Annotated in this window: 94 protein-coding genes, 1 tRNA gene, 1 pseudogene and 2 riboswitches (1 of these 98 running past the window's edge); of the genes and pseudogenes, 65 read left to right on the forward strand and 31 right to left on the reverse strand. The window is 39.9% G+C overall.

The features are described from left to right. The 5 genes from dnaA (at position 1) to AVFI_RS00025 (ending at position 6,929) form a co-directional block, all read left to right on the forward strand. The gene (dnaA, locus tag AVFI_RS00005) at positions 1 to 1,410 is read left to right on the forward strand and encodes a chromosomal replication initiator protein DnaA (protein WP_065623673.1); all 1,410 of its coding nucleotides are present in this window, start codon (positions 1 to 3) and stop codon (positions 1,408 to 1,410) included. Between the two features lie 32 nt (positions 1,411 to 1,442). Next, positions 1,443 to 2,543, forward strand: a complete 1,101-nt coding sequence (gene dnaN, locus AVFI_RS00010) for a DNA polymerase III subunit beta (RefSeq protein WP_005416783.1) — start codon at positions 1,443 to 1,445, stop codon at positions 2,541 to 2,543. 13 nt (positions 2,544 to 2,556) lie between these two features. Beyond that, on the forward strand, positions 2,557 to 3,636 hold the full coding sequence (gene recF / locus AVFI_RS00015; RefSeq protein ID WP_012532720.1) for a DNA replication/repair protein RecF: 1,080 nt from the start codon (positions 2,557 to 2,559) through the stop codon (positions 3,634 to 3,636). Between the two features lie 17 nt (positions 3,637 to 3,653). Beyond that, on the forward strand, positions 3,654 to 6,071 hold the full coding sequence (gene gyrB, locus AVFI_RS00020; RefSeq protein WP_012532776.1) for a DNA topoisomerase (ATP-hydrolyzing) subunit B: 2,418 nt from the start codon (positions 3,654 to 3,656) through the stop codon (positions 6,069 to 6,071). Between the two features lie 423 nt (positions 6,072 to 6,494). Next, the gene (locus AVFI_RS00025) at positions 6,495 to 6,929 is read left to right on the forward strand and encodes an Hsp20 family protein (protein WP_065623672.1); all 435 of its coding nucleotides are present in this window, start codon (positions 6,495 to 6,497) and stop codon (positions 6,927 to 6,929) included. Between the two features lie 204 nt (positions 6,930 to 7,133). Here AVFI_RS00025 and AVFI_RS00030 read toward each other — a convergent pair whose 3' ends face one another. Further along, positions 7,134 to 8,381 (reverse strand): valine--pyruvate transaminase, encoded by a 1,248-nt coding sequence (locus AVFI_RS00030; protein ID WP_065623671.1) that lies wholly within the window; start codon positions 8,379 to 8,381, stop codon positions 7,134 to 7,136. A gap of 228 nt (positions 8,382 to 8,609) precedes the next feature. Between AVFI_RS00030 and glyQ the strand changes: the two genes are divergently transcribed. From glyQ to AVFI_RS00050, 4 genes are all read left to right on the forward strand, one after another. Next, positions 8,610 to 9,530, forward strand: coding sequence for a glycine--tRNA ligase subunit alpha (glyQ, locus tag AVFI_RS00035; RefSeq protein ID WP_005416792.1), 921 nt, complete (start codon positions 8,610 to 8,612; stop codon positions 9,528 to 9,530). A gap of 2 nt (positions 9,531 to 9,532) precedes the next feature. Continuing rightward, on the forward strand, positions 9,533 to 11,599 hold the full coding sequence (gene glyS / locus AVFI_RS00040) for a glycine--tRNA ligase subunit beta (protein ID WP_054775564.1): 2,067 nt from the start codon (positions 9,533 to 9,535) through the stop codon (positions 11,597 to 11,599). 145 nt (positions 11,600 to 11,744) lie between these two features. After that, positions 11,745 to 13,385: an alpha-amylase gene (locus tag AVFI_RS00045; RefSeq protein ID WP_054775563.1), complete on the forward strand. Its 1,641-nt coding sequence runs from the start codon at positions 11,745 to 11,747 to the stop codon at positions 13,383 to 13,385. A gap of 134 nt (positions 13,386 to 13,519) precedes the next feature. After that, positions 13,520 to 13,771, forward strand: coding sequence for a hypothetical protein (locus AVFI_RS00050; protein WP_005416798.1), 252 nt, complete (start codon positions 13,520 to 13,522; stop codon positions 13,769 to 13,771). 46 nt (positions 13,772 to 13,817) lie between these two features. Here the strand turns inward: AVFI_RS00050 and tusA are convergent, their stop codons facing one another. After that, on the reverse strand, positions 13,818 to 14,069 hold the full coding sequence (tusA, locus tag AVFI_RS00055) for a sulfurtransferase TusA (protein WP_005416800.1): 252 nt from the start codon (positions 14,067 to 14,069) through the stop codon (positions 13,818 to 13,820). A 185-nt stretch (positions 14,070 to 14,254) separates the two neighbouring features. Between tusA and AVFI_RS00060 the strand changes: the two genes are divergently transcribed. The 3 genes from AVFI_RS00060 to yiaA all read left to right on the forward strand — a co-directional run bounded on the left by AVFI_RS00060 (position 14,255) and on the right by yiaA (position 16,106). Further along, complete coding sequence (locus AVFI_RS00060) at positions 14,255 to 14,446, forward strand: hypothetical protein (RefSeq protein ID WP_005416802.1); 192 nt, start codon at positions 14,255 to 14,257, stop codon at positions 14,444 to 14,446. Positions 14,447 to 14,593: 147 nt separating this feature from the next. Next, positions 14,594 to 15,535 carry a LysR family transcriptional regulator gene (locus tag AVFI_RS00065; protein ID WP_188863539.1) on the forward strand — a complete coding sequence of 314 codons (942 nt, stop codon included), beginning with the start codon at positions 14,594 to 14,596 and terminating at the stop codon, positions 15,533 to 15,535. A 124-nt stretch (positions 15,536 to 15,659) separates the two neighbouring features. After that, on the forward strand, positions 15,660 to 16,106 hold the full coding sequence (gene yiaA / locus AVFI_RS00070; RefSeq protein WP_005416806.1) for an inner membrane protein YiaA: 447 nt from the start codon (positions 15,660 to 15,662) through the stop codon (positions 16,104 to 16,106). A gap of 145 nt (positions 16,107 to 16,251) precedes the next feature. Here yiaA and acuI read toward each other — a convergent pair whose 3' ends face one another. From acuI to fadB, 3 genes are all read right to left on the reverse strand, one after another. Beyond that, positions 16,252 to 17,232 (reverse strand): acrylyl-CoA reductase (NADPH), encoded by a 981-nt coding sequence (gene acuI / locus AVFI_RS00075; protein ID WP_005416807.1) that lies wholly within the window; start codon positions 17,230 to 17,232, stop codon positions 16,252 to 16,254. 759 nt (positions 17,233 to 17,991) lie between these two features. After that, positions 17,992 to 19,155, reverse strand: a complete 1,164-nt coding sequence (gene fadA, locus AVFI_RS00080) for an acetyl-CoA C-acyltransferase FadA (RefSeq protein ID WP_005416811.1) — start codon at positions 19,153 to 19,155, stop codon at positions 17,992 to 17,994. 13 nt (positions 19,156 to 19,168) lie between these two features. Further along, complete coding sequence (fadB, locus tag AVFI_RS00085; RefSeq protein ID WP_188863538.1) at positions 19,169 to 21,346, reverse strand: fatty acid oxidation complex subunit alpha FadB; 2,178 nt, start codon at positions 21,344 to 21,346, stop codon at positions 19,169 to 19,171. A gap of 242 nt (positions 21,347 to 21,588) precedes the next feature. Here fadB and AVFI_RS00090 point away from each other — a divergent pair, with 242 nt between their 5' ends. The 13 genes and pseudogenes from AVFI_RS00090 (at position 21,589) to thiH (ending at position 35,727) form a co-directional block, all read left to right on the forward strand. Continuing rightward, positions 21,589 to 22,206: a YigZ family protein gene (locus AVFI_RS00090; RefSeq protein ID WP_188863537.1), complete on the forward strand. Its 618-nt coding sequence runs from the start codon at positions 21,589 to 21,591 to the stop codon at positions 22,204 to 22,206. 56 nt (positions 22,207 to 22,262) lie between these two features. Continuing rightward, complete coding sequence (locus AVFI_RS00095) at positions 22,263 to 23,720, forward strand: TrkH family potassium uptake protein (protein ID WP_017018705.1); 1,458 nt, start codon at positions 22,263 to 22,265, stop codon at positions 23,718 to 23,720. 32 nt (positions 23,721 to 23,752) lie between these two features. Continuing rightward, positions 23,753 to 24,277 carry a menaquinone-dependent protoporphyrinogen IX dehydrogenase gene (gene hemG / locus AVFI_RS00100; protein ID WP_005416815.1) on the forward strand — a complete coding sequence of 175 codons (525 nt, stop codon included), beginning with the start codon at positions 23,753 to 23,755 and terminating at the stop codon, positions 24,275 to 24,277. A gap of 118 nt (positions 24,278 to 24,395) precedes the next feature. Then, positions 24,396 to 24,472 (forward strand) — tRNA-Trp (locus tag AVFI_RS00105). 234 nt (positions 24,473 to 24,706) lie between these two features. Beyond that, complete coding sequence (locus AVFI_RS00110) at positions 24,707 to 27,460, forward strand: M16 family metallopeptidase (RefSeq protein WP_188863536.1); 2,754 nt, start codon at positions 24,707 to 24,709, stop codon at positions 27,458 to 27,460. Positions 27,461 to 27,541: 81 nt separating this feature from the next. Then, positions 27,542 to 27,736: a hypothetical protein gene (locus AVFI_RS00115; protein WP_005416817.1), complete on the forward strand. Its 195-nt coding sequence runs from the start codon at positions 27,542 to 27,544 to the stop codon at positions 27,734 to 27,736. Between the two features lie 104 nt (positions 27,737 to 27,840). After that, a riboswitch (Fluoride riboswitch) is annotated at positions 27,841 to 27,908 on the forward strand. 126 nt (positions 27,909 to 28,034) lie between these two features. Beyond that, positions 28,035 to 29,414 (forward strand): voltage-gated chloride channel family protein, encoded by a 1,380-nt coding sequence (locus AVFI_RS00120; protein WP_188863535.1) that lies wholly within the window; start codon positions 28,035 to 28,037, stop codon positions 29,412 to 29,414. 421 nt (positions 29,415 to 29,835) lie between these two features. Beyond that, positions 29,836 to 29,948, forward strand: a riboswitch (TPP riboswitch). A 188-nt stretch (positions 29,949 to 30,136) separates the two neighbouring features. Further along, positions 30,137 to 32,071, forward strand: a complete 1,935-nt coding sequence (gene thiC, locus AVFI_RS00125; RefSeq protein WP_012532655.1) for a phosphomethylpyrimidine synthase ThiC — start codon at positions 30,137 to 30,139, stop codon at positions 32,069 to 32,071. Between the two features lie 67 nt (positions 32,072 to 32,138). Beyond that, positions 32,139 to 32,801: pseudogene (thiE, locus tag AVFI_RS00130) on the forward strand (thiamine phosphate synthase); the annotation flags it as partial. Beyond that, positions 32,794 to 33,627, forward strand: a complete 834-nt coding sequence (locus AVFI_RS00135) for a HesA/MoeB/ThiF family protein (RefSeq protein ID WP_054775561.1) — start codon at positions 32,794 to 32,796, stop codon at positions 33,625 to 33,627. The pseudogene thiE and the gene AVFI_RS00135, both read left to right, overlap by 8 nt. After that, positions 33,620 to 33,832, forward strand: a complete 213-nt coding sequence (gene thiS / locus AVFI_RS00140) for a sulfur carrier protein ThiS (RefSeq protein WP_005416828.1) — start codon at positions 33,620 to 33,622, stop codon at positions 33,830 to 33,832. The genes AVFI_RS00135 and thiS overlap by 8 nt, the downstream gene beginning before the upstream one ends. Before the next feature lies 1 nt (position 33,833). Then, a complete protein-coding gene (locus AVFI_RS00145) occupies positions 33,834 to 34,604 on the forward strand; it encodes a thiazole synthase (RefSeq protein ID WP_188863534.1) in 771 nt (256 codons plus the stop codon). 10 nt (positions 34,605 to 34,614) lie between these two features. Beyond that, positions 34,615 to 35,727, forward strand: a complete 1,113-nt coding sequence (gene thiH / locus AVFI_RS00150) for a 2-iminoacetate synthase ThiH (RefSeq protein ID WP_054775560.1) — start codon at positions 34,615 to 34,617, stop codon at positions 35,725 to 35,727. An 88-nt stretch (positions 35,728 to 35,815) separates the two neighbouring features. Here thiH and AVFI_RS00155 read toward each other — a convergent pair whose 3' ends face one another. Together AVFI_RS00155 and AVFI_RS00160 are read right to left on the reverse strand one after the other, a co-directional pair. Then, positions 35,816 to 37,609: an aminopeptidase P family protein gene (locus AVFI_RS00155; RefSeq protein ID WP_188863533.1), complete on the reverse strand. Its 1,794-nt coding sequence runs from the start codon at positions 37,607 to 37,609 to the stop codon at positions 35,816 to 35,818. 100 nt (positions 37,610 to 37,709) lie between these two features. Next, a complete protein-coding gene (locus tag AVFI_RS00160) occupies positions 37,710 to 38,675 on the reverse strand; it encodes a LysR family transcriptional regulator (RefSeq protein ID WP_063649394.1) in 966 nt (321 codons plus the stop codon). Between the two features lie 97 nt (positions 38,676 to 38,772). Between AVFI_RS00160 and AVFI_RS00165 the strand changes: the two genes are divergently transcribed. Next, on the forward strand, positions 38,773 to 40,002 hold the full coding sequence (locus AVFI_RS00165; RefSeq protein WP_054775559.1) for a multidrug effflux MFS transporter: 1,230 nt from the start codon (positions 38,773 to 38,775) through the stop codon (positions 40,000 to 40,002). 121 nt (positions 40,003 to 40,123) lie between these two features. Further along, the gene (tsrA, locus tag AVFI_RS00170) at positions 40,124 to 40,414 is read left to right on the forward strand and encodes an H-NS-like global regulator TsrA (protein ID WP_005416841.1); all 291 of its coding nucleotides are present in this window, start codon (positions 40,124 to 40,126) and stop codon (positions 40,412 to 40,414) included. Between the two features lie 122 nt (positions 40,415 to 40,536). Here the strand turns inward: tsrA and AVFI_RS00175 are convergent, their stop codons facing one another. Further along, entirely contained in the window at positions 40,537 to 41,439 is a 903-nt protein-coding gene (locus tag AVFI_RS00175) for a DMT family transporter (protein WP_063649396.1), read from the reverse strand. Positions 41,440 to 41,566: 127 nt separating this feature from the next. Between AVFI_RS00175 and rmuC the strand changes: the two genes are divergently transcribed. The 8 genes from rmuC to AVFI_RS00215 all read left to right on the forward strand — a co-directional run bounded on the left by rmuC (position 41,567) and on the right by AVFI_RS00215 (position 50,196). Next, positions 41,567 to 43,087: a DNA recombination protein RmuC gene (gene rmuC / locus AVFI_RS00180; RefSeq protein ID WP_188863532.1), complete on the forward strand. Its 1,521-nt coding sequence runs from the start codon at positions 41,567 to 41,569 to the stop codon at positions 43,085 to 43,087. A 56-nt stretch (positions 43,088 to 43,143) separates the two neighbouring features. Beyond that, on the forward strand, positions 43,144 to 43,908 hold the full coding sequence (gene ubiE / locus AVFI_RS00185) for a bifunctional demethylmenaquinone methyltransferase/2-methoxy-6-polyprenyl-1,4-benzoquinol methylase UbiE (protein WP_005416847.1): 765 nt from the start codon (positions 43,144 to 43,146) through the stop codon (positions 43,906 to 43,908). Positions 43,909 to 43,919: 11 nt separating this feature from the next. After that, positions 43,920 to 44,543, forward strand: a complete 624-nt coding sequence (locus AVFI_RS00190) for a ubiquinone biosynthesis accessory factor UbiJ (RefSeq protein WP_005416849.1) — start codon at positions 43,920 to 43,922, stop codon at positions 44,541 to 44,543. Then, a complete protein-coding gene (ubiB, locus tag AVFI_RS00195) occupies positions 44,540 to 46,174 on the forward strand; it encodes a ubiquinone biosynthesis regulatory protein kinase UbiB (RefSeq protein ID WP_188863531.1) in 1,635 nt (544 codons plus the stop codon). Before AVFI_RS00190 ends, ubiB begins: the two co-directional genes overlap by 4 nt. A 51-nt stretch (positions 46,175 to 46,225) precedes the next feature. Continuing rightward, positions 46,226 to 46,474 carry a Sec-independent protein translocase subunit TatA gene (tatA, locus tag AVFI_RS00200; RefSeq protein ID WP_005416854.1) on the forward strand — a complete coding sequence of 83 codons (249 nt, stop codon included), beginning with the start codon at positions 46,226 to 46,228 and terminating at the stop codon, positions 46,472 to 46,474. A gap of 3 nt (positions 46,475 to 46,477) precedes the next feature. Continuing rightward, complete coding sequence (gene tatB, locus AVFI_RS00205) at positions 46,478 to 46,858, forward strand: Sec-independent protein translocase protein TatB (RefSeq protein WP_005416855.1); 381 nt, start codon at positions 46,478 to 46,480, stop codon at positions 46,856 to 46,858. Positions 46,859 to 46,860: 2 nt separating this feature from the next. Continuing rightward, positions 46,861 to 47,616: a Sec-independent protein translocase subunit TatC gene (gene tatC, locus AVFI_RS00210; protein ID WP_065604340.1), complete on the forward strand. Its 756-nt coding sequence runs from the start codon at positions 46,861 to 46,863 to the stop codon at positions 47,614 to 47,616. Positions 47,617 to 49,024: 1,408 nt separating this feature from the next. Further along, a protein-coding gene (locus AVFI_RS00215; protein WP_139073841.1) for an IS3 family transposase occupies positions 49,025 to 50,196 on the forward strand; the annotation gives its coding sequence in 2 pieces (ribosomal slippage) (positions 49,025 to 49,295 and positions 49,295 to 50,196; 1,173 coding nt in all). Positions 50,197 to 50,277: 81 nt separating this feature from the next. Here the strand turns inward: AVFI_RS00215 and AVFI_RS00220 are convergent. Further along, positions 50,278 to 51,039, reverse strand: coding sequence for a TatD family hydrolase (locus AVFI_RS00220; RefSeq protein WP_054776011.1), 762 nt, complete (start codon positions 51,037 to 51,039; stop codon positions 50,278 to 50,280). A 151-nt stretch (positions 51,040 to 51,190) separates the two neighbouring features. Here AVFI_RS00220 and hemB point away from each other — a divergent pair, with 151 nt between their 5' ends. Continuing rightward, on the forward strand, positions 51,191 to 52,207 hold the full coding sequence (gene hemB / locus AVFI_RS00225) for a porphobilinogen synthase (RefSeq protein ID WP_011260930.1): 1,017 nt from the start codon (positions 51,191 to 51,193) through the stop codon (positions 52,205 to 52,207). A 298-nt stretch (positions 52,208 to 52,505) separates the two neighbouring features. On the opposite strand, the gene gppA is transcribed toward hemB, so the two are convergent. Together gppA and rhlB are read right to left on the reverse strand one after the other, a co-directional pair. Next, on the reverse strand, positions 52,506 to 53,999 hold the full coding sequence (gene gppA, locus AVFI_RS00230; protein ID WP_188863329.1) for a guanosine-5'-triphosphate,3'-diphosphate diphosphatase: 1,494 nt from the start codon (positions 53,997 to 53,999) through the stop codon (positions 52,506 to 52,508). A 33-nt stretch (positions 54,000 to 54,032) separates the two neighbouring features. Further along, positions 54,033 to 55,331: an ATP-dependent RNA helicase RhlB gene (gene rhlB / locus AVFI_RS00235; protein WP_005416870.1), complete on the reverse strand. Its 1,299-nt coding sequence runs from the start codon at positions 55,329 to 55,331 to the stop codon at positions 54,033 to 54,035. A 112-nt stretch (positions 55,332 to 55,443) separates the two neighbouring features. On the opposite strand from rhlB, the gene trxA reads away from it, so the two are divergent. The 6 genes from trxA (at position 55,444) to fre (ending at position 61,645) form a co-directional block, all read left to right on the forward strand. Beyond that, entirely contained in the window at positions 55,444 to 55,770 is a 327-nt protein-coding gene (gene trxA, locus AVFI_RS00240) for a thioredoxin TrxA (RefSeq protein WP_005416871.1), read from the forward strand. Between the two features lie 239 nt (positions 55,771 to 56,009). Next, positions 56,010 to 57,269, forward strand: a complete 1,260-nt coding sequence (gene rho / locus AVFI_RS00245) for a transcription termination factor Rho (RefSeq protein ID WP_054776017.1) — start codon at positions 56,010 to 56,012, stop codon at positions 57,267 to 57,269. A 159-nt stretch (positions 57,270 to 57,428) separates the two neighbouring features. Continuing rightward, a complete protein-coding gene (locus AVFI_RS00250; protein ID WP_188863328.1) occupies positions 57,429 to 58,424 on the forward strand; it encodes a hypothetical protein in 996 nt (331 codons plus the stop codon). A 138-nt stretch (positions 58,425 to 58,562) separates the two neighbouring features. Then, complete coding sequence (gene ubiD, locus AVFI_RS00255; RefSeq protein ID WP_188863327.1) at positions 58,563 to 60,407, forward strand: 4-hydroxy-3-polyprenylbenzoate decarboxylase; 1,845 nt, start codon at positions 58,563 to 58,565, stop codon at positions 60,405 to 60,407. A gap of 166 nt (positions 60,408 to 60,573) precedes the next feature. After that, on the forward strand, positions 60,574 to 60,837 hold the full coding sequence (locus AVFI_RS00260) for a 2Fe-2S iron-sulfur cluster-binding protein (RefSeq protein ID WP_005416876.1): 264 nt from the start codon (positions 60,574 to 60,576) through the stop codon (positions 60,835 to 60,837). 97 nt (positions 60,838 to 60,934) lie between these two features. Further along, positions 60,935 to 61,645, forward strand: coding sequence for an NAD(P)H-flavin reductase (fre, locus tag AVFI_RS00265; RefSeq protein WP_017018910.1), 711 nt, complete (start codon positions 60,935 to 60,937; stop codon positions 61,643 to 61,645). 78 nt (positions 61,646 to 61,723) lie between these two features. Here fre and AVFI_RS00270 read toward each other — a convergent pair whose 3' ends face one another. The 4 genes from AVFI_RS00270 to hemC are packed head-to-tail and all read right to left on the reverse strand — an operon-like array spanning position 61,724 to position 65,794. Next, on the reverse strand, positions 61,724 to 62,908 hold the full coding sequence (locus AVFI_RS00270) for a heme biosynthesis HemY N-terminal domain-containing protein (RefSeq protein ID WP_054776012.1): 1,185 nt from the start codon (positions 62,906 to 62,908) through the stop codon (positions 61,724 to 61,726). Beyond that, on the reverse strand, positions 62,905 to 64,098 hold the full coding sequence (locus AVFI_RS00275; protein WP_065595627.1) for a uroporphyrinogen-III C-methyltransferase: 1,194 nt from the start codon (positions 64,096 to 64,098) through the stop codon (positions 62,905 to 62,907). The genes AVFI_RS00270 and AVFI_RS00275 overlap by 4 nt, the downstream gene beginning before the upstream one ends. Continuing rightward, positions 64,095 to 64,856, reverse strand: a complete 762-nt coding sequence (locus AVFI_RS00280; RefSeq protein ID WP_065595628.1) for a uroporphyrinogen-III synthase — start codon at positions 64,854 to 64,856, stop codon at positions 64,095 to 64,097. The genes AVFI_RS00275 and AVFI_RS00280 overlap by 4 nt, the downstream gene beginning before the upstream one ends. A gap of 2 nt (positions 64,857 to 64,858) precedes the next feature. After that, positions 64,859 to 65,794, reverse strand: coding sequence for a hydroxymethylbilane synthase (gene hemC / locus AVFI_RS00285; RefSeq protein WP_011260939.1), 936 nt, complete (start codon positions 65,792 to 65,794; stop codon positions 64,859 to 64,861). A gap of 257 nt (positions 65,795 to 66,051) precedes the next feature. Between hemC and AVFI_RS00290 the strand changes: the two genes are divergently transcribed. Then, on the forward strand, positions 66,052 to 68,577 hold the full coding sequence (locus AVFI_RS00290) for a class I adenylate cyclase (RefSeq protein WP_199414883.1): 2,526 nt from the start codon (positions 66,052 to 66,054) through the stop codon (positions 68,575 to 68,577). Positions 68,578 to 68,661: 84 nt separating this feature from the next. Beyond that, a complete protein-coding gene (gene uvrD / locus AVFI_RS00295; RefSeq protein ID WP_188863326.1) occupies positions 68,662 to 70,863 on the forward strand; it encodes a DNA helicase II in 2,202 nt (733 codons plus the stop codon). 418 nt (positions 70,864 to 71,281) lie between these two features. On the opposite strand, the gene rarD is transcribed toward uvrD, so the two are convergent. Beyond that, on the reverse strand, positions 71,282 to 72,187 hold the full coding sequence (rarD, locus tag AVFI_RS00300; protein WP_155673722.1) for an EamA family transporter RarD: 906 nt from the start codon (positions 72,185 to 72,187) through the stop codon (positions 71,282 to 71,284). Between the two features lie 227 nt (positions 72,188 to 72,414). Between rarD and recQ the strand changes: the two genes are divergently transcribed. Together recQ and AVFI_RS00310 are read left to right on the forward strand one after the other, a co-directional pair. Further along, complete coding sequence (recQ, locus tag AVFI_RS00305; protein ID WP_054776013.1) at positions 72,415 to 74,250, forward strand: ATP-dependent DNA helicase RecQ; 1,836 nt, start codon at positions 72,415 to 72,417, stop codon at positions 74,248 to 74,250. A 3-nt stretch (positions 74,251 to 74,253) separates the two neighbouring features. Next, positions 74,254 to 74,544 carry a DUF3630 family protein gene (locus AVFI_RS00310; protein WP_012532753.1) on the forward strand — a complete coding sequence of 97 codons (291 nt, stop codon included), beginning with the start codon at positions 74,254 to 74,256 and terminating at the stop codon, positions 74,542 to 74,544. 54 nt (positions 74,545 to 74,598) lie between these two features. Here AVFI_RS00310 and glpT read toward each other — a convergent pair whose 3' ends face one another. Next, on the reverse strand, positions 74,599 to 75,963 hold the full coding sequence (gene glpT / locus AVFI_RS00315; protein ID WP_005416914.1) for a glycerol-3-phosphate transporter: 1,365 nt from the start codon (positions 75,961 to 75,963) through the stop codon (positions 74,599 to 74,601). A 342-nt stretch (positions 75,964 to 76,305) separates the two neighbouring features. Between glpT and AVFI_RS00320 the strand changes: the two genes are divergently transcribed. The 4 genes from AVFI_RS00320 to AVFI_RS20495 all read left to right on the forward strand — a co-directional run bounded on the left by AVFI_RS00320 (position 76,306) and on the right by AVFI_RS20495 (position 80,776). Then, entirely contained in the window at positions 76,306 to 76,977 is a 672-nt protein-coding gene (locus AVFI_RS00320) for a 7-cyano-7-deazaguanine/7-aminomethyl-7-deazaguanine transporter (RefSeq protein WP_017018904.1), read from the forward strand. A gap of 34 nt (positions 76,978 to 77,011) precedes the next feature. Further along, positions 77,012 to 77,203, forward strand: coding sequence for a hypothetical protein (locus AVFI_RS00325; protein ID WP_054776014.1), 192 nt, complete (start codon positions 77,012 to 77,014; stop codon positions 77,201 to 77,203). Between the two features lie 474 nt (positions 77,204 to 77,677). Beyond that, positions 77,678 to 80,476 carry a DNA polymerase I gene (polA, locus tag AVFI_RS00330; RefSeq protein WP_054776015.1) on the forward strand — a complete coding sequence of 933 codons (2,799 nt, stop codon included), beginning with the start codon at positions 77,678 to 77,680 and terminating at the stop codon, positions 80,474 to 80,476. A 252-nt stretch (positions 80,477 to 80,728) separates the two neighbouring features. Continuing rightward, positions 80,729 to 80,776 (forward strand): hypothetical protein, encoded by a 48-nt coding sequence (locus AVFI_RS20495; RefSeq protein WP_439903470.1) that lies wholly within the window; start codon positions 80,729 to 80,731, stop codon positions 80,774 to 80,776. Between the two features lie 419 nt (positions 80,777 to 81,195). On the opposite strand, the gene yihA is transcribed toward AVFI_RS20495, so the two are convergent. Then, entirely contained in the window at positions 81,196 to 81,843 is a 648-nt protein-coding gene (yihA, locus tag AVFI_RS00335) for a ribosome biogenesis GTP-binding protein YihA/YsxC (RefSeq protein ID WP_005416925.1), read from the reverse strand. Positions 81,844 to 82,131: 288 nt separating this feature from the next. On the opposite strand from yihA, the gene AVFI_RS00340 reads away from it, so the two are divergent. From AVFI_RS00340 to hemN, 5 genes are all read left to right on the forward strand, one after another. Further along, complete coding sequence (locus AVFI_RS00340; protein WP_011260948.1) at positions 82,132 to 82,749, forward strand: c-type cytochrome; 618 nt, start codon at positions 82,132 to 82,134, stop codon at positions 82,747 to 82,749. A gap of 154 nt (positions 82,750 to 82,903) precedes the next feature. Further along, the gene (locus tag AVFI_RS00345) at positions 82,904 to 83,545 is read left to right on the forward strand and encodes a class I SAM-dependent methyltransferase (RefSeq protein WP_188863325.1); all 642 of its coding nucleotides are present in this window, start codon (positions 82,904 to 82,906) and stop codon (positions 83,543 to 83,545) included. Continuing rightward, entirely contained in the window at positions 83,545 to 84,090 is a 546-nt protein-coding gene (yihI, locus tag AVFI_RS00350) for a Der GTPase-activating protein YihI (protein WP_005416931.1), read from the forward strand. The genes AVFI_RS00345 and yihI overlap by 1 nt, the downstream gene beginning before the upstream one ends. Positions 84,091 to 84,092: 2 nt before the next feature. Further along, the gene (locus tag AVFI_RS00355; protein ID WP_012532708.1) at positions 84,093 to 84,584 is read left to right on the forward strand and encodes a DUF2489 domain-containing protein; all 492 of its coding nucleotides are present in this window, start codon (positions 84,093 to 84,095) and stop codon (positions 84,582 to 84,584) included. Between the two features lie 108 nt (positions 84,585 to 84,692). Continuing rightward, the gene (gene hemN / locus AVFI_RS00360) at positions 84,693 to 86,066 is read left to right on the forward strand and encodes an oxygen-independent coproporphyrinogen III oxidase (RefSeq protein WP_054776016.1); all 1,374 of its coding nucleotides are present in this window, start codon (positions 84,693 to 84,695) and stop codon (positions 86,064 to 86,066) included. A gap of 1,257 nt (positions 86,067 to 87,323) precedes the next feature. On the opposite strand, the gene asnC is transcribed toward hemN, so the two are convergent. Then, on the reverse strand, positions 87,324 to 87,785 hold the full coding sequence (asnC, locus tag AVFI_RS00365; RefSeq protein ID WP_012532760.1) for a transcriptional regulator AsnC: 462 nt from the start codon (positions 87,783 to 87,785) through the stop codon (positions 87,324 to 87,326). Positions 87,786 to 87,925: 140 nt separating this feature from the next. Between asnC and AVFI_RS00370 the strand changes: the two genes are divergently transcribed. Further along, complete coding sequence (locus tag AVFI_RS00370; RefSeq protein ID WP_017019547.1) at positions 87,926 to 88,705, forward strand: class I SAM-dependent methyltransferase; 780 nt, start codon at positions 87,926 to 87,928, stop codon at positions 88,703 to 88,705. Here AVFI_RS00370 and AVFI_RS00375 read toward each other — a convergent pair. Further along, positions 88,702 to 89,133, reverse strand: a complete 432-nt coding sequence (locus tag AVFI_RS00375; RefSeq protein ID WP_054775392.1) for a universal stress protein — start codon at positions 89,131 to 89,133, stop codon at positions 88,702 to 88,704. The two genes, AVFI_RS00370 and AVFI_RS00375, sit on opposite strands and share 4 nt — an antisense overlap. Positions 89,134 to 89,315: 182 nt before the next feature. On the opposite strand from AVFI_RS00375, the gene ftnA reads away from it, so the two are divergent. From ftnA to AVFI_RS00395, 4 genes are all read left to right on the forward strand, one after another. After that, a complete protein-coding gene (gene ftnA / locus AVFI_RS00380) occupies positions 89,316 to 89,843 on the forward strand; it encodes a non-heme ferritin (RefSeq protein ID WP_012532788.1) in 528 nt (175 codons plus the stop codon). A gap of 106 nt (positions 89,844 to 89,949) precedes the next feature. Continuing rightward, positions 89,950 to 90,288: a universal stress protein UspB gene (gene uspB / locus AVFI_RS00385; RefSeq protein ID WP_012532818.1), complete on the forward strand. Its 339-nt coding sequence runs from the start codon at positions 89,950 to 89,952 to the stop codon at positions 90,286 to 90,288. A gap of 48 nt (positions 90,289 to 90,336) precedes the next feature. Then, positions 90,337 to 91,521, forward strand: coding sequence for a BaiN/RdsA family NAD(P)/FAD-dependent oxidoreductase (locus tag AVFI_RS00390; RefSeq protein WP_199414884.1), 1,185 nt, complete (start codon positions 90,337 to 90,339; stop codon positions 91,519 to 91,521). Positions 91,522 to 91,637: 116 nt separating this feature from the next. Then, positions 91,638 to 94,133 carry a bifunctional diguanylate cyclase/phosphodiesterase gene (locus AVFI_RS00395; protein ID WP_188863323.1) on the forward strand — a complete coding sequence of 832 codons (2,496 nt, stop codon included), beginning with the start codon at positions 91,638 to 91,640 and terminating at the stop codon, positions 94,131 to 94,133. On the opposite strand, the gene AVFI_RS00400 is transcribed toward AVFI_RS00395, so the two are convergent. Together AVFI_RS00400 and AVFI_RS00405 are read right to left on the reverse strand one after the other, a co-directional pair. Then, positions 94,123 to 94,710 carry a tRNA-uridine aminocarboxypropyltransferase gene (locus AVFI_RS00400; RefSeq protein ID WP_188863322.1) on the reverse strand — a complete coding sequence of 196 codons (588 nt, stop codon included), beginning with the start codon at positions 94,708 to 94,710 and terminating at the stop codon, positions 94,123 to 94,125. The two genes, AVFI_RS00395 and AVFI_RS00400, sit on opposite strands and share 11 nt — an antisense overlap. 11 nt (positions 94,711 to 94,721) lie before the next feature. After that, positions 94,722 to 95,732, reverse strand: a complete 1,011-nt coding sequence (locus AVFI_RS00405; protein ID WP_155655286.1) for a hypothetical protein — start codon at positions 95,730 to 95,732, stop codon at positions 94,722 to 94,724. A 156-nt stretch (positions 95,733 to 95,888) separates the two neighbouring features. Between AVFI_RS00405 and AVFI_RS00410 the strand changes: the two genes are divergently transcribed. Next, a complete protein-coding gene (locus AVFI_RS00410) occupies positions 95,889 to 96,524 on the forward strand; it encodes a bifunctional 4-hydroxy-2-oxoglutarate aldolase/2-dehydro-3-deoxy-phosphogluconate aldolase (RefSeq protein ID WP_005416953.1) in 636 nt (211 codons plus the stop codon). A 23-nt stretch (positions 96,525 to 96,547) separates the two neighbouring features. Here AVFI_RS00410 and AVFI_RS00415 read toward each other — a convergent pair whose 3' ends face one another. The 7 genes from AVFI_RS00415 to glnA all read right to left on the reverse strand — a co-directional run bounded on the left by AVFI_RS00415 (position 96,548) and on the right by glnA (position 107,948). Next, complete coding sequence (locus AVFI_RS00415) at positions 96,548 to 99,034, reverse strand: bifunctional diguanylate cyclase/phosphodiesterase (RefSeq protein WP_252653952.1); 2,487 nt, start codon at positions 99,032 to 99,034, stop codon at positions 96,548 to 96,550. Between the two features lie 303 nt (positions 99,035 to 99,337). Beyond that, positions 99,338 to 100,339, reverse strand: a complete 1,002-nt coding sequence (gene add, locus AVFI_RS00420; protein ID WP_012532722.1) for an adenosine deaminase — start codon at positions 100,337 to 100,339, stop codon at positions 99,338 to 99,340. Positions 100,340 to 100,503: 164 nt separating this feature from the next. Continuing rightward, entirely contained in the window at positions 100,504 to 103,059 is a 2,556-nt protein-coding gene (gene gepA, locus AVFI_RS00425; RefSeq protein ID WP_188863320.1) for a phosphodiesterase GepA, read from the reverse strand. 116 nt (positions 103,060 to 103,175) lie between these two features. Continuing rightward, positions 103,176 to 104,579, reverse strand: coding sequence for a nitrogen regulation protein NR(I) (gene glnG / locus AVFI_RS00430; RefSeq protein WP_054775393.1), 1,404 nt, complete (start codon positions 104,577 to 104,579; stop codon positions 103,176 to 103,178). 38 nt (positions 104,580 to 104,617) lie between these two features. Further along, positions 104,618 to 105,673: a nitrogen regulation protein NR(II) gene (gene glnL / locus AVFI_RS00435; protein ID WP_041941289.1), complete on the reverse strand. Its 1,056-nt coding sequence runs from the start codon at positions 105,671 to 105,673 to the stop codon at positions 104,618 to 104,620. 79 nt (positions 105,674 to 105,752) lie between these two features. Beyond that, a complete protein-coding gene (locus tag AVFI_RS00440) occupies positions 105,753 to 106,289 on the reverse strand; it encodes a DUF4124 domain-containing protein (protein ID WP_188863319.1) in 537 nt (178 codons plus the stop codon). A gap of 249 nt (positions 106,290 to 106,538) precedes the next feature. Continuing rightward, positions 106,539 to 107,948, reverse strand: coding sequence for a glutamate--ammonia ligase (gene glnA, locus AVFI_RS00445; protein ID WP_054775394.1), 1,410 nt, complete (start codon positions 107,946 to 107,948; stop codon positions 106,539 to 106,541). Between the two features lie 537 nt (positions 107,949 to 108,485). On the opposite strand from glnA, the gene typA reads away from it, so the two are divergent. The 4 genes from typA to AVFI_RS00465 all read left to right on the forward strand — a co-directional run bounded on the left by typA (position 108,486) and on the right by AVFI_RS00465 (position 113,326). Further along, entirely contained in the window at positions 108,486 to 110,318 is a 1,833-nt protein-coding gene (typA, locus tag AVFI_RS00450) for a translational GTPase TypA (protein ID WP_054775395.1), read from the forward strand. Positions 110,319 to 110,614: 296 nt separating this feature from the next. Beyond that, positions 110,615 to 111,547: a virulence factor BrkB family protein gene (locus AVFI_RS00455; RefSeq protein ID WP_081302048.1), complete on the forward strand. Its 933-nt coding sequence runs from the start codon at positions 110,615 to 110,617 to the stop codon at positions 111,545 to 111,547. Beyond that, positions 111,519 to 111,953: a D-aminoacyl-tRNA deacylase gene (dtd, locus tag AVFI_RS00460; RefSeq protein WP_011260970.1), complete on the forward strand. Its 435-nt coding sequence runs from the start codon at positions 111,519 to 111,521 to the stop codon at positions 111,951 to 111,953. The genes AVFI_RS00455 and dtd overlap by 29 nt, the downstream gene beginning before the upstream one ends. A gap of 473 nt (positions 111,954 to 112,426) precedes the next feature. Further along, a complete protein-coding gene (locus tag AVFI_RS00465; protein WP_012532790.1) occupies positions 112,427 to 113,326 on the forward strand; it encodes a bifunctional GNAT family N-acetyltransferase/hotdog fold thioesterase in 900 nt (299 codons plus the stop codon). Positions 113,327 to 113,711: 385 nt separating this feature from the next. Here AVFI_RS00465 and trmH read toward each other — a convergent pair whose 3' ends face one another. Further along, the gene (gene trmH, locus AVFI_RS00470) at positions 113,712 to 114,401 is read right to left on the reverse strand and encodes a tRNA (guanosine(18)-2'-O)-methyltransferase TrmH (RefSeq protein ID WP_005416984.1); all 690 of its coding nucleotides are present in this window, start codon (positions 114,399 to 114,401) and stop codon (positions 113,712 to 113,714) included. A gap of 251 nt (positions 114,402 to 114,652) precedes the next feature. Further along, positions 114,653 to 115,343: the 3' end of a bifunctional GTP diphosphokinase/guanosine-3',5'-bis pyrophosphate 3'-pyrophosphohydrolase gene (gene spoT, locus AVFI_RS00475; protein ID WP_065624634.1), read on the reverse strand. The gene runs 1,433 nt beyond the window's last position; only the last 691 of its 2,124 coding nucleotides appear in the window; its start codon lies off the right edge, out of view; it ends in the stop codon at positions 114,653 to 114,655.

The following is a 115,343-nucleotide window of genomic DNA, read 5'->3' on the forward strand; positions in this document are numbered from 1 at the left end:
GTGTCTTCATCGCTTTGGCTGCAGTGTTTACAGCGCCTTCAAGAAGAATTACCTTCCGCAGAATTCAGTATGTGGGTTAGACCACTACAAGCAGAATTAAATGACAATACCCTAACGCTATTTGCGCCGAATCGATTTGTACTCGATTGGGTACGTGATAAGTACTTAAATAGCATTAACTCATTATTAAATGAGTTCTGTGGTAATGATATTCCTACTTTACGTTTTGAGGTGGGAAGTAAACCTGTATCTGCTCCTGCAGTACCAAAGCAGACCGCTGCTGATGTTGCGGCAGCTACTTCTGCACCTGCACAACTTCAAGCGCGTCAATCTGTTCATAAACCGTGGGAATCTGAGGGTGCAGGCCCTGTTGCTGCGGATTTAAATCATCGTTCAAATGTGAACCCTAAACATAAATTTACTAACTTTGTTGAAGGTAAATCGAACCAACTTGGTTTGGCGGCGGCACGTCAGGTTTCTGATAATCCAGGTACTGCTTATAATCCTCTCTTTTTATATGGTGGTACCGGTTTAGGTAAAACGCACTTATTACATGCCGTTGGTAATGCGATAGTGGATCGTAAACCCGATGCTCGCGTGGTTTACATGCACTCAGAGCGTTTTGTTCAAGATATGGTGAAAGCACTGCAAAATAATGCAATTGAAGAATTTAAGCGTTATTACCGCAGTGTGGATGCGTTATTGATTGATGATATTCAATTCTTTGCCAATAAAGAGCGTTCACAAGAAGAGTTCTTCCATACCTTTAATGCGTTATTGGAAGGCAATCAACAAATCATCTTAACTTCTGATAGATACCCGAAAGAAATTAATGGGGTAGAAGATCGCCTGAAATCTCGTTTTGGATGGGGTCTTACGGTTGCGATTGAGCCGCCAGAATTAGAAACCCGTGTTGCTATCTTGATGAAGAAAGCAGAAGATCACCAAATTCATTTAGCGGATGAAGTTGCCTTCTTTATTGCTAAGCGCTTACGTTCAAATGTACGTGAGTTAGAAGGGGCATTAAACCGCGTTATTGCGAATGCAAACTTTACTGGTCGTGCAATTACGATTGATTTTGTACGTGAAGCATTACGCGATTTATTAGCGTTACAAGAAAAATTAGTTACGATTGATAATATTCAAAAAACCGTTGCTGAGTACTATAAGATCAAAATGGCGGATTTATTATCTAAACGTCGTTCTCGTTCTGTTGCTCGTCCACGCCAACTTGCAATGGCGTTGTCAAAAGAGTTAACTAACCACAGCTTACCTGAAATCGGGGATGCATTTGGTGGTCGTGACCATACAACGGTATTACATGCTTGCCGTAAGATTGCGCAACTTCGAGAAGAAAGCCATGATATTAAAGAAGATTATTCTAATTTAATTCGTACGTTGTCATCGTAAGCCATTATCTACTTTATATATAGACGAGTATTATGAAATTTTCTATTGAACGCAGTCTGTTATTAAAACCACTGCAACAAGTATCTGGTGCCCTTGGTGGCCGTCCATCTCTGCCTATTTTAGGGAATATCTTACTGCAGGTAGAAAACGGCCAGTTGTCGATGACAGCAACGGATCTAGAAGTTGAATTAATCAGCAAAATTACACTAGAAGGCGATTTTGAAGCGGGTGCTGTTACCGTTCCTTCTCGTAAATTTTTAGATATTTGTCGTGGTTTGCCTGATAGCGCAAACATTACTATCGTATTAGAAGGTGATCGTGTTTTAGTTCGTTCAGGACGTAGTCGATTCACACTTGCTACATTACCAGCAAATGATTTTCCAAACATTGAAGGTTGGGAGAGTGAAGTTGAAATTACACTTTCTCAAGCACAACTTCGTAAGCTAATTGAGAGTACTCAATTCTCTATGGCTAACCAAGATGTTCGCTATTACCTAAATGGTATGATGTTTGAAACTCAAGGTAATATTTTCCGTTCAGTTGCGACAGATGGTCACCGAATGGCGGTATGTAACATGCCAGTTGAATCAGAATTACCTGAACAACAAGTGATCATGCCACGCAAAGGTATTCAAGAGCTGGTTCGCTTACTTGACTCACCCGATCAGAGTGTTACTTTACAGTTTGGTAATTCAAATGTGCGCGCAGAGGTGAATAACTTTGTCTTCACATCGAAGCTTGTTGATGGTCGTTTCCCTGATTATCGACGCGTAATGCCACAAAGTAGTAATAAGACGCTAGAAGCGGATTGTGATGAACTGCGTCAAGCATTTGCGCGTGCAGCGATTTTATCAAATGAAAAATTCCGTGGTGTTCGCGTTAATTTAGCAAATAACCAAATGCGTATTACAGCGAACAATCCAGAGCAAGAAGAAGCGGAAGAAATCCTTGATGTGGATTTCCAAGGCGATGATATCGAAATTGGTTTTAACGTAAGCTATGTATTAGATGTTCTGAATACTCTAAAATGTGAGCGTGTGCGAATTTCAATGACAACAGCTAATGCCAGTGCATTAGTGGAAGATTGTGCTAATGACGAAGCACAATACGTTGTTATGCCAATCCGTCTGTAGATTTTAACCGTCGATGCCATTATCTCGTTTAATCATTAATGATTTTCGTAATATAACAACGTGTGATATTCAATTATCACCTGGTTTTAATTTTGTTATTGGCCCTAATGGCAGTGGGAAAACCAGTGTCCTTGAAGCGATTTATTTGCTCGGACATGGTCGTTCATTTAAGAGCTCGTTAACAGGTCGAATTATTCGAAATGACTGTGACGAGCTTTTTATTCATGGGCGATTCACCACTCCAGAGCTGTTTGAACTACCTATTGGTATAAATAAACAGCGTGATGGCACAACTGAAGTTAAAATAGGCGGAGAAAGTGGTCAAAAACTGGCACAATTAGCTAAAGTTTTACCACTTCAATTGATTCACCCTGAAGGGTTTGAATTAGTTACCGATGGCCCTAAATTTCGCCGTGCATTTATCGACTGGGGAGTGTTTCACGTGGAACCTGCATTTTATGATGCATGGAGCCGAGTGAAACGATTAACCAAACAACGTAATGCATTATTAAAAACGGCAAATAGCTATCGTGAATTGAGTTACTGGGATTTGGAACTTGCCCAACTGTCTGAGAAGATAGATCAGTGGCGAGTGGATTACATCAATCACATATCTGAAGCAACTCAACAAATATGTCAGGCATTCTTACCAGAATATGACATAAAGCTGTCATACTATCGCGGTTGGGATAGAGAAACCCCATACGCAGAATTGCTCAAGAAGAACTTTGAGCGTGATAAACAGCTGGGCTATACCGTTGGCGGCCCAAATAAAGCCGACTTAAGAATTAAAGTTGCAGGCACTCCTGTTGAGGATGTGTTGTCTCGCGGTCAACTTAAGTTGATGGTGTGTGCATTACGATTAGCACAAGGGCAGCATTTAACTGAGGCAACAGGAAAGCAGTGCATCTATTTAATAGACGATTTTGCTTCTGAACTGGATAGTCATCGTCGCCAATTGCTGGCTCAATATTTGAAACAGACAAAGGCGCAGGTGTTTATCAGTTCGATTACTGCTGAACAGATTGCAGATATGCATGATGATGAAAGCAAGATGTTCGAGATTGAACATGGCAAAATAGCCCAAGGATAAAAACGCGAGAGTAACTCATGTCAGAAAATTATGATTCATCGAGTATTAAAGTACTAAAAGGCCTAGATGCGGTACGTAAGCGTCCGGGTATGTATATCGGCGACACCGACGACGGTACAGGTCTTCACCACATGGTGTTTGAGGTTGTCGATAACTCAATCGATGAAGCTCTTGCTGGTCACTGTAAAGATATTATTGTAACTATCCACGAAGATAATTCAGTTTCAGTAAGTGATGATGGTCGTGGTATTCCTACGTCAATTCACGAAGAAGAAGGCGTATCAGCAGCAGAAGTTATCATGACGGTACTTCACGCTGGTGGTAAGTTCGATGATAACTCTTATAAAGTATCTGGTGGTCTTCATGGTGTAGGTGTTTCTGTTGTAAACGCCCTATCTGAAAAAGTAGAATTAACGATTCACCGCGCAGGTGAGATTCACCAACAAGTTTACCACCATGGTGAGCCAGAAGCGCCATTAGCGGTTATTGGTAAAACAGATACAACGGGTACTAAAATCCGTTTTTGGCCAAGTGAAGAAACATTTACTAACGTAGTATTTGTTTATGAAATTTTAGCTAAGCGTCTTCGTGAGCTGTCTTTCTTAAACTCTGGTGTATCTATCAAGCTACAAGATATGCGTGAAGAAGATAAAGCTGATCACTTCATGTATGAAGGTGGTATTCAAGCGTTTGTACAACACTTGAACCGTAATAAAACACCTATCCACCAAAAAGTATTCCACTTTGATTCAGAGCGTGAAGACGGTATCTCTGTTGAAGTGTCTATGCAATGGAACGATGGCTTCCAAGAGAACATCTACTGCTTTACTAATAACATCCCACAACGTGATGGTGGTACGCACTTAGCTGGCTTCCGTTCTGCGTTAACACGTACGTTAAACACGTTTATGGATAAAGAAGGTTTCTCTAAGAAAGCAAAAGCAGCGACATCTGGTGATGATGCTCGTGAAGGTCTAACGGCTGTTGTTTCTGTAAAAGTTCCTGATCCAAAATTCTCAAGCCAAACAAAAGATAAGCTAGTTTCTTCTGAAGTTAAATCAGCAGTTGAATCAGCAATGGGTGAAAAACTGTCTGAATTCTTAGCAGAAAACCCAAGTGAAGCTAAGATGGTTTGTTCGAAGATCATTGATGCTGCCCGTGCGCGTGAAGCGGCTCGTAAAGCTCGTGAAATGACTCGTCGTAAAGGCGCGTTAGATATCGCAGGCCTTCCAGGTAAACTAGCTGATTGTCAGGAAAAAGATCCTGGTCTATCTGAACTATACATTGTGGAAGGGGACTCTGCTGGCGGTTCAGCTAAGCAGGGACGTAACCGTAAAAACCAAGCGATTCTACCTCTTAAAGGTAAAATCCTAAACGTTGAGAAAGCACGCTTTGATAAAATGCTGTCTTCTCAAGAGGTTGGCACACTGATTACTGCACTTGGTTGTGGTATTGGTCGTGATGAATACAACCCAGACAAACTGCGTTACCACAACATCATCATCATGACCGATGCCGATGTCGATGGTTCTCACATTCGTACGCTTCTTCTGACGTTCTTCTACCGTCAAATGCCTGAGCTTATTGAACGTGGTTACATCTATATTGCTCAGCCACCACTTTATAAAGTGAAGAAAGGTAAACAAGAACAATACATTAAAGATGAAGATGCAATGGCGGAATACCAAATTGCATTAGCACTTGATAATGCTTCTCTATTTACTAACGCTGATGCACCAGCAATTGCAGGTCAAGCATTAGAAGATCTTGTAGTTCAATACAACAGTGTAATGAAGCTAATTGATCGTATGTCTCGTCGTTACCCAGTATCTGTGCTGAATCGTCTTGTTTACACAGGTCGTTTAACACAAGAAATGTGTGCTGATGAAGCGTCTGCACAAGCATGGACTGAAGCGTTTGTTGCTGAGTTAAATGCAAACGAAGTAGGTGCAAGCCAATACAATGCTGCTCTTTTATTTGATGAAGAAGCAAATGCATATCAACCTAAACTGGTTGTTCGTACTCACGGTGTTGAGCATGAATACGTACTAAGTATTGATCTACTGAACTCTAAAGAGTACGCACGTATTGCTGATTTAGCTGAAGCATTAGATGGTCTTCTAGAAGAAGGTGCTTATGCACAACGTGGTGAGCGCAAACAACCAGTTTCTAGCTTTGAAGATGCATTGGCATGGTTAACTAAAGAGTCTCGTCGTGGTTTCTCTCTACAACGATACAAAGGTCTGGGTGAGATGAACCCTGAGCAACTTTGGGAAACAACGATGGATCCAGAATCTCGTCGTATGATGCAAGTAACGATTAACGATGCAGTAGCGGCTGATGAGTTGTTTACTACATTGATGGGTGACCAAGTTGAACCTCGTCGTAACTTTATCGAAGAGAACGCATTACGCGTATCTAACTTAGATATCTAAGCTGAGTAAATATTTGCTGTAATCACTGATTTCTGCGTTGAAGGTGCTCATTTATGTTCATAAGCTCCGCGCCTTCTCCTTGAACTAAGCGATTACAGCGGCAATTTATCTCAACTTAGAATTTAGATATATGAGGAAGCACTGCTGTTGGCGGTGCTTTTTTTTATCTGAAATTTGAGGCGTTATTTTTATTTATTGTTCATAGAGTTAGTGGTGTTTTTGGTTTAAATCGAAAAATAAATAGCCTTTATCTCTTGAAAGTAAAAACAGTAAACCACATATCTAGTTATGAAGAGGATGCCGATAGGGTCTTCTGAAAATGACTTGTCCAAAAAGGAAGGTCTTACAATTTATTAGAGTCAACTAAGGACCCAAAGTTAGGGGTAGTTGTACTCACTATTGCTTAAATTAAAGGATAGTATTATGCGTAATGTAGATTTCACTCCACTGTATCGTTCAGCTATTGGTTTTGACCGTATTTTCAATCAAATGGAAAATCATTCAGCTAAAACAAATGGCGGTTACCCTCCATACAACATTGAACAGCAATCTGAAAATAAATACCGTATTACAATGGCGGTAGCAGGCTTTGCTGATAATCAAATCGATTTAACTCAACACGAAAATATGCTGATTGTTCGTGGTGAACGTCCAAAAGACATTGAAGAAAAAACGTATTTATACCAAGGCATTGCTGAGCGTGACTTTGAACGTAAATTCCAATTAGCGGATTACGTGAAAGTGGTGGGCGCAACCATGGAAAATGGATTATTACACGTAGATTTAGAGCGTGAAATTCCAGAAGCGATGCAGCCTCGTAAGATTGCAATTAATGGCAATAACTTGCTTGAAGGCTAATACTTAACGGTATGTATTATTGAAAATAAAGGCGCTGTGATAGCGCCTTTTTTTGTGCCTGTATTTTATTACAGCGGGTATTAGAAATAGTGATGACTTATTGCTTTGGAATCACCAATGCTGTTTGTCATTGATGATCATTCAACACTTGATATTGCCATTTATTGGTGATGGAAAAGCAATGAGTCATGAGTACAAGTTTATTTACTCTGAATACGCTTTCAACACTTCTTCAGCAATGATATTAATGCCTTTTTGCATCATGTCTTCATCTTGAACGTAATTCATTCGTAAGCATTGATGAGCATGCTCCCAGCTGTCATCTTGCCCAATAAAGAAGTATTCACCCGGAACAATGAGTACACCACGCGCTTTTAAGCGTTTGTACAGTTCCATCGTCGTGATAGGCAGTTCATCAAACCATAGCCACAAGAAAATAGCACCTTCAGGTTTATGGATACGGAAACGTGGATCAGTTATCGCTGTTTGTAGCATATTCACCGCTGTTTGCGACTTTTCACGATAGAAAGGCTGTATTACGTTTTCACTTAAACGCAATAAATCACCGGATTCAATCATGTGTAATCCCATTGCTGGACCAACGCTACCAGGAGCAAGATTGATAATGCCGTTTAGATTTGTAATGGCTTCGGTCATCTTCTCATTTGCAATCACAATACCGCAGCGTAATCCCGGTAATCCTAACTTAGATAGGCTCATACATAGGATGGTATTGTCGTTCCAGAATGGTGTGACTTCTTCAAAGATAATGTTAGGGAAAGGGGTGCCATAAGCATTATCTAGAATCAGTGGGATGTTATTTTCACGCGCTAATTTATCCAGCTTAATCACTTCTTCGTCTGTAATTACATTACCTGTAGGATTTGTAGGACGAGAAACACAAATCGCTCCGATAGATTCATCAACGGTTAATTGACTGAAATCGACGTGATATTTAAAGAGTCCATTGTCTAATAACTCAATTTCAGGACGATAAGAAATAAAGCTATCAAATTCCAACTCAGAATCGGCGTACCCAATGTATTCCGGAGCAAGAGGAAGCAATATTTTCTTTTTTGAACCGTCCGCGTAAGTACCAGCTAATAGATTGAATAAGCTAAAGAAAGCACTTTGAGAACCATTAGTTAAAGATATATTTTTTTCTGAAATATCCCAACCGTAAGTTTCTTTTAATAGCTTTGCTAATGCTTTTACAAAGCTGTCTTTACCTTGAGGACCATCGTAGTTGGCCATTGCCGCAATGAGCTCACCAGAGTCGAGCATTTTTTGTGAGGCGTCTTTAAAGTAGTCGAGCATGGCGGGAATACCAGCAGGGTTACCACCACCGAGCATGATGGCTCCAGGTGTACGTAAACCATCATTTAAATCATCCATTAATTGAGTGATCCCGCTGTAACGAGTAAATTTTTCGCCAAATTGAGTAAACTTCATTACGACTACCGCGCTAATTGTTGAGTCTGAGTATTGATTGTTTTAACAACATACCTCAACACCAAACAGAGTTAAAGAGGCAAGATAATCACCATTTTTATTGCTTAGCACGTAAAGTCACGGTGAATTTTAAGAAAGTGCTTATTTTTGCTACTCCCAAAGAGCCTCGTAAGGTATAGTTACTTGTTATATTTTTATTTATTACTAACGAATCGCGCGAATTAAATTATGCAAAAATACGATATCAAAACCTTCCAGGGAATGATCCTCGCGCTGCAGGATTATTGGGCACAAAACGGTTGTACTATTGTACAGCCTCTAGATATGGAAGTAGGTGCAGGCACCTCTCACCCGATGACTTGTTTACGTGCACTTGGCCCAGAGCCAATGTCAACAGCTTACGTACAACCATCTCGTCGTCCTACTGATGGCCGTTACGGTGAAAACCCGAACCGTCTTCAGCACTACTACCAATTTCAAGTTGCTTTGAAACCATCGCCTGACAACATTCAAGAGTTGTACTTAGGCTCTCTAGAAGTGCTTGGTATCGACCCATTAGTTCACGATATTCGTTTCGTTGAAGACAACTGGGAAAACCCAACACTAGGTGCATGGGGTTTAGGTTGGGAAATCTGGCTAAACGGTATGGAAGTAACGCAGTTTACTTACTTCCAGCAAGTAGGTGGTCTTGAGTGTAAACCTGTAACGGGTGAAATCACTTACGGTATCGAGCGTCTTGCTATGTATATTCAAGAAGTTGATTCTGTTTACGATCTTGTATGGAACATTGGTCCAGATGGTACTGCCGTTACTTACGGTGACATTTTCCACCAAAATGAAGTTGAGCAATCGACTTACAACTTCGAGCACGCAGACGTTGATTTCTTATTTGGTTTCTTCGACCAATGTGAAAAAGAATCTAAAGAGCTTTTAGAGTTAGAAAAACCGCTTCCTCTTCCTGCTTATGAGCGCATCCTAAAAGCAGCTCACGCATTTAACTTATTAGATGCACGTAAAGCGATCTCTGTAACTGAACGTCAACGTTACATCCTTCGTATCCGTAACCTAACTAAAGCGGTTGCAGAAGCATACTATGCATCACGTGAAGCCCTAGGTTTCCCAATGTGTAAGAAGAACGAGGAGAAGTAATCATGGCGAAGAATTTTCTAATTGAATTAGGTACAGAAGAGCTTCCACCAACAGCACTTCGTTCATTAGCTGAAGCGTTTGCATCAAACTTTGAAGCAGAATTAAAAGCAGCTGATTTAGCACACCAAGGTGTTAAATGGTATGCAACACCACGTCGTTTAGCGCTTAAAATTGCTGAACTAGCAGAAAGCCAAGCGGATAAAGTGGTTGAGAAACGCGGTCCTGCTGTTTCTGCTGCATTTGATGCTGATGGTAATCCAACAAAAGCGGCTCAAGGTTGGGCTCGTGGTAACGGTATTACGGTTGAACAAGCTGATCGTCTAAAAACAGACAAAGGCGAGTGGTTACTTCATAAAGAAGAAGTAAAAGGCAAACCAGTACAAGAGCTTGTTGTGGATTTTGCAGCAAAAGCATTAGCAGGTTTACCTATCCCTAAAGCAATGCGCTGGGGTAACTCTGACATTCAATTCATTCGTCCAGTAAAAACACTGACTATCCTATTAGGTGACGAGCTGATTGAAGGTTCTATCTTAGGCGTGAGTTCAGCTCGTACTATTCGTGGTCACCGTTTTATGGGTGAATCTGAATTTACGATTGATTCTGCTGATCAATACCCTGCGATTTTAGAAGAGCGCGGTAAAGTAATGGCAGATTACGATGCTCGTAAAGCTATCATCTTAGCTGATTCTGAAAAAGCGGCAGCTGCAGTAGGCGGTAAAGCAGATTTAGAAGACGATCTTGTAGAAGAAGTTACGTCATTAGTAGAATGGCCTGTTGTTCTTACTGCTAAGTTTGAAGAAGAGTTCTTAAAAGTACCTTCAGAAGCATTAGTGTACACAATGAAGGGCGATCAGAAGTACTTCCCTGTATACGATGAGAACAAAAAACTGCTTCCTAACTTTATCTTTGTATCTAACATTGAGTCTAAAGAGCCTCGTCATGTTATCGAAGGTAACGAGAAGGTGGTTCGTCCACGTCTTGCTGATGCAGAGTTCTTCTTTAATACAGACCGTAAGCGTCCGCTTATCGACCGTCTACCTGAATTAGAACAAGCTATCTTCCAGAAGCAATTAGGTACGATCAAAGACAAAACTGACCGTATTACTGAGCTTGCAGGTTACATTGCTGAACAAATCGGTGCTGATGTTGAGAAATCTCAACGAGCAGGCCTTTTAGCTAAGTGTGACTTGATGACATCTATGGTATTTGAATTTACAGATACACAAGGTGTAATGGGTATGCACTACGCAACTCATGATGGTGAAGATGAGCAAGTAGCATTAGCACTGTACGAGCAATATATGCCACGCTTTGCTGGTGATGATTTACCAAGTACTGATATTTCAGCATCAGTAGCAATGGCGGATAAATTAGATACGCTGGTTGGTATTTTCGGTATTGGCCAAGCACCTAAAGGCTCGGATCCATTTGCACTTCGTCGTGCGGCTCTAGGTGTTCTACGTATTATCGTTGAGAAAGAATACAACTTAGATTTAGTTGATCTTGTTGCAAAAGCACAATCTCTGTTTGGCGATAAACTATCGAATGCAAATGTAGCGACTGACGTAATTGATTTCATGTTAGGTCGTTTCCGTGCATGGTACCAAGATGAAGGTTTCAGTGTAGACATCATCCAAGCGGTTCTTGCTCGTCGTCCGACAAAACCAGCTGATTTCGATAAGCGTGTGAAAGCGGTATCTCACTTCCGTGAATTAGATGCAGCAGAATCACTAGCAGCAGCGAACAAGCGTGTTGGCAATATCCTTGCTAAATTTGATGGTGAGCTTGCTCAAGAGATTGATCTTGCTCTTCTACAAGAAGATGCTGAGAAAGCATTAGCTGAGAAAGTTGAAATCTTAGCTGAAGCGTTAGAGCCAGTATTTGCAGCAGGTAACTACCAAGAAGCGTTAAGTCGTCTTGCAGAACTACGTGAGCCTGTAGATGCGTTCTTCGATAACGTAATGGTTATGGCTGATGATGAAGCGCTTAAGACAAACCGTCTAACACTTCTGAATAAGCTACGTAACTTATTCCTAGATATTGCTGATATTTCTCTTCTTCAAAAATAAGAAATAGCCTTATCAAATGAAATACCTCGCTAATGCGGGGTATTTTTTTGTCTAAATATCGTATTTTCGAAAATTAGAGATTAATAATGTTGTTAACAATGGCTACAATTGAGTCACTGTTATTATTTTTAGGTTTCTGATTTCGATGAAATTGTCTGTTTGTGCAACACTTATTTCGCTGTCTTTATTAGTTGGGTGTCAAAGTACGCCATCAACTGATAATTCTTCTTTATCAGAAAACTCATCAAATTCATCATCTGACATAGTTAAGTCAACTAATAACGATGCGGCTGATAGTGTAGATATCATTTGTCCTCAGCTGGGCATTCAACCTGTAACCGTCACTGTTTCTGATTTGTGGGCCGATGGTGAGGTTGTCACCGATGCTTATACTAGGCGTATTGCTCAAGTGAAAAATGGTAGCGTTACTTTAACGCCAAGTCGTCATAGTGGTGGCTTATTACTGTTAGAATCAAAAAAAGAAGAAGTCCCTTTTCAATGGAAGAATGCCACTTTCTACCACATCGCAACGGATAGATTCTTTAATGGTAACAGTTGGAATGATCACAGCTATGGTCGACAAAAAACGGCACAAGGTTTTCAAGGCGGTGATATTGCAGGACTTACTCAAAAGCTAGATTATTTAGCTGAGTTAGGTGTCGATGTTCTTTGGCTTTCGACGCCATTAGAGCAAGTACATGGTTGGCTTCCAGGGAAAAACGGTAATTCTCCTGAATACCCATATGCAGGTGGAGCTACATTAGATTGGACTCAGCTTGATACCAATATGGGGACTGAGCAAGAAATGAGAACATTTGTGGATTCAGCTCATCAGTTAGGTATGCGAGTTGTATGGAGTGTTGATACCGTTCCATCAGAGCCAAGCCTTGCAGACTTACAACAATTTAATATCCAACCTAAAGATGCAAGTGACCTTCCTAGTTACTGGAATGAATGGCAACCGAAAGATGGCCAAAACCTGACTAATTATCTTGATGCATTTAAAGACGAAAATGGACAAATACCACAGTGGTGGTCACCTGCGTGGTCAGATCCTAGTAGTGAAGGCAATATTTCAACGCCTGAGTTCTTTGCAAATAAACCCGTAACCAATGTAGCTCAAGTGAGCCGGGCTAAAAATGAATTACTAACTCAATGGATAACGACGTGGGTTGCTAAATTTGGCATTGATGGGGTGGTTTTATCGGATTCGACACCACAATTGACTCAAAAGATAGAGGCGAGTGCGAGTAAAGCTTTTGAATTATGGAAAACACATAATCAATATAAAGCGCTTGAATCCTCTTCTTTCCTAGTTGTTGATTTAAATGAGAAGGAATCATTTAAACCGCAAATAGTGTCGATGCAGAAAAATAAAGACCAGTGTTTTAGCCAATTTACTTATCGTTTATCTGCGACTGAGAAATCACATGAGTTATATGCGATTAATTGGTTTGAAGAACGTGGTTTAGATGATCTATCTGAAGCAAATTACTCTGAGTTCAGAGATACAGCTTCAGCACTGTTATTATCACAGGGTAATATTGCTATTTGGTATGGTGATGAAACGGCTAAAAGCGGTGAGGCTTACAGCGAAATGAATTGGGATGAAATGACAGGATTACGCTTATCTCTTATGTCTCATTGGAAAAAACTATTAGCTTTTAGAGCAAACCACTCTGCATTATCTGATGGAGAATATCAGGTTATTGAAAACAATAGTTACTATGCTTTTATCCGAAAAAATAAGTCAGATAATGTAATGGTTGTTTACACTGGCGAATAGTTAAGTTGTCACCAAAGTTTCATAAAATCAGAATAAGAGTGTGATACTAGACACATAGCTTTTGTTCTAGAGGTGATAATCTACGGTTAGAATAAGTTGTATTGGTAGATGTCTCTTAAGGAAAGGAGCTTATCATGACTCGTTTTTTAGCTATATCCCCTCAAAGTCAATGCTATCTATTTACTGTCGCATTAGCTCTTAATTTATTAGGAATGGTACTTACAGATATGTGGGTTCCAATGGTGGTTGGTGCAATCATTACAACAGGGTTGTCAGTTGATGCTTGGGTCCGGGTACATTATGTATTACCGATGAGAAAAGAGTTGAGAAACTTGCAGAATCAAATCGAAGCTATCCAAAAGCTAGCACGAGATATCAATACGTAGTTTATAAGAGAAAGGCAGCCATAATGGTTGCCTTTTTTTGTACGTATTATTTTGAAAGTCCTTTTCGGATTAAATAACGATAAGGAAGAGAGTCTGTGTCTTCTGCGATAAGTTCGTGATCCATAAAACGGCAAAAACTAGGAATGTCTCTTGTTGTTGATGGATCATCGGCTTTAATTAATAGCGTTTCACCATCTTCCATCTTTCGAATCGTTTTTCTAACCATCATGACAGGTTCAGGGCAGCGTAATCCTTCTGCTTCTAGTGTTTGTGTTGCTGTATCAAAGTTGATGGTCATGTTTGTATCTCTTTACAGTTAAAGGCGACCGAGATCATACTGCTGTAAAAAAAATAATCAATACGCGTTGGCAAAGAACTGAAAAGGGAGTAGATTTAATTTAACAACAAATTAACATTGGAACGTTAACTTGTTGTTTTATCCATTCTAACACTCGGTTAGAAAGCAACAGAAGGATCGTTATTATGCTTACTCAAATAGATCGCTTAACTATTTATTGTGTTCTTTGTCTTGTTACTATTAGTTCATTAGTATTGCGTACTCCTGAAAACATCAGTTTGTTTCCACTTATTAGTTTGGCATCTGTGATGGTAGCGCTAACAGTAGAATTAAAAACATGGTCAGAAGCAGAAACTGCGGAAGAACAAGATTCTTAACTTACTTCTAAATAACAAAAAGACTCTCCAGTTTCCCGTTTTTTTCATCATTCTTAATACCAAATAAGAGTTGAATGAAATGCGGGATTTTTTTTATCCAGAAAACAGTTACACTCACTACGTTGATTAAGCCTAGTAGGTCAGGTTATGGAATTAGAAGAAGTTTATCGTCGTGATTTAAATTTGTTAATTGCACTTAAAGTCTTGTTAGAAGAAAACAGTGTTAGCCAAGCTGCGGTTCGCCTTAATTTGAGTCAGTCGGCAATGAGTCGAGTATTAGGTCGATTGCGTGATTTGCTTGGAGATCCATTGTTTACTAGACAAGGTCAGCATCTAGTTCCGACCCAAAAAGCATTAGAGATAAATGAGCAGATAAACCTCCCATTAGAATCATTACGTCAGTTGTTAACACCAAGCGACTTTACACCTATACATTGTGATCAGCATTTTTTAATTGCAACCACCGATTATGCAATGCAAACAATCTTACCTTATGCATTACCAAAAATTTATGAACAAGCGCCAAATATCTCATTAGAGTTTGCACCTTTAAATCATGAAAACTTATTTAAGCAACTCAGCACTGAAAAAGTAGATATGGCTATTTGTCGTCCTATCGGGTCTGTATTACCACTAAAACAGGAAGTGTTAGGGCTGGTAGGTGTGTTGTGTTTGCTCTCTAAAAATCATCCGTTATCTGGCTCAATACTGACCTTGGATGATTACCTGTCTTTGCCACATGCAATGATAGCAATTAGCGATGGAGTAAAAGCATTAATTGATGCGGCTTTATCAGGACAAAGAGAAAGAAGACAAGTACTTAGGGCTTATCATTTAGAAGCGGCGTTAGCGATTGTTGATAAAATGCCATTGGTGATCACTGTGCCCGCAGATTTGGCGTATTTAGTGGCTGAACGCTACGATTTAGTGATTAAACCATTACCTTTTGAATTTACTCCGTTTGATTACTCACTGATTTGGCATTCGCGTTGTGATACATCACCAGCTCAAACTTGGCTACGACGAGTGGTTAAAGAAGAGTGCGGTAAGTTAATTGAAAAACGTATTGAAGATATTGGTTTTGCATAACGTGTAGTACTCTGTATTTGATGTAATTAATAGAATTCATAATGAATAATGCTTCCCAGAGTCATTCGTTAGGTTCGATTTTCTTTGCTCTCTCGCATAACGTTATGGTTTTGAGGAGGGAGTTATGGAACAACATCATCAATATCACCAACCAACAAGCGCATTTATCATGGCATCATGGGGAGCGTTTGTTATTGGTTCTTCTGCTTATTTATTTGGTTTATGGAAATCCACCATGGAGCTGAATGAAAAGGGTTATTACTTTTCTTTATTATTGCTCGGTTTGTTTGCCGCAATATCATTACAAAAAACCATTAGAGATAAACACGAAGGGATAAACGTCACTTCAATGTATATGATGAGTTGTCGTGTTGCTTTGATTTCAGCGTTGGTATTAATGGCTATTGGCTTAAGAAATGCGGAATTATTACTCAGTGAAAAGGGCTTTTTTGCAATGGCTTATACACTTTCATTATTTTCAGTTGTGACGATTCAAAAAAACATTCGAGATGTTGCAGCTACTACAAGTGATGAAGAGTTGTCTGAAGTAAAAGATGAGTTAGTAGAGTAATACTCATTATCCGTTCATTATGAGTTAAATAGATAATTACATCGATATAAAAAAGGCAGCGATTATGCTGCCTTGAATTACTGATGTTATCTAAAACTAAGTTAGGTAGGACTTAGTTTTAAATCTTTTAGATTTTAATAACGACTTAGATTTTAATTACTACGCGACCTGTGATTTGACCGTTGGTAATGTCTTCAGCAGCTTGAATTGCATCATCAAGAGACACTTCTTTTGTTGCTTGGTCAAAGAATGATGCTGGTAGTAGTTCTGCTAATTGTTCCCATGCTTTAATGCGTTTTTCGCGAGGGCACATTACAGAGTCAATACCTTGTAGACGAACATTACGTAGAATGAATGGCATTACTGTTGTTGGTAAATCAAAACCACCAGCAAGGCCACATGCCGCTACAGCACCGTTGTAATCTACTTGCGCTAACACTTTTGCCAATACTTTGCTGCCAACGGTGTCGATAGCGCCAGCCCATAGTTGTTTTTCTAATGGTTTTGCTGGTTCTTCTAATTCGCTACGCTCAACAATACGAGTTGCGCCTAGAGATTTTAATAATTCACCATTTTCAGAAGCTCGACCTGTCACGGCTGCTACTTTATAACCTAGTTGGTTTAGAAGAGTGATAGCAACGCTGCCTACACCGCCGCTTGAACCTGTTACTAGGATTTCACCGTCTTCAGGTTTGATATCTGCATCAACGATTGCTTGTACACATAACATTGCCGTGAAACCAGCTGTACCGATTGCCATTACTTTTTTAGCATCTAGGCCTTTTGGCATAGGTACTAACCAGTCACCGTTTAGGCTTGCTTTCTCAGCCATACCACCCCAGTGACCTTCACCAACGCCCCAACCAGTAAGAACAACTTCATCACCCGCTTTATAGCGAGGATCATCTGATTGAGAAACCACACCTGATAAGTCGATACCAGGAACCATTGGGAAGTTACGAACAATGCGTCCTTTACCAGTGATCGCTAAGCCGTCTTTGTAGTTTAGAGAAGAGTAGTTTACATCGATTTTAACATTACCTTCAGGTAGTTGAGATTCATCAATCTCAGTAACTGCTGCAATGGTATTTCTATCTTCTTGATTTAGAACTAATGCTTTAAACATAACGAACTCCAATAAGGATAATAACGAACATCAAACGGTCTGTTTGACCAATGAGAGTAAGTGTAGGTGAGTTTTGAAAAGAAAAAAAATGATACTTAAACATGAGCTATATGCGTTTTATGCATAGATCACTAGTCTAGAAAATAAACAAAAAAATGAAAATAAGATCTTTACTTTTTTCTAGTTCGTGGTAATTTTGCGCCTTGCTCTAATGTATAGAGTTATTAATACAAGCAATAAGTACAAGTAAAACCCTCAGAAATATCTTCAAAAAAGTATTATCTCCGTGTTTCATTTCACTTTTCCAATCATTAATAATTGAACATTTCAGCAGATCGTTAGCAACGAATAAGCCTAACTGGATCTATTTATAATGTAATGTGACCGTGTGCAATCGAGGTTGTGAAAATGCGTCGGCTTTATACCTAACTAATGCTGTTAGGCTGCTTCCGTTACAAAGCAGAAAGATAAAGGACGTACAATCTCTCTAGTATAAATTACATAAGATAAATATCTCTTCTCAGGCTAAACGAAAGCATCACTTTGATGCATGTTTATACTTAAGTTAAGAAGGATATCTCATGTCTAAATCAACAGGCAGAAAGCGTTTTTGGTTCCACCAATCTCGTGATACAAAAACTACATTCAAAAAGTAGTCTGTTTATAGCACTCAGCTATAGATAGAAAGAAAAAGTCGCTTCAATGTTCATAGAACAGAGAGCGACTTTTTTTGTTTTTAACGTTTGAATTTACTTAGTATTAAGGGCGCTCAAACACAGTTGCGATTCCTTGCCCTAATCCAATACACATTGTCGCAACACCTAACTTGGCTCCAGTTCGCTCCATGTTATTGATTAATGTGGTGGCAATGCGAGATCCAGAGCAACCTAGAGGATGACCAAGAGCAATAGCACCACCATTTAAGTTGACCTTTTCATCCATCACATCAAGTAAGCCTAAATCTTTAATACAAGGTAGTGATTGGGCGGCAAACGCTTCATTCAGTTCGAATAACTCAATATCATCCAGTGATAATCCGGCACGTTTTAATGCTTTTTTCGTCGCTGGAACAGGACCGTATCCCATAATAGATGGATCGCAACCAGATACCGCCATTGAGCGAACTTTCGCTCGAATAGGTAAACCTAACTCATTGGCTTTCTCTTCGCTCATAACTAGCATAGCTGATGCGCCATCCGATAATGCCGATGAACTGCCTGCTGTAACCGTACCATTTGCAGGATCGAAAGCTGGTCGTAATGCGGCTAATCCTTCTAATGTTGTTTCAGGTCGAATGACCTCATCATGTGTGACTAAGGTTAAAGCGCCATTTTCATCGTGTCCTTCTATTGGAAGGATCTCCGAATCAAAATAGCCTTCAATCGTTGCTTTATGTGCTTTTTGATGGGATGCGAGCGCAAAGGCATCTTGCTGCTCTCGAGATATACCGTGCATCTTACCTAGCATTTCAGCTGTCAATCCCATCATTCCTGATGCTTTAGCAACACTTTTTGAAAGTCCTGAATGGAAATCAACACCATGGTTCATTGGTACATGCCCCATGTGTTCAACGCCACCAATAATACAAATATCGGCATCGCCAACCATGATGGCGCGTGAAGCATCATGCAAAGCCTGCATGGATGAGCCACATAAACGGTTAACGGTTGTTGCTGCAATACTTTGTGGTAAACCGGCAAGTAGTGCGGAGTTACGTGCAATATTGAAGCCTTGTTCTAACGTTTGTTGTACACACCCCCAATAGATATCTTCAATGTCATTAGGATCGACACTTGGATTTCGTTTAAGCAAACCTTTCATGAGATGCGACGATAAATCTTCAGCGCGAGTATAACGAAATACACCGTTTTTTGAGCGACCCATAGGTGTTCGAATACAGTCAACAATAACTACGTTTTTCATGATTAATCCTTCCCTAGGCTGACGGCGCTGATAATGATTGAGGTGCTGGGTAATAACATTCACCATCGGCGGCTTTTTGTTTGATGCTTTCTGGTACTTGATAAACGGCACCTAGATGTTCAAATTCTTTTGCCATGTCGAGATAAGTGGTTAATCCAATTGCATCAAGATAGCGGAATACTCCTCCTTTAAATGGAGGGAAGCCCAAACCATAAACCAATGCCATATCAGCTTCTGCAGGAGAGGCAATAATTCCTTCATCTAAGCAGCGGATGACCTCATTAATCATAGGTATCATCATGCGAGCACTGATCTGCTCTGATGTATAAGGTTGCGTTGTATTGGTTACTATCGCAATAATGCCTGCTGTGCTTTCATCAATGTTCTTTTTAGGTTTGCCTTTTCTATCTATGCTATATGCATAAAAACCGCTTCCATTTTTTTGACCATAGCGATCGGATTCGAACATCGCATCAATCACATCTCGTCCATTTTTTGCCATTCGCTCAGGGAAGCCTTGTGCCATGACGGCTTGTGCGTGATGTGCTGTATCAATACCAACCACATCAAGTAAATAAGCAGGTCCCATTGGCCAACCAAACTCTTTTTCCATGACTTTATCTATTTGTTGATAGTCACCGCCGTCTCGCAGCAATAAACTGAACCCTGCGAAATAAGGGAAAAGAACTCGGTTAACAAAAAATCCAGGACAGTCATTGACGACAATAGGTGTTTTTCCCATTTGAGAAGCGTAAGCAACAACACGATCAATGGTTTGTTGTGAGGTTTTTTCACCACGGATCACTTCAACGAGTGGCATCCGATGTACAGGATTGAAGAAGTGCATACCACAGAAGTTTTCTGGGCGTTTTAATGATTTTGCTAGTAAGGAAATAGGTATTGTCGATGTGTTTGAGGCTAAGATGGCGTGCTCATTCACTTCATTTTCAACTTCAGCTAATACAGCAGCTTTAATCTTTGGATTTTCAACAACGGCTTCTACGACAATATCTTTGTTTTCAATACTCGCATAGTTTAGTGATGGCGTAATAGAAGAGAGTACTTGTGCCATCTTTAAACCAGATAAGCGTCCTCGTTCTAATTGTTTATTAAGCAGTTTAGAGGCTTCACTCATGCCTAAATCTAATGATTGTTGAGCAATGTCCTTCATTAATACAGGGACGCCTTTTGATGCGGATTGATAAGCAATACCTCCACCCATAATTCCTGCACCAAGAACCGCTGCGCTAGTGACGGGTTCACTATTTTTAATGGCTTGTTTTGCTTTACTCTTCACTAATTGATCGTTTAAGAAAATACCAACCAATGATTTAGCGACATCTGTTTGAGTGAGTGCAACGAAGTTTTTATTTTCAACTTCAAGTGCAGCATCACGATCCATGAAAGCACTATTTTCAATGGACTTTACTGCTGTCATTGGTGCAGGGTAATGTTTACCTGCCATTTTCATTATCATGCTTTTAGCGACATTAAATGACATTGCAGCCTCTAGAGGAGAGAGTTTTAATGGTGCTTTTTTCTGTGTACGACGAGATTGCCAATCCAGTTGACCCTCTATCGCTTTTTTAAGCATAGTGACAGAATCTGTTATCAAGGTTTCACGTGAAACAACACCATCAATCATTCCCAGAGCTAAGGCATCTTTTGCTCGTTTTGGCTTACCCGTTGTGATGACTTCCATTGCAGGGTCGGCACCAATTAAGCGAGGTAAACGAACAGAGCCACCCCAACCGGGCATGATCCCAAGCTGTGTTTCGGGTAGACCGATAGATGCCGTTTCATCTGCTAATCGAAAATCCGTAGCAAGGACACATTCACAACCGCCTCCTAAAGCAAATCCAGTAATAGCAGATAAAGTAGGTACTGGAATGTCTTCTAGACGATTAAAAATGGCGTTAGCTTGATGTAACCAATCACTGAGCTTTTCTGTTGGAATATCAAACAAACCAAGAAACTCCGTAATATCAGCACCAACAATAAATGCACTTTTATCTGATGATAGAAGTAGACCTTGTAAGTCCTTTTGTGAGTAGAGTACATCTATGGCTTCACCAACCGATTGTAGGGTGGCTAAGTTGAGCTTATTTACACTGCCTTTAGCATTAAATACTAAGTGAGCAATGCCCGGTTCGATGTAGTCTACAGAGAGGTTTTCACCTTGATAAATCATTTTCTATCTCCATGAAATAAAAACCAGAGAGGTGTATTCATTATTATATTAATCTGGTTTGACCAGTTAATATTGGTTCTTATTTAAACAGATTTCAAATTAAATTTAACAATTTGTTTACGTTTATCTTGTTTGATCACAAATTTGTTTGATGTAAACCGAGAATAAACATCAGCTTAAAAGAGTAAATTTCGACAGAAGTGATACACTTTAAGGTTCCGTTTTTGCTATCAGTGTAAGCTATGAATGACCAGCCATATCAAGTACCCAAGGCCATGGTGGTATTTGAAGAAGAGATAAAAAAAAGCATCTTTATAACGTATTTAGCTCGAACGTCTTCCGTTGATGACGCGAAAGCATTTGTTGCTGAAATAAAAGCTAAGCATTCAGATGCTCGTCATAACTGCTGGGGGTTTGTTGCGGGCCGACCTGATGATTCTATGAAATGGGGATTCAGTGATGACGGTGAGCCGTCTGGTACTGCAGGCAAACCAATATTAGCTCAACTGAGTGGCAGCGGTATCGGTGAGATAACAGCGGTTGTTACCCGTTATTACGGTGGTGTGCGTTTAGGTACTGGCGGTTTAGTAAAAGCTTATGGCGGCGGAGTTCAACAAGCATTAAAACTGATAGAAACTGAAGAAAAAAGAATCACTGATACGGTTATTTTGCACTGTGATTATAACTTAGTGAGTTTGGTCGAAACTTTGTTGAGTCAATTTGAAGGTAATCAAGTGGATGCACAATACAGTGATAAGGTAGTGATGAGCGTTGAGTTAGAAAAGCGCGTTATTGAAGAATTTAAGATAGCCATTATTAATAAGAGTGGCGCAAAAATTGAATTTCCTTCAGATACATGAAATTCAAATACCATTAATTATTTAGGATATGAGTGACGTCAAGCGTCCAATAAACCATGCAGTTTCGTTCAATTATTCGAATCGTGGGTATTTTACTCGCGGTATTCAGTTTTTTCATGTTGGCTCCTGCCTTTATCGCGTTTATATATCGTGATGGTGCCGGTGTGCCATTTGTTATTACCTTCTTCTTATTATTAGCAGGTGGCGGGGCTCTTTGGTTTCCTAACCGCCAGCATAAACATGAATTAAAATCACGTGATGGTTTTTTAATTGTCGTTCTTTTTTGGATGGTAATCGGTAGTGCAGGAGCATTACCATTTCTGTTTTCAGGTTCACCAGATATTTCGGTAACTAATGCCTTTTTTGAATCATTTTCAGGGTTAACGACAACGGGTGCAACGGTACTAACTGGGTTAGATCATTTACCAAAAGCGATTTTATTCTATCGCCAATTGCTCCAATGGTTTGGTGGTATGGGGATCATTGTATTAGCTGTAGCTATCTTACCGGTTTTAGGAATTGGTGGCATGCAGCTATATCGTGCTGAAATTCCTGGTCCAGTTAAAGATTCCAAAATGACGCCACGTATAGCAGAAACTGCAAAGGTGCTTTGGTATATCTACCTAACCTTAACTATTGCCTGCGCATTGGCATTCTGGATTGCGGGAATGGGGTGGTTTGATGCTATTTCTCATAGTTTTTCAACCATAGCAATTGGTGGATTTTCTACTTATGATGCCAGTATGGGGCACTTTAATAGTCCTGTGATTAACGCTATTACGGTCGTGTTTTTATTGATATCGGCTTGTAACTTTTCACTTCACTTTGCTGCGTTTGCATCGGGTGGTGTTCATCCAAAATATTATTGGCGTGATCCTGAATTTAGAGCATTTATTTTCATTCAAATTCTCTTATTCTTAATTACTTTTTTATTGTTGCTAAAGCACAATACATATAACTCGGTCGGAACCGCAATTGATCAGGCGTTATTCCAAACCGTGTCAATTTCAACGACAGCAGGATTTACGACGACTAGCTTTGCTGAATGGCCACTGTTTTTACCTGTTTTATTACTGTTTTCTTCTTTTATTGGTGGTTGTGCTGGCTCAACCGGTGGCGGTATGAAAGTGATTCGTATTTTATTATTGTCATTGCAAGGCATGCGTGAAATTAAGCGATTGATTCACCCAAGAGCGATTTATACGATTAAGATTGGAACTAAAGCATTACCTCAGCGTGTGGTTGATGCGGTATGGGGTTTCTTCTCTGCTTATGCCTTGGTGTTTGTTATTTGTATGCTGGCATTAATTGCTACAGGGATTGATGAATTAACTGCTTTCTCTGCAGTTGCAGCAACATTGAATAATTTAGGACCAGGTTTGGGTGAAGTTGCGGTTCACTTTGGTGAAGTAAATGATGCCGCAAAATGGATACTGATTATCGCCATGCTGTTTGGACGTTTAGAGGTATTTACGCTTCTTATTTTGTTCACACCGACGTTTTGGCGTAGCTAGTTTTTATAATTAAACAGATTAAAGGGTTTACTGTGGAAAGAGTATTACTTCTTCACTCAAGTCGTGAAGGTCAAACGATTAAAATATTGAACTATATTGCGACAAAGTTAGGAAGTGATGTTCAGTGTGAATTAGTTGATTTACACCAACCGCTATCGGTTTCATTTTCTGATTATGATCGTGTTGTTATTGGTGCTTCAATTCGTTATGGCCACTTAAATAAAAAGCTGTATCAATTTATCACTAAGTACCAAACGGAATTAGAACAGGCTAAGGCTGGGTTCTTTATTGTTAACTTAACCGCTCGTAAAGAGGGAAAAGATACGCCTGAAACGAGTGTGTACTTTAAGAAGTTCTTACTTAAATCGCCTTGGGTTCCTGCGTTACAAGATACGTTTGCTGGTGCATTGTTTTATCCTCGCTATAACTGGTTTGATCGCGTCATGATTCAATTCATTATGAAAATGACGGGAGGTGAAACGGATCCAACTAAGGAAGTTGAATACACTAACTGGCAACGAGTTGATCAATTCGTAGAGAAGATTAAACGCGGTTAAGTTTTGCCCATTTTGGATAAAATAGTGCGATATAAGTAGAATTTTTGTTTTAGATTCAAATTTTTAGCTTCAAAAGTATGGATTTTATTATTGAAGTGATTACAATAGCACGCACAACAGGGGTGTAGCTCCAATTGGCAGAGCAGCGGATTCCAAATCCGCGTGTTGGGAGTTCGAATCTCTCCACCCCTGCCATATTCAAAACCTCAGCAGAAATGCTGGGGTTTTCTCGTTTATAGAGTAATAGAAATTGAGAAAAGGCTCATATCGAAAGGTATGAGTCTTTTTGCTATCTGGGGTTTGAGAAAATAAACGAGCCCAATACCTTATTGATAATAATAACTATTTCTTTTTATGTCTTGCAATTATGCTTAATTTATATTCAGATACGTAACTTATAAAATATAAATATAATTACCAGGATGTATTATGAAAGGTTATTGGTTGGCGTTTATTGCTTGCTTGTTTATTTCAGGATGTGCAACCACATCAGTTACAGAACTTAAATCTGATCCTCGTTGGGTCACTGGTCAGCTTGATAATGGATTCCGTTATCATATTTATCCTGATCGAGAAAAAGAAGTATCTATTCGTTTTATTGTACATGCCGGCTCATTTCAAGAGACACAAAATCAAAAAGGTTACGCTCATTTCGTAGAGCATATGGCTTTTAATGGTAGCGAACACTTTTCACAAAATGATGTTATCTCTCTATTTGAAGATGCAGGATTAAGTTTTGGAGCGGATATTAACGCTTACACTTCTTATTATGAAACCGTGTATAAACTTGATTTACCTGATAACTCTCAGCTTAACAATGCGCTTGTTTGGATGAGAGATATTGGTGATGGTATTGAACTGTCATCTAAAGAAGTGGAAAAAGAGAAAGAGGTTATTCTTGGTGAGTTTCGTTACTCAAGGTTAGAAGATAAGCCTATTTCGGCTCAGTTTTATGAGCATATGACCGCAGGAACTGTTTATGAAAATAGCGATCCTATTGGGAATAAGGAGTCGGTTTTATCTGCATCCTCAACACAACTTGCAGAGTTTTATCATCAGTGGTATCAACCTCAATTAACTGAAATTGTTATTAGTGGCGATGTTACTCTTGAAGATGCGATTACACTGATAACTAAACATTTTGAAAGTTGGAAGAAAGGCTCTTCAGTTGTAAGTACGATGCCATTAGAGCCTCTAAATCAAAATGACTTTATTGCTAAAGTGGCAAGTGGTGAGCCACCAAGTATTGCTCTGGTTATTGATCGTGGTGATTTTAGAGTAAATACAAGAGAAGAGCAGCATCAACTATGGTTAGATGAAATTGCTCATTCAATTATTCAGCAAAGGTTAGGTGGTGTATTCCTTGACGCTGCAATGCCTGTTCAATGGATTTACTCGACGGATTACTATGTATCTGATCAGCGCTATTTTATTTCTTCAGTCTCATTTCCTGCTAGTTATAGAACCCAAAGCCAAACACTATTTTTAGATACGTTAGCTTCATTACGAGATCATGGTGTGTCACATGGTGAGTTGGATAACTTACTTCAACCTTATCATTATCAACTTGATAATCTTGATGCAAATCTTGAAAACTTAACGCCTTATGATCATGTTGAAAACAGAGTTAATGGTGTTGTGAGTCAGCAGATAAGTCAATCAAGTTTAGATTACAAGGCAAGTTTGACGTCATTTTTAGCAGCGACAGATTTGAAGGTTGTTAATGATCATATTGATGAGTTGCTTTCGTCTTCATACCAATTTGCTATTGGCGTTGATTCCGTTGAATCCCTCTCTCAAATAGAATTAAGCATTCCTGAGTTAAAGTCTGCGTATGCAAAATCAGGAAGTGAACCATTAATTAATAATGTTAGTGCCGCTTTTCCTGTTCCAATGACCAGTGGAATGATTTTGTCTGAAACTAAATTATTTGAGGAGGTTGATTTAACTCGTTGGACACTAGATAACGGGTTAAATGTTCTTTATTTGAGAAAAACCGATGCCGGTGATGACGTGGTGTTTTCGTTAGCAAGCAAAGGCGGAATAGCAGCATTGCCTTCAGAGTTGATACCAGCAGCGAATATTGCCATACCAGCAGTTACTCGTAGCGGTCTTGGTAAATTCACAGGCTCTCAGTTAGATGCTCATTTGAGAAATGAAGGTATTGAGCTTTATCCTTTTATTAATTTTACTCATCACGGCCTTGAAGGAATTACGGATAAGGAAGGGCTTGCTGAGACGTTTGCTGTAATTACTGCAATTATGTCTGAAATTAATGTTGATGAAGGGCAGTTAAAAGCGGTAAAGCAGGAGTTTGAACAAAACAGAGATGCTTATATCTCTACATCTCTTGGTCAATTTACTAAAGCTATTAATAGGAACACTTATTCTTCTACTAATCGACATCAACTACTTGATGGGGAGGATGTAAATCTCGTTACTAGTGAGCAGATTAAACGAGTACATCAGTTATTATTTCAACAGAATCGTAATTATCAGTTAGTGATTGTGGCTGATTTAAAACCGTCTGAGTTAAAACCATTACTTCGTCAGTACTTAGCAAATATACGTTTAGGCGCTGCAAAGAAAACGAATTACGCCGTTACTTATAAGTCAGATTCTGTACCGAGTATTAGCATGGCGGTAAATACTGAACAGAGTAGTCATTATATTTCTCAGTTTATCGCAGTTCAGGGTTTGGAAGATCACTCTGCAAAATCCATTTTTATTCAGGATATGCTGCAAAGAATAGTATCTAAGAGATTGATGCACTATGTTCGAGAAGAACTAAGTTTGGATTACGCTCCATATGCGCTTATGGTGAATGCTGATAGTGAGTTTAAACCTCATTGGGTTATGGGCGCACAAGTTGACCCTAAGAATGCACAACTTATTGAGTCTGCCATTGATAAGGTAATAAAAGATTTATTACGTGGAGTAACAGAAAATGAGGTAAATGCTGCAGCTAAACAGTTAGTGGTTGATTTAGAACCATTAAAAAATAACAGTACTCAGCAAGCATGGCTGCTAAATCGTTACACCATACACAACTACGGAGTTGAAGCTCTATTTGGTATTTCAGAAACAGCAAACTCAGTTAATGTAGAAGATATAAATAGATTGATAAAATATTCATTTGGTAAAAACAGTCATCAATTTAAGTATCTATCGACGCCAATTTGATTTTTTTGTGATCTATATCTTGTTTTTTAGGGCGTAGATAGTAAAATCGCTGCTTAATTAATCATCTAGGGTTTTGTTTAAATGGGTTACGATTTAGGTACTGTTTATCTTGGTCAAATGGCTGCAAAAAAAATGCTTAACGAAGAAATGTATGGCAAACAGCAACCAAGAACAAAGAAAACAGCAGTAACAAAAAAACTTTGGAAAGGATTCGAAAATGTTAATACTAAAATGGCAAACATGGTGAGTGGATACACTCCTGTATTAACTTGGTAAATGATTTACTGAATAGTTTGAAAGGGCATACCTAAGGTGTGCCTTTTTTATTTGCCATTTGAAAATGATAGGAGTAGCATTCTGATTGTTGTTTGGTTCTTATGCCAAATACGGGTGATGGATTTCCACCTTTAACCGCTCTATTTTTAGAGATAATGATTCCTACTGTAGCGTTACCCTGATCAGTGAGTCTGATCGTATTGGGGTAGATCCGTCTATGGTAGAGCAGTTTGTTATTTCTCTTCTCTTCTAAGATCGTCTATCCTTTTGTTTAACCATTATTTAAAGATAGAGATCCATGGCACATCCTCTTAATCGAAATTTTCAAAACTTATTTCAAGTAGCTCGTTGGTCATTACTAATTCTACCTGTTGCTTTATTGGTAGGGTCATTTAACGCATTTTTCTTATGGTTACTAAGTGAAGCGACGCAAGCTCGCATTGCGAATCCATGGCTGATTTATTTATTACCAGTTGCGGGTTTAGCTATTGTTTATAGCTACCGAAATTGGGGTAAAAATTCGGCGGGCGGTAATAACTTAATTATGGATGAAATCCACCAAGCTGGGGAAGGTGTTCCAGTAAGAATGGGGCCATTAGTGTTATTTACTACGGTGATAACGCATTTATTTGGTGGCTCTGCTGGTCGTGAAGGTACGGCTGTTCAAATTGGTGGTGCAACAACCGATTGGTTATCTAAAGTCTTTAAGCTATCTGAAGATGACCGAAAAATGATGCTAACCGCAGGTGTTGCCGCTGGTTTTGCTTCTATTTTTGGAACGCCTTTTACTGGAGCCATCTTTGCTCTTGAAGTGTTGTTTATTGGGCGTATTAAGTTCAATGCCATCATTCCTGCGCTATTGGCTGCTATCTTAGCTAATGTGGTCGCTTCGGCTTGGGGTGCCCATCATACGCATTATTTAATTAACTTTGATCAGGTTAGCACCTTGTTTGGTCATGCTGTTGATATCGATCTTTTATTAATGGCTAAAGTGATTATTGCTGCAATTGGTTTTGGTATTGCTGGTTATTTGTTTGGTGAGTTGACTCATGGCTTTAAAGATCTGTTTAATGCAACACTAAAAAACCCATATTTGATTGTCGTTGTGGGTGGTTTGATGGTCATCATCATTACGCAATTACTTGGCAACTATGATTACATTGGTATTGGTGTTTATCCAAGTCGTGATGGTGGTGTGAGTATTACTTCTGCATTTACCGAAGGTGGAGCAGAGTGGTATAGCTGGATTTTAAAACTGGTATTAACTGCGATTACTCTTGCTGCTGGTTATAAAGGTGGTGAAGTAACACCGTTGTTTTTTGTTGGTGCTACGTTAGGTAACTTCTTAGGTTGGGTTATGGGGGCTCCGATTGATTTATTTGCTGCTCTGGGTTTCCTTGCGGTATTTGCAGCTGCAACCAATACACCATTAGCTTGTACGATTATGGGCGTAGAATTGTTTGGTGCTGAGTATTTACCTTATTTCGCATTAGCGTGTTATACGGCTTATTACTTTAGTGGTCATACCGGTATTTACTCTTCGCAACGTGTTGCTGTTTCTAAAACATTAGAGCATGGTCGTGATCATGACGGCCTAAATAAAATAGGGTCATATCGTGAACATAATTCATCGTCATTAAAACACCTAGCGAATAAGCTAACTAAAAAAGACAAATAGTTTCACGTGAAACATGGTGGTTTATCTAGATTAGAACTTGGTAGAGATAATTAGAACCTAATGTGCTTCTCCACAAAAAATAACACTGTATTTGTTGGTGTAAGAGCTACGGATGACAAAGGTGGTTTTTTGTTACGAAGCACACAAGGTTCAATATGCCTTGTGGGAGAGGATTCGAACCTAATGTACTTCTCCACAAAAAAGAACATTGTATTTGGTGGTGTAAGATCTACCGATGACAAAGGTGGTTTTTTGCTGCGAAGCACACAAGGTTTAATATGGATTGTCGATATGTAAAACTCTATATGCGCTCACTCACAAACTCAGCCAACCACTTGATAACTTTTTTCTCTTCCATTTCATTTCTTGCATACTTTCTTTATACTCCGAATACGTTCAGATTTTGATTCAACGATCTGAAGGAAACTTGTCGGAGTGCTTAGTGCTTTTTAAAGTACGAGCTGAGACCGCAGTGCGGGATCCGTAGAACCTGATCAGGCTAATACCTGCGAAGGGAACAAGAGACAATTTACATCTTAGTTTATGAAACCATATCTACAGATTGAAAGGTACAGACGTAGCTGAATTTTAGCTGCTTTTATTCTTTTTAACTTGTGGGCATAACAGTACAGACAGATATTCTCTGCAGCACAAACTAAGAACCTCTTGCTACAACTCAAATCCGGCAAGCAATTATTCTATTTTTATCAAGGAATTTTGCTATGTCGTCAAGCCGTAAACAAGCACGTTTAGATGCTAAAACCAATATTGAATCGTTATCGGTTCAACCATATCCAAATTCAAATAAAGTCTATATTGAAGGCTCTCGTCCTGATATTCGCGTTCCTATGCGAGAGATTTCATTAGCTGACAGTTTAGTTGGTGGTACCAAAGAATCACCAATTTTTGAACCAAATGAACCTATCCAAGTTTATGACACTTCAGGTGTGTATACCGATCCAAGCTACGATATCGATGTATATAGAGGATTACCTAAGTTGCGTCAAGAATGGATAGAAGAGCGAAATGATACCGAGTTACTTGATGGCGTGAGCTCTGTTTATTCGCAAGAGCGTTTAGCGGATGAAACTCTTGATGAACTTCGTTATGGAAATCTCCCAACGATTCGCCGTGCTAAACAAGGCCAGTGTGTTACTCAACTGCATTATGCGCGTCAGGGAATCATTACTCCTGAAATGGAATATATAGCGATTCGTGAAAACATGGGTCGTCAAAAGTTTGCAGATGAGCAACTTAATCACCAACATCCTGGCCATAGTTTTGGGGCTAACTTACCGAAAGAAATCACACCTGAATTTGTGCGTAAAGAGGTTGCTGAAGGGCGCGCAATTATCCCATCAAACATAAACCATCCAGAAGCAGAACCAATGATCATTGGTCGTAATTTCTTAATTAAAGTTAACGCTAATATTGGTAACTCATCGGTGAGTTCATCAATTGAAGAAGAAGTGGAGAAGCTAGTTTGGTCAACGCGTTGGGGCGGTGATACGGTGATGGATTTATCTACGGGTCGAAATATTCATGAAACTCGTGAGTGGATTCTACGTAATAGCCCTGTCCCAATTGGCACGGTTCCAATGTATCAAGCGCTAGAAAAAGTGAATGGTGTAGCCGAAAACCTTAACTGGGAAGTGATGCGAGATACCTTAATCGAACAAGCTGAACAGGGGGTTGATTACTTTACCATTCACGCTGGTTTATTGCTTCGCTATGTACCAATGACAGCAAAACGTGTCACAGGGATTGTATCTCGTGGCGGCTCTATTATTGCTAAGTGGTGTCTTGCTCATCACCAAGAAAGCTTCCTTTATACACACTTCCGTGAGATCTGTGAAATTTGTGCTAAATACGATGTGGCTTTATCTTTGGGTGATGGCTTGCGTCCGGGCTCTGTTGCTGACGCTAATGATGAAGCGCAATTTGCTGAATTACGCACTTTAGGTGAGCTAACTAAAGTTGCGTGGGAATACGATGTTCAAGTCATTATTGAAGGTCCAGGTCATGTTCCTATGCACATGATTAAAGAGAATATGGATGAACAACTTAAACATTGTCATGAAGCGCCATTTTATACATTAGGCCCACTAACGACAGATATTGCTCCTGGATATGATCACATTACTTCAGGCATTGGTGCTGCCATGATTGGTTGGTATGGCTGTGCCATGTTGTGTTACGTAACGCCAAAAGAACACTTAGGGTTACCAAATAAAGACGATGTGAAGACAGGCTTGATTACTTATAAGTTAGCAGCACACGCAGGCGATTTAGCCAAAGGTCATCCGGGTGCACAAATTCGTGATAACGCCTTATCAAAAGCCCGCTTTGAATTCCGTTGGGAAGACCAGTTTAATCTGTCTCTTGATCCTATTACCGCTCGTGAATATCACGATGAAACCTTACCGCAAGAATCGGGCAAAGTTGCTCACTTTTGTTCAATGTGTGGGCCTAAGTTCTGCTCAATGAAGATCTCACAAGAAGTCAGAGAGTACGCTAAAGATTCGGAACAAGTTGCTTTAGACCAAGCAATCGAAATTAAGATGATAGATGACCCTCTAGAAGGGATGCGTCAAAAGTCAGAAGAGTTTAAAGCGTCTGGGTCTGAACTTTATCATCCTGCAGTTGAAGCTGAATAACGATGATAATAAGGGATGTTTCACGTGGAACATCTCTTAGTTTTGTATACGGAATTGAGGTGAGACAGCAATGTTTGCATTCCCTAATATTGATAAAAGTAAGTTTGGTTTATATCCCGTAGTTGATGATGTGTCGTGGATAGAAAAATTATTAAAGCTCGATGTAAAGACAATCCAATTGAGAATTAAGAATCCAGAACAAGCAGACTTAGAGCAACAGGTTATAAAAGCGATTAGGCTTGGCCGTGAATATGATGCTCAGGTGTTCATCAATGACTATTGGCAGTTAGCTATTAAGCACAAAGCATTTGGTATTCACCTTGGACAAGAAGACATAGAGGTTGCTGATTTACAGGCGATTGCTGAGGCGAATATTTGTCTTGGTTTGTCGACACACGATGATAGTGAACTATTAAAAGTAAAAGCCCTAAATCCAAGCTATTTAGCGCTTGGTCATATTTTTCCGACACCAACGAAAGAGATGCCATCACAACCACAAGGTTTGACCAATCTTGCAAAGAATCAACAATTAGCTGGAGACATTCCGACCGTTGCGATTGGCGGTATTGATCTCTCCGTTGCTAATGATGTGTGGCAAACCGGTGTTGATAGTATTGCGGTAGTTCGAGCGATTACTGAGGCTGAGGATACAGAGCAGGCCGTCGAGAAATTTAACGCCATTATTTCTGAACCAAGAAGAGGAAATCTACAGGAGGTTGCTTATGAGTAACCAGTTAATGGAAGGGTTAAGTGACCAAGATTTTCTGCGTTATAGCCGTCAAATTATGTTGCCTGATATTGGTGATAAAGGGCAAATAGCATTAAGAAATAGTACGGTTCTCATCATCGGTTGTGGCGGATTGGGTTCTTCGGTTGGAATGTATTTATCCGCTTCTGGTATCGGTACATTAATCATTGCCGATGGAGACAAAGTTGAATTAAGCAACTTACAGCGACAAGTGGTGTATCGCGATAACAACCTAAATCAAAATAAAGCGATGGCAATGGCACTGCAACTTAAAGGGTTGAATGGTACAACTCATATTGAAGTGATCAGCCATAAGTTAACAGAGCCAGAGTTATCCCGTTTTATTAATCAAGTCGACGTTGTTTTGGATTGCTCTGATAATTTGCCAACACGTCATGAAACTAATGCGGCATGTGTAAAGCATAACGTTCCACTTATTTCTGGTGCAGCAATTGGATGGCAAGGGCAGCTAATGTTGTTTTCAAATCAGGTCACGGAAAAAAACACGTCGTGCTATCACTGTTTATTTCCTTTTACTGAAAGCCACCAAACACAAAACTGTCAGTCGTTCGGAATTGTGGGACCGGTGGTAGGCATGATAGGAAACTTACAGGCATTAGAAACCATTAAATACCTTACTCAACCGAGTTACATGAAATGGGACACCATTCATCAGTTTGATGGCCGCTTTTTGACTTGGTCATCGATAACAATTCCAAAAGACAGCCAATGTTCAATCTGTGCTTCAACAGTAAGCAATGATGTTTCACGTGAAACACACTCAAAGGGAGAGACTTGTCATGAGTGATTTAATGTCAATAGAACTTAATGGTGTGTCTTATCGAGTTGAGGTCACGCATACATTATCTTCATTTTTAGAATACCATGGTATTGATACACAGGGATGTGCAGTTGCAATCAGCAATCAGATAATACCGAGATCAGAGTGGCAAAAGCGTGGGTTATCACAGGGTGAATCCATCTCTTTATTTCAAGCAATCGCTGGAGGTTAACATGAATGACTTATTAACCATCGGAGATAAGACGTTTAGATCACGTTTATTTACCGGAACAGGAAAGTTTCCAAGTGCTAGTGTTATGCAAAAGGCACTTATAGAGTCTGGTTCTGAATTATCAACAATGGCGTTAAAACGTGTTGAAGTGAATAACCCTGAAGACAATATATTAAAGCCGATTGTGGATGCAGGAATTAACTTATTACCCAATACGTCTGGTGCTAAAAATGCTCGTGAGGCTATTTTCGCCGCACAACTGGCTCGTGAAGCATTGGGCACAAATTGGCTTAAATTGGAAATTCACCCTGATCCCAAATACTTAATGCCTGATCCAATTGAAACATTAACCGCAGCAGAAGAGTTAGTGAAACAAGGGTTTATTGTCTTGCCATATTGTCATGCTGATCCCGTTTTATGTAAGCGACTAGAAGAGGTTGGCTGTGCTGCTGTTATGCCACTAGGTGCGCCTATTGGTTCAAATAAAGGCATTGTCAGTCGTGACTTTTTAGAGATTATTATTGACCAAGCTCGAGTACCTGTAGTGGTTGACGCTGGTATTGGTGCGCCATATCATGCTGCTTTGGCAATGGAACTGGGGGCTGATGCTGTGCTTGTGAACACTGCGATTGCTGCGGCAAGAAATCCAATCGCAATGGCAACTGCATTTAAATTAGCGGTGCAATCTGGCCGATTAGCTTATGAAAATGGGTTGGCGGCAGTTAATACTCAAGCTGTTGCTTCTAGTCCATTAACGGCATTTCTTGATTAAGGTGAATGAAATGACATTTACTGATGAATGGGAAAAGTTACATTGGGATGAGGTTAAACTCTCTATCTATAGTAAAACGCATCATGATGTTGAAAGAGCGCTAAGTAAATCCAAACGAGATCTTGAAGATTTTAAAGCCTTAATTTCTCCTGCTGCAGAAAGCTATCTTGAACAAATGGCTCAAGAGTCTGCACGATTAACTCGCCAACGTTTTGGTCATACGATTGGTTTTTATATTCCTTTGTATCTTTCTAATCTTTGCGCGAATGCATGTACTTATTGTGGCTTCTCAATGGAGAATCGCATTAAGAGAAAGACGCTCAACCAAGATGAGGTTGCACAGGAAGTGAGGGCGATTAAAGCGATGAATTTTGATAGTGTTCTTTTGGTAACGGGAGAACATGAAACCAAAGTTGGGATGAATTACTTTCGTCAAACATTACCGCAGATAAAGCAGTCGTTTAATTATCTCGCAATGGAAGTTCAGCCTTTAGAACAAGAAGAGTATGCAGAATTAAAAACCTTAGGTTTGGATGCGGTGATGGTGTATCAAGAAACGTATCATCCATCTACTTATGCGGAGCATCACCTTCGTGGAAATAAAACCGATTTTAAATTTAGATTAGAAACGCCAGATCGATTGGCAGAAGCGGGCATTGATAAGATTGGAATTGGGGCGCTTATTGGGCTAGAAGAGTGGCGAACAGATTGCTTTTTTGTGGCAGCGCATTTGGATTATTTAGAGCGTCGATATTGGCAGACTCGTTACTCTATTTCTTTTCCAAGATTGCGACCATGTGAAGGTGCGCTGCAATCAAAATCAATAATGAGTGACAAACAACTGGTGCAATTAATTTGTGCTTATCGGTTGTTAAACCCCGAGGTTGAACTGTCATTGTCCACTCGAGAGTCTGAACATTTTAGAGATAATGTATTGCCATTAGGTATCACATCAATATCCGCTGCATCGAAAACACAACCGGGTGGTTATGCAAATGATGACCAAGAGCTTGAACAGTTTTCTATTAGTGATGAACGATCTGCTGAATCTGTTTCTTTAGCGGTACAAGCGAGGGGGTTTGAACCAGTTTGGAAGGACTGGGATAGAAGTTATTCAAATTGATGTTTCACGTGAAACAACATAAAAAATGCCACGTTTGCTCTTTAATACAAATAGATACGTGGCATTTTCTTTATCGTGTTTTAATGAATTAGCTTTCGTAGCTTAATTCAGCTGTCGCTTGTTTAAGCCACTCTTTTACTTCGCCATCAACAAGAGGGCTAACTTCATTCCAGACTTTCTGATGATAGTTATTCAACCACGCTAACTCTGGGCGATTTAGCATATCAACATTGATCAGACGTTTGTCGATAGGACAACGTGTTAAAGACTCAAATCCAAGAACCGAGAAGTCACCTTGAGTTTCAATTTCAACGACTAGCTCTAAGTTCTCAATACGGATACCAAACTCGTCTGCACGATAATAACCAGGCTCATTAGAAAGCACCATTCCAGGAAGAAGCGCTGTGTTATTTACTACTTTAGCAATACGTTGAGGACCTTCATGCACACTTAAGAAGTGACCAACACCGTGGCCAGTACCATGATCATAATCATAACCTTGCTCCCATAAATGTTGGCGAGCAAGAATGTCTAATTGATGCCCACATGTACCTTTAGGGAAGCGAGCATTCGCTAACCCGATATGGCCTTTAAGAACTAAAGTAAATTGCTGTTTAATGTCATCACTTGGTGTACCAACCGCTAATGTTCGAGTGATGTCTGTTGTGCCATCTGGATACTGACCGCCTGAATCAACTAGGTATAAACTGTTCATTTGTAGTTTACCTGGTTCAGGTTGGTTTTGATGATTGTAGTGACACATTGCCGCATTACCAGCAGCTGCTGAAATAGTATCGAAACTTAAATCAGCCAGAGAGGCATCTTCTTCACGGAATGCTTGAAGTTTGTCTGCTAAAACAGCTTCGTCGTGTAAAGTGCCAGCTTCAATCTCTGCGTCAAACCAAGTTAGGAATTTAGCCATAGCAGCGCCATCACGAATATGACAAGCACGCATGCCTGCTTTTTCCGTTTCGTTTTTAGCGGCTTTTGGTAGTAAACATGGATCAGATGCTTCAATGATTTCTGCGTTCGCATTACTTAAGACTAATGACATCCATGCGTTTGATGTTGCTGAATCAACTAGAACTTTTTTACCTGCAAGTGATTCTAATGTTGCTTGCAAGGCATCTGGTTGGTGAACTCGAACACCTTGGCCAACATGAGCATTAAACTCTGCAGGAAGACGTGAAGGTTCTAGGAAAAAATCAACACTTTCATCTGCGTGAATAATGGCATGAGAAAGAAGTACTGGTAGGCGAGAAACATCCAAACCACGGATATTCAATAACCAACAGATGGAGTCTAGTTGTGTTAATAGCGCAGCGTCAGCTTTTTTCTTTGAGACTTCTTTTGCAATTTCTTTACGCTTGTCTTCAGAACTTTGGCCGACAAATTCTAATGACATTAAACGTACATCAGACACTTTAACTTCTGGGCGGTCTAACCATAACTCATTAATAGGGTTAGTGGCGATTGCTTCAAGAGTGACAACGGCTTCAACATTTTTTGATGCTGTTTTTAGCCATTGAGCTGTGTGCATGCGTGGGTCTATTGCCACTTTTGAACCCGAAGTAAGACTGTCTTTAATCCATTCAAGCAGTGGTTCTTCATGTAGGTGGCGATATTCAAATACATCTGCAGGCACTTGTTTACGAACTTGAACGGTATAACGGCCATCCACAAAAATAGCCGCTTTTTCTTTAGTAATAACAGCCGCACCAGCAGAACCAGTAAAACCAGTAACCCAATGCAAACGTTCGTTATGCTCTGGAATATATTCACCTAGAAATTCATCTTCATGAGGAATAATTAAGGCATCGAAATCTTGTTGAGCAAGCCATGTACGTAGTTGTTCAACACGCTGAGAAGTTTGTGGGTGCATCTGAGTGTCCTTTTATACCTGTGATTAATTGGTATGACTCTGTCCGTGTGTACGAGGCAGAAATTAGTTATGTTTTTTGTAGAGTTATAACCTAGCGCTTTTAGTGTTCATCTGCAATTGTTGATATTGATAAATCTTTACAGTGATTAATTATGGTATTTCTAAGCCAACAATTTGCCGCATCATTCTCTTTTTGTTGATGCCAAAATAGGGTGTATGCCATTTGAGGTAAGTCTGTAGGCAAGGGTAATACAACTAAGTTAAGTTGTTTGGCTATTAATTTTATAAAGTGGCTTGGTGCTGTGAAGACTAAATCGGTATGAGTACATAAACTCGCAGCACTATTAAAATCAGGCACAATAATACCAATACTACGTTCGAGTCCTCTGTCTGCTAATTTGTAATCAAGCAACCATTGATCTTTACCATCACAGCGAACTTGTACATGACGTTGTTGAAGGTAAGTGTCTAACGTCCATTCTTGTTTTAATACAGGATGATTACGGCGAACCAAACACATTTGACTATCTCGATAAATTTCTTTGCTGCAAATATCTTCAGGCGTATGCATAGTGATATTGGCGTATTTTGGGTCGAGGTCTTTACCTGTAATACCTATATCCATTTCACCAGATTGAAGTTTCTTTAATGTATTGGTATCCCATGCATGAGTATCTAACATGACATTGGGGGCTTTGTTTAAAATGTAAGACATGAAGTGTGGAAGCAGTAATGGATAAGTACTTTCAACCAAACCTAAACGAAATCGATAATGACTGCTTTTAGGATCAAAATTTGATGCTTCAGTGATGCTTTCTAAGTGGCTTAATAACGTATGTAGTTGTTCTTGAAGGTTTCGTGCTTTCGCCGTGGGCTGTAAACCATAAGATGTGCGAGAGAAAAGCGGATCGTTAAATTGTTCGCGTAATTTAGCTAAGTTTTTACTAACGGCAGATTGGCTTAAGCACAAACGTTGAGCAGCACGAGTGACACTTTTTTCTTCTAATAATAAATGAAGCGTAAGAAGAAGATTAAGATCAATCTTTGCCAGTTTTTCGAAAAACATAGAGATATTCCAAATAAGAATGTTAGATCTGAATATAAACCATTTCTGTTCATATCTCTAATTGAGTACACTCCTCGAATCATTTTAGGAGTTACCAATGCACACGCCAGTTACACCTCAATCAGCAACATCAATGTCATCAGTCTCGGACAAAAAAATCATCACCTTAATGGTGGTATTAGTATTGTTCAGTCCATTAGCTATTGATATTTATCTTCCTGCTTTGCCAGCGATGGCGGCAGAGTTTCATGTACCATCAACAATGGCTCAAGATACGATTACTTGGTTTATGTTTAGTATGGGGCTAGGTCAGTTATTTGCGGGTCCATTGGCTGATCGCTATGGCCGTAGACCAATCGCACTAACGGGTATTGTTATTTATGGAATGAGTGCAGTGTTGGCGTATACCGCTCAAGCAATGGAAATGTTATTGCTTGCTCGATTACTACAAGGTTTTGGTGCGTGTGCAACATCCGTTGCTGCTTTTGCTTCTGTTCGTGATTCATTTGGTGCAGAGAAAGGTGGGCGTATGATCAGCTATTTAAATGGAGCGATCTGTTTTATTCCCGCTTTAGCTCCTATTTTAGGTAGTTACTTGACTCATCATTTCGGCTGGCGTTCAAATTTTAGTTTTATGGCTGGTTTTGCTTTAGTTGGTTTTGCTTTAATTCTTACTAACTACAAAGAAACAAAACCAGAAAATACAGTTCAAACAGGGAAACTTATTAGTCCATCTCGCTACTGGTCTGTATTAAAGAATCCAACCTTTTTGTTCCATGCTTCTTTATGCATGTTATCAATGGGGGTTATTTTAGCTTATGTTACTTCAGCACCTGTTTTCTTGATGGATCAATTAGGGCTGACTATGAATGAGTTTACCTATTGGTTTGCGATTAATGCAGCGATCAATATTGCAGTTTGTTTTATTGCTCCTAAGTTCATGATCAAGTTTGGAACAAAACGAGTTTTATTATCTGGCTTAACGATACTAGCTATATCTGGTGGTTTAATGTTAAGTCTGCAACATATTCAGCAAGCTTGGGCGTTTATGATCCCAATATTTTTGGCTTCTGTAGGCTATGCATCAGTGCTTGGCTCAGCAGCGGGTAAAGCGCTGGCACCATTTGGTGATAGAGCGGGAACAGCTGCTGCATTGTTAGGGTTATTTCAAATGAGTGGTGCAGGTATCATTGTTGGCACAATGCAAAGATTAGCACTCCCATCTGCACAACTCTTAACCCTAATGATGTGGCTTCTTATCCCAGGTTTGCTGATTTTATTAACTAAAACAGGTCAACGTTGGCATTCTGAAACCGTTACGCAGTAATTCGCATAATTTGAACAGAAAAAGAGCAATTTTACTTTTTAATATATTCAGTTAATTATGGTTTCAGTGTATATTCAGCACTTAATTACTGTTGATTGAAAATTAAAAGGCAAAACACGCAATGTCGATGTCCGTTATTGAAATGGCTCGTGTCCTAGAGCAAATGGAAGAGTCACCAGAAAAACTTATGTTTGGTAAACTACTTTCTGAACTAGGTAATCAAAGCCAAGAGCGCGTAAGAAGCGCTGCGCGACAAGTGTCTGTTCCAACATTGCGTGATCTGATTTACCAATTCCAAGTGGTAATTGAAGAGCGTAAAGGTGAAACGACAAAAAAACTGGCTGAAGAAATGGCAAAAGAAGGGGTTTCGTTAGAAGACTTCCAAGCTTATTTAGCGAGTAAGAATAAATAATAACCTTAATTCAAATTTTGGTTAGGTAATTAAAATAGAAAAGCAGCGTATATACGCTGCTTTTTGTTTTTTAGGTCAATCTAGATAATTCAGTAAATCTCTATTTATTACTCACATTGCAATTATTGCTCTGTTTGGCGCTCTTCCTTTTTACCAAAGAACTGTTGGATCAGTAGACCACACACAATCATAATTAATCCGATTAATGTTGATGGGTGTATTTCTTCTCCGATGATATTGGCTAATAGCAGCAAAGAGATAAATGGAGAGGCAAAAATTAGGTTACTAATTCGAGCAGTATTTTGTGTTAATCGTAATGCTGACAACCATAAAACAAAGGTAACGCCCATCTCAAATAGCCCTACGTAAGAAACCGCAGCCCAACCACTCATTGGTATTTGAGCCCATGGTGCTCCTTCATAAATACTTAAACCTATCGCAACAGGTAGAGCAACTAAGAAACCAAGTAAAAGCCCAAGAATAGGGTCTGCTTTATTTTTCGTATTAAGAATCCAGTAACCCGCCCACAATAATGTTGAGAATAAGGCTAAGCCCACACCTAGAGGGCTATCAAATTCTAATGCAAGCACATCACCTTTAGTCGCAATAACGATTACTCCTAAATAGCCTAACACACACGCAATCCAATCTTGTTTGCGTATTTTTTGCCCAAGAAAAACCGCAGCCATTAAGGTTAAGGTAATTGCCCAGCTATAATTAAGAGGCTGAGCTTGAGAGGCAGGCAATAGGTCATAAGATTTGAATAGAACCAAGTAGTAAGCCAGAGGATTAATTGCACCTAATAAAATGTAATACAAAGGGTTAGCTAGAAAGGTATCAATCAATTGCGATAACGTTTTTTGATAAGCAGCAACACCAGCCAGAGCCAGAATAGAAACAGCGCTTGCAATGGTTAGCATTTGGGTTGGCGTAAAATGCTCAAGAGTGATTTTAAAAGCAGTGGCAACGGTTGACCACAACAGAACCGCAGCGACACCAAATCCTAAAGCACGACGTTCGTTCATTGTTATTGTTCTCAGTAAAAAATCCATTTGGATCTGGAGTGTACCTGTGCTTGAAAAATAGTGTTAACTGGACATTTATCCAGTATCAAAATATCCTATGGTAATTCGTGTTTACATTGAGTGAGTTATGGAATTTTTGAATCAGTTTGGTGGGCATTTATTGTTTGGTTTTGCAGGCGCTAGTATCGCGTATGCCGTTGCTCATGTATTAACAAAAAGTCGAAACCAGCAAGAGTTAGCTTTGTTAGAACAGGAGCTAGAATCAGAAAAAAAATTGGCAGGCACTCAACTGCACCAATTAACCCAACAAGTTGAAAAGCAGCAGCAAGAACTCGATGAACTTGATCTTGAGCGTGACAAATTAGCGCAAGAGCAAAAGCAATCTCATGGGCGCTTAATGGCGGCAATGGAAAAGCTGCGTTATTTTGATGCTATTCAAAAAGAGAAAGAATATTTAACTCAGCAGCTCGAGTTTTCTCGCCAAGCAAATTCAAATATCGAAGCCGAATTGAGAGAGCAAGAAGCACGTAATGAAGAAGAACGCAAAGCAAGCCAAGAGAAGATTGAATTACTTGAGCGAGCAGAAGAAAGGTTAAAGCAGCAATTTGAAAATTTAGCCAACCAATTGTTTGAGCAGAAAACCAAAACGGTTGATGAACAAAATAAGGTGAGCTTAGAAGGTTTGTTATCTCCATTAAAAGAGCAGCTTGAAGGGTTTAAAAAACAAGTAAACGACAGTTTTGGTTTTGAAGCTAAAGAGCGCCACACTCTGGTACATGAAATTCGTAGCTTACAACAGCTTAATGAGCGAATGACACAGGAGGCGGTAAACCTGACCAATGCTCTTAAAGGTGACAACAAACAACAAGGCAATTGGGGTGAAGTTGTTCTTTCGCGAGTGTTGAAAGAATCTGGTCTCAGAGAGGGGCATGAATACGATACTCAAGTCAGTATGGATGATGAAGATGGTAAGCGTTTTTATCCTGATGTGATTGTTCACTTACCTGACGAGAAAGACGTAGTGGTTGATTCAAAAATGACCTTAGTGGCATATGAGCGTTTTTTTAACAGTGAAGACTTTAATCAAAAAGAACATGCGCTTGATGAACACTTAATGGCGATTCGAGCTCATTTACGAGGATTAAGTAAAAAGGATTACCATAAGTTAAATGGCTTACGCAGTTTAGATTATGTCTTGATGTTTATTCCTGTAGAACCAGCGTTTCAAGTTGCGATAGAGGCTGACCCATCGCTCATCTCTGATGCGATGGAGCAGAATATTATTATCGTTAGCCCTACAACGTTATTAGTTGCGCTTAGAACCATCAGTAATTTATGGCGTAATGAGAGACAGAACCAAAACGCCAAAATCATTGCAGAACGCGCAAGTAAACTGTACGACAAAATGCGTCTTTTTGTTGATGACATGGAGGCGGTTGGTGGCGCACTTGATAAGGCAAATCAAAGTTATCAGGGAGCAATGAATAAATTGGCAAGTGGGCGTGGAAACTTAATTCGCCAAGCTGAAAGCTTTAAAGAATTGGGGGTTGAAGTGAAGAGAGACATAAATCGTCGTCTTATTGACCAATCTTTTGAAGCCGATACGATGCAAACACTTGGTGATAACGGGTTGGATAAAGTAGACTAGAGGGCTGTTGAATCCATAGAGAACGGATTCAACGTACTATCTCTAGAGGACGAAAAATGACGGACAAGATGAACATGGCTGAAGAAACAACACACTTCGGCTTCACTACAGTCGCTAAAGAAGAAAAAGTAGCGAAAGTTGCAGAGGTGTTTCACTCTGTAGCAGCAAAATACGACATCATGAATGACCTTATGTCTGGTGGTGTTCACCGTGTTTGGAAACGATTCACGATTGATTGTAGTGGCGTACGTCCAGGTCATAAAGTACTTGATTTAGCTGGTGGTACTGGCGATTTAACGGCTAAGTTTTCACGTATTGTGGGTGAGAAAGGCCAAGTTATTCTTGCTGATATTAATAACTCAATGCTAAACGTTGGTCGTGACAAACTACGAGATATGGGCATCGTAGGTAATGTAAATTACGTACAAGCAAATGCAGAAGAGCTACCTTTCCCTGATGACCATTTTGATTGTATTACCATTAGTTTTGGTCTTCGTAACGTTACGGATAAAGATAAAGCACTGCGTTCTATGTTCCGTGTTCTTAAGCCGGGCGGCCGTTTATTAGTGCTAGAGTTTTCAAAACCAATTCTTGAGCCGTTATCAAAAATTTACGATGCGTACTCCTTCCACCTATTACCGAAAATGGGTGAAATCATCGCAAATGATGCAGACAGCTATCGCTACCTTGCTGAATCTATTCGCATGCACCCAGATCAAGAAACACTGAAAGGCATGATGGAAGACGCAGGATTTGAACAAGCAAATTACTACAACTTAACAGGTGGTATCGTTGCTCTACATCGTGGTTACAAGTTTTAAGGGATAGAATAATGCCATTAGAACCATTCGTAACAGGCGTGATGGAGACAGGGTTAAATACTCTGTTAAAAGAATCTCCAGAAAGCAAAGCGGCACTGCATCGTTTAAAAGAAAAGATCATTCATGTTCATTTGAATGAAGTGAACAAAGATCTTTTCTTTGTATTTAGTCACCTACAAGTTGATATTCTTTCTCGATTCGAAGGTTCAGTTGATTGTTACTTAGCTTTAAATCTTTCTGTTTTGCCACAACTGCGTGATCAAAATAATATCACTCAACTTATCAAACAAGATAAGTTGGTATTGGAAGGCGATTTAAAACTTGCTCAGCAATTTTCTGCATTACTTGAAGAATTAAAACCAGATGTTGAAGAGAAATTATCTCAATATACTGGTGATATTGTTGCACATACTTTAGTTAGTGGAGTAAAAGGTGGAGCCTGCTGGGTGAAAAAACAGATCACTCGTCAAACTCGCCATGCAGCAGAAGTACTTACTGAAGAGTGGAAAATGGCACCGGCACCATTAGAAATTGCCCACTTTTGCGATCAAGTAACCGATGTTGAGACTCAACTTGCAGAGCTTGATGCTCGGTTATCTCGTCTAATACAAAAAACAGGGTTAGAACCAGCATGACGCCATCTGAGTTAAAGCGCTTATATCACATCACTAAGGTTCAACTTGAGTATGGGTTAGATGAGCTGTTACCTGAACATGCGTTAACTCAATTGCCAAAGCGATTACGTAAAGGTTTATTCTGGATTAAAAATAAATACCCTGAAAAACCACTTGGTGAACGCTTACGTCTAGCATTGCAAGAGCTCGGTCCTGTTTGGATTAAGTTCGGTCAAATGATGTCGACCCGTCGAGATCTTTTTCCTCCTCATTTAGCTGACCAATTAGCGCTACTTCAAGACCAAGTTGCCCCATTTGATGGTCAGTTAGCGAAAGAGCAAATGGAAATTGAATTAGGTGGACCATTAGAGAATTGGTTTACTGATTTTGATATTAAGCCGTTGGCTTCAGCTTCCATTGCTCAGATACACACCGCAAAGTTAAAAGATTCAGGTAGAGAAATTGTTCTTAAAGTGATTCGTCCTGACATTCGTCCTGTCATCGAATCTGACATTCGCTTAATGTACCGTATGGCGAAGTTGGTAGAGCAACATATTCCTGAAGCGCGTCGTTTAAAACCTGTAGAAGTCATTGAAGAGTACGAAAAAACCTTACTTGATGAGCTAGACTTAAGAAGAGAAGCCAGTAATGCAATGCAGCTGCGCAGAAACTTTGAAGGTAGCGAAGAACTTTATGTACCTGAAGTCATTTTAGATTTAAGCTCTGAGCATCTTATGGTGTCAGAGCGCATTTACGGTATTCAAGTATCAGACATTGAGCAGCTTGAAAAAAACGGCACCAATATGAAGTTATTGGCTGAACGTGGTGTCTCTGTTTTCTTTACTCAGGTGTTTCGAGATAGCTTCTTTCATGCTGATATGCACCCAGGAAACGTATTTGTAAATCCAGATAATCCAGAAAATCCACAATGGATCGGATTAGACTGTGGTATTGTGGGAACACTCAATAAGGAAGATAAACGCTATTTAGCAGAAAACTTATTGGGTTTCTTTAATAGTGACTACCATAAAGTTGCACAATTACATGTTGATTCTGGTTGGGTTCCGGCAGACACTAATGTTGAAGAGTTCGAATTTGCTATTCGAATGGTATGTGAACCCATTTTTGCGAAACCATTAGGAGAAATTTCTTTTGGTCATGTGCTGTTGAACTTATTTAATACAGCACGTCGGTTCAATATGGAAGTGCAACCACAGTTAGTCTTATTGCAAAAAACATTGTTGTACGTAGAAGGATTAGGCAGACAGCTTTATCCGCAATTAGATCTATGGGCAACCGCCAAACCGTTTTTAGAAACGTGGATGGCAAAACAGGTAGGACCGGCAGCCTTTGTGACTGCTTTGAGTGAGAAAGCGCCATTCTGGGCTGAAAAATTACCCGAACTGCCAGATTTAGTTTATGACAGTTTGCGCCAGGGCAAAGTTCTTAATCAACGAATGGATAAACTTTACGCAGGTTACCGTCAAAGTAAGCGCCAACAAGCAAAAGGACAATTCCTATTTAATGTTGGAGCCACACTTCTGATTTGTTCTGCGGTGTTATTAACCAGTAACATTACTGTGTTAGCATCAATTAGTGCTGCTACAGGAGCTGCGTTTTGGCTATTTAGCTGGCGAGCATATCGTCGTTAAGCGTAACTTTATTTAGCAATTTTTTAACCCTAACACGCTGAGGAAATAAGCATGGGTGGTATTAGTATTTGGCAACTTCTTATTATTGCAGTAATTATCGTTCTGTTATTTGGTACGAAAAAATTACGTGGTGTAGGTAGTGATTTGGGTTCTGCAGTTAAAGGCTTTAAAAAAGCGATAAGTGAAGATGAGCCAGCAAAAGATGCGAAAAAAGACGCTGATTTTGTACCTCAAAACTTAGAGAAAAAAGAAGCTGAAACAGTAGAAAAACAAAAGCAAAACGACAAAGAGCAGGCATAATAAGTGTTTGATATCGGTTTTTGGGAACTGATACTGATCTCTGTTGTTGGACTAGTTGTATTAGGACCGGAACGTTTACCAAAAGCGATCCGCTCTGTTGCGCAGTTCATTGGAGCAGCAAAAAGCATGGCGAATAACGTCAAAGATGAGCTGTCACAAGAATTGAAGATACAAGAACTTCAAGAGAATTTGCGCAAAGCAGAACAGATGAATATGGATGACTTATCGCCTGATCTTAAAAAGTCAGTAGAAGAGTTAAAGCAAGCGGCAGCAGATGTCACTCGTCCATATGCAAAACCAGAAGAAGAAAAAGTAGAGACGCCAAGTGCTGATTCGAGTTCTTCTTCGGCATCTGACTCAACTTCTAAAACGAAAGCAGAGTAATTATGTCATCAGTTGAATCCTCTCAGCCGTTGTTAGCGCACTTACTAGAGCTAAGAAATCGTCTATTAAAAGCAATCATTGCAGTTATTGTCGTATTTTTAGGCTTAGTTTGGTTTGCTAATGACATTTATGAGTTTTTATCAGCACCTTTGGTAGAAAGACTGCCAGAGGGTGCAACTATGATAGCAACTGATGTCGCGTCACCATTTTTCACGCCCATAAAGCTGACTTTGGTGGCATCGATATTTGTCGCTGTTCCAGTAATTCTTTATCAAGTATGGGCATTTGTGGCTCCTGGACTGTATAAGCATGAGAAAAGACTCATCATGCCGTTATTGTTCTCTAGCTCTTTGCTATTTTATGCTGGTGTATCATTTGCGTATTTCGTTGTATTTCCTTTGGTATTTGGTTTCTTTACAACCATTGCACCAGAAGGGGTTCAAGTAGCAACTGATATCGCCAGTTATCTTGATTTTGTTTTAGCTTTATTCTTGGCTTTTGGTATTGCATTTGAAGTACCTGTTGCCATCATTTTGCTATGCTGGACAGGTGCTACAGACCCAGATACGTTAAGACAAAAGCGTCCATACATTATTGTAGGTGCCTTTGTTGTAGGTATGATGTTGACACCACCAGACATTATTTCTCAGACGTTGCTGGCAGTACCTATGTGTATTTTGTTTGAGATCGGTTTATTCTTTTCACGTTTTTATGTGAGAGAGAATAACGAAGATGATTTGGAACAAGATGAAGCATAATGCTTGATAAAAAATCTGAATATTGAAAAAGCGTTGATGGTTATCAGCGCTTTTTTTATGTCTATTTTAAATCATATAAAGTGAGTTAAGTGATCATGATCACGCTCAATTTTTGAAGCTTTATAGAGATAAATAGACAAACAGGAAACCGCTTGTGCGAGATCTCTCACAAGCGAGTGAGATTTAGCGCTTTTTTTAGCGCCGTTTTCTCTTTGTTTTTTATTAAGTTGTTGATATTTAATGTTTTGTGTTTGTTGGGGAATACCACTATATTTTTTTTTGCAATTATTTGAAATTAGTCTATTGCTGAAAAAAGTGAAAAGCGTAATCTTATTGGTGTCGGAAGGATGCTGACACGGAACAGGAACTAGCCAAGGATTTGGTACGCTTCAGGATGAGGCACTCGGTTACTTAGGATTAGTAATCGGCATGGATAGCGAAATGGACATTGAATGGACGCAATAGTAACTAGGATGGTTGCTACTAAGGAAAGACAATGGACACCTCTAGGATTGAGGTAAATGGACTGCACATCAGGATGATGTAAAGGACACCGCTCAAGGAACAAGCGAAGAGAGTTAACTAAGGATTGTTAACGGATCAGGATAGATCATGGACACCGCTAGGATGGCGACGAAAGGAATAAGCTGACGGATTCAGCATACTATCAAGGATTTGATGCATGGAGCACCATTAGTAGCCGGATTGCTGCGAGTAAAGTTATAGCCCCGCTAGATGAAAATCTAGTGGGGCTTTTCTTGTTTAGAGCAAAGTAAAAAGCAGGGATGAGAGGCGAGGACGCTTCGCTCGAGGAGCGAGGAAAATCAAAAGCCGATTCAGAATTGTAATGAAATATGGTATCAACAACCCCCTCTAACTCCCCCTTGTATTGAAATTATCGATCCCAGCAATTCATAGATAAAGGGGGAGAACCTTCTTTGGTGCGGATATTTCAGCGATCACAATACAGTTCCTCCCCTTGAGTAAATATCTCATGTGATCACCAGTGTCGATATAAGGGGAGGTTAGGAGGGGTTGTGAGTAGAGACTTTAGTTATTCAATGTCTTTATTGATGTTTTTTAGTAACCCCCTCTAACTCCCCCTTATATTGATATTCTCGATCCCAGTAATTCATAGATAAAAGGGGAGGCCTTCTTTGGTGCGGATATTTCAGCGATCACAATGGTGTTCCTCTCCTTGAGTAATATCTCATGTGGTCACCAATGTCGATATAAGGGGAGGTTAGGAGGGGTTGTGAATGCAGGTTTTCACCTCTATAAGTAACGTGTTGCGTCTTAAGAGAAGTTATTTATCTTTTGATCTTATAGCCTCTAGTTAGCGAGCCGTATAGGCTCTTCCTGATTTGACCCCAATAAAGTGGACACTCGATCACGAGGATTGAGTGACATGAAAATCAAATCACAACGAAAGTTTTCTAATGAGTTCAAAAGAAACGCAGTTCAACAGTCATTAGACTCTCCAGATACAGTAAAATCAGTGGCGATCTCTATTGGGATCGCTCCTCAGCTATTGGTAAAATGGAGAAGCCAGATGACATCTAAAAAACACACAGTAGCGCCCATTCCTAATAAAGGCCCTGAAAAATCGCTAAAAGAACTAGAGCGTGAGGTTGTCGAACTTAAAAAACGCTTAGCAGATGCGGAGTTGGAGAACGATATCTTAAAAAAGGCGACGGCCTACTTCGAAAGACGAAGAGAATAAGATTTGAGTTTATTTCCAAGTACTCAAGCCCAGTAAGGCCGGTAGTAAAACTTTGTCGCTATCTTGATGTGTCCACTTCAGGGTATTATAAGTGGTTAAATAGAGAGCCTACGCTTCGCGATAGATATAACGCTGAATTGAAGTGTTTTTTAAAAGACGAAAGCGAACGTCAACACTGTGTCCCTGGCTATAGAAAACTCTATGAAGCCGCTATCTCTTATGGTTTTATTTGTAATAAGAAACGGATCCAACGTCTGCTTCAAAGTCTTGGTTATCGTTCCAGAGCGAGTAAGAAGAGGCATGGGTGTGCGCCTAAGCAGAAATTAGGCTTTCCAGCTTTTAATTTACTGGACCGAAAGTTTTCAGTATCACAGCCAAACAGGGTTTGGACTTCAGACATTACTCAGGTCCGATGTAGTGAGGGTTGGCAGTACTTATGTGTTGTATTAGACCTTTACTCAAGAAAGGTCATCAGTTGGTCGACGAGTAGGATTAACAACGCAGAGCTTGTAGTTCGTAGTTTAAAGAAGGCTTGGGAAAGACGTAGACCTGATGGTAGTCAATTGATGTTTCATTCAGACCAAGGAGTTCAGTATACGTCAGAGATGACGATGCGTTGGTTGTACAAGAGAGGAATAACAATCAGTATGTCCCGTAAAGGAAACTGTTGGGATAATGCTTGTTCAGAGAGTTTCTTTGCTCAGTATAAAAAGGAATGGATAAGCTGTTTAGGGCAACTATCAAGAGAAGAGATGACAATGCAAAGTCGACTTTATATCGATGGCTATTATAATCCGATAAGAAGGCATGGGACTCTAGGAGGAAAGAGCCCCATAGATTTTGAGTTAAGTAACTAAAACCCCGTGTCTACTTTTAAGGGGTCATATCAACCTGAAACCTGAAACCTGAAACCTGAAACCTTCAAGCGAAGCTATCTCTTAAATCCCAAATAACTTCATCGCATTCGCCGTCGTAATCGCATCCACATCAGCCAAACTCATTTCACGTAAATCCGCTACACGCTGACCAATTAACTGTGTATACGCAGGCTCATTACGCTTACCACGATGTGGTACCGGTGCTAAATAAGGACAATCGGTTTCTAGGATTACATAATCCATATCGAGGTGAGGAATAATCTTATCCATCCCACCATTCTTAAAAGTAGACACGCCACCAAGGCCTAAGTGGAATCCTAAATCATTAATGGCTTTTGCTTCATCAACTGAGCCACCAAAGCAGTGGAAAACACCTGATAATGAACCGTCTTGCTCTTGTTTTAATAGACTTAATGTTTCTTCAATAGAGTCACGAGTGTGGATTACTACTGGTAGTTTCATCTCTTTTGCCCAATTTAATTGGGTAATAAATGCCATCTCTTGTTCTGCTTTAAAGGTTTTGTCCCAGTATAGGTCAATACCTATTTCACCTACCGCAATGAAATTATGCTTTTCAAACCATGAGTGAATGATTGCTAAGCTCTCTTTTACATCAGCGTTCACATAACAAGGGTGTAATCCCATCATTGAATGACAAACATCAGGATAAGCTGCTTCGGTTTTGAGCATTGGTTTGATAGATTCTAAATCGATGTTAGGTAGTAGAATTTTGCTAATACCTTGTTCTAGTGCGCGCTGAACAACAGCATCTCTATCTTCATCAAATTCTTTTGCATAAATATGAGCGTGAGTATCTATCATGGTGAAACCCTAAAACAAAAAATAATGGCTTCTATCATACCAAGTTCAAAGTAAAAATCAGATCTATACGAAAAAGTCACTTGAAAGACTACGATTAGCCACTCGATAGGTATATATTGGAAAGCATCATAAATACAAAAAGGAGCACAGTGTGTCTGTATCCATTCTTGGTGCGTTTCCAAACCGCCGCATGCGCCGTATGCGTAAACATGAATTTAGCCGCCGACTAATGGCTGAAAACCAACTAACAGTAAATGATTTGATTTATCCAATGTTTGTTCTTATGGGTAAAGATCGTCGTGAGTCTGTTGAGTCTATGCCGGGTGTTGAGCGTTTATCTATCGATTTACTGCTTGAAGAAGCGCAACGTCTTTATGATTTAGGTATTCCTGCGATTGCACTTTTCCCTGTGGTTTCTCAAGACGTTAAAAGTCTATGTGCTGCTGAAGCTTATAACCCTGAAGGTCTAGTTCAACGTACAGTTAAAGCCCTAAAGGAACATGTTCCAGAGCTTGGTGTGATTACTGATGTGGCTTTAGACCCATTCACAACTCACGGTCAAGACGGCATCATCGATGAAGATGGTTACGTAATGAATGACGTAACGACAGAAGTTCTGATTAAGCAGGCGTTATCACATGCAGAAGCGGGTGCTGATGTGGTGGCTCCGTCTGACATGATGGATGGTCGTATTGGTGAGATCCGTAAAGCACTAGAAAAAGCGGGCCATGTTCATACACAAATCATGGCGTACTCTGCAAAATACGCGTCTTGTTATTATGGCCCGTTCCGTGATGCAGTGGGTTCTTCATCAAACCTGAAAGGCGGTAATAAGAAAAATTACCAGATGGACCCAGCAAACAGTGATGAAGCAATTCATGAAGTGGCAATGGACATCAATGAAGGTGCGGACATGGTGATGGTGAAACCAGGTATGCCTTACTTGGACATCGTTCGTCGTGTTAAAACTGAACTTCAAGTGCCTACGTTTGCTTATCAAGTATCAGGTGAGTACGCGATGCACAAAGCCGCTATTATGAATGGTTGGTTGAGTGAGCGCGATACGGTAATGGAATCACTGCTGTGCTTTAAGCGTGCTGGTGCGGATGGCATCCTAACTTACTTTGCGAAAGATGTAGCAGAGTGGTTGGCGGAAGAGAAGAAGTAAGAGTAGGGACGAGAAAAAGCAGGGTTCAGGTCGCTTTGCTTAAAGGTTTCAGGGGAAATGTGGTGAGCTTTGGTGTTAACTAGAGACTATGCGCTGCGCTAACTAGAAACGATAAGAGCGAGAACTTTGCATTTTTTAAGTTCTTCATCTAAGAAATAAAAAAAGCATGATGATTTTAGTTAATCATCATGCTTTTATTTTTCCTGAAACCTGTACAGTAAGGCACTTGCTTTTGCTCTTATAGAAGCGAAGCGTTTTAGTCCCTAGTCCCTAGTCCCTAGTCCCTAGTCCCTAGTCCCTAGTCCCTAGCATCTATAACCAAATCCCAACCAATATTCGTCTGCTTATCCGCTTCAATCTCTAACTCCGATCTCGTTAGAGGATTCGCCGCCAGCCAAGTCCCATCAATCGACAATGACAAAACATCATTTTTTTCTGATAGCGTTACAGCAGGCGCTAAATTCACATCACGACGATGAGTGAGAATAATCGCTAAACGTAAAATACGTAGCATGCGTTGAGCGGAGATATCAGAAACTGCATGTTGAGTTGGCATGGCTGAGAAATATTCGCGGTAACGGCGTAATAACTCACCAATTAAGTGTTTTTGAGCGCGAGTGAAACCAGGTAAATCCAGTGCGTTAATTAAATAGGCTGAGTGCTCTCCACCTTTTTTATAATCAATACACATACCAATTTCATGAAGCTGAGTTGCCGCAGTAAGCAATGGCAATGCTTGTGGCTCAGTAAGCCAGTCGTTACCACATTGCTGCACAAGTTGAATTGAGAGGTCGGTGACTTGTTGAGCGTAGCCAACGTCTAATTGATAACGCTGTTGGGTGCTCTTTATTGTGCGTTGACACACTTCATCGTGTTGCAGTTCATCGATCATTCCGTAGCATAGGCCTTCACGTAACGCGCCGCCAGCTAGAGTCATAGAATCGATGTTTAATAATTCAAAAATAGCAATAAGGATGGATAAACCGCTTGGGAACACTAATGCTCGCTCAAGTGTTAACCCATCAATATCTAACTCTTCTAAGTGTTCATATTGCATTGCTTGCTTTTGAAGGCGCTTTAGCTTGGCTAAGGTGATGACCTCATCCATGCCTTGCGCCAACATAATTTCTTGCAATGCTTGTACCGTACCACTGGCTCCAACACAGGTCTGCCAACCTAAGTCAGTATATTGCTGTAAAATTGGAGCTAACGTCTCTTTAGCGCCGGCAATTGCTGCATCAAAGTTCTTTTGGGTTAGGGCACGATCTTTAAAGTAGCCTTCTAGCCAAGTTACACAACCCATTTTTAAGCTTGTGAGTGCTTGTGCTTCAAAGCCTTCACCAATAATTAGCTCTGTACTTGCTCCGCCGATATCAACGACTAAACGACGGCCATTACCACCTGAAGTGTGCGCAACTCCTTGGTAAATCATACGAGCTTCTTCTTCGCCTTCGATCACGTTAATGTTGTGACCTAAGATTTGATTGGCTTTTTCTAAGAAGATATCCACATTGCTAGCGACACGCAGCGTTGCTGTACCGACAATGCGAATATTTTCTACAGGGATGTCTTGCAGACGTTCTGCAAATAAGCTCAAACAATCCCACCCACGTTGCATAGCTTCATGGCTGAGTGTGTTATTTTCATTTAATCCCGCAGCTAAACGAACTTTACGTTTAATTTTAGCCATGGTTTGCACACTACCATTTATATGACGCACAACAAGCATATGGAAGCTATTGGAGCCTAAATCGATGGCGGCATACATTGGTGACATTGTTGAACTTTTCATAACATCCTTTTACTTTTTTACTGAGCGCTCAATTTACGACTGAGTATTACGTGGTTGACGTGGGCGAGTATGCTTACGGTTACCGCCTTGACGTTGACCATTGTTATTACGACGATTTTGCTGTGGACGACGTTGAAGTCGTAGTGGAGCTGGCAAATCTTCTAGTAATGCCGAAGCGTCGTAATCAGATTGTGGGATTGAATGCTCAATATATTCTTCGATAGCAGGAAGGTTAATTGCGTATTCTTCACATGCGAAGCTAATAGAGTTACCGCTTGCACCAGCACGACCTGTACGGCCAATACGGTGAACGTAATCTTCTGCTTCGTTTGGTAAATCAAAGTTAAATACATGCGTTACTTGTGGAATATGTAGGCCACGAGCAGCCACATCGGTAGCAACTAAGATATCAACATTACCTTGTGTGAACTCTTCTAAAATGCGCTCACGTTTTTTCTGTGGAACGTCACCAGTTAGAAGGCCAACACGGTGTTTATCAGCAGCTAGGTGACCCCAAACTGATTCACATTTGTGTTTTGTGTTTGCAAAAATAATCGCACGATCTGGCCATTCTTCTTCAATAAGTGTTTGAAGTAATGCCATTTTATGATCATTTGAAGGATAGAAAAGCTCTTCCTTAATGCGATGACCTGTTTTTTGCTCTGGCTCAACAACAACGTGCTCTGGCTCTTGCATGTGTTCAAACGCAAGCTCTTGCACACGGTAAGATAACGTGGCAGAGAACAGCATGTTCAAACGCTCTGTTGGCGCAGGCATACGACGGAAGATAAAGCGAATATCTTTAATAAAACCTAAATCGAACATACGATCGGCTTCATCAAGAACAACAGCTTGAATCATCTTAAAGTCGATGTGACCTTGCTTGTAAAAGTCGATAATACGACCGGTTGTACCGATCAAAATATCAACACCTTGCTCAATCACTTGTTGTTGTTTTTCATAACGCTCACCACCGTAAGCCAGTGCCGCTTTTAGGCCTGTACTTGCGATAAGTGATTCAGCATCATTGAAGATTTGAATCGCTAATTCACGTGTCGGAGCCATGATAATGGCACGCGGTTGTGTGATTTTACGACCTTCTGGTGCTGGTGTCGTTAATAGGTGATTAAAAGTAGCAGTAAGGAACGCTAGCGTCTTACCTGTACCCGTTTGGGCCTGGCCTGCAATGTCTTGGCCGGCGAGCAGTACCGGCAATGCCTTAGCTTGAATTGGGGTACATTTGATGAACCCTTTTGCATTCAAACCATCGATAACCTGAGGCTGTAAACCTAGGTCGGCAAAGTTTTGCTCTGTGATGTGCGTCTTTTTCATTGCTATAGAATATCAGTTAAAGCTTGCAATACGAAACGGATTCCATTCAAATAGAGAATCAATTTGCTGGTTATCATCAAATCAGCCTTTAAATTTAACGTTGGAGTTGACGATGAGCGACAAAATTTTGCAGCTTACAGATGGCGGTTTTGAAGAAAGTGTAATCAACGCTGCAGGCCCTGTACTAGTAGATTTCTGGGCAGAATGGTGTGGTCCTTGTAAAATGATTGCCCCGATTCTGGATGAGATTGCTGATGAGTACGAAGGCAAACTAACGATTGGTAAATTAAATATCGATCAAAATGCTGGTACACCACCAAAATTTGGTATTCGTGGCATTCCAACGCTACTTCTTTTCAAAGATGGCGGCGTAGCTGCAACGAAAGTGGGTGCACTTTCAAAGACTCAACTTAAAGAGTTTCTTGATGCAAACCTATAATTTAGGATGGTATTAAGTCAGATAGAACCGCATATAATGAAAAATTATGTGCGGTTTTGTTTTATCTGAGCTAAGCTAAGCCCATAAATAGGGTTAACCCCCTAGACTAAAAACCGAATAAGTGATAATTTATCGCGCGTAATTTATACGATTTCATTTCTTGACCGAGCTCGAAGGTCATCCATTCTTAAATCAACTAAAGATAGAATCTGATTTTGACTAAACAACTACCTACCACTATGAATCTTACTGAACTTAAAAACCGACCTGTATCGGACCTTGTTGCTCTTGGCGAAACACTAGGCCTAGAAAACTTAGCTCGTCTAAGAAAACAAGACATTATTTTTTCTATTCTTAAGCAGCACGCAAAGAGTGGCGAAGATATATTCGGTGACGGTGTTCTAGAGATTCTGCAAGATGGCTTTGGTTTCCTTCGCTCGGCAGACAGTTCTTACTTGGCGGGTCCTGATGATATTTATGTATCGCCAAGCCAAATTCGTCGTTTTAACCTGCGTACTGGTGATACCATTGCCGGAAAGATTCGCCCATCAAAAGATGGCGAACGCTACTTTGCTCTTCTTAAAGTAAACGCTGTAAACCACGACCGTCCTGATAACGCACGTAATAAAATCCTTTTTGAAAACCTTACTCCTCTACATGCTAACGATCGTTTACGCATGGAACGTGGTAATGGTTCAACAGAAGATATTACAGCACGTGTTCTTGATTTAGCATCACCAATTGGCCGTGGCCAACGTGGTCTTATTGTTGCTCCGCCAAAAGCGGGTAAAACAATGTTACTTCAAAACATTGCTCAAAGTATTGCGCATAACCACCCTGAGTGTGAGTTGATGGTTCTACTTATCGACGAACGTCCAGAAGAAGTAACAGAGATGCAACGCCTAGTTAAAGGTGAAGTAGTTGCATCAACGTTTGATGAGCCAGCGTCTCGTCACGTTCAAGTTGCTGAAATGGTTATCGAGAAAGCAAAACGTCTTGTTGAACATAAGAAAGACGTAGTTATCTTACTTGACTCAATCACTCGTCTAGCTCGAGCATATAACACAGTGATCCCATCATCTGGTAAAGTTCTTACTGGTGGTGTAGATGCAAACGCACTTCACCGTCCTAAGCGCTTCTTCGGTGCTGCACGTAACGTTGAAGAAGGTGGTAGCTTAACTATCATCGCAACAGCACTTGTTGATACTGGCTCTAAAATGGATGAAGTTATCTACGAAGAGTTTAAAGGTACAGGTAACATGGAATTACACCTAAACCGTAAGATTGCGGAAAAACGTGTATTCCCAGCTATCGACTTTAACCGTTCAGGTACTCGTCGTGAAGAGCTGTTAACTAAAGCTGATGAGCTACAGAAAATGTGGATTCTACGTAAGATTGTTCACCCAATGGGCGAAATCGATGCGATGGAATTCTTAATTGATAAGCTATCAATGACGAAAACAAATGATGAGTTCTTTGATGCGATGCGTCGTCAGTAATTGACAAAAGACTCATTTATTAGATTTATAGCTCAAAAATAATGAAACGCTACCACTATGGTAGCGTTTTTTGTTGATTAAATGTTAATTTGATCGCATTATCATTTGTACTAAGTTTGAACTCAGTATTGTACTTGGGTTCATTTCAGGGAGTAACTTATGCGACAAGGACTGTTAGCATCTATCTTCCTTTTTACTAGTTTGCTGTTTGGGCAAGTATTAGCCTCTGAGATTCAACCAAACTTTAAGAATAGTTTGTTGAATGATCAGCAACTCAAGAAGAAGGTGGAAAAACTGCATCAATATCTTATTGATGATGACACCACAACACTAAACTTTTCTCTTAATCGTCTTTCTATGCCACAGCAAGAAGCGGTACGCTTTATGTTGCTTCAATACATTGAAAAAGAAAGATTAATCTTATCTCCAACAGTCAGTATTTGGTTAAAAGAACAGTTAACGCTGCATCCAACTTATACTATTAAAGAACAAGGTGATGGCTATGTCGTCACTAAGTTAGCATTTGATTATTCTAGTATTGCTGCTCGTGTATTAAATCAGATGAAGAAAGAACAACAAGTATTGGACTTCATTCTTGCTGCTGAAGAAAAGCGTCTTATATTATCTGAATGGTTGACGGGTGAACCTCATCAAGTACGTGTACGTCAATCTATTGTGTTAGCTGAATTAGATAGCCTTACGCCAGAAGCATTAGAGTATCTTGTTAATCAGATTACGGACGACACATTATCGGTGTGGTTGCCAACCACTGAAGTGATGGTTCGTTTAGCTCAAGTATCTAAAAATCCTAAAATATATAAGATGTTATGGCGTATGCGAACCGATCAATACAGTATCAATGAGCTTAATCGTTTAGCGAGATTAGCACCTGATCCATTTGCGACAGAGCAATTAATGGCTGCAACTAAAAATCCATCACTGAAGCTGAGTGCTTTTGCTTCACTTGCTCAACTTCATCCGCTGCCGCAAGAGGTTCAGCATTTTTTGTTAGCGAAACTTGATCATATTCAGGATGGTGGTGCCGTTGCAATGCACTTAGCGAATTATGGGCATGCTTCTTGGTTAGAAAGTTTGGTAGGCAATAGCAGTAATGTTCGTAGGCAGCACGTAAAGTTTGCTTTATCTCAGAATTAGTAGGGGTTAGTCCTCTGAATGTTGGTTAATTTCTGCCTGAAAAAATGTGTTTTGGTTCTAGGTTATGACTTTTAAGTAGGTTGGGCATATTCATTTGTTTGGGTATAATCTATTCAAACTCATTAGATGTAGATAGCGATGCAATATAAGGATTTACGTGATTTTATCGGCCATTTGGAAGATATTGGTCAGCTAAAACGCATTTCACACCCCATTGACCCTCATTATGAAATGACAGAGATCAGCGATCGTACTTTACGTGCGGGTGGTCCTGCTTTGCTATTTGAAAATCCAATTGGCTATGATATTCCGGTTTTAACTAACTTATTTGGTACGCCAGAGCGTGTCGCTATCGGCATGGGCCGCAAAGACGTTTTAGAACTGCGTGAAGTAGGTAAATTACTTGCGTACTTAAAAGAGCCTGAGCCACCAAAAGGCTTTAAAGATGCATTAGATAAATTGCCAGTCTTTAAGCAAGTGTTGAACATGCCAACGAAGAATATTCGTAAAGCGGCATGCCAACAGATTGTTTGGCAGGGCGATGATGTTGATCTTGATAAAATTCCTGTAATGAGTTGTTGGGCTGATGATGTGGCTCCGTTATTAACGTGGGGCTTAACAATTACCAAAGGCCCACATAAAAAACGCCAAAACTTAGGTATTTACCGTCAGCAGAAGCTGAGTAAAAACAAAGTGATCATGCGTTGGCTTGCTCACCGTGGCGGTGCTTTGGATTTACGTGACTGGATGGAAACGCATCCAGGAGAGCCGTTTCCTGTTTCTGTGGCGTTTGGTGCCGATCCAGCAACGATTTTAGGTGCAGTAACGCCTGTGCCTGATACTTTATCTGAATATGCGTTTGCAGGTCTTCTGCGAGGTAGCAGAACTGAAATAACCAAATCCATCAGTAATGATTTAGAAGTACCAGCCAGCGCTGAGATTGTCCTTGAGGGTTATATTGATCCAACTGAATTTGCCGATGAAGGCCCTTATGGGGATCATACCGGTTACTACAATGAAGTTGAAAAACACCATGTGTTTACGGTTACGCACATTACCATGCGTAAAGAGCCAATTTATCACAGTACGTATACTGGACGCCCACCAGATGAACCCGCGGTTTTAGGTGTGGCATTAAACGAAGTGTTTGTGCCTATTTTACAAAAGCAGTTTCCTGAAATTATTGATTTTTATCTTCCTCCTGAAGGGTGTTCGTACCGCATGGCGGTTGTGACAATGAAGAAGCAATATCCAGGTCATGCTAAACGTGTGATGATGGGAGTATGGTCATTCTTACGTCAGTTTATGTACACCAAGTTTGTATTGGTTTGCGATGAAGAGGTGAATGCTCGAGATTGGTCACAAGTAACGGCGGCAATGTCTCAGCATATGGATCCGGCTCGTGACAGTTTGATGATAGAAAATACGCCGATAGATTCATTAGATTTTGCTTCACCTGTGGTGGGATTAGGTTCAAAAATTGGCTTAGATATCACGAAAAAATGGGATGCAGAATTAGCATTATCACCAAACGTGGAATGTTCATTAACAAGCAGTGAGCAGATTGAAGGGTGTATCGCTGAAATAACCAAAATATGTCCTGAGATTATTGAAATTCATTTGCAGAATGACAATGCCAATATGGTGGTTGTATCCATCAATAAACAGGCAGCAGGTAATGCTAAGAAAATCATGGATGCTATTTGGGCTCAATTTGAAGAGAACAAATTTGTTATAGTGTGTGACGATGATGTCAATGTGAGTGATTGGAATGACATCATTTGGGCGGTAACAACACGAATGGATCCGGCGAGAGATACCTTATTTTTACAAAGCGAAGGTGAAACCTCAAAAATGGGGTTAGATGCCACCAATAAATGGGAAGGTGAATGTCTTCGTGAGTGGGGAACACCAATCAAGAAAGACCCAGAAGTTGTTGCGAAAATCGATGCCATTTGGAATGAATTAGGGATTTTCAAATAAGTATTGGTTTTAGTGAAGTGTAATGTCTTGTAGCAAAACAGCTGTTGCTATCGATAAGCTATCAACACCAATTAAATCCATTCTGTTTTTGCGGAAAGACATTTCATTTCACTGAATAAAGTAAACGAAAAGGTATTTCATTAAGATCTGAAAAAGATAAAGTGTGATGAAAAAAATAACCTTACTACCACAGCAAAAAGAATTTAGCATCGAAGAAGGACAAACCATTCTTGATGCGGCACTCGAGGCGGGAATTAATTATCCAAACCGATGCCAAGTCGGCGCATGTGCTATGTGCTTATGCAAAAAATTAGAGGGTGAAATTGAATACGATTTAGAGCCTCTTCTTACCGATAAAGAACAACAAGAAGGGTGGGTATTTGCGTGTCAGGCAACAGCAAAAAGTGATTTAGTGCTGTTGTTAGAATAAATCCTCCCCGTATAATTAGAGTTTAATGCTCAATACACATAATAATGACAGCGTACAAATGCCATATTAAAAAGGCATCAGCTGAAAAAGGAAAGTCATGCCAATCAATTGCAAAGTAAAGTCTATCGAGCCATTGGCTTGTAATACTTTTCGAATTTTACTTCACCCAGAACAGCCTGTTGCTTTTAAAGCAGGCCAATACCTAACGGTTGTTATGGGTGAAAAAGACAAACGCCCATTCTCAATCGCAAGTAGTCCTTGTCGCCACGAAGGTGAAATTGAGTTACATATTGGTGCCGCAGAGCACAATGCTTATGCCGGAGAAGTGGTTGAATCAATGAAATCGGCACTAGAAACGGGTGGTGATATTTTAATTGATGCGCCTCATGGTGAAGCGTGGATCCGTGAAGACAGCGATCGTTCAATGTTATTGATTGCTGGCGGTACAGGTTTTAGTTACGTACGTTCAATTCTTGATCACTGTATTAGCCAACAGATTCAAAAACCAATTTACCTATACTGGGGTGGTCGTGATGAATGCCAACTGTATGCAAAAGCAGAATTAGAGAGCATTGCTCAAGCGCATAGCCATATTACGTTTGTGCCAGTGGTTGAGAAAAGTGAAGGCTGGACAGGTAAAACGGGTAATGTGTTAGAAGCGGTAAAAGCCGATTTTAACTCACTAGCAGATATGGATATTTACATCGCAGGTCGCTTTGAAATGGCTGGTGCAGCACGTGAGCAGTTCACCACTGAAAAACAAGCGAAGAAAGAGCAGCTGTTTGGTGATGCATTCGCATTTATCTAATTTAGAGCACTAAAAAGACAAATAAAAATGCCACTCAATAATGAGTGGCATTTTTTTATGGATGTTATAAAAAATGAATTAGCCTTTATCATCAACCATAGTCAGTGCTTTACGAGAAAGATCTGCTGCCGCTTGTTTGCGGTTTTGCTTATCTAATACTCGCGCAAGATAGGCGTAATCAGACATATCTTCACGAATCGCTAATGCAGCCTCAAAATGTTCACGCGCTGGCTGCCATTTTTGTGTTCGCATATAAAGCTGCGCCAATGTACTTTGAATTACTGGGTTACGAACATCGTAATCTGCCATGCTTTCAAGCAACACGGTTACTGGGTGATAATCAGCAAGATTTAGTGTAGGCAGTAGAGCAACGAGACGATCATCCGCACGTTTCTTTAGGTTATCTCGCAAGATAATATACGCTTCTGAATCTGCTTTACGTATTTGTAATTGTTGAATGAGACAAATCAGAATTGGAACATGTTTTTTAAGTTTCTTTGGTAAGGCATCCCAATGCTCTAGTAAACCAGCGGTTCCCTTATTGGTCGCAATAACGGCCATTAACCCACATTCTGCTTTTTCTTCTAACTCTAAGGCTTGTTGGTCGGTAATTAGATTCGCTTTACTTAAAGGATGAATGATGTTTTTCAGTGCTTGCCATTCATTTAATGCAAGGTAACACTCTTTTAGTAGTTCTAATAAAACCGGATTACGAGGGTAATCAACCTTAACAAACTGTAAGGTCGCTAATGCCAGTTCATACTGTTTTTGGCGCATTTGCAGTTTTGCACTGGTTAATGCAACCGCTAATGTACTGTCATCTTGCTCTGATGCTAATTGTAGGTATTTATCTCTCAGATCAGTTTGCTGACGACCTTGAGCCGCTTCCGCAGCAGCCAAATAATTTAATAGTGGGAAATCATTATGACGCCCACCTTTAGTTATTAGACGCTCAGCCTCTTTCCATTCACCTTCGTGCAGTTTAATCATACCTTTAAAGGTGTTGTAACGAGCTTTACGCAAATGACGAGCACTAAACCAACCACGAGTATAATTACTCACAGATAGAATGCGCTTCACGATCATTTCAAGTAAGAACAAGCCAGCAATCAAAGCACCAATAAAGAGCACTAAGGTCGTTAAGCTCATCTCTATGGTCGTATTAGCAACGGATATTAATACATAGCCTTGTTGATCAGCAAAGGTTGTTCCCACGATTAATCCACCGACTAAGACAATCGCCAGAAGAAGTAATCGGATCATGATTTACCTCCTTCAGTTGTTTCAGTCTGTTTTACTGTTGCTTTTGGGGTTTCACCAATCGCTTGAACATTACGGCGAAGTCGCTCTGAAATGAAGTCCGACAATAGCGCTTGAGTCTTCATTTTCTTTGGATAACGAACGTCTACTTTGTATTTTGCTAAAGAGTCTAGCTGAGCCATAAAGCTTTTCACTGCAGGGTCATCTTGTTGGAAGTACTGAGAAGACCACAGTTTTGCGCTTTCTAGTGATGTTGCATAAACCTCACTTTGCTCACGATAAAGTGCTTTAGATGCCAGTAGCAATTTGCCTTTAATGTTCTCTTTTAAGTAAAAATGCTGCTCAGGGCTAAGTAGTGGAATAACGTTACCTTCACGAACTCTATATGTAATGAAGTGGCCAGCAAAATCATTAAGAGATTGTTTTAGGTTTGATTGCCAATCATTAATGTTGGTTGAAACGTGTTTTTCTTCGACAGCATCGGCTTCTGGAAGAACGGCGCTTGCCAATGGCAGTTTATTAATTTGTTGTTCTAGGCTATTTAGTTTTAATACTAAGCCATCACGGTCAATTAATGGGATCGCTTTTAATGTCGCAATGTCATCAGCCATTGCGCGACGTAGCGGTGTAAGGCTTGGATCGTTTAATGCAGAAATTCGTTGGTCTGCGTTTTCCATTAAACGCGTTGCACTGACCACATCATGTTCCAACCATAATTTACGACCAGCCATTTTTACTAAGTAATCCGCTTCTGCAAGTAACCAGTCATTTGGACGACGACCTTTGATATCAGCAATTGCCAATTGAAGGCTCGCAATGCTCTTATCTTGTTGCTGCATTAGAACCGTCGCCTTACGTACAATCTCATCTGCTTTATCGGTAATGCGCTGCTCTGCTGCAACCAGTTTTGCATCAAGCGTGGTATCTGCTGTTTTTAATTTTTGCTCAAGTTGAGCGATTTGGATTTGTTGTTGGGTAACTTGTTGTTGCGATGCTAAGAAGGCACCGCCACTGAATAAAATAGAGATAATAATGGCAACAGTCCCTAAGCGACGGCCTTTTTTATCGACAATATTTTCTGTGTTAGAAGCAGAGTGTGTGGTGGTTTTCTCTGGCTCTTTTTTTATATCAGGGGCTGTAGTCACAACCGGCTTATCTTCGGTTGGCTGTGTTGTATTATTATTTTTTGTCATTTGAAAATCCCATCATAATGATGCTCACTGATATAGTGCAGCAAGTCGGAATTAGAGGCTCCGCCAACCGTTTCAATATGTTGATAACCAAGTTCTTTTGCAAACTGGTTAATGCGCTCACTTGGTACCAATAATCTAAGCTTCAGTACCCAATTTAAATCTGTACCTGTAAATTGAGAGGTGAAAAAAGAGAGTTGTTCACCACTGGTCACAATCAATGTGTTTACGTTCTTTTCTTGCCACTCTCGAGTTTTGATAGATGCATCAAATGCGATGGCTTGACGTTGGTAAGCCTCGCAATATGTCACATCCACATTGAGATCGTTCAGAACTTGATAAATCAGATCTCGTCCGCCATTTCCTCGAAGAATAATGGCTTTTTTCCCTGTCGCGTTTTGTAAGACAGGAAGGGCTAATAAATGTTCACTGTCGCTATGGGTTGGGTAGTGTACTGGATCTGAAATATACTTTTTGAGGTGTTGAGCGCTCTTTTGACCGACCGCAATATAATTAACCCCCTGTTTCCACTCTAATTGTAGCTGTTTTAAATACTTTTGGGTGTATTCAACAGCGTGCTGACTGACAGCGATAATAAAATCACCATCATTAAGTGAAGAAAATAGCCTAGGGAGTTGAGACAGTTCATTGCCGGGGTGAATGGTGATAAGAGGATGAGAAATAGCTGGATGCCCTGATTGATTCAAGGCATCACATAAAGCTTGGCTCTCTTGCTCAGGGCGAGTCACCAAAATCGTCATAGTTACGCTTCTGCGTATAGGCGTTCTAAAATTTCTTTCGCGCCATCGTTTAAAAGTTGATCGGCAAGTTGAGTACCTAAAGCTTCCGCGTCAGAAACCGGTCCAGACACTTCACCACGGATCATCACTGAGCCATCAGGTTCACCAACAAGAGCACGTAACCAAATTTGGTCACCATCAATGAGTGAGTAGCTACCGATTGGCACTTGGCAACCACCTTCTAAGCGATTATTCATTGCACGCTCACACAGAACTCGGTTTGCTGTTTCTGGGTGATTTAGAGGTTCAAGTAAAGCACGAAGACGATCGTCATCTAAGCGAGCTTCAATACCAACAGCTCCTTGACCTACAGCAGGTAATGATTGCTCAGGTTCGATTGCACTTTTGATTCGGTCTTCTAGACCTAAACGGATTAAACCAGCACAAGCAAGAATGATCGCATCGTAGTTACCATCATCCAGTTTTTGTAGACGAGTTCCCACATTACCGCGTAATTCTTTGATAATAAGATCAGGACGAGCTTCTTTAAGTTGGCATTGACGACGTAGGCTACAAGTACCAACAACGGCGCCTTGAGGTAACTCATCAATATTGTTGTAAGTGTTCGATACAAATGCGTCACGTGGGTCTTCACGCTCACAAATCGTAACAAGACCTAGACCTTCAGGAAATTCAACTGGCACGTCTTTCATTGAGTGAACAGCAAGGTCTGCGCGGCCTTCTAGCATCGCAACTTCAAGTTCTTTAACGAATAAGCCTTTTCCGCCAACTTTTGCTAATGGCGTATCAAGAATAATGTCGCCTTTCGTTACCATAGTAACCAATTCAACTTCCAAACCAGGGTGAGCGGCTTGCAGTGCATCTTTAACAAAGTGGGCTTGCCATAGAGCCAAAGGGCTTTTACGAGTGGCGATACGAACAGGTAATTGCTGTGACATAGTAGTATCCGATCAAAATAATTACCTTATCCTACCATTACTTGAGGGTGAGGTGAAAATACAGGATGACAACAGTGTGATTATGGGTTAAAAACATCAGCGCAAAAGGTAAGGGTATTACTTTTTGTAGTGATGCGCTAAACTTTACGTCTAAAGTTAAAAGTGTTATCTTGATCACGTTTTATAGTCGGTATTGAACGAATGCTGTTCAATATTCACCATCATCTTAGATGACAAAGATTAGCTAGGCTTTCTATTTGCAAACCTATATTGAAACATTAATTGCTCGACAGCAACGCCTCACGGAGCAACGTGTAGAGCGAGCTTTAGCACTAATGAAACCACTTGGGCAAGAGATCTTCCATCAATTGCCATTGCTATTGCATTTCAATCATTCGGAGCTTCCGGGTTTTGTTGAAGGTGCACCTAGTGGTATTAAACAATTTCATGCAAATAAAAAGCAGCGTGAGTGGATGGCTCAACTTACGCTTCGTTATCCTCTATCTACTTCAAATCAAGGTAATATTCTTGGTTTGTATTCAATGGGTAGTACTTCTTCTATTGGCCAAACCGTTGCCAGTGATCTCGATATTTGGGTTTGTATTCCTGAAAATCTTCCTGCCGAGAAAAAAGCACTTCTACAACAAAAATGTGATGCACTCACCGAGTGGGCATTGCAGTTTTATATTGAAGCTAACTTCTTCTTAATGGAACAGAATCGTTTTAGAGATGCGTATTCTGAAGAGATGACAGGTGATAACTGTGGTTCTTCACAACATCTTCTTTTGCTTGATGAGTTTTATCGTACTGCCGTATGTCTAGGTGGACAGCAATTACTATGGCAAATCATCCCTCCAGAAATGGAAGAAAGTTATGATGATTATGTCGATCAGTTGTGTGAGCAAGGGATTATTCAGCGTGACCAATGGATTGATTTTGGTCGCCTTAACCATATTCCTGCTGAAGAGTATTTTGGCTCAAGTTTATGGCAACTATATAAAAGTATCGATTCACCGTTTAAATCGGTGTTAAAAGCGATCTTATTGGAAGCTTATTCTTGGGAGTACCCGCATACACAACTATTAAGCATTGATAGTAAACGCCGATTTTTTGCCGATGATCCCGATCTTTATGGGATGGATGCGTACTACCTGATGCTTGAGAAAGTGACTCGTTATCTTGAACGAACTAATGATATGTCTCGTTTAGAGTTGGTTCGTCGTAGTTTCTATTTGAAAACACATGAGAAGCTTTCAAGAAGACAAGGTCAAGGCTCAGTTGAATGGCGTCGTAAGGCGTTAAGTGAGTTAACGACACAATGGGGATGGAGCTCTGAATACATTACAGAGTTAGACTCTCGTCGTACTTGGAAAGTAGAACAGGTGAAGAAATCACACCACGATCTGCTTGAAGCCTTGATGCAAAGTTACCGAAACTTGATCCGTTTTGCGCGTAATAATGACATAACGTCGTCGATCAGCCCTGAAGATATCAGTATTCTTGCTCGTAAGCTTTATGCTGCATTTGAAGAACTTCCAGGTAAGGTAACGCTACTTAATCCTCAGATCTCACCAGATTTACACGAAGCGGATTTAAGTTTTATTGAGGTGCCAGAAGACAGCATTAATAAAGCTGGCTGGTACGTTTATAAAAAACCATTAATTGCTAAAGAATTAATGGGCGCTAAATTTTTAGAGCATAACCGATATTTAAGTAAATTAGTGGCATGGGCGTTCTTTAATGGCCTACTAACTGAATCAACACGTTTGGATGCCGTGGTTCGTGATGCTGATTTGAATATCGATAAGTTCTACCAAATGGTGAGCGATTTAAGAAACACTTTCTCTGTGTACTTACCGCAGCCAACCAAAGAAGAATTAGGCAGTCCTTGTGAAGTTCGCCAACTTTCTATTTTTATTAATTTAGAAAACGATCCAACAGAGCGATTGAAACTGAAACCTGAGCGTATGAATCAGGCTGATGCGGATATTTTTAGTTGTGGCAGTGAGCAAAACAACCTAATTGGCAGCGTTGATTTAGTGTATCGAAATTCATGGCATGAAGTGAGAACACTAAACTTTAGCGGTGAAACCGCCATTCTTGATGCGTTAAAAACCGTATTGTGCAAAATGCACCAAGATGCTGCTCGTCCAGAATCTGTGGATGTGTTTTGTTACAGCAAACAGATGCGTGGCATTATTCGTAATAACATTTATCAACTGCTGGCTGAGTGTATTGAGCTTCGTCTAAAGCCTGTTGAAAATAACGAAAAACGTCGTCGTTTCAAAGGCATCAAAATTGGTTCAACCATGTATGGATTGTTCTTTGAGCGTCGTGGTGTATCGATCCAAAAACTGGAAGATTCTGTTCAGTTTTATTCGAGTATTTCTACCAATAAGGCGATTGGTTCAACCACCATACCTTTGGGTGATAACAGTGGTGTGGTTATCCCTGATGCGGTGGACTCATTTGCAAGTGAAGGTTTGATTCAATTCTTCTTTGATGATTCGCAAAATGATGACGATGGTTTCAATATTTATGTCTTAGATGAAGAAAATAAGATTGAAATCTATCACCAATGTTATGGCAGCAAAGATGATATGGTGAACAGCATTAATCACTATTACACTTCAAGCCGTAATAATGAAGACTTGTCTAATCCAGATAAAGTGAACTTTAACTTACCTCAGTTTTATGAGGTGATGTATGGTGAGACACAAGAGGCGTCGATTCACTCATATCGTAGTGGTCAACAGCAAGTTAAAGTAAAACAAGCCAACTAAAAAGCAAAAAGAGACCCGAGATTTGGGTCTCACTTCATTTCAGTATATACTCCGTCTACATGTATAAATAACCAGTGTGATGTGATGGACGTTTCTTTTCTTCTTGATGGTCTTAATGACAAACAGCGCGAAGCCGTAGCCGCTCCGTTAGAAAACATGCTTGTACTTGCGGGTGCCGGTAGTGGTAAAACTCGAGTACTTGTTCATCGTATCGCATGGTTAATGCAAATTGAGCAAGCGTCTCCTTTCTCTATCATGTCAGTGACCTTTACCAATAAAGCGGCTGCTGAAATGCGTGGTCGTATTGAAGAGCTAATGCATGGTAGTGCTGGTGGTATGTGGAACGGTACTTTCCACGGTATTTGTCATCGTATTCTTCGTGCTCATTATCTTGATGCAAAATTACCAGAAGGTTTCCAAATTATTGATTCTGATGATCAACAACGTTTATTAAAACGACTGATCAAAGCGCAGAATTTAGATGATAAAAACTGGCCCGCTCGTCAAGCTGCTTGGTTTATTAATGGTAAAAAAGACGAAGGTTTACGTCCTCACCAAATTAATTCTTTCAACGATCCAATTACTCAAACATGGTTGAAAGTTTACAGTGCTTACCAAGAGGCTTGTGATCGTGCAGGTTTAGTGGATTTTGCTGAAATCTTACTGCGTGCACATGAATTGCTTCGTGATCACAAACATATCAGAGAGCACTACCAAGCGCGTTTTAAGCATATTTTGGTGGACGAATTCCAAGATACCAACAACATCCAATACGCTTGGCTACGCATGATGGCTGGGTCAGATTGTGATGTGATGATCGTAGGTGATGATGACCAATCCATCTATGGTTGGCGTGGTGCTCAGATTGAAAATATTCAAAAATTCTTAGATGAATTTGTTGGTGCAAAAACCATTCGTCTAGAACAAAACTACCGTTCAACTGCCAATATTCTAAATGCAGCCAACGAATTGATCAGTAACAACACTGAGCGTATGGGCAAGAAGTTATGGACTGAAGGTGTGGAAGGCGACTTAATATCCATTTATTCGGCGTATAACGAATTAGATGAAGCACGTTTTGCTGTCGGTAAGATTAAAGAGTGGCGTGATAATGGTGGGGCACTTGAAGACTCCGCATTTTTATATCGTAATAACGCCCAATCTCGTGTACTTGAAGAAGCGTTAATTCAAGCTGGCCTACCGTACCGAATTTATGGTGGTATGCGATTCTTCGAACGACAAGAGATCAAAGATGCCTTGTCTTACTTACGTTTAATGAATAACCGTAATGATGATGCTGCGTTTGAGCGTGTTGTTAATACACCGACTCGTGGTTTAGGTGATAAAACGTTAGAGACTGTGCGTTTTGCTGCTCGTGAGCGTGGAGCAACCATGTGGCAGGCAAGTATTGCCTTAATTGAAGAACAAGTATTACCAGGACGTGCAGCAGGCGCATTAAGTCGTTTTATCGAATTAATTAACGCATTAGAAGATGATACTCGTGATTGTCGTCTACATGAACAAACAGACCAAGTGATCAAAAGTTCTGGTTTGTTTGCTATGTATGAACAAGAGAAAGGCGAAAAATCAAAAGCACGTATTGAAAACTTGGAAGAGCTGGTAACAGCAACTCGACAGTTTGAAAAACCTGAAGAAGCAGAAGAGATGACCGATCTGACGGCTTTCTTAACTCATGCTGCATTGGAAGCGGGTGAGGGTCAGGCTGATGAGTTTGAAGATGCCGTTCAATTAATGACATTGCATAGTGCTAAAGGACTAGAGTTCCCACTTGTGTTTATGGTGGGTGTTGAAGAAGGCATGTTCCCGAGCCAAATGTCAGCAGAAGAAGCCGGACGTTTAGAAGAAGAACGTCGTCTTTGTTATGTTGGTATGACTCGTGCGATGGAAAAACTGTACATCACTTATGCAGAGATGCGTCGTTTGTATGGCCAAGATAAATACCATAAACCATCGCGCTTTATTAAAGAGATCCCAACTGAATGCGTAGAAGAAGTACGTATGAAGGCGAAAGTCAGTCGCGCAGGATCATATGGCAGTTATGGTCAAAGTGCGTCTTCAGACAGCCGTTTTGGTCAAAAAGCGGTGAATAATAACTTCAATGAAACGGGTTATGCGTTAGGTCAGCGAGTGAAACATCCAAAGTTTGGTGAAGGAACTATTATTAACTTTGAAGGTGCAGGGCCACAAGGTCGTGTACAAGTTGCGTTTAATGGTGAAGGGATCAAATGGTTGGTTACTCAGTACGCTAAGCTAGAATCAATCTAGGTTGGCTTTTAATTAATAAAATAAAAAAAGAGAGCACATATGCTCTCTTTTTTTATCTATTATTTAGCCACATCTGAATTCATCGTAAAAGGACTTAAAAATTGTAATTCATTACAATTGTGACATTTAAATTTCTTTGTATTACGTTGAGTGATGTATCTTTCAACAAAACTTCGTTTAGATGGTAATAGCGGTAATTCCGCTTTACAGTTCTTACACCTAGCCATATCTTGAACCTATTTACAATGTTATCAATAGTTTATGTTTTTTTTATTAAACCAGTGTCACATATTGAGAAATAAATTTCACGGATATATTGCTAATTAAGTATAAAAAAGTGCAATAAGTAGGCGTAGGTCTAAATATAAAAATTAGGTATACATTTTAATGTTACAAAATTATACCTAGCTCTTTAGTGTTATTTATTCTTTTTGTTTCTAGCCATGAAAGCATCTGTGGTAAAGATAAGTAAAGCAGCCCAAATAAAACCAAAAGTAATTGCTTTATCAGCACTAAATTCTTCACCATATAATCCGACCGCTAACAAGAACATTAAGCTTGGACCTATGTATTGGAAAAAACCTAGTGTAGACAGTTTTAGTCGAGTCGCTGCTCCAGTAAAACAGAGTAATGGGACTGTCGTAATGATACCTGCAGCGACCAGTAACAGATTTAAATTTAGCGCATTTTCACTTAAATCTGATGTAGCTGAGTTGGCAATAAACAACAGATAAATGAGAGTGAGTGGTAACATCACTAAGGTTTCTATGAATAATCCAGTTTGCGCATCCATTGCGACTTTTTTACGAAGTAATCCATAAAAGCCAAAACTACAAGCAAGCGCAATGGCGACAACTGGAATTGAACCAAAGGTAATTAATTGGATCAGAACACCAGCACTAGCAAATAGAACGGCTATCCATTGAAGTCGTCTTAAGCGCTCCCCAAGAAAAATCATTCCGAGAACAACATTTAGCAATGGATTAATGTAATAACCTAAACTTGCATCCAGCATATGTCCGGCATTTACTGCCCAGATAAATATCAGCCAATTAGCACCAATTAATACACTGGTTGTAATTAGATAAGTCATCTTTTTCTTATCTTTTAGTGTATTGATAACCGTTGTCCAGCCTTTGGAAAAAGAGAGTAATGCCGCCAAAAAGAAGAAAGACCAAATAACACGATGACTTAAAATCTCTAAAGGAGAGACTTCACTGATGGTTTTAAAGTAAATAGGTGCAATACCCCATATGGTGTAAGCACCAAGAGCAAATAAGACACCCTGACGAGTGCGTTGTTGTTCGAGAGTCGTTGTTGGCATGTGTGAGTTCTTAACAGTGCGAGTAAAATAGAAAAAGAGAATGTCTGGAGTGACACTCTAAAGATATTGTTATTTTCGCTAGTATATATGACGTTAGAAAAAGATGCTTTTTTAATCGTGTATTGAAGATAATACAGTGTCGAATATGCCGTGTTTTTTCCTATTGCTCTTTTACTCACCGATAAGCATGGGTAGAATGAGCCTCCCATATTATTGATGAGTTTTTTATGTCCAGCATGATCGCAGAACAACCAATGGAAGAGGTGTCGCCAAGTTACACGGTTTTAAAAGACGTGTTTGGCTACCAAGAATTCCGTGTTGGACAAGAAGAAGTCATCAATGCTGTCTTAGAAGGTAAGGATAGCCTTGTCATCATGCCTACTGGTGGTGGTAAGTCGCTTTGTTATCAGATCCCAGCTTTGGTTTTTGAAGGGCTAACACTGGTGATTTCACCGTTAATATCCTTAATGAAAGACCAAGTTGATCAACTTAAAGCGAATGGGGTAAAAGCCGAGTGCTTAAACTCAACCATTGAACGTGAAGAGCAAATAGCGATTTGGAATCGAGTGAATGCTGGTCAGGTGAAAATGCTTTATGTGTCGCCTGAGCGCGTGATGATGCGTGACTTTATGGATCGTTTAGAATCCCTAAACTTGTGTATGATCGCTGTTGATGAAGCGCATTGTATTTCGCAGTGGGGTCACGATTTCCGTCCTGAATACGCATCATTAGGACAGATTAAACAGCGTTTTCCTAGTGTTCCGATCATGGCTCTCACCGCGACTGCTGATGAAGCCACTCGTAAAGATATTCTACATCGTCTTTCTTTGCCTGAGCCGCATCAATACTTAGGCAGTTTTGATCGCCCAAATATTCGTTATACGGTATTAGAAAAGCACAAACCCGTAAGCCAGATTGTTCGCTATCTTGCGACGCAAAAAAATCAATGTGGCGTGATTTATTGCGGTAGTCGTAAGAAAGTTGAAATGTTGACAGAGAAGCTCTGCAACAATCATATTCGTGCGGCGTCTTATCACGCAGGTTTAGATTTGGATGAGCGTAATTACGTTCAAGAAGCCTTTCAACGAGATGATATTCAAATCGTCGTTGCGACGGTTGCCTTTGGTATGGGGATCAATAAATCCAACGTACGTTTTGTTGCTCACTTTGATATTCCCAAGAACATCGAATCTTATTATCAAGAGACAGGTCGAGCAGGGCGTGATGGTCTGCCAGCTGAAGCGGTCATGCTTTATGATCCTGCCGATATAGTTTGGTTAAGAAAACTGGTTGAAGAGAAGCCTGAAGGCCCTCAAAAGCTTGTAGAAAGTCATAAATTGAATGCTATGACCGCCTTTGCTGAAGCACAAACTTGTCGTCGTCAGGTTCTTTTAAACTATTTTGGTGAATACAGTGCTAAGCCCTGTGGTAACTGTGATGTGTGTTTAGATCCGCCAAAGCAATTTGATGGAACAGAAGCGGCACAAAAAGCACTTTCTTGTGTTTATCGAGTAAATCAAAGTTTTGGTGTTGGCTATGTAGTGGAAGTGCTACGTGGGCTTAAAATTGCTCGTATTCGTGAGCATGGGCATGATAAGTTATCGACCTACGGTATTGGCAAAGAACACACCCATGAATACTGGGTAAGTATTATTCGTCAGTTAATTCATAAAGGATTATTGGTACAGAATATTACGCGCAACTCTACATTACAGCTAACGGAAGAAGCCCGTCCGATTTTAAAAGGACAAGAGCCGTTAGAACTAGCAGTACCGCGATTGGATATTGCAGCAAAAACGGCAAAATCAGAGAAATTGAATAATCGTAATTACGATAAACAACTATTTGCTAAATTACGTAAGCTGCGTAAATCCATCGCTGATCGAGATGACTTACCGCCTTATGTGGTATTCAGTGATGCAACCTTAATGGATATGGCTGACATTTTACCGACCTCTTATGGAGAGATGTTAGCGGTAAATGGCGTAGGGCAGAAGAAGCTTGAAAAATACGCAGATCCATTTTTAGATTTAATTGAAATGCACTTAACAGGACAAGGATAAGTCATGAGTTTATTTTCAATCATTGAGTTTGATAAAGAAGTTGGACGCATTATTTTTGCCATTCCTGAATTCGATTTTGATACCTTCAATGACGTGGGAAAACAGTTGGTTTCAGCAATGGATGCAAAGGTGATAGAGCAACAAGTGGATGCGGACTTGCATTCATGGCTCATTGATTTTGAAGGAACGCATTTACTGCTCCGAGCAGAGCACTATTCAAACTCCGTATGGTTAGAAAGCTTATCTTCAGGAGAGGCGATTGATGAGCTGAACTTTATTGTCGGTTTGTTTTAATTGGCTTAATTTTTAAAAGAAAACGGCTGTAGATATACAGCCGTTTTTTTTGGATTAAGCCATGTGGCTTTCTTTCTTAATTTTTTCTTTATGATGCTTTTGCTCACCTATCAGTGCGTAAGTTAAGCAAACAATAGAGATGACACAAGAGGCAACTAAGATCATAAAGCCACCATCCCAACCAAAGTGGTCAACGGTATAACCAAGCAGTGCGTTCGCTGCAACAGCTCCGCCAAGGTAACCAAATAATCCTGTTAATCCTGCCGCTGTACCCGCCGCTTTTTTAGGTGCTAATTCCAGCGCATATAAACCAATGAGCATTACCGGACCATAGATTAAGAAACCAATAGCAACCAATGCGATCATATCAACGGTTGGGTTTCCTGCTGGGTTAAACCAGTAAACCAATACCGCAATAGTTACTAACGCCATAAATAGAATCCCTGCAGGAGCTCGTTTTCCTTTGAACAACTTATCAGAAATCCAACCACATAGCAGGGTGCCAGGAATACCAGCCCACTCATATAGGAAATACGCCCAAGAAGATTTATCAACAGTGAATTCTTTGGCTTCTTTTAAGTAAACTGGTGCCCAATCTAAAACGCCATAACGGATCAAGTAAACAAAGGCGTTAGCAATTGCAATTGACCACAACAATTTATTTGAAAAAACGTATTTAAAGAAGATTTCTTTCGCCGTCATTTCTGTTTCATATGCCGAATCATAATCATCTGGGTAGTCGTTTTTAAATTCTTCAATTGGCGGAAGACCACATGATTGAGGTGTATCTCTGACTGTTAACCAAACAAAAAAAGCAACAAGAAGAGCAAAGAAAGCAGGGACGTAGAACGCAGTTCGCCAATCATCATTAAATGCCCATAAACCAAGAAGGAATAGCGGGCCAATTAATCCACCCCCGACGTTGTGTGCAACGTTCCATACCGAAACTATTTCACCACGCTCTTTTCTTGACCACCAGTGCACCATGGTTCTACCACAGGCTGGCCATCCCATCCCTTGGAACCAACCATTTAAAAACAATAAGATAAACATGGCAGTAATGCTGCCAGTTGCCCAAGGCATAAAGCCAAAACAAAACATAACGAGGGCAGACATGACCAAACCAGCACTGAGAAAATATCTAGGATTGGAACGGTCAGAAACACTTCCCATTAAGAATTTAGATAAACCATAAGCGATAGATACCGCAGCCAGAGCAACCCCTAAATCGCCTCGACTGTATCCTTGTTCGATAAGGTAAGGCATAGCTAAACTGAAGTTTTTTCGAACAAGATAGTATCCAGCATAACCAAAGAAAATACCGAGAAAAAGTTGCCATCGTAACCGCTTATAAGTGCTACTGATTTCTCCCGTTGGGAGTTGTGCGATATGTGCTTTAGGTTTAAAAACACCAAACATAGCCGACCTCTTATTTTATTATTAATTTTCATTATCGAACCTATTTTTAGGTTCGTTCGAAATTTTGGCTATTATTATAATGATTGGTTTAGAAAACTGTGTCAGATGGTCGATTTGTATAAATAAAGAAGAGATGTTTTTAAGTTTGTGAGTACGCTTAGACTATCCCCTGATTTGGTTAACGCCAGTTGATCCTCGCAGTTTTTAAATCTTGTGATCAAAATCGGTTAATGTATAATCACCGCCCTAAAAATTGGCTAGAGTCATTACGTAAATAAACGGTGATTTTAGCTTTGTGTTTAATTTGGGTTCCCTCGCCCCCAATGACAAAAAGGTACTTATATGAGTACATTTACGCCCGCGCAACAGCGCAACGCTTTATCTTTCCTTGTTGTATTCCACCTTGTAATTATCGCATCAAGCAACTATTTGGTTCAGTTACCCTTTACTATTTTTGGGTTTCATACCACTTGGGGTGCGTTTACTTTTCCATTCATTTTTCTCGCTACTGATTTAACGGTTCGTATTTTTGGTGCCAAAATGGCAAGAAGTATTATCTTCTTTGTTATGTTGCCAGCATTAGCTGTATCGTATTTTTTATCGGTGGTATTTTTTGAAGGTCAGTACCAAGGTTTTTCTCAACTTGGCGAGTTTAATTTATTTGTTGCACGTATTGCAGTAGCAAGCTTTATGGCTTATTTACTGGGTCAAATATTAGATGTACATGTATTTAATCGTCTACGTCAATTAAAGCAGTGGTGGGTAGCACCAACATGCTCAACATTGTTTGGTAACGCATTAGATACACTGGCTTTCTTTAGCATTGCTTTCTACCAAAGCCCTGATGCCTTTATGGCAGAGCATTGGACAGAAATTGCATTGGTTGATTATGGTTTCAAACTGGTGATCAGTTTAGGCTTGTTTGTACCAATGTATGGTGTGTTATTGAATTATCTAACTCGTAAGTTAACTTCTGAAGGTCATCAATTAGCGACGCAGCCTTCACAGGTGTAAGCGAAAATGATCCAAAGAAGAAAAGGCTAACATTATGTTAGCCTTTTTTATTGCCTATACTATTGAAATAAAAGGGATATTAAAATTAGTTGAGATCTTTTCTCATTTACCTATTGCACTCCAAATGAGAATGGTTATTATTAACTTGTCTTCAGGGAATACGCACACGGAGTTATCCGCACTATTTCAAGAAGGCACGACATTGCTCACATTGCTTCCAGTGTAAATCAGCTACATGAGCAGTGGTGGACGTACAAACGTATTACCATTGTTCTCTTTTTGCTGAGCGGCGCTTCATTTAAGAAGACGCCGCTTTTTTTTGTCCGTTTTTTGAACTGACAGCAAGAAATTTTATAAAAAATCCGATCGGGTTTGGTGAAAAATTTAGCAATAAAAAGGTGTGTTTAATATTATTGTCCACAAAGCATGATCAAGAAAGGATCTCTTTGTGGATCGTTTTTATTGATCTAAGTTTTTGATTTTTTAGTTTTTAATTTCTTTTTTCTTGATTGATAAATAAGTTATTAATTAAGCAAAAAATAATTACAAACAGAGTTATCCACAGAAGTGGAGGTTGTCTGAATAACTCTTTTTTTATGTGAATTAATGAGCAAAGCAACGAAGGACAGTATTTTGTTGTTATTGAGTCATGGTATAGAATGAAATTCACTGATCATCAACCCTCTGGATATTACAGACTATGGCAAGAATTCCTGATAATCCGTTTATTTTAGTAGACGGCTCTTCTTATCTTTTCCGCGCATATCATGCTGCACCTAACTTCACTAATGGTGATGGACAACCAACAGGTGCGGTATATGGCGTAATTAACATGCTTCGTAGTCTGTTAAAGCAATTTGAAACTGATCGTATTGCGGTTATCTTCGATGCAAAGGGCAAAACGTTCCGTAACGATATGTACCCAGAGTACAAAGCAAATCGTCCACCAATGCCTGATGATCTGCGTTGTCAGATTGAGCCACTACACAAGCTAATTAAAGCGATGGGTTTGCCTTTAGTTTCTATTCCAGGCGTAGAAGCGGATGATGTAATCGGTACGTTAGCTTCTCAAGCATCAAAAGCTGGGATCCCAGTTCTTATCAGTACTGGTGATAAGGATATGGCACAATTAGTTGATGAAAATGTCACTCTGATTAATACCATGACTAATGTGATCATGGATCCTGAAGGTGTGGTTGAGAAGTTTGGTATTGGTCCAGAGCTTATTATTGATTACTTAGCATTAATGGGCGATAAGGTGGATAACATTCCTGGTGTTCCAGGTGTTGGTGATAAAACCGCTAAAGCATTATTGCAAGGCATTGGTGGTTTAGATGCTTTATATGAACATCTTGATGATATAGCTCCTCTTGGTTTCCGTGGTTCTAAAACCATGGCTAAAAAGCTAATTGATAACAAAGAAGGGGCTTACCTTTCTTATGAATTAGCAACGATTAAGTTGGATGTTGAACTGGATAAAACGCCAGAAGAGTTTGTTAAACAAGAGCCAAACGTAGATGAACTGATCCAAATGTTTGGTCAAATGAACTTTAAGCGTTGGTTAACTGAAATGTTAGATGGAAGCGACGGTAAGATCGTTTCACATGAAACATCGTCTAATAGCGTATCAACTTCAAGTAAGCAAGATGATGCAGAAGAAGAGCTAATTGTTGCCGCTCAAGTAGATCGTTCAAAATACGAAACGATTTTAACTAAAGATGCGTTTAACGCATGGTTAGAAAAGCTTAATAACGCTGACGTTGCTGCTTTTGACACTGAAACCGATAGCTTAGATTACATGGTTGCTAATCTTATTGGTTTATCATTTGCTGTAGAAGAAGGTGAAGCGGCTTATGTTCCCGTTGCACATGATTACCTTGATGCTCCAGAACAATTGGATCGTGATTGGGTACTTGAGCAGTTAAAGCCGTATTTAGAAGATGACAATAAAGCAAAAGTTGGTCAAAACTTAAAGTACGATGCGAGTGTTTTGGCGCGCTATGATATCGAAATGAAAGGCATTAAATTCGATACTATGCTTGAGTCTTATGTGTATAACAGCGTTGCTGGTAAGCACAATATGGACAGTTTGGCATTGCGCTACCTTCAACATAACACCATTTCATTTGAAGAAATTGCAGGTAAAGGTAAAAAGCAATTAACCTTTAACCAAATCGCTTTAGAGCAAGCTGCACCTTATGCCGCTGAAGATGCGGATATCACATTGCGTCTGCATCATGTATTGAACGCGAAATTAGAAGCCGATGAAAAACTAAAATCAGTATTTACAGATATTGAATTACCATTGGTATCTGTCCTTTCTCGTATGGAGAGAAAAGGCGTTTATATTGATGATATGTTGCTTTCAGCACAATCACTTGAAATCGGTCAGCGTTTAGATGAGTTAGAAAAAGCAGCATTTGAAGTTGCTGGTGAAGAGTTCAATATGAATTCACCAAAACAACTTCAAACCATTCTATTTGAGAAAATGGAACTGCCAGTAATTAAGAAGACACCTTCTGGAGCGGCATCGACAAATGAAGAAGTGCTGCAAGAGTTGGCGCTTGATTACCCATTGCCTAAATTGATTTTAGAGTATCGTGGCTTAGCGAAACTAAAATCGACCTATACAGATAAACTTCCTAAGATGATTAACCCATCTACAGGTCGTGTACATACCTCTTATCACCAAGCGGTAACAGCAACAGGCCGTTTATCATCGACAGATCCAAACTTACAGAATATCCCAATTCGTAACGAAGAAGGTCGCCGTATTCGCCAAGCGTTTGTTGCCCCTCATGGTTGGAAAATTCTAGCAGTCGATTACTCTCAAATTGAATTGCGTATTATGGCTCATTTATCTCAAGATAAAGCGCTATTAGCGGCTTTTTCGGCTGGTAAAGATATTCACGCAGCGACAGCAGCAGAAGTGAAGGGCGTTTCTATTGAAGAGGTGACTTCAGAAGATCGTCGTCGTGCTAAGGCGATTAACTTTGGTTTAATCTATGGCATGAGTGCGTTTGGTCTTGCTAAGCAAATTGGGATCCCTCGTGGTGAAGCACAAGATTATATGAATGTGTATTTTGAGCGTTACCCAGGAGTGATGCAGTACATGGAAGAGACTCGTTTATTAGCGACGGAACAAGGTTATGTTGAGACATTATATGGCCGCCGCCTGCATTTACCTGAAATCAATGCACGAAACGGTATGCGTCGTAAAGCCGCAGAACGTGCTGCGATTAATGCCCCAATGCAAGGTACTGCTGCTGATATCATTAAGAAAGCGATGATCTTGGTTGATGAATGGGTTGAAACTGAAGGAAAAGATCGTGTGAATCTTTTAATGCAAGTACACGATGAATTGGTTTTTGAAGTAAAAGAAGATGCATTAGATGAAGTGACGACTAAAGTAAGAGAACTAATGGAGCAAGCTGTTCAACTTGATGTTCCACTCGTTGCTGAAGCCGGTTTTGGTAATAACTGGGATGAAGCGCACTAATCTTGTGTCACAGCCATTTGAATAAATGTATCTATCGTTTAGTTACGTTACTGATTAAATTGTAATTCAGTTACAACTGAAATTAAAACTATGAGCCAGCGCACGCGTTGGCTTTTTTTTACCTAAAATAAAGTGAAGTTTGTCAGGTATTTGTTGTGTTTTTTGATACGAAACTGAAAAAAAATTACAAATAAAGGTTTTCAAAACTGTTCGTTTGTTGTACATTTGTCTGCGTAGGGTACAGAGGTAAAGATGTTCTATCTTTCAGACCTTTTGTTTCACGTTATTGAATTTGGCTAAATTCAGCCGCCTCAGTCAACCTTTTTGACTGGGGCGTTTTTTCTTTCTGGCCTTCTAAAAACTCTTATCTGTGTTTTTCGCTTCTTGTAATTTTCCCACAATATGTAATTTTTATTACACGTTACTGAATTGATAATTTATTTTTTTAATTATCTTAATGCTTTGATTTTAAATTAATTTATTTGATTTGCTTCAATTTAAGTGTGTTTTTTTGAGTGCTTTTTAATCTTATTGATTTAATTAAAAATAGATAGATGCTGATGGGTTGGATATGTAGCGGATTTGTAGCATGATGCGCGGCAGAAAAATAATAACAACCTCTTTATCTCTCCCATTTCCCCACCTTACTTAAGGTGGGGTTTTTATTTCCCCAAAACTAATGAATTACTCATCGGAGTGGGTAATAGTGCTAAATAGGGTTATTCAGCATCCAGATCTTCGATGAATTCATCATCTAGCTCAAAAGCAGGTGCAAACCACTCATCTAATTTAGCGCGCAGCTTATCAACACCAATGCCTTTTAAAGATGAAAACGCATCAACTTCAACTTCACCACCAAAATCAACAGCAGCTTCACGAACTTTAAGCACCTGTGCTTTACGAGCACCGCTTTTCAGCTTGTCTGCTTTCGTTAATAGGATCTGTACTGGGATATTTTGGTCTACAGCCCAGAAAACAAGTTGTTGGTCGATGTCTTTTAGTGGATGACGAATATCCATTAACACAACCAAGCCTTGTAAACATTGACGTTTTTGTAGGTATTCACCTAACGATTTCTGCCATTTCTTTTTCATCTCAAGTGGTACTTGAGCGAAACCATATCCCGGTAAATCAACGATATGACAGTTTTCTTCAACTTTAAACAAGTTAATAAGCTGAGTACGACCAGGTGTTTTAGAAGTCTTTGCTAGGCTTTTCTGGTTGGTTAAGCGATTTAATGCGCTTGATTTACCCGCATTAGAACGGCCAGCGAAGGCAACTTCAATACCTTCATCTTCAGGTAGATGGCGAATATCTGGTGCACTCGTAATGAAATGCGTCTTTTGGTAGTGAATAGTTTTGCTCACTGGTTAACTCCGTCTCGACTAAAACCAAGCTGTAGATAATGATCCAAGTTGGATTATTGTAGTCAGCTGATTACTTTTTTGTGAAAATGTGTAAAATAACCGCATCAAGTTAGTCATTATTAACTTTTTAGTGACAAACTTAGAATGAAAACGGTAAAGGCCGCTCATTGTATCATGCTGTAGCCAATTTAGAGCGGTACTGGAAGCTTAATATCCAACACAATGTAAATAAATCTTGTTAAAAAGAGTAACTCATTGTGCAGGAACGATAATAATAAATGGAATGTCATGAAAAAATTAGCGCTGATATTAACTCTCCTAGCTAGTTGCTCAACATGGGCTCAAGGAGATATCGAAGCTGGGAAGCAAAAATCTGCAACATGTGCCGCTTGTCATGGTCAAGAAGGCAACAGTACTTTGACTCAATATCCGAATATTGCAGGCCAACACGCCGGCTATCTTGAGAAGCAACTTAAAGAATTTAAGTTAGGAATGGAAACTCAAGGTAAGCAAGGTCGTCTAGAGCCAGTAATGAGTGGTATGGCAATGCCATTAACAGAGCAAGATATTATGGATTTATCAGCCTATTTTGCCTCGTTACCAATGGCTGACAATACAACACCAGAAGAGGTGATTCCAGAAGGTAAAGCCTTGTATTTAGCGGGTGATATGGAGCGTGGTATTACTGCGTGTGTTGCATGTCATGGTCCTCGTGGTAACGGTACATCACTATCTGGCTTCCCTAAAATCTCTGGTCAACATGCTGATTATGTGAAAGCACAACTAGAGAAATTCCGTTCAGCAGATCGTGCAAATGATATGAATGCAATGATGCGTGATATTGCGAAAAAACTGACTGATGAAGACATTGATACGTTATCGAAATATGTGGGTGGACTGCATTAATTTAATGTAATTCGCATCATCATTACGTCTAAATTTAAAGAAGCAGCTCTCGTAGCTGTTTTTTTTATTAAAAAATCGGTTAAAACGATTATCTTTGCACCAGTATCGGGTATACTTCCCGCCCTAGAATTTTCAGGTAGTGGAGTGGGTTCACATGCAATCTTGCCCTTTGTGTCAACATTCTAAGGCTGATGATTTCCATCAAGATAAGCGACGTCGATATTATCGATGCCAGCAATGTCATCTTGTTTATGTGGATGAGTCTGACCGTTTAGATGCAGAGAACGAAAAAGCTCACTATGACCTCCATGAAAATAATCTTGACGATGAAGGGTATAGAACCTTCTTATCACGATTTGCAGAGCCTTTGTTGTCACGTGTTGGTGAGACACCTCAACAAGGACTAGACTTTGGGTGTGGTCCTGGACCTTTACTTGCTCATATGATGAGAGAGGTCGGTCACCACGTCGAACTCTATGATATTTATTACGCCCCAGATAAGAGCGTGCTGAATAAGCAGTATGACTTCGTCAGTTGTACAGAAGCTGTTGAGCATTTTTATCAACCTCAAAACGAACTGGAATTGTTATTGAGCTTGGTAAAACCTGGAGGTTGGTTAGGTATCATGACGAAACTAGCCAGGGACGAAAGCGCGTTTGCCACTTGGCATTACAAAAATGATTTAACCCATGTCAGCTTTTTTAGCATTGAAACCTTTAAGTTTATTGCCAAGCAATATCAACTTGAACTGGAGTTTGTTGGAAAAGATGTCATTTTACTGAGGAAAACCCAGTAATGAGCCGTATTAAAAAAGCCCGTAAGCCGGGAATGTCGAGCCAACCAGTTGTTGTTACTCGTAACCGTACAGACCGTGATGTTGAAAGTCGTGAACTTAAGCGTAAAAGAAAACGTAAAGGTCTAAAAGCCGGTGCTCGTAATGCAGAAAGCAACGCAGAGCAAGCTCGTCGTAATGCACAGAAAAAAGATCCACGTATTGGTAGTAAAAAACCAATTCAGCTAGTTGTTGATGCAAAGCAAAAAACAACTAAGCAAGAACGTCGTCTGACTAACGAGCAAGAACTAGCAATGTTAGAAAATGATGCGCAACTAATGGTTCTTTTAGATCGTCTAGACAGTGGTGAGAACCTAGGTACTGGTCTACAGAAATATGTAGATGAAAAACTGGCTCGCATTGAACACCTAATGGGTCGTTTAGGTCTATTAGATGACGAAGAGCCTGAAGAAATTGAAGAGTTCCCAGAGTTCGCAGAGCGTAAAGCAAAAAGCGATGATGATCTTCTAGCGGAATTTGATGACTTCAATATGGATGATTTTAAATAATTATGTCTACAGTAACCCTGTTAGCACTGCTTGGTGGTGCAATTATTCTTGCGTTAGCCGGTTATGCTGGCAGTTTACTGATGAAGTTAAAAAAGCAAAAAGAACTGCAAGAACAACATAGAAAATTGGCGATACAGAAACGTAACGCCAATATTTTTGAGAATGTGGTATTACTTTGCCAAGCCGGTCTTCAAGACCGATGTGATTTCTCAGAGCTCTCTATTCGTTTGTACTGCATCATGGATTATCTGCAAGAAGATGAACGTATTGATGTAGAAAAAGAATACCCAGCATTATCTGAGTTATACCATGTTGTTAAAGACATGGCGCGTGGCGATGAAAGACAAGAACTCGCAAAAAAAGATCGAATGAAAGATAACTTGGTTCGAACTAAAGCGGAAGCTCGCCTACAAGATGCGATTAAAGAAGAGATTCAACAATTACATGATCGCGTTAAACCACTGAATCAAAATATTGATATTAAAATGATCTGATCGACACTTCTATTTACTACTGCATTGAAGTCATCGGCTTTATGAAGCAGATGTTTTATGATGCAGGGTAATCGTGTCAGTGCAGATATAAAGAGATGGAAGTAAGTCATGTCAAATCAACAAATAGTATGGGACCAAGAGATCATTGAGAAGTATAACTACTCAGGTCCGCGTTACACCTCTTACCCAACAGCTTTAGAGTTCCACGAAGCGTATACTCCTGCTGAATTTGATATGGCATGTACTCAGTATCCTGAGCGCCCACTTTCTCTTTATATCCACATCCCGTTTTGTCACAAACTGTGCTACTTCTGTGGCTGTAATAAGGTGATCACTCGTCATCACCATAAAGCGGATATTTACCTTGATTCACTAGAACTTGAAATTCGTCAACGTGCGGCACTATTTACGGATCGTAAAGTAACGCAATTGCACTTTGGTGGCGGTACACCAACGTTTCTAACTAAAGTTCAATTCACTCGTTTAATGACTTTATTACGTGGTGAATTCCAGTTTGAAGATGGCGCTGAAATCAGTATCGAAGTTGACCCTCGTGAAATCGAATTGGATATGCTGGATCACTTACGTGATGAAGGGTTCAATCGTTTAAGTATTGGTGTTCAAGATTTCAATAAAGAAGTACAGCAGTTGGTTAACCGCGACCAAGATGAAGACTTCATTATTCAGATGGTACAACGTGCTAAGGATCTTGGCTTCCGCTCAACGAACCTTGATTTAATCTACGGCTTACCAAAGCAATCTGCTGATTCACTAGCTAATACGATCAAACGTGTACTAGAGATGGAACCGGGTCGTCTATCTGTATTTAACTATGCGCACATGCCAACTCTGTTTGCTGCTCAACGTAAAATTAAAGATGCCGATCTACCTGCGCCAGCTGAAAAGCTAGTAATGCTTCAAGAGACGATTGAAACATTAACAGGTGCTGGCTATCAATTCATCGGTATGGATCACTTTGCTTTACCTGATGATGAATTGGCTGTGGCGCAGCGTGAAGGGGTTCTTCACCGTAATTTCCAAGGTTACACTACCCAAGGTGAGTGTGACTTATTAGGTATGGGTGTATCAGCGATTTCAATGATTGGTGATAGCTACGCTCAGAATAAGAAAGATCTAAAAGAATATTACGCACAAGTTGATGAACAGCGTCATGCTTTATGGCGTGGTGTGGCTTTAGATAGTGATGATTTAATTCGCCGTGAAGTGATTAAACAACTGATTTGTAACTTCACTCTAGATACCAAAGCGATTGAAGCAGAGTTTAATTTAGACTTTGATACGTACTTTGCTGAAGACATTAAATTACTGCAAACTTTCATTAATGATGAGTTAGTGACGATGCATGAAGGTCGTATTGATGTTGAGCTTCGTGGCCGTCTTCTGATCCGTAATATCTGTATGTGTTTTGATAAGTACTTACGTGATCGTGCTCGTCAGCAGCAGTTTTCGAGAGTTATCTAAGCGTAGGGACGAGAAGCGAGTGCGGACTTCGTCCTTAAGGGGCGAGTAAGAGCATTGTGATTTGTTTGCAAATTTGAAACCGTAGGTGTTTATGCACCTGCGGTTTTTTGTTTTTAAGAGCAAGGTTTCAGAGCGCTTCGCTTTCAGGATTGGTTATTTTTTAGCTTTGGGTATTAGCAACCCCCTCTAACTCCCCCTTGTATTAGCTTGATCGATTTAAATGATTCAGCGTTAAAGGGGGAGAACCCTCTTTGGTGCTGTAATTACAACGATTACAATACTGTTCCTCCCCTTGAGAGAGAAACTAATGAGATTAGTAATGTTGATATAAGGGGAGGCTAGGAGGGGTTGGTAAGGAATAACTAGAGACGAGATACGAGTGCGGACTTCGTCCTTAAGGGGCGAGTAAGAGCATTGTGATTTGTTTGCAAATTTGAAACCGTAGGTGTTTATGCACCTGCGGTTTTTTGTTTTTAAGAGCAAGGTTTCAGAGCGCTTCGCTTTCAGGATTGGTTATTTCTAGCCTTGGTACTAGCAACCCCCTCTAACTCCCCCTTGTATTAGCTTGATCGATTTAAATGATTCAGCGTTAAAGGGGAAGAACCATCTTTGGTGCTGTAATTACAACGATGACAATACTGTTCCTCCCCTTGAGAGAGAAACTAATGAGATTAGTAATGTTGATATAAGGGGAGGTTAGGAGGGGTTGGTAAGGAATAACTAGAGACGAGATACGAGTACGGACTTCGTCCTTAAGGGGCGAGTAAGAGCATTGCGACTTGTTTGCAAATTTGAAACCGTAGGTGTTAATGCACCTGCGGTTTTTTGTTTTTAAGAGCAAGGTTTCAGGGCGCTTCGCTTGCAGGTCTCAGGATTGATTATTTTTAGTTTTGGGTATTAGCAACCCCCTCTAACTCCCCCTTGTATTAGCTTGATCGATTTAAATGATTCAGTGTTAAAGGGGGAGAACCACCTTTGGTGCTGTAATTGTAACGATTACAATACTGTTCCTCCCCTTGAGAGAGAAACTAATGAGATTAGTAATGTTGATATAAGGGGAGGTTAGGAGGGGTTGGTAAGGAGTAACTAGAGACGAGACACGAGTACGGACTTCGCCTTTAAGGGACGAGTAAGAGCAAGGTTTCAGGACGCTTTGCTTGCAGGCTTCAGGTATTGTTATTTTCTGTTTTGTGCAGTGATTACAGCGAGTACCCCTGAACCCTTTAAGGAAGCTTGCGACCGATCTGAACCCTGCTCTTAAGGCTTCACATTACGACTAATAGGATTCTGCAGCGAGATCAGCGTCTCCGTCGATTGCACTTCTTCAATCGCTTGAAGTTTATCAATCAACACATATTGCAGCTCTTCAATGCTCTTACACATCAGCTTTACGAAGATGTTGTAAGCACCTGTAGTGTAATAGGCTTCAACCACTTCCTCTAAGGCATCGAGTTTCGCTAAGGCTGAATGATAGTCACGTGCCGCGTATAGGTTAATACCAATAAAGCAGCATACATCGTAGCCTAAGGTTTTTGGGTTCACGACCACTTCTGTACCTTCAATAATGTTAGCCGCTTTCATTTTTTCAATACGAACATGAATGGTTGCAGGGCTGACATCAAAGCGTTTTGCAAGTTCAGCGTAAGGGGTTCGAGCATCATTCATTAACGCTTGTAAAATATCTCGGTCGAGATCATCGATTTTGCTGGTTTGGTTCATGATGCATCCTTACATAATGGGCAATCTTTAAATTACCTTAAGATAAGAGATTCGGCGAGCACTTTATCTAGTCGTTTTTATTAATATCCATTACCATAGGCACTGACTGTTCCTAATTATTAAGCTTGTTGGAGTGCCCTGTGCAAATAGCGTTATTGTCTGAAGATCCAAATCGTCAATCTGAGTTAGAGGCCATTGCCGCTCGCTGGGGATTAAAGCACGATGAAGATAATGTATTTGCGTTGGTATTAACCGATAAACAACTGGAATTGCGTAAACGTGATGAACCAAAACTTGGTGCAATTTTTGTTGATCTAGTATCGGGAGCAGTGGCTCATCGTCGTAAATTTGGTGGCGGTAAAGGACAATCTATTGCGAAAGCTGTTGGTTTAAACAAAGGTGCGACACCTATTGTTCTTGATGGGACTGCAGGGTTAGGTCGAGATGCGTTTGTATTGGCATCTCTTGGCTGTAAAGTGCAAATGGTTGAGCGTCATCCTGTTGTTGCCGCATTGCTGGATGATGGATTAGCTCGAGCAAAACAAGACGCTGAGATAGGCGTGTGGGTTGCTGAGCGCATGTCGTTATTACACGCTTCAAGTCATGATGCATTAGAGCAATTGATGGCTCAAGATGATTTTGTGCAGCCAGATGTTGTGTATTTAGACCCTATGTATCCGCATCCGGTGAACAAAAAGAAAAGCGCATTAGTAAAAAAAGAAATGCGTGTCTTCCAATCTTTAGTTGGTGCAGATAATGATGCCGATGCACTGTTGGCACCGGCATTATTGATGGCGACAAAACGAGTGGTCGTTAAGCGCCCTGATTACGCAGAGTGGTTAGATAATCAAAAACCATCAATGGCGATTGAAACGAAAAAGAACCGTTTCGATGTTTACGTTAATGCCGCGATGGCTTAATCTTTAAATGGAACCACTAATACATCAATCGGACAGGTATTAATCACTTGTCTGGTTGATGATAGTAATTTACTCCAGAAGTCTTGGTGGTGCCCACAGACACAGACCACTAAGTTCACATCAAGATTTTCAATGGCTTCAGTCAATTCATTGCTTAAATCACCACTACTTACCAATGTTTTGTGGATAGGATAATCCGCAAATTCCACCAGATGTTTCATCGCTTCTTTTGAGGCTTCCATTGCTTGGTGTTGTGTTTCTGCTAGGTTGATATCAATCAGACCGGTATAAAGCTCTGCATAGCTAACATCAATATGAATAAAAGAAACTTTAGCATCTAACGCTTTTGCAAGACCAACGGCTTTACTTACTAGTGCCTTGCTCTCTTCTGTTAAATCAACAGCAACAAGAATGTGTTGGTAACTCATGATATATCTCCTTTAAATTCAAAATTGAATTATTTGATAACTATAGATTAGCACCAGAATTGTTCTTTTTTTGTCGTTTAGATCTCGTTCTGATTGATAGTTATTGATTAATCAAAGAACGAGGGATATATGATATAATTGTTAAAATTTCAGATGAAAATAGCTCATAAAGGAATCTAAAAATGTTAGCTCAAACTATGGTTGATCACCTAAATGCACAAATTAATCTAGAATTTTTCTCATCTAATCTATACTTACAGATGAGTGCTTGGTGTGAAGATAAAGGTTTTGATGGCGCAGCTGAGTTTTTCCGAGCTCACGCAGCGGAAGAAATGGAGCATATGCAACGTTTGTTTACTTATGTTAGCGAAACCGGTGCAATGCCAATTTTAGGTGCAATTGAAGCACCACAATCGGAATTCTCTGGCCTTGGTGATGTATTTCGTACAACGTTAGAGCATGAGCAAATGATCACTCAAGAGATCAACAAATTAGCTCATGTAGCTTTTACTTCTCAAGACTACTCAACGTTTAATTTCCTTCAATGGTATGTTGCTGAGCAGCATGAAGAAGAAAAATTATTCAAAGGAATTTTAGATAAAATTGACCTAGTAGGTGAAGATGGTAAAGCGCTGTTCTTTATTGATAAAGACCTCGCTGTTTTAGCTAAATCTGGATCTTCATCTATCATGGATAGTACTGCTGGGTAAGCTATACACCAGAAAGTCGTATGCCAACTATGATAAAAAGTAGATGAGGCAGTAAATATAGGTTGTTGCTTATCTAGCACTTTAGACAAGTATGTCGGAGGTGAGTATGATCAGTGGCGACCTAATTTTATTAGCGTTATTTACAGTGACAGGTATTAATATAATTCGATACCTAAGTACATTAAAAACCCTTCTTTTTGTTATGAGAGAGGCACATCCATTGCTGTATCAGCAGGTTGATGGACGTGGTTTTTTCACCACTCATGGAAATTTTGGTAAGCAGACCAAATTACTTCATTATTTATGGCAAGAAGAGTATCTCGATCATCATGATACGCTCTTTGTATTTAAATGTGAGAAAGCTCGTTATCTATTTATGTTATCTAGTGCGCTACTGGTTGTTAGTGTTGCGGTGTTTTTCTTAGTAATTAGTTTGGGCATCTAGCGCTGATAATAGTACACTCCATGCCAATTAAATTTGGGTGAGAGTGTCATGAAAAAAGTAGACGTAGTCGTTATCGGTGCCGGTGCTGCCGGATTAATGTGTGCAGCAGAAGCCGCTAAGCGTGGTCGTTCAGTATTAGTTGTTGATCATGCAAAAAAACCGGGGCGTAAAATCCTTATTTCAGGTGGTGGTCGCTGTAATTTCACTAATTACGATGTGACTGCGAGTAACTATGTCTGTCAAAACCCTCACTTTGTAAAATCGGCTTTATCTCAGTACACCAACTGGGACTTTATCTCTTTGATCTCTAAATACGGAATTGAGTTTGAAGAGCGCGAACATGGGCAACTTTTCTGTGTTGATTCAGCAAAAGAGATTGTCGATATGTTGCTTAAAGAGTGTGAATTAGTTGGTGTTAATTACCGTTATCGCTGTGAAATCTCTGACATTGAAAAAACGGACACAGGCTTTACGCTCATGCTTGATTCTGATGAGTTAGCGTGTGAATCTCTGGTGGTCGCAACGGGTGGTTTATCGATGCCAAAATTAGGTGCAACGCCATTTGGTTATCAGATTGCTGAGCAGTTTGGACTTTCTATGATACCAACGACTGCGGGCTTAGTGCCATTCACACTGCATAAAGAAGATAAAGAAGCATTTTCTGAACTGTCTGGTATTGCGATTCCTGTTGTTGTGGAATCAGAGAACGGTAGCAGCTTTAAAGAAAACTTATTGTTTACTCATCGTGGTTTATCTGGCCCGTCTATTTTACAAATTTCGTCTTATTGGAAAGCAGGACAAAGGGTAACGATTGACCTTCTTCCTAATGACGATTTAAGTGAAGAACTAGACAAAATGCGAGAGAGCAACCCAAATCAAAGCATCAAGAATTCACTTGCAAAATTATTACCCAAAAGAGTAGTTGAAACTTTGCTAAATAAGACTATTTTTAATGAGCGATCTCTAAAACAAGTCAATCCAAAAGAGCAACAAGAGTTATGCTCTTTACTTCACAAATGGCAAGTTTTACCAAATGGAACAGAAGGCTACAGAACAGCTGAGGTGACATTAGGTGGGGTAAATACAGACGAATTGTCTTCAAAAACAATGGAATCTAAGAAAGTACCTGGCTTGTATTTTGTCGGTGAAGTCATGGATGTGAGCGGTTGGCTTGGTGGCTATAATTTCCAATGGGCATGGTCTAGCGGATATGTAGCAGGAATTAATGTGTAGTTAGTTCCATTTTTTGCACCTTTGTTCGCCTTAATTTTATAAAACGCATACGTTTCTACCGTTTCAGTTATGGATGACATGTTGTTAATTTTATTTTTATAAGGGCTTAATAAATAATGCAAACTCTCTCATTTAGTGTTCAAAGCATTACGCATCTTAAAGAAGAGTGTGATTCACTATTAATAGAGAGGGCATCAGGATGTTTAATTCAGATATTCTCTTCTCAATCGATGGAAGAAGTCTCTACTTATCATTCTTTTTTACAGTGCTTATTTCCTCACGCTGAGATCGTTGGTCTCAGCGCAATTCATACCAGTATTAATTCCTCGGTATTTACCCAATCAACCATTGTATCTATCTCTACTTTTGATTCTTCAACCGTGACATCAGCGTCAATTGTCCATGGTGAGAATGAACCACTTGTTGGTCATCAATTATTAAGAAAATTATCCGTTAATCAGACGACAAAAAGCGTTATTGCCTTTAGTTGTTATGGCTCTGCAAGTAATTACAAACTCTTTGAAGCTTTTTCTGAGCAAGCTTACATTGTTCCTGTATCGGGCTGTGTAGCGACGAATACAGGTGAAGGAGCTTGGGTTCTGTTTAATGGTGAATTTTATCAAGACCAAATCGTTGCGGTTGCTTTACATGGTGAGAAATTACAGGCTTGGTATGAAGCTTTTGTTGAATGGAATCCGATTGGTAAATATTTTCGAGTTACTGCTTCTGAAGGTCGAGTGGTTAAAGCGATTGACCATATTCCTGCGTACGATTTTTATTGTAAGTACTTAGCTGACAACAAACCACTTGCGCTTAGCCAGATTCAAGCTTTTCCTTTAATGCTAGAGGAAGAGACGGCACGCATTATTAATACGGTTGAATCAATAACCAAAGAAGGGCATTTATTGTTTTCTGCTGAAGTGCCTGTTGGTGATGAGGTTAGATTATCGTATTACCATCCGTCATTAACACAAGAGCAAGTGAATCAAGGTGCGGCTCGTTTGGCGAATCGAAGACCTGAATCTATTTTTATTTATAACTGTGAATCGCGGATTGAAAATAGCACTGAATCAACAGAGTTACAGGCGTTTTCTGACGTTGGTTTATGTCAGGGTGTTTATGGAATGGGAGAGTTTTTCCGATCTCATAATCAGCAGATTTTACACCACAGTTTAACCTATCTTGCGTTAAGTGAATCAGAAGACGTCGCATCAGAATACGATACTTTTTCTCGTGCGCCACGAGTTCATAATTTAACGCCTCTGTTTTCATTAATTAAAAATTCAATTCAAGATTTGGATCATATGACTTCTGAATTGGAAGATAAAATTAGAGAGCAGTCATTGCGTTTAATTCAAACCTACCGCACAGACAGAAGAACGGGGTTACTTAATCGCACGGTATTGAAAGAGCGACTTTCCCATATAGCGCTAACGGATCATTTACTCTCTTTTAAATTAACCAATTTAAGCCAAGTGAATGAAAAGTATGGTTACCATGTTGGTGATAAGTTACTGCAAGATATTAGTTATTATATGAAAGAGCATCTAGGCTTAGCGATTGAGTCTGAAATTGAGCTCTACAGTATTGGTATTGCTGAGTGGGGTGTCATATTTAATAGTGATACTGCCAGTGAGGTATTACGTAAGCAGATTACTGGTTTTATTGAAAAACTAGAGCATGAAAATTTTGAACCTTATGGTTTAGATGATGTGGATTATTTAAGTGTTTCTATCTCTGGTGGTCTTATTAGTCGACGTGATTTTCCAACCATTGCTTCTGAAGACTTAATTCTAAAAACCGTAGAGGCAAGACGAATTGCTATGCGTCGTAATCGTCATTTGTGTAATGCCAGAGAGTTAATGAAAGAAGAGCGTTCCCGTCAAAATCAATTGGATTGGCTTACTTGTGTTAACCGAGCGATTTCTCAAAAAGGCGTACTGGTTTATGGCCAACCTATTTTTAAAGCGCATACACATGAATTGGCATCAACAGAATGTTTAATGCGAATTCAAGAAGACGATCAAATATTTGCACCGGGACAGTTTTTACCGGCTGTTGAGGGGACGCATCTTTATACTCGCTTAAGCCGAGAAATGATTTCGAGTATCTTTGAGATCATGCAATCGAATGATCTGACATTCTCGATTAATTTATCTCCTCAAGATTTATTAAGTGATAGAACTCTGGATTTATTAGAGTCATCCATGATCCGTTTAGATAACCCAATGAGAGTGGGGTTTGAAGTGTTAGAAACGGAACAAATTCAAGATTATGGACATATCATTGAGGTGTGTAATCATTTCCGACGTTTAGGTGCGCGAATTATTATTGATGATTTCGGTTCAGGTTATTCCAATATTGATGCGATCATGAAATTAGAGCCTCAGGTTATTAAGCTTGATGGTTCAATTATCAAAAATGTACATCAAGATAAGCGACAGCGTTTGATCTCTCAGCAAATGGTACAGCTTTGTCATGTATTAGATGCCAAAGCTGTGGCCGAGTTTGTTCATAACCAAGAGGTATGTTCAATTGTTGAAGATATGGGCGTGGATTACTTACAAGGTTACTTTTTAGGTGGGCCTAAATCGTTACACATTAAGACGTAAATTTATGTCCACTTCGTTCAGCTTGGAACACCGTTAAAAATTGATCGTAATAACATGAAAGAGCTTGAGCATTCTCTGGCTCTTTTACCATCTCTAAGACTTCAATTCCTGCTTCGCACGTACATAGATTACCTTCACTTTGATTCCTACGTAAATGATAGCGAGATGCCTCATCAGTTTGAATCTCCAAGCAAGGTAATGCGTTTAACCAAGGACTTTTATTCACCATTTTTTTTGCTTCTTGCCATGTCGCATCGAGCAGTACAAAAAGTTGTTTTTTGCTTGGGTCATATCGGTGGTGAAAATCACCACTGAGAACTGGCTCTTTACTTGGGAAGAGTAACCAGGTTTCAGTATCTGCTTGGTTTATTTTATTAATAAGTTCTTGAGGTGGTTCTTTTCGTTGCCATGTATATTCCGTTGTATTGGACAGGCTATTGCGGATCAATTTTCCTGTATTGGTGAGCTTGTGGCGCTCATTTTCATGATAGAGCAATGCAAACTCAATGTTCGAGCTTAAATTTGGTTGATGCGCACAAATACAATTATGAGTAAATCCACAAGTAGAACAGGTCATGAATATGTCCATTATTGACTGGTTGAAAACAGGGTTAACCCTGATTTTATTGGAAAGGTAACGCCATTCACCGTTTCTTTATCCGTATGAATTTGTTTTCCTTTTTTAGTGAATGTTCGCTCAGCAATTAAGTACTGGCGTTGATGACGGCTCATTAATACATGCACATGGTCATCACGAGTTGCCTGCCATACTCCCGTCTCAACTAATGGCTCTTCACCTGTTTGATTATCATAGGTAGTGATTGCTGAGTGATCAGGATTTAAAACCAGATTAATATTTAGGCCAGGTGTTGTTAGCGTACTGGTTCCTTGGTAAGTACCAACCCAATTAAGCGTAGTATCTTTGGGTGCTAATGTTCCACAACCTTTATAAGTTGTATCATTGATCGTAACTTCAGAATTCCAACCATAAATAGACTCAACCATGCTGTCGTTGCACAAGCCTTTTGTCATGATTAACGAGAAATTCTCGCTTTGGTATTCTCGTCTTGTCGGAGTAAATTCCTGTTTGGTGATAGGTTGTTTTTGGGTTTGATTTCCCATTTTAGAAAAGGTTAATTCCCCATTTTTTACCTGCATATTCCAAAACGGTTCATTACCAAATGCTTTGGTTGGTTGTGGTGGTTGGGCACAACTTGGGCCTTCCCCTGCAACTAAACGATTAATATGCGACACAACAAATCGAGCTGGGTAGTCGCTAGAAAAACCGCCTTTAGGTGGGGCTTCAAAATGACCAATAAATTCACCATACATTGCTTGGTAAGGTCTTGATTGAATGTCTGTTCCAGCTTTCCATTGTCTTGGAGATAGGTTTACCCAGTACTGTTGATCACTATTACAAGGTTGAATACTTTGAGACTCATGACCAATGATTACTGTACCTCTCAACATAAAAGTATGAGGTGAGTTAATCTCATTTTGTTGAGCTACCATATTATTTTTAGATGCTGATGTTTGTTGGCTGCACCCAGTCAATAATAGCAATGTGGCACTAATTAGAGCGGTTAATGATGTTTTCATTATAGGATTCTCAACATGGTTGGTTTAACTCTGGGAGTGAGTATGCCATAGGACATGATAAATGCGTGAAAATTCACCTTTGTCAGAGCTATTAGTAGGATTTTAGCGTAAAATGCCGGGGTTATTTTAAATGAGTAAAGAGAGCTAAGAAAAAATATGAGTTGGAACCTTTCGCCTTCAGACGTATTTAGTGCATCACCAGTTGTTCCTGTTATGGTTATCGAACAATTGGAAGACGCTGTACCAATGGCTCAAGCACTTGCAGCTGGTGGAATTAATGTGTTCGAAATTACGCTTCGAACAGCGGTTGCTTTAGAAGCAATTACTGCAATTCGTAAAGCGATGCCAAAAGCATTGGTAGGCGCTGGTACTGTGATTAGTACGCATCAGTATGACCAAGCTGTTGAAGCAGGTGCTCAATTTATTATTTCTCCAGGGTTTACACCAAGTTTGTTAGCCCATGCTAAAACAGCGGATGTTCCACTAATTCCAGGTGTTGCAACGCCTTCTGAGGTGATTCGAGCAATCGAATTAGGTTACTCTCATCTTAAGTTTTTCCCTGCAAGTGCATTTGGTGGTCCATCAGTATTGAAAGCGATGGCTGCACCATTACCACAAGTTCAATTCTGTCCAACTGGTGGCATTAATCCACAGAATGTCAATGATTACACAGCATTAGATTGTGTGGCCACTGTGGGTGGTTCTTGGATGCTACCAAAAGATGCAGTAGCAGCAAAAGATTGGAATAAAGTAACGTTATTAGCAAAAGAAGCGGTTGAACTAATTAAGTAATCGTATCTCTATATTTGTCACATCTATGCCTTATGTATTAGGTGTGACAACTCTTCCCATTGTTCTATTGGTAATGGTTTACTGTATAAGTAACCTTGTGCAATATCACAGCCTAATGAACGCAATATCTCTGCTTGTTCTTTTGTTTCAATTCCTTCCGCTACAATGGATACATTAAACCCCTTTGCCATATGAATAATCGCACTCGTTATTGATGTGTCGGCATTTTCACGAGTTAAGCTTTTCACAAATGAGCGGTCGATTTTCAAGCAATCAAAGGGCAGTGTGTGTAAGTATGAAAGTGACGAGTAGCCTGTACCAAAATCATCAATTGCAATATGCACACCAAGCGCTCGAACCTTATTTAACAATTCAATAATAAAAATATCGTTATTTAATAAACGAGATTCAATGATTTCTAAACTTAAGTTTTTAGGTTTAAGACCGGATTCTATTAACGCATCTTGTAAGCGTTGAAAGCTATTTCCATCATGCAGTTGCTCTGTTGATACATTTACATGCATAACAAAGTCTTCTGGCCATTCACCTGATGCAATTTTCTGTGCAGTGTCGATGCACGCTTGTCTTAATACCATACGACCAATATTGATTATCATGCCGTTATCTTCCGCTAAAGGAATAAATTCATTAGGAGAGATAAGCCCTCGCTGTGGTGAATGCCAACGAATTAACGCTTCGGCACCATGAATTTTACCGTCTTCAAAATTCACTAATGGTTGATAGTAAGGGAGTAACTCTTCATTTTTTATTGCGTGCGATAGCTCTGCAGCTAGCTTGGTTTTTTTCTGAGAGATATCGGCCATATAAGGTTCGAATACCGCCAGTTTGTTTGATTTACTTTGCGCATGAGCAAGTGCCAAACTAGCACTACGTAACCAATGCATAGCATCGTGATTATCGAGTTGATACACCAATCCCGTAGATAATTGGATAACAACCTCACCAGAGGCGGACTGTATAGGGGTATTAAATATAGACTGCAGTTGCTGGGCGTAATTAATTAACTCTTGAATATCATCAATATGATAAAAGAAAAGAGCAAACTCAGCGCCGCCAATGCGGGCTATTTCAATATTTTGGTCTTGGTAATGGGTTTTTAATCGTTCTGAAATATCAACAAGAAGATGGTCACCACTTAAGTGTCCAACAGAATCATTGATGTCTCGAAAGTCATTAATGGTAAAAGAGATGAGTCCCGATTTATCAGTAATAGCAGGAGAGATAACGTTATCAAGACCTGTTCGACTGTATAGATGAGTCAGTGAATCATAAGTTACTTTATCTTGTAGTTCTTGAAACGATCGTTTTAGGTTGTTTGCCATAAATTTAAACGAACGAGTGAGAACCATGACTTCTTGAGTTGTGCAATTAATTGGTAAAGGTGTATCCCAATTACCTTGAGCTAGCTCTTTTGCTGAATTAGCCGTATCAATAATCGGCTTTATTAATTTTCGAATGACATAAATCGCAAGTACGAAAGCGATAAGACAGGCGATAACGGTACTAATAATGGTGAACTGTCGTCGCTGTGGCAATGCACCAAGTAGGGTTGATTCAGGTATTGATGCAATGATATAGCCTTCAACAGGAATACGTTTCCGGAAAGGACTGATCATCATAAAGTGCTTTTGGCCATCAATATTTAATGAGATTATTTTTTCTTGTAATGCATTATCAAATCCTACTTTTTCCATATATAGAATCGTCTCTTTAACTACTGAGTTCTCAATGGTGTCTATGTGGTAGATATCATGATGCATTGGCGCATTAGGCGTATGATCTGAATGTAGCCAGACGGTTCCATTACTATCAACAATAGAGATGTTTCCGTTGATTTCATCGGCTTCCTGATCTAGAAAAGTATTAAACGAAGTCAGTAAAACATCTGTTGTAATAACGCCTTCAAGTTCTTTATTTTTATTATAAACAGGAGCTATGGCCGACAATAGAGAGGACGCATTTTCTTCTACATTGGTATAAATATCACTCCATCGAGCTTTCGGATCTTCGAGTGACTTTTGATACCAAGGTCGAAGTCTAGGGTCATAATTTTTGATTATGTTAAGTATTGGGGTATTTGAGTTATCCCCATTATAAATATATAGATGATTGTCTATATTTTGCTTTTTTAAAAATAAAGATATGGTGTTATCACTTCTGTTTTTTCTAAAACCAATGTAATCGCCTTGTTGACTTCCGTAACCAATGATATCAACTTGGTTCAGAGTACTGACTTCTTTTTTTAAGTTTTGATTTAGGTAACGCTGTAGCTTCTTAGCATTTTCTGGCAAATAAAGCTCATTACGCTCAATCGTATTGCGCATATTGATATTGGCGTTTAATGGGTCTTCTAATTGATGGTAAAGAGCCGCATCGATACTACGAGAGGAAGAATCTAATAACTTTTCACTGATGTGACTGATCATGTCTCTATAAATGCTTGCTTGACTGTTAAGTACCACTGTCATGATCAAAGTAAAAATGATCATAAATGGAATGGTAATAGCAAACCTTAGAGATATGTTGTTTTTACATGACATAAAAATAGCGACCAGAATCACATTTAATAGAATGGAGTCGCGTATGCTATCAGCAATAGAAAAGAGAAATATGTCTCAATTGTTGGATGGCGAGAGATTGTTCAGTTTTACGTTTAAAGTAGAGATGAGAGTTGAGTGCGCTTTGTTAAAGGAATAGGAAAAAGCGAGAAGACTGGTGTTGGTATTACAACACCAGTTATATTATTTTTTAGACCCTAGACCCTAGACCCTAGACCCTAGACCCTATAGTTTCTAGCGCTTAGCTGCGATATCTCGCAGAGCTTGTTTCTCTGAATCAGATAAGAAAGCCAGATCTAAACCATTAATTTGAATTTGTTTAAGTTGCTCTGGCGTTAAGCCAACTTTTGGTGCCGCAACTTCATATTCATGAGGTAACTCAATTCCCTCAACCGCTGGGTCATCGGTATTAAGACACGCTTTAACACCGTACTCTAAGAATGTCTTAATTGGGTGAGATTCAAATGAAGCAACCGTACTCGTTTGGATGTTAGAGGTTAAGCAAGACTCAATACCAATGTTGTTTTTAGCTAGGTATTCCATCAGTTTTGGATCTTCAATGGCTTTAACCCCATGACCAATTCGTACTGCGCCAAGCTCATTAATTGCTTGCCACATACTTGCAGCACCTGCTGCTTCACCTGCGTGTACAGTGACACGAAGATCTGCGTCTTTCACTTGTTTAAAGTGATTCACAAAAAGGTCACCTGGTTGGCCTAACTCATCACCAGCAAGGTCGATTGCAACTAATTTGTTTTTTTGAGTCAGTAGGCCATCTAATTCTTGTTGGCAAGCATCTTGACCAAAGGTACGACTCATAATACCGATTAAGTTAGCCTTAATACCAAAATCACGACAACCGGCTTCTACACCATCAACAACCGCTTCAACAACACCAGCAATAGGTAAATTGTGTTTCATTGCCATGTAGTATGGTGAAAAGCGTAATTCAGCGTAATCAATTTGAGCATTCATTGCGTCTTGAACATTTTCATATGCCACACGACGACAGGCATCTAAATCACCAAGAACAGCAACACCCCAATCAAGTTTCGATAAGAAAGCCACAAGACTTGGCTCGGCTTCCACAATTTGTACGTGAGGGCGAAGTGCTTCGATATCATACGCAGGTAGATCTAAACCGAACTTTTGACCTAAATCCAAAATGGTTTCAATGCGAATATTTCCATCAAGGTGACGGTGTAGATCCGTTAAAGGAAGTTGTTTAATGATCATTATTATTTTCCTAAAAAGTGTCCCAATTCCATTGGTGCATCGGCATTGGTATAAAACTGAATATAAGTAGATATTACAGCAGAGTATAGAGACAAGTGTCGAATGTGTCAGTAGCAAATCGGTTAAAAACAACGCAATCTGAACGATTGCGTTGTCATGTTAACTTATTCTGTTGGCCAATCTTCCAAAGGAATAGGGCGACTGTAGAGGAAACCTTGAGCGTGGTGGTAATTGAGTGAAGCCAACAATTTCGCTTGTTCTTGTGTTTCAATACCTTCAGCAACCAGAGTAATATCAAATCCTTGAGTCATATTGCATACGGCCGCCGCAATGGATGAATCGATATTTTCAGCCGTCAAATCTTTGATAAATGAACGATCGACTTTTAATACATCAAATGGCAGTTTATGAATATAAGCAAGAGATGAGTAACCCGTACCAAAGTCATCAATAGCAATTTGAACACCTAAATCACGAATTTTCTGCATGGTATTAATAGTCGAATTATCATGATTTACTAAGCGCGATTCCGTAATTTCTAGAGTGAGGTTTTCTGGAGCCATTCTTGTGTTGTGTAATACTGATTTTAGTTCATCCAAAAAGTTATTTTGGGTTAATTGGCAAACCGATAAGTTTACGTGCATATGAAAGTCAGCAGGCCACAGACCTTGATTAATACGCTCAACGGTATCCAAGCAAGCTTGAGTTAATACCTGAGACCCCATAGGAATTATCATACCGTTTTCTTCAGCTAACGGAATAAAATCTAATGGTGAAACCATTCCTCTTAATGGACTTAGCCAGCGAATTAACGCTTCTGCACCTATGGTTTTTCCACTCTTAATATCAATTATTGGCTGATAAAAAGGGACAAGCTCTTTGTTTTTAATGGCCAAAGACAGTTCAGCGGTCATATTTGCTTTATGTAATGAAGCTTCTGCCATTTCAGGAGTGTACAGCGACATATTAAGGTTGTTCTTTTTCGCTTGTCCTAGAGCTATGCTGGCATTTCTTAACCAAAGTGTCATGGAGTCACAGCTTAAATCACCATAAACCAAACCTGTTGATATACTCAAAAGAGAGTTATTTGATGCCACTCTAAATGGAGTCATAAAACAGCCTTCCATATCTCGTGCATACTGTTTTAGTTGTTCGACATCATTGAGTTTTGAGAAGAATAGAGCGAACTCATCTCCTCCAACTCGAGCAATGGCAATGTTGTCCTGAGTAAAGCTGCACTGTAAGCGGTCGCTGATGTTCTTGAGTAATTGGTCGCCTTCTAAAATACCAAAACTGTCATTGATATCTCTAAAATTATTAATACCGATAACAAGTAATCCTTGTTCATGATTCTCTTTTTTATCAAGCATGATTCGACATTGCTCTATAAGGCCTTGTCGACTAAGCACTTGAGTTAAAGAGTCAAAGGTAATTTGTTGACGCATAGCATCAAACGACGATTGGAGCTTATTGGTCATGTCATTAAATGCATTCATTAATAGTGTTGTTTCGTAAATGCTTCCTTGAGCCTCAACGTTATTATTCCAATTACCACTTGCGATATTGCGTGCTGCATTTGCGGTAGTAAAAATGGGTTTAGTCACTTGAGTAACTAGATAAACACCCACAATTAAACCAATAGCAGCGAGTACGATGCCAAAAAATAAACCACGACGTTGTTCTTCTTGAAGGTGTCCAAGTAAGTCGCTTTCCGATATTGAAATAACGATGTACCAATTTAAATTGTTACCATCAACATAAGGGGTGATTTGGCTGAAATAACGCTCGCCTTTGTAGTAGAAAGAGAAAACTTCAGCGTGATTATTTTTATTAATTAACTGATTGGTTTTAATGTAAGTGGCACTTTGTTGAATGGTCTCATCGCAGCTTTCAGTAGCAAGTAAGCGAGAGCCTACAGGGCTATTTGGAGTGCCGATGGACAATACACTTCCGACACTTGAGTGAGCGATTAAACGTTGTTGTTCGTCAATTAAGTAAATAACGCCTTTGGTCTGCTCTGTTTCTTGAGATAAGAATTTATTGAATGAATCCAGTTTTACATCTGCGGCAAAAACACCAATAAAGTCATCATCATAGAATACAGGGTGCATGGTTGAAATGGTGATTTCTTTTTTCTCATCAGCATTAGTATAGATTTTAGACCAAGAGGGTTTTAATGTTGTTGCTGTGGGTTTATACCAAGGGCGAGAGCGAGGGTCATAGTTTGCAATGACTGTGCGAATATCATCAGAGATTTCGCTTCCACGATAAATGATGAGATCGTCATCTGTTCTTTTATCTTGAAGCATAAGAGATAGATCTGCATTAGGCTCTCGACGAAAACCTATGTACTCTTTTTGCTCTCCACCAAAAGAGAGAACATCCATTTGTTCAAGACTAGTATAGATGCCCTCAAGGCTATCTTTTAAGAATTGTTGTAGCTGTTTAGTATCGTTAGGGTGATACATTTGATAGCGCTGAATTTGATTAACCATGCTTTTTACAGCAAAGTTAGGGGCGTTTAAAAAGATATTAAGATCGGCATGAGTATTTTGAGTGTAAGAGGCGAGTACTTTTTCGCTTACATCGCCAACCAGTTTTTCGTAGCTATTATTTTGAGTGTAAAAAACAATACTTAGCGTGATCAGCAAAACGGCAATGAATGGAAGCATTACTGCCGTTCGTAAGGAAAACTGTTTTTTATTTGTCGACTCTGTCATTGGCTATACACTGCTTTGTTTTGTGTTTTTTTGGATAAATGGTGTGACCGATATTATCTAAAAAACTCAATTTGCTTATTATAGATATATCGGCAGCCATGACAGAATCTTCAGTTTTATTCCAACTCTTTTAACTTTCTTGTGAGTGTATTTCTTCCCCAACCAAGAAGTTTTGCGGCATCTTGTTTATGTCCATGCGTATGATGCAGAGCTTTATCTAATAAGATACGTTCAACATTTGGGATCACTTTATTCAGAATATCTTCTTCACCTTGATTCAATTGATTTTCTACCCATGAACTGAGTTGTTCTTGCCAATCAGTGACTTGATGTTGCTGTTGCGGTATCGGTGTTGAGAATAATTCTGACGGTAAATCAGAAGGCAACACTTCTTGACTGCTTGCCATTACCGTTAGCCAGCGACAGGTATTTTCCAGTTGACGGACATTACCAGGCCAGTCGCATTGGCTTAATTTATCACTGGCACTTTGGCTTAGTGTCTTACATTCGACAGCCAGTTCTTTTGCGGCTAAGCGTAAGAAATGCTCTGCGAGTTTCTTTATGTCTTCACGTCTTTCTCTTAAGGCGGGAATATGAACTCTAATGACGTTTAGGCGATGGAATAAATCTTCTCTAAATTCACCATCAGTCACTAGTTTCTCAAGATTCTGGTGAGTGGCTGCAATGATACGAACATCCACTTGAACCGGAGAGTGTCCACCAACACGATAAAACTGCCCATCAGCAAGAACACGCAGTAATCTGGTTTGAATATCTAATGGCATATCTCCAATTTCATCTAAAAACAGCGTACCGCCATTAGCTTGCTCAAAGCGACCTTTTCGAACGGAGTTTGCGCCTGTAAATGCGCCTTTCTCATGACCAAACAGTTCCGATTCAATTAAATCTTTAGGAATTGCTGCCATGTTAAGTGCGATAAATTCATTATTTGCTCTTGGGCTATGTCGGTGTAGGGCGTGGGCAACCAATTCTTTACCTGTACCAGATTCACCATTAATTAAAACGGATATTGATGAGCGAGATAAGCGTCCGATAGCTCTAAACACTTCTTGCATCGCGGGTGCTTCGCCAATGATTTCTGGAACATGATGCTCCTTTTTAGGGATATTGGTACTCTGTTTTTTTTGTTCTTGGCTATGTGCTAAAGCACGCTCCACTAAGGTTAGGGTTTCATCAATATCAAAAGGTTTAGGTAGATATTCAAACGCCCCTTTTTGATATGCACTGACCGCTGCATCTAAATCTGAGTGTGCCGTCATGATAATCACGGGTAACTCTGGGTAATTTTCTTGGATATGATGAAGAAGCGATAAGCCATCCATTCCCGGCATACGAATATCAGAGATAATCACATCAGGGACATTACGTTCGAGTGCTTGAATGACACTTTCAGCATCACCAAAACTTTCACACATCATATTGGTGCTGGTTAAGGTCTTTTCTAATACCCAGCGAATTGAGCTGTCATCATCAACAACCCAGATAAATCCTTTACTCATAATTTTGCTTCTCCGTTATCCCTTTTGTGAGGTTATTTTTATTTGAGAGGGAGGTAAATGGTGAAAATGGTTTTTCCTGGCCAGCTAGAGACATCTATTTTCCCATTATGCTGATCGATTAAATTTTGCGAGATAGATAATCCCAACCCTGTACCACCTTCACGGGCACTAACCATAGGATAAAAAAGCGTATCTTGGATGTGGCTAGGGATCCCTGGGCCATTATCAATAATGTCTATTTTTGCTGCGAGTTTATGACGTTGACCATAGATGTTGGTTTGGAAATCGGTTCTGGTTTTTAAAGTGATCGTACCGTCAGGTTGGTCTTTAAGAACTTCTGCTGCATTACTTACGATATTGAGAATAGCTTGTTCTATTTGCTCCGCATCTACGTCAAAATCGGGCAGGCTTGGGTCATAATCTCGAATGATTTTTACTTGATAAGATGAATTCAATTCAATGAGTTGGCGAACTTTTTCAATGATAGCATGCAAGTTTTCTGGCTGTTTTGTTCCGAGCTTTTGAGGGCCCAGTAAACGGTCCACTAAATTTCGTAGACGATCGGCTTGTTCAATAATGATCTGGGTATATTCATGAAGTTCACGTTCAGGCAGCATGCGTTCTAGTAATTGTGCTGCTCCACGTAATCCACCCAATGGATTTTTAATTTCATGCGCTAAGCTACGAACAAGAACCTTTGCAGCTTGTTGCTGTGCGTGTTGATTAATCTCTTGAGATAGGCGTCTTTGCTGCTCTATTTGACGAATTTCAACTAATAAATAGAGTGATTTATTGATAGCAACCGGGCTAGAAGTTAGCTCGATATAAAGTGGTTGTTCATCAATCATGATACGAACATCACTGTCAGTCACACTTTGTCCAGTGTTTAATGGCAGCATGAGAGTGGATAAATCAAATTGCGGAGAGTGAAATAAATCATCAAAGGCGTGTTGAGCCATACGCTGAGCACTCTGAGAGAACAGTTGCTCAGCCGCAGGATTGGCATAATGAATTTGGCGTTGATCATCGAGCAATAAAATTGCTGTGACTTGGTGTTCAAGTAATTGAGTTGAGAAATCCATCGTTAACGCCATCATCCTTATAGCAAATTAATAAATGCACCATCATGGTGCATCATACCTTGCTTTTTAGAATGGAACTATATGAATTCCTCTAGTTTGCAGACGGTCGGTGTAGATACACGGTGATAATAGGTGATGATGCAATTCTCTTGCCGTCTTTGGTAGCAACAACAGTAATAAGATGAGTACCTCGATCTATGCCTGTTAGCTTCCACTCAGTTGATGCTTGAGGTAGACCGTAAGGGGAGCCATCAAGCATAAGCTGCAGTTTTTCATCGATGGATAACTTACGGTTTAAATCCGTTAGTACGGTGATGTGTCCACGAGAGCTTCGAATGGTTTCTTCTTGTTGTAAATTGCTAAATGAAATCTCAAGCTTTTTGTCTTTTTTCTCAGGTGCTTTTGATTTGGTTTTCTTTGCGACAGGTTCTACGGATGTAGCCGTGTCATCATAAGATTCCTCTAAAGGCACGCTAGTAGATAAAGAGAGTTGTTTCGATTTGATGTTTGTTGGTGGTGGAGAATCACTGAAATGCCTTGTTCCATCACTGTCTTCCCACGTATACACCGTACCAGCGAAGGCAGATGTAGAGAATAAGATAAGAAATATAAGCTGTTTATAAGACATATTACCACCATGGATGATGCGTTGCTGATCGAATTAACTGTCTTGGTTATTCAGTTAATTGGATTGCCATTATCTTATGACTTCATACGATACTACAGAGATGAAATCTCGAACGGCTCTGTAAAGAAAACGAACCAAAACAGAGTGTTGCCTTTAAATCCTTTTTTGCCAATATAAAAAAGGCCCGCCTGTGAGGCGAGCCTAAAAATTAATCAATTCTTTACTTTAATCAGCAATAAATTGTGAATATTAAACTGAGTAGTACATTTCAAACTCAAGTGGGTGAACTGCTGTATTGATTGCTTCCACATCTTGAGATTTAAGACCGATGTAAGAATCGATAAAGTTATCAGAGAATACGCCACCAGCAGTTAAGAACTCACGATCCTCATCTAGTGCTTTAAGTGCGATATCTAGAGATTCTGCAACTGTTGGGATTTCTGCTGCTTCTTCCGCTGGAAGGTCATACAGATCTTTATCCATTGCTTCACCTGGGTGGATCTTGTTCTTAATACCGTCAAGACCAGCCATTAGCATTGCTGAGTAACATAGGTATGGGTTCGCTGCTGGGTCACCAAAACGAACTTCGATACGACGAGCTTTCGGGCTTGGTACTACTGGGATACGGATAGATGCTGAACGGTTACGTGCAGAGTATGCAAGCATAACAGGTGCTTCAAAACCAGGTACAAGACGCTTGTATGAGTTAGTTGATGGGTTAGCAAATGCGTTGATTGCACGAGCGTGTTTGATGATACCGCCAATGTAGTAGATAGCCAGTTCAGATAGGCCGCCGTACTTATCGCCAGCAAATAGGTTAACGCCATCTTTTGCTAGAGATTGGTGAACGTGCATACCAGAACCGTTATCACCAACAAGTGGCTTAGGCATGAATGTCGCTGTTTTACCAAATGCGTGTGCAACGTTATGTACAACGTATTTGTAGATTTGAGTTTCATCCGCTTTTGTTGTTAGCGTATTAAAACGTGTAGCGATCTCATTTTGGCCCGCAGTAGCAACTTCGTGGTGGTGTGCTTCAACAACAAGGCCCATTTCTTCCATGATTAAACACATAGCAGAACGGATGTCTTGAGATGAATCAACAGGTGCTACTGGAAAGTAACCGCCTTTAACACCAGGACGGTGACCTTTGTTACCGCCTTCGTATTCTGTACCTGAGTTCCAAGCCGCTTCGATGTCGTCAATCTTGAAGAAAGAACCAGACATGTCTGTGTTAAAACGTACATCATCAAATAGGAAGAATTCTGGCTCAGGACCGATTAGAACCGTGTCAGCAATACCAGTAGAGCGCATGTATTCTTCAGAACGTTTAGCGATTGAACGTGGATCGCGATCGTAACCTTGAAGTGTTGCTGGCTCTAGGATGTCACAACGAATGTTTAGTGTTGAGTCTTCTGTGAATGGGTCAAGCACTGCACTTGCTGGATCTGGCATCATTACCATGTCAGATTCGTTAATGCCTTTCCAACCTGCAACTGAAGAACCATCAAACATTTTGCCTTCTTCAAAGAAGTCCGCATCAATTTGGTGAGAAGGGATTGAGATATGTTGCTCTTTACCTTTTGTATCGGTAAAGCGCAAATCGATAAATTTAACTTCGTTCTCTTGAATCAGAGCTAGTACGTTTTCTACTGACATGTAGGATAACCTCCGGTGTTATAATATAAATATTGGTCAGCTTAGCTGTTATAAACTACATTGCTAGAAGCATGCCAAAAGTAATAATCCATTAATATCAATAACTTGCTTTATTTGGTGCATGTATTTCAATGCAGTTTGCACCATTTTGATCTTTAGTTGCACCATATTGGTGCGAGGTGAGTTCAAGTTATTAATTACTTCTAGATGCTATTCAGCAGTTAAATCAAAAATTTGTCAATACGATTGATTTGAAAAGAGCGTAATGAAATGTATTCGTTTTACTTAATTATCTGATCTTAAAGTTCTTTTATTTTTTCATTTTAAGACGGAAGTAAAATCCTAGAAGGGAAAAATAGAACGTAAATTGGCTGTTTTTCCATCGTTTTTGTGTGCTGTATTAAATTAATTTAAAAATAATTGTGTCTTTAATCACATATTTCGTGGGTTTTGCTCTAAAATCTGTTAAATTATTGACCGTTTTTAAACCAAGTAGTGCCAATGGTGGCTCTACACGCTCTGAGTGAATTTGAATCCATGTCTACTCCACAGATTGATAAACTAAGAAATATCGCAATTATTGCGCACGTTGACCACGGTAAAACAACACTGGTTGATAAGCTATTACAACAATCAGGCACACTAGAATCTCGTGGTGAGACTGAAGAACGCGTAATGGACTCGAACGACATCGAGAAAGAGCGTGGTATTACGATCCTTGCAAAAAATACAGCGATTAACTGGAACGATCACCGTATCAACATCGTAGATACCCCTGGACACGCCGATTTCGGTGGTGAAGTTGAACGTATCATGTCAATGGTTGACTCTGTTCTTCTTATCGTTGACGCAGTTGACGGTCCAATGCCTCAAACTCGTTTCGTTACGCAAAAAGCTTTCGCACACGGTCTTAAGCCAATCGTTGTAATCAACAAGATTGACCGTCCAGGTGCTCGCCCTGATTGGGTTATGGACCAAGTATTCGACCTATTCGATAACTTAGGTGCAACTGACGAACAACTAGACTTCCAAGTAGTTTACGCTTCAGCTCTTAACGGTTGGGCTACACTGGAAGAAGGTGAAACTGGCGAAAACATGGAACCACTGTTCCAAGCTATCGTTGATAACGTAGATGCTCCAAACGTTGACGTTGACGGCGCACTACAAATGCAAGTTTCTCAACTAGATTACAACTCTTACGTAGGTGTTATCGGTGTTGCACGTGTTACTCGTGGTTCTGTTAAACCAAACCAACAAGTAACTGTTGTAGGTGCTGATGGTTCTAAACGTAACGGTAAAGTAGGTACAGTATTAGGTTACCTAGGTCTTGAGCGTCACGAAGTTGAACAAGCTAACGCTGGTGACATCATTGCAATTACAGGTCTTGGCGAGCTTAAAATCTCTGACACTATCTGTGACGTAAACAACGTTGAAGCGATGACTCCACTTTCTGTTGATGAACCAACAGTAACAATGACTTTCCAAGTAAACACTTCTCCGTTTGCTGGTAAAGAAGGTAAGTTCGTTACTTCACGTAACATCCTTGAACGTCTAGAAAAAGAACTTGTTCACAACGTAGCACTACGTGTTGAGCAAACTGAAGATCCAGACAAATTCCGCGTATCAGGCCGTGGTGAACTTCACCTATCTATCCTGATCGAAAACATGCGTCGTGAAGGTTTCGAGCTAGCAGTATCTCGTCCAGAAGTTATCATCAAAAAAGATGAAAACGGCAACCTAACAGAACCATTTGAAACCGTAACTATCGATGTTCTTGAAGAGCACCAAGGCGGTATCATGGAAAACATCGGTATCCGTAAAGGTGAGCTAACTGATATGGCACCAGATGGTAAAGGCCGTGTTCGTATGGACTTTATGATGCCTTCTCGTGGTCTTATCGGTTTCCAAACTGAGTTCATGACTCTAACTTCAGGTTCTGGTCTTCTTTACCATACGTTTGATCACTACGGTCCTCACAAAGGCGGTACTATCGGTCAACGTAACAACGGTGTTCTAATTTCGAACGCAACTGGTAAAGCACTGACTTACGCACTGTTTAACCTACAAGAACGTGGTCGTCTATTTACAGAGCACGCTGATGAAGTATACGAAGGTCAAGTTATCGGTATTCATAACCGTTCTAACGACCTTACAGTTAACTGTCTGAAAGGTAAGCAACTGACTAACGTTCGTGCTTCTGGTACAGATGATGCGCAAGTACTTTCTCCAGCAATCAAGTACACACTTGAGCAAGCTCTAGAGTTCATCGATGACGACGAACTAGTAGAAGTAACACCTGAAAGCATCCGTATCCGTAAGCGTCACCTTACAGAGAACGATCGTAAGCGTGCAGGTCGTGCACCTAAGTAATTATTGATTCGGATTTAGCTTTTAGTTAAATCACAAATCTAATAAAATTTAGAATCCCTTTGTAGGCAACTACGAAGGGATTTTTTTTATCTGTTATGATAATACCAACCCAAATAAGTAGATGATCATTCTTGCTTGTTAAAATAGCTTATAACAGCGTTATAAACTTTATAATTAGGCCCACTAGTTATTGCAGTTTATGCCTTGTTTTAATCTATTTTTCCTACGCAATATCTGGACACATACTTATTTGGATTGGTATATGTAAGAGTTGATATATGTTAAAGAGTGAATTGATGGAAGATAAAATAAAACACAAGCTGAGGATTGGCTGGTCATATCTACTTTTCTTAAAGCAAAGAGTTATTCATGACAGGTTAACGGTAAGTGCTGGTTATATGGCTTACATCACTTTGCTCTCTTTGGTGCCGTTAATTACGGTTTTGCTGTCTGTATTGTCGCAATTTCCTGTTTTTTCTGGGGCGGGAGATACGGTACAAGCCTTTGTGATTCAAAACTTTGTACCCGCTGCCAGTGATGCGGTTGAAGCGAGCTTAAAAGAGTTTATTTCAAATACGGGTAAGATGACGGCAGTAGGTTCTGGTTTCTTATTTGTAGCTTCTGTAATGCTGATCTCATCGATAGATCGTAGTTTGAATTACATTTGGCGAGTAAAGAAAAAACGTCGTCCAATGTATTCATTTTCATTGTATTGGATGATCTTAACTTTAGGTCCTTTATTGGTTGGCGCAAGTTTGGCGGCAACGTCATACGTAACGTCACTAAAGATCATGGATGATGAAATAGTTTCCAGTTTTTATCGGACTTTATTGGGTTGGTTACCTATCATATTGTCATTCTCTGCATTTGTTGGTTTGTATTTATTAGTGCCGAACAAAAAAGTCCGAGTGACTCATGCGCTTATTGGTGCCATGTCTGCGGGTTGTCTATTTGAGTTTAGTAAGGTGGGATTTGCTCAATACATAACGCAATTTCCTTCATACCAAGTCATCTATGGCGCATTAGCAGCCGTTCCTATTTTGTTTGTTTGGGTATATTTGTGTTGGATTATCGTTCTTATTGGTGCCGAAATTACCGCAAGTTTAGGTGAGTTTGAAGAATGGCTAGCAGGAAAAGTTAGTACCAATATACTTGAATCAGATATTAAAGCGTTAACAGAACAACAAGGGTTGATAGAAAGTGATAGCACTGATCCAGAGAGTAAGTGAAGCCGCTGTAAAAGTAGATGGCGAAGTGACTGGTGAAATTAATCAAGGTTTATTAATTTTATTAGGCGTAGAAAGAGAAGATGACGAAGCAAAAGCTAAGCGTCTAATGGAAAGAGTATTAACTTACCGAGTGTTTGAAGATCAAGACGGTAAGATGAACTTAAATGTGCAACAAGTAAATGGTAGCGTATTAGTTGTATCGCAATTTACGCTGCCTGCAGATACTAAGAAGGGTACTCGTCCAGGCTTTTCAAAAGGGGCGCACCCTGTGGACGCTGAGCGTTTGTATGATTACTTCTCTGATCTATGTGAAGAGAAGTTACATACGCAACGAGGACGATTTGCTGCGGACATGAAAGTGTCGCTAGTGAATGATGGACCTGTGACGTTTTGGTTGCAGGTTTAAGGGCAGGGGCGAGATTCTAGGACGCTTCGCTCGAGGGGTGAGGAAAAGCAGAAGACTATACGCTTCGCTGACTAGAAACTAGAGACTATAAGAGCGAGAGTGTTGATGTGGTGAGTTTTTAGGTTTCAGGACGCTGCGCTTGCAGGTTTCAGGAAGAGCAAGAGCAGAATTTAGGGTGCTCGCTGAAATTATAGTGATAAAGAATGCTTCTCCCCCTTTACCGTGATAGTTATGAGATCGATATAGTGAATACAAGGGGGAGTTAGAGGGGGTTGGTTATGTTGTATTTATACTATGTAGATAAACTAAATTTTATCATTTACAACCCCTCCTAGCCTCCCCTTATATCGGCAGTTTCTACCAAGTTACATTGGTGAAAAAGGGGAGGAACAGTATTGTGAGCGCTGCGGCTACCACGATCACCCCTGAACCCTTAGCTCCTCCTCGTCCCTAACAACAATAAAAGGATTTATATGTTTCGATTGATCACACCAACAACAGAAGCTGAATTAAAAGCTTACTATCATTTTCGTTGGAAAATCTTACGTGAGCCTTGGCGTCAGCCGGAAGGCTCTGAACGCGATGCGTATGATGATATGAGCCAACATCGAATGATTTTAGATGGTCGTGATCAGCCTGTTGCTATCGGGCGTTTATATTTAACTCCTGATAATGACGGTCAAATTCGTTATATGGCCGTTGCACCACATTGCCGAGGAAAAGGTATTGGTGCATTGATTATGGTTGCTCTCGAATCTTATGCTCGCCAAGAGAACGCGAAACGCCTTGTATGTAATGCTCGTGAAGATGCGATTCCATTTTATGTAAGAAATGGATTTACTAGTCAAGGGGAATTGAATGATGAGAGAGGGCCTGTTCGTCACCAACAAATGCTCAAACATTTAAACCCATTAGCTGATGTGCTGCGACGTCCTGATTGGTGCGCAGAACTTCAAAAACGTTGGGAAAATGAAATCCCAATCAGCGATAAAATGGGGATTAAAATTACCCAATACACAGGTTATCGTTTTGAAGTCAGTGCCATTTTAAATGCCAACCTTAATCCACATAATAGTATGTTCGCAGGCAGTATTTTCACCATGGGTACATTAACCGCTTGGGGAATTGTTTGGTTATTGCTAAAAGAACGAGGCTTGGATACCACCAGTATTATGTTGGTTGATAGCCATATTAGATATCGCCAACCTATTGTTGATAACCCTAAAGGCATTACTTCGTTGAATTGTTTGGAAGGGGATTTTGATCGTCTGCAATCAGGTAAGCGTGCGAGGGTGAAAGTAAAAGTCGATTTGTGTAATGGTGATAATCCTGCCGCGGAATTTACTGGAACGTTTATGTTGATGAGGGATTGAGATTAGGGGCGAGGTCGCTTTGCTCAAGGACGGACTCCGTCCTAAAGGTTTCAGGGTTCAGGTTTCAGGAAGAGCAAGAGCAGAGTTCAGATCGCTTCGCTTGCAGAATTCAGAGGTGTTCGCTGAAATTACAGTGACAAAGAATGGTTCTCCCCCTTTACCACTATTGCTATGAGATCGATATAGTTGATACAAGGGGGAGTTAGAGGGGGTTGCTTACGTTGTTTCATATTATGCAGACAAACAAAATCTCATCACTTACAACCCCTCCTAGCCTCCCCTTATATCGGCACTTTCTACCAAGCTACATTGGTGAAAAAGGGGAGGAACAGTATTGTGAACGCTTCGGTTACCACGATCACCCCTGAACCCTAAGTTCTCGATTTTAATCCGCCGCCTGCATCGTTTCCCACCAAGCATCATCAGCAATAATTTGCCCCGTTTCATCCAATTGTGGGAAAGGTAGACCTTTACGCTTAGCGACCTTTGCTAATACAGGGTGGCCACGCTCAAATAGAACACGATTAATGTATTCTTCTGGTAACGCACTCTCTTCACGGTTGTACATACCCGCTAAATCACGCTGACGTTGTGCTTCATATAAAATAAGCGCACTTGCAACCGATACATTTAGTGATTGCACCATACCTACCATAGGAATGATGATGTCTTGATCAGCCATCGCTAATGCTTTTTTGCTGATACCTGTTTTTTCACTGCCAAGAATGATGGCCGTTGGTTTGGTGTAATCAATTTCACGAAAATCTACTGCAGTATCTGATAGGTTTGTCGCTAGAATCTGCATGCCTTGTTCTTTAAGCGTAGCAAAAGCATCTTCAATGTTTTTATGTGTTTCCACATCAACCCAATTACGAGCACCAGCAGAAGTATGTCCTAGCATCTGCATCTGTTCTGTAGGCCAAACCGCATGAATTTTGTGGATACCCGTTGCATCAGCAGTACGAACAATCGCAGAAACGTTATTGGCTTTATGTACTTCTTCTAAACAAAGAGTGAGATCAGTTTGACGAGCTTTTAATACAGAAGTAATTCGTTGGTAGCGTTCTAAATTCATAATTTTAATTCTTGAGATAGGTTGGAGGGACTAGGTTCTAGGGACGAGAAAGAGGTAGTCAAAATGGAACTAGAAACTATACGCTGCGCTAGCTAGAGACGATAAGAGCATTATATGACTAAAGTTGAACGTCATTCTTAAATGGGTAATGCTTTTGATTTTATAGTTTCTAGAGCGAAGCGTTCTAGTTAGCGTAGCGTATAGATCTAACTAAAAGGACGAAGTCCGTACTCGAACCTCGTCCCTCGCATCTAGTTCTTATGTCTACGTACTTTAAGTGCGTGTGGCATAACACGGATACGACGCATGATTTCAGCTAAATGCTTACGATCTTTCACCGTAAGTTCGATGGTTACTGTATATAAGCGTCCATCTTTTTCTTCTGTTGAAATACCACGGATATTTGATCCTGTACCTGCAATCACATTCGCCAAATCAGCTAATGCACCTTGGTGGTTTTGGATATCAATATCTAATGCCGTATCAAATTCTTGATCGAATTCATCAGCCCATTCAACGCCCATGTATTTATCAAGCTCTTTTTGATAACCACGAACATTTGCACACTCTTCCATATGAACCACAAGGCCACGGCCAGGACTTACGTGAGCAATAATGTGATCACCCGGAATAGGGCGACAACAGTTTGCAAATGTCAGTAAGATGCCATCAGCACCACGGATTGGTAGTTTTTTACCAGTGGTGGTTTCAATGTTTGAGGTTTGTTCCGTTAATTCATCAGCAGAGCCTAATAGGCGACGAGCAATAACAATACTCATCAGCTCACCTAGGCCGATAGCGGCCAGTAAGTCATCCAGCTCAGCTAATTTAAGATCAGATAAAACGTGCTCAATATTCTCTTGAGAAATATCGTCTAGTGATACGTTATGACCTAAAGCGTGATTCAATAGGCGACGACCTAATACCACAGAATCTTCTTTG

The sequence above is a fragment of the Aliivibrio fischeri ATCC 7744 = JCM 18803 = DSM 507 genome (assembly GCF_023983475.1).
Taxonomy (GTDB): domain Bacteria; phylum Pseudomonadota; class Gammaproteobacteria; order Enterobacterales; family Vibrionaceae; genus Aliivibrio; species Aliivibrio fischeri.

What these genes read in the sequence shown, in the direction of transcription:
- asnC (WP_012532760.1), bottom strand. Translation starts at nt 87,785, where the DNA reads ATGAACCAAACCAGCAAAATCGATGATCTCGACCGAGATATTTTACAA.
- AVFI_RS00160 (WP_063649394.1), bottom strand. Translation starts at nt 38,675, where the DNA reads ATGTTTTTCGAAAAACTGGCAAAGATTGATCTTAATCTTCTTCTTACG.
- tusA (WP_005416800.1), bottom strand. Translation starts at nt 14,069, where the DNA reads ATGACCATCAACTTTGATACAGCAACACAAACACTAGAAGCAGAAGGA.
- AVFI_RS00405 (WP_155655286.1), bottom strand. Translation starts at nt 95,732, where the DNA reads ATGAAAACATCATTAACCGCTCTAATTAGTGCCACATTGCTATTATTG.
- ubiB (WP_188863531.1), top strand. Translation starts at nt 44,540, where the DNA reads ATGACGCCATCTGAGTTAAAGCGCTTATATCACATCACTAAGGTTCAA.
- yiaA (WP_005416806.1), top strand. Translation starts at nt 15,660, where the DNA reads ATGGAACAACATCATCAATATCACCAACCAACAAGCGCATTTATCATG.
- thiS (WP_005416828.1), top strand. Translation starts at nt 33,620, where the DNA reads ATGAGTGATTTAATGTCAATAGAACTTAATGGTGTGTCTTATCGAGTT.
- AVFI_RS00465 (WP_012532790.1), top strand. Translation starts at nt 112,427, where the DNA reads ATGTTTCGATTGATCACACCAACAACAGAAGCTGAATTAAAAGCTTAC.
- rmuC (WP_188863532.1), top strand. Translation starts at nt 41,567, where the DNA reads ATGGAATTTTTGAATCAGTTTGGTGGGCATTTATTGTTTGGTTTTGCA.
- gepA (WP_188863320.1), bottom strand. Translation starts at nt 103,059, where the DNA reads ATGACAGAGTCGACAAATAAAAAACAGTTTTCCTTACGAACGGCAGTA.
- AVFI_RS00320 (WP_017018904.1), top strand. Translation starts at nt 76,306, where the DNA reads ATGAGTACATTTACGCCCGCGCAACAGCGCAACGCTTTATCTTTCCTT.
- AVFI_RS00050 (WP_005416798.1), top strand. Translation starts at nt 13,520, where the DNA reads ATGACTCGTTTTTTAGCTATATCCCCTCAAAGTCAATGCTATCTATTT.
- tatC (WP_065604340.1), top strand. Translation starts at nt 46,861, where the DNA reads ATGTCATCAGTTGAATCCTCTCAGCCGTTGTTAGCGCACTTACTAGAG.
- glnL (WP_041941289.1), bottom strand. Translation starts at nt 105,673, where the DNA reads ATGGCGTTAACGATGGATTTCTCAACTCAATTACTTGAACACCAAGTC.
- add (WP_012532722.1), bottom strand. Translation starts at nt 100,339, where the DNA reads ATGATCATTAAACAACTTCCTTTAACGGATCTACACCGTCACCTTGAT.
- tsrA (WP_005416841.1), top strand. Translation starts at nt 40,124, where the DNA reads ATGTCGATGTCCGTTATTGAAATGGCTCGTGTCCTAGAGCAAATGGAA.
- AVFI_RS00390 (WP_199414884.1), top strand. Translation starts at nt 90,337, where the DNA reads ATGAAAAAAGTAGACGTAGTCGTTATCGGTGCCGGTGCTGCCGGATTA.
- glpT (WP_005416914.1), bottom strand. Translation starts at nt 75,963, where the DNA reads ATGTTTGGTGTTTTTAAACCTAAAGCACATATCGCACAACTCCCAACG.
- rhlB (WP_005416870.1), bottom strand. Translation starts at nt 55,331, where the DNA reads ATGAAAAAGACGCACATCACAGAGCAAAACTTTGCCGACCTAGGTTTA.
- AVFI_RS00110 (WP_188863536.1), top strand. Translation starts at nt 24,707, where the DNA reads ATGAAAGGTTATTGGTTGGCGTTTATTGCTTGCTTGTTTATTTCAGGA.
- AVFI_RS00440 (WP_188863319.1), bottom strand. Translation starts at nt 106,289, where the DNA reads ATGTCTTATAAACAGCTTATATTTCTTATCTTATTCTCTACATCTGCC.
- AVFI_RS00065 (WP_188863539.1), top strand. Translation starts at nt 14,594, where the DNA reads ATGGAATTAGAAGAAGTTTATCGTCGTGATTTAAATTTGTTAATTGCA.
- AVFI_RS00260 (WP_005416876.1), top strand. Translation starts at nt 60,574, where the DNA reads ATGAAAAAAATAACCTTACTACCACAGCAAAAAGAATTTAGCATCGAA.
- fadA (WP_005416811.1), bottom strand. Translation starts at nt 19,155, where the DNA reads ATGAAAAACGTAGTTATTGTTGACTGTATTCGAACACCTATGGGTCGC.
- thiH (WP_054775560.1), top strand. Translation starts at nt 34,615, where the DNA reads ATGACATTTACTGATGAATGGGAAAAGTTACATTGGGATGAGGTTAAA.
- AVFI_RS00060 (WP_005416802.1), top strand. Translation starts at nt 14,255, where the DNA reads ATGCTTACTCAAATAGATCGCTTAACTATTTATTGTGTTCTTTGTCTT.
- AVFI_RS00455 (WP_081302048.1), top strand. Translation starts at nt 110,615, where the DNA reads ATGGAAGATAAAATAAAACACAAGCTGAGGATTGGCTGGTCATATCTA.
- AVFI_RS00165 (WP_054775559.1), top strand. Translation starts at nt 38,773, where the DNA reads ATGCACACGCCAGTTACACCTCAATCAGCAACATCAATGTCATCAGTC.
- AVFI_RS00120 (WP_188863535.1), top strand. Translation starts at nt 28,035, where the DNA reads ATGGCACATCCTCTTAATCGAAATTTTCAAAACTTATTTCAAGTAGCT.
- acuI (WP_005416807.1), bottom strand. Translation starts at nt 17,232, where the DNA reads ATGTTTAAAGCATTAGTTCTAAATCAAGAAGATAGAAATACCATTGCA.
- AVFI_RS00280 (WP_065595628.1), bottom strand. Translation starts at nt 64,856, where the DNA reads ATGACGATTTTGGTGACTCGCCCTGAGCAAGAGAGCCAAGCTTTATGT.
- ftnA (WP_012532788.1), top strand. Translation starts at nt 89,316, where the DNA reads ATGTTAGCTCAAACTATGGTTGATCACCTAAATGCACAAATTAATCTA.
- AVFI_RS00270 (WP_054776012.1), bottom strand. Translation starts at nt 62,908, where the DNA reads ATGATCCGATTACTTCTTCTGGCGATTGTCTTAGTCGGTGGATTAATC.
- gyrB (WP_012532776.1), top strand. Translation starts at nt 3,654, where the DNA reads ATGTCAGAAAATTATGATTCATCGAGTATTAAAGTACTAAAAGGCCTA.
- AVFI_RS00275 (WP_065595627.1), bottom strand. Translation starts at nt 64,098, where the DNA reads ATGACAAAAAATAATAATACAACACAGCCAACCGAAGATAAGCCGGTT.
- AVFI_RS00340 (WP_011260948.1), top strand. Translation starts at nt 82,132, where the DNA reads ATGAAAAAATTAGCGCTGATATTAACTCTCCTAGCTAGTTGCTCAACA.
- fre (WP_017018910.1), top strand. Translation starts at nt 60,935, where the DNA reads ATGCCAATCAATTGCAAAGTAAAGTCTATCGAGCCATTGGCTTGTAAT.
- rarD (WP_155673722.1), bottom strand. Translation starts at nt 72,187, where the DNA reads ATGCCAACAACGACTCTCGAACAACAACGCACTCGTCAGGGTGTCTTA.
- dnaN (WP_005416783.1), top strand. Translation starts at nt 1,443, where the DNA reads ATGAAATTTTCTATTGAACGCAGTCTGTTATTAAAACCACTGCAACAA.
- AVFI_RS00155 (WP_188863533.1), bottom strand. Translation starts at nt 37,609, where the DNA reads ATGCACCCACAAACTTCTCAGCGTGTTGAACAACTACGTACATGGCTT.
- AVFI_RS00355 (WP_012532708.1), top strand. Translation starts at nt 84,093, where the DNA reads ATGTCTACAGTAACCCTGTTAGCACTGCTTGGTGGTGCAATTATTCTT.
- typA (WP_054775395.1), top strand. Translation starts at nt 108,486, where the DNA reads ATGTCTACTCCACAGATTGATAAACTAAGAAATATCGCAATTATTGCG.
- recF (WP_012532720.1), top strand. Translation starts at nt 2,557, where the DNA reads ATGCCATTATCTCGTTTAATCATTAATGATTTTCGTAATATAACAACG.
- AVFI_RS00095 (WP_017018705.1), top strand. Translation starts at nt 22,263, where the DNA reads ATGCAGTTTCGTTCAATTATTCGAATCGTGGGTATTTTACTCGCGGTA.
- AVFI_RS00325 (WP_054776014.1), top strand. Translation starts at nt 77,012, where the DNA reads ATGTTAGCCTTTTTTATTGCCTATACTATTGAAATAAAAGGGATATTA.
- AVFI_RS00135 (WP_054775561.1), top strand. Translation starts at nt 32,794, where the DNA reads ATGAGTAACCAGTTAATGGAAGGGTTAAGTGACCAAGATTTTCTGCGT.
- tatA (WP_005416854.1), top strand. Translation starts at nt 46,226, where the DNA reads ATGGGTGGTATTAGTATTTGGCAACTTCTTATTATTGCAGTAATTATC.
- trmH (WP_005416984.1), bottom strand. Translation starts at nt 114,401, where the DNA reads ATGAATTTAGAACGCTACCAACGAATTACTTCTGTATTAAAAGCTCGT.
- recQ (WP_054776013.1), top strand. Translation starts at nt 72,415, where the DNA reads ATGTCCAGCATGATCGCAGAACAACCAATGGAAGAGGTGTCGCCAAGT.
- AVFI_RS00415 (WP_252653952.1), bottom strand. Translation starts at nt 99,034, where the DNA reads ATGATCATTTTTACTTTGATCATGACAGTGGTACTTAACAGTCAAGCA.
- AVFI_RS00250 (WP_188863328.1), top strand. Translation starts at nt 57,429, where the DNA reads ATGCGACAAGGACTGTTAGCATCTATCTTCCTTTTTACTAGTTTGCTG.
- AVFI_RS00145 (WP_188863534.1), top strand. Translation starts at nt 33,834, where the DNA reads ATGAATGACTTATTAACCATCGGAGATAAGACGTTTAGATCACGTTTA.
- glnA (WP_054775394.1), bottom strand. Translation starts at nt 107,948, where the DNA reads ATGTCAGTAGAAAACGTACTAGCTCTGATTCAAGAGAACGAAGTTAAA.
- AVFI_RS00400 (WP_188863322.1), bottom strand. Translation starts at nt 94,710, where the DNA reads ATGACCTGTTCTACTTGTGGATTTACTCATAATTGTATTTGTGCGCAT.
- AVFI_RS00375 (WP_054775392.1), bottom strand. Translation starts at nt 89,133, where the DNA reads ATGAGTTACCAACACATTCTTGTTGCTGTTGATTTAACAGAAGAGAGC.
- gppA (WP_188863329.1), bottom strand. Translation starts at nt 53,999, where the DNA reads ATGAAAAGTTCAACAATGTCACCAATGTATGCCGCCATCGATTTAGGC.
- trxA (WP_005416871.1), top strand. Translation starts at nt 55,444, where the DNA reads ATGAGCGACAAAATTTTGCAGCTTACAGATGGCGGTTTTGAAGAAAGT.
- AVFI_RS00190 (WP_005416849.1), top strand. Translation starts at nt 43,920, where the DNA reads ATGCCATTAGAACCATTCGTAACAGGCGTGATGGAGACAGGGTTAAAT.
- glyS (WP_054775564.1), top strand. Translation starts at nt 9,533, where the DNA reads ATGGCGAAGAATTTTCTAATTGAATTAGGTACAGAAGAGCTTCCACCA.
- AVFI_RS00090 (WP_188863537.1), top strand. Translation starts at nt 21,589, where the DNA reads ATGAATGACCAGCCATATCAAGTACCCAAGGCCATGGTGGTATTTGAA.
- AVFI_RS00115 (WP_005416817.1), top strand. Translation starts at nt 27,542, where the DNA reads ATGGGTTACGATTTAGGTACTGTTTATCTTGGTCAAATGGCTGCAAAA.
- glyQ (WP_005416792.1), top strand. Translation starts at nt 8,610, where the DNA reads ATGCAAAAATACGATATCAAAACCTTCCAGGGAATGATCCTCGCGCTG.
- rho (WP_054776017.1), top strand. Translation starts at nt 56,010, where the DNA reads ATGAATCTTACTGAACTTAAAAACCGACCTGTATCGGACCTTGTTGCT.
- thiC (WP_012532655.1), top strand. Translation starts at nt 30,137, where the DNA reads ATGTCGTCAAGCCGTAAACAAGCACGTTTAGATGCTAAAACCAATATT.
- AVFI_RS00395 (WP_188863323.1), top strand. Translation starts at nt 91,638, where the DNA reads ATGCAAACTCTCTCATTTAGTGTTCAAAGCATTACGCATCTTAAAGAA.
- hemC (WP_011260939.1), bottom strand. Translation starts at nt 65,794, where the DNA reads ATGTCACAGCAATTACCTGTTCGTATCGCCACTCGTAAAAGCCCTTTG.
- ubiE (WP_005416847.1), top strand. Translation starts at nt 43,144, where the DNA reads ATGACGGACAAGATGAACATGGCTGAAGAAACAACACACTTCGGCTTC.
- uvrD (WP_188863326.1), top strand. Translation starts at nt 68,662, where the DNA reads ATGGACGTTTCTTTTCTTCTTGATGGTCTTAATGACAAACAGCGCGAA.
- AVFI_RS00030 (WP_065623671.1), bottom strand. Translation starts at nt 8,381, where the DNA reads ATGAAGTTTACTCAATTTGGCGAAAAATTTACTCGTTACAGCGGGATC.
- fadB (WP_188863538.1), bottom strand. Translation starts at nt 21,346, where the DNA reads ATGATTTATCAAGGTGAAAACCTCTCTGTAGACTACATCGAACCGGGC.
- ubiD (WP_188863327.1), top strand. Translation starts at nt 58,563, where the DNA reads ATGCAATATAAGGATTTACGTGATTTTATCGGCCATTTGGAAGATATT.
- AVFI_RS00045 (WP_054775563.1), top strand. Translation starts at nt 11,745, where the DNA reads ATGAAATTGTCTGTTTGTGCAACACTTATTTCGCTGTCTTTATTAGTT.
- uspB (WP_012532818.1), top strand. Translation starts at nt 89,950, where the DNA reads ATGATCAGTGGCGACCTAATTTTATTAGCGTTATTTACAGTGACAGGT.
- yihI (WP_005416931.1), top strand. Translation starts at nt 83,545, where the DNA reads ATGAGCCGTATTAAAAAAGCCCGTAAGCCGGGAATGTCGAGCCAACCA.
- AVFI_RS00310 (WP_012532753.1), top strand. Translation starts at nt 74,254, where the DNA reads ATGAGTTTATTTTCAATCATTGAGTTTGATAAAGAAGTTGGACGCATT.
- AVFI_RS00175 (WP_063649396.1), bottom strand. Translation starts at nt 41,439, where the DNA reads ATGAACGAACGTCGTGCTTTAGGATTTGGTGTCGCTGCGGTTCTGTTG.
- polA (WP_054776015.1), top strand. Translation starts at nt 77,678, where the DNA reads ATGGCAAGAATTCCTGATAATCCGTTTATTTTAGTAGACGGCTCTTCT.
- AVFI_RS00025 (WP_065623672.1), top strand. Translation starts at nt 6,495, where the DNA reads ATGCGTAATGTAGATTTCACTCCACTGTATCGTTCAGCTATTGGTTTT.
- AVFI_RS00410 (WP_005416953.1), top strand. Translation starts at nt 95,889, where the DNA reads ATGAGTTGGAACCTTTCGCCTTCAGACGTATTTAGTGCATCACCAGTT.
- AVFI_RS00220 (WP_054776011.1), bottom strand. Translation starts at nt 51,039, where the DNA reads ATGATAGATACTCACGCTCATATTTATGCAAAAGAATTTGATGAAGAT.
- hemN (WP_054776016.1), top strand. Translation starts at nt 84,693, where the DNA reads ATGTCAAATCAACAAATAGTATGGGACCAAGAGATCATTGAGAAGTAT.
- glnG (WP_054775393.1), bottom strand. Translation starts at nt 104,579, where the DNA reads ATGAGTAAAGGATTTATCTGGGTTGTTGATGATGACAGCTCAATTCGC.
- AVFI_RS00345 (WP_188863325.1), top strand. Translation starts at nt 82,904, where the DNA reads ATGCAATCTTGCCCTTTGTGTCAACATTCTAAGGCTGATGATTTCCAT.